Below are 115,343 nucleotides of genomic sequence, written 5' to 3'. Positions count from 1 at the left end.
ATTTGCATCAACAGGAGTGCTAGCAGTGTATGGATTATAACCTAATCTCGGTATTAAAGCAGTTGATGCATTTTGACCAGCCGTAGCTGCAGTCTGATTATTCACATATTGGTTGGTATTTCTAATTGCCTCCCAATTTAGCTGCATAAATCTATCTGACCCAACCATTTTATGTAAAGGCACTGCGTTGTCAGCAAAACCAATTGTTGAAGTAACAGAAACTTTAGGAGCACTATTAAACTTACCTCTTTTAGTCGTGATAAGAATTACTCCGTTTGCACCTCTAGAACCATATAAAGCTGTCGATGACGCATCTTTTAAAACACTCATTGATTCAATCTGATCAGAACTTATTGCATTTAAATTACCGTTGAAAGGAGCGCCATCTAAAATAATTAACGGAGATGATGACGCATTTATTGAACCTGTTCCACGAATACGTATTGTGGGACTTTCCCCAGGCATACCACCTGCAGCAATTATATTAACTCCAGAAACACTTCCTTGAAGAGCCGTCATTACGTTAGTAGCTTGTTGCTTAAGCAGCACATCACTATCAATCGTAGCAACAGAACCAACAATAGATTTAGCCGTTTGCTTTCCATAAGCTACAACCACTACCTCATCTAATGATTTAGCATTAGATTCTAAAGTAACAGTCACTCTGTTAGAAGAACCTACTGTAACTGATTTATCACCCATACCTATAAACGAAAAAACTAGCACATCTCCAGTATTAGCTTTTATAGAATATTTTCCATCAAAGTCAGTTTGCACTCCCTGTGATGTTCCTTTGATAACCACATTTACGCCAGGCAAAGGTCCAGAATTATCAGACACTACACCTGTTATAGCTCTTTCTTGCGCAGATAATAATTGAATTGTAAACACTAGTAATAGTGCATAAATCCATTTGAATTTAGATCTCATATTATATTATTTTGAATTAGTTAAAACAAACTTCTTAATTATTTCTTAAATAAAAAAATTATCCTCCACAAATTTTAACATATAGAGCTATATAAATTGTGATTTTTATGAAATAAACATAGTTTTACAACTCTACAATATAAATAATTTATGAAAAAGATTATTTTTGCATAAATAATTCAAGAATTAATGCTAAAAAACAATTACTCCAATTTATCATTAGAATCAGGAACCGATGAAGCAGGTAGAGGCTGTTTGGCGGGCCCAGTCACTGCGGCGGCTGTAATTTTAGTCGATAATTTTGAAAACAGTGTTCTGAATGATAGTAAGCAGCTTTCTGAAAAAGTTAGAGAAAAATTAAGACCAATTATAGAGGAGCAAGCTATTACTTTTTCGGTAACTCATTTAGAAGCGAATGAAATTGACGAAATAAATATTTTAAACGCTTCCATCAAGGGAATGCAGGAATGTATTCTAAAACTTAATCCTCAACCCAAATATATCATTGTAGATGGGAATAGTCCTTTTATACAGAAAAAGTGGAAAGTCAATTCTCATGGAAAAATCTTTACTTTGGAGGAAAAAGAACTTCTAACTGCAATCCCAAGTTTAAGTATTGTAAAAGGAGATTCAAAATTCATGAGTATAGCCGCTGCATCTGTTTTAGCTAAAACGTACCGAGATGAATATATGAATCGGATACATGAGGAATACCCCATGTACAATTGGAAGAAAAATAAAGGCTACCCTACTAAAGAACATCGGGAAGCCATACGAAAATATGGCGTGACTAAATACCACCGGATGAGTTTTCGATTATTGCCAGAACAGATGGTTTTGGATTTTGAGGAATAAAAATTGAATAACTAATTCAGATTAGAACAAAAAAAGAGGATACTTTGCAGTATCCTCTTTTAAATTATTCCTAATTGTATTCTAACTTTTATTCTATTTAGTATCCTTTATTTTGCACAGCATTTGCATTTGCATTAATCTCCACTAAAGGAATAGGGAAGGCATATTTATAACTTCCATAAAGAATTTGACCTTTATCATCATACGTTTGTCTTAACGCATCAACAACTGGCATATCTTTTTTAGTTCTAGCTAAATCATCAAATCTAAATCCTTCAAAAGCTAATTCTTTGCGACGTTCTTTAAGAATATCATTTCTAGTAACAACTGCGTAAGCAGCAGCCCCTCTATTAGTAGCAATAGAATTCATTGAAATCAAAACAGATGGATCAACATTGTTTAACATAAAAGAAGCTTCTGCATTTACCAATACCATTTCCTCAAAACGTATTAATGGAACATTAGATGAGTTCGATATAAACTTTCCAACATTTCTTAATTTTCCTTTTGAATCTAATGCTAACATTGCAGCACTTCCTCTTACATCAGAAGCAATAAATTGATTTTTTAAATCTTGTAAAACTGCTACATCACCATAGTTGGTCTCTGCATAGATATTATACAAACCGTCGATAGACTGGTTATCATTATCTCTAAAAGCCAATTCAAAAATAGAATTCACTGGTGTAGGTATAGTGTAAGTACTTACAAACTCATTTGTTTGAGCTATGCGAGTTCCATTTGCAGCAGCAGCATTCATTGCTTTAGCTGAAGCATCTTTAGCGATAGTCCAATCTTCAAAATACAAAGCTACTCTAGCTTTAACTGCATTTACAGCTGGTGTAGTAACTGTTTCTTTTGAACCATCTAAATCAGCATTCATTAAATCTAATGCTTGATTCAAGTCAGCATAAATAAATTCTTTCACTTCACCTACTGTATTTCTTGCTGGGCTTAAATTTGCGCTTTGAAACACTTTCACATAAGAGATCCCTTTTGCAGTCAATCCGCCTCCATCAACATTTTGTTGACCAAAAAGACGAAGTAAATCATAATGTGCAAGTGCTCTTAAAGTAAGGGCTTGTCCTTTATAGTAATTGATTTGTGCCGTTTCTGCTGCATTTGATCCTTCAATTGAAGAATTGATTACAATATTACAACTTCCAATTACTTTATAAATTTGAGTAAAAGTATCTCTTGCATAACCATCTGAATCCACCATATCCATAGAAGCTGGTGTTACAAAACGCCCTGAATTTCCATTAGAATAAGCATTGTCTGAACGTACATCACCATAAACTAATATATCACGACCGTAATAAAAAGTATTGGTCATTCTATCATAAGCTCCAGAAATTACTAAGTTCAAGTCATTAATTGATTTGATAGTTGTAATGTCTTTGTTTACGCTTAATGTTGGGTCTAAATCTTTATCGTCACATGAAATTACTGTAAAAAGTAAAGACAGTGCTATTAAGCTTTTTAATATTATTTTCATTGTTTAAAATTTAAAATTAATGGCAAATGTTACCGATTTAACTGGAGGTGTAGATAAACGTGTAAAACCATCTGCTCTTACTTCTGGATCATATTTTAATCGACTGTCTTTCACAAAAGTGAACAAATTAGTTCCTCTTACAGATAAAGTTAATCCGTCTAAACTCATTCTTTTTACTAATTCCTGATCAAAAGAATATCCTAATACTAAATCTTTTAATCTAATATAATCTCCATCATATAAGAAACGAGTTGAAGAAGAAGCTGAATTACTTCCAGTTGAAGATAGATCAATTTTTGGCACATCAGTGATGTCGCCAGGATTTTGCCATCTGTTCATTAACGTACTAACACCATTATAATAAGCTATAGGTCTTAGCCCCGTACTTTGTGTATAACTTGCCCAGTCTTCAAAAACTTTATTACCTCCTGCAAAGTAAATACTAGCATCAAAGAACACTCCTTTGTAATCTAAATGAGTACTTACTCCACCTGTATAAGTAGGCAATGATTTACCTTGGATTGCAAGTTTAGCTGAATTATAGTTGCTAGTTACTTCCCCATCAACACCATTTACATACCATTGTGGCAAACCATTATCTGGATTAACTCCTGCATATTTTCTCATATTCCAGGTTCCAACTGCCTCACCTACTTTAGTCACTTTAGTACCAGTGGTGATATTGATGTCGTTGCCAGAAGCGTCTTTAGCTAACTTTGTCACCTCATTATCATTCAAAGCAAAATTCCCTGAAACTGTCCAATTGAAGTTCGTTGATTGAATTGCAGCATAACTTAAATCTACCTCAATACCTTTATTTACAATTTCACCAACATTAGCAGCTAATGAACTGAAACCTGATGTTCTTGTTAAAGGAACATTTTGCAACAAATCAAAAGTGGTTTTATTATAAACTCCTACACTTCCTGAAAGACGGTTGTTAAAAATTCCAAAATCAACTCCCAAATCAATTGTTCTATTCTTTTCCCATTGCAAATTTAAGTTTCCATAAGTAGATGGATAAATTGTTGGGTTACCAGCATAATTGGTATCATAAGCAAGTAAAGCCTGATATTGATTTAAATCAATTTCGTTATTACCCGAAGTACCTACAGATCCTCTCACTTTTAATTCATTGAAAACAGAATTGTCCATAAAATCTTCTTTATACACATTCCATGCAGTACCTACTGACCAGAAATCTCCAAAACGCCTTGTAGGAGCAAAACGAGACGATCCTTCTTTTCTATAAGTGAAATCAACAACGTATTTCCCTTTAAAGTTGTAGTTAATAAGTGCTAAATAAGAAACATTTAACCAATCTTGGTAACTTCCATTAACACTAATATTTGAAACTACATTGTCTACATAAGTTAAGCCTCCTGATGCAATATTCTCACCATAAGCACCTAATTCATTATACGTATTCTTTTGATACTCAAACAAAGCTGTTGCATCAAAACTATGATCTTTAAACCTATAATTATAGTTAATCGAGTTTTGAGCCACTAAATTCAAGTTTCTTGATACTTGTTGACCTGAGTCACCATTAACATCTGCACCATCTCCATGAATTGGATTGTCATACTGGTGGTAAGTTGCTAGATTATAATCAATTCCTAAAACTGACTTGTATTTAAAACGATCTGATATTCTCCACTCTAATGAGTTGTTAGAAAGAATACGTGCTAAGCTATTTTCGATTAAATTGTTCTCAACTACATATAATGTATTTGGCAAACCTGTATAATCTTTAATATCTTCGATATTTAATGAACCGTCTGCATTATAAGGATTTACCCATGGATTCATGAAGTATCGTGCTAAATGAGGATTTGCAAAAAAACCACCACCCTCTAAAACTCCTGATTGTTTTGAATCAGAGAAAGAGTTGTTAGTTGAGAATTTCAAATTCTCAGTCAACTTTCTGGTCATCCCAATTTTCGCTGTCAAACGTTTAAAATCAGAACCAATAACTGTTGCATCGGTTTTATTGTAACCTAAAGACAAGTTAAAAGTTGATTTTTCATCACCTCCACTAGCAGAGATATCAAAAGTTCTTAAGACAGCATCTTTATTTTTTAAAATCTCAGCCCAATTGCCTTCTTTTCCATCCCAATATTGCATTCCAGCGAAGTTATTATCAATATCTAGACCTTCTTGTGTACCTAATAAAAACCCTTCGGCACCAGCCCTATTGAATCCTTTAGAAGCACCGTAAGTATTGTAAACAGCATCTAAGTACAGTTCTTTTCTTTGCGCTCCAGTTAAAGGAGTTTGTCCTTTTACTGCGTTATTTTGAAAACCAACAGAAGTATTGACATTAAATGCCGTTTTTCCTGATTTTCCTTTTTTAGTGGTAATGATGATTACACCATTAGAACCTCTTGCTCCATACGCTGACGTAGCCGAAGCATCTTTCAATACAGTCATACTCTCAATATCATTGCTACTAATAGATGATAATGGAGACAATGTAGAAACATTATCACTTCCTGAAAAGTTTGAATTGATTACCGGAACCCCATCAATTACATATAATGGTTGGTTACTTGCCGAAACTGAACCCACACCTCTTATACGGATATCTTGAACGGAACCTGGCGTTCCTGAAGATTGTGATATTTGCAAACCAGCAACTTTACCTTGTAACGCTTGGTCCACTGATACCACAGGAACTCCTTTTAAGCTTTCGCCTGATAATTGTTTTACACTTCCTGTAACTTCATTTTTACCTTTAGAAACGTATCCTAAGATAACCACTTCTTCTAGTACTTTTCCTTCTTCTTTCATCTTTACATTGATTGCAGAAGAAGCATTAACTGTGGCTGCAAAATCTTGCATACCTACAAATGAGAATACTAAAACATCTCCTTTTTGAGCCTTAATTGTATATTTCCCGTCAAAGTCCGTTTGCGTACTTTTACTAGTTCCTTTAACAACAATATTAACTCCTGGAATTGATCCAATAGCATCCGAAACAACACCCGTAATCGTTTGCTCTTGTGCAAAAGCAAACTGAATAGATAACGCCATTAATAGCGCATAAATCCATTTAAATTTTAACCTCATTATTTTGAAATTTTGAATTAATTAGTCTGCAAAAATCCTAATAAAAGCTTAATTTTTCCCTACGTTATTTCCCTTAAAAAAAAGTTTAACATTACGCGAAAAAAAATTGACACAAAATGTTAAAAAAAAATATTTATCTCAATTTATTGTAAGAAAAAAAGATGATAGTAGAATTTTATTTTTCGCAAAAACATAATAAACACAAGGGTTGAGAGTCATTTTGTATCTTTGGCAAACACAGTAACAGAAAAAGCCAAAAAAATAATCTAATCCCAGTTTCAACACTAATTTCGATATTTTTACCTCTTAACTAATTGACTCAAAAGCGTTTGAAACTCGTGTTCAAAACTCCTAAATAAACCCACTAGCTATTTAACTACAACTTTTAAATAAACTGTAAAACCTTTAAAAAAAAGCACAAAAAAAATAGATTAAAACAGTACAACTGCTTTAATCTATTTTGAGGTAAAATGATAATTTATTAGGTACTTAAATTGAGTTAAATACTATTAGGAACGGACAAATTCACTGTCAAAAAGTTTTGAAAAATGATTCAAAATTTTTCTTTTAATTTCTTCTTCATCTACTTTTTCAATTCCCAGTTCTACATTTAACGAAGTCACTGCTTTACCTCGAATTCCGCACGGAATAATGTTGTCAAAATAGCCCAGATCAGCATTAACATTTAAAGCAAAGCCATGCATGGTTACCCAACGTGAAGCACGGACTCCCATCGCACATATTTTTCTTGCAAAGGGTGTTCCTACCCCTAACCAAACACCTGTTTCTCCTTCACTTCGTCCACATTCTAAACCATATTCCTCTAAAGTCAGAATAATGGATTCTTCCAGAAAGCGTAAGTATTTATGAATATCAGTAAAGAAATTTTCTAAATCAAGAATGGGATATCCTACTATTTGCCCTGGTCCGTGATAAGTAATATCACCGCCGCGATTAATTTTGTAAAATGTAGCTCCCTTAGCCTCTAACTGTTTTTCTGATAAGAGAAGATTACTTAAATCGCCACTTTTACCTAGAGTATAAACATGAGGATGTTCAACAAATAGAAAATAATTAGGGGTTTCCAGGTCCAGTTCTTCTCTCCTGTTTCTTATTTTTATATCAACAATTTCTTTAAATAATTGCTCTTGGTATTCCCAAGTTTCCTTGTAGTCTTTATTTCCTAAATCTTGAAGTTGGATTATTTTGTTCATTTCTTTTTTGAGGTGCAAAGTTTTGAAGAGCAAAGGTACAAAGATTTATAATGAAGTAACAAAGCGGTATGAGTTACAACATGCTTTATTCTAAAATCACTTCGAGATTAGTACTTTTAGGATTTTGCAAAAAATCAAATATCAAAAACTGTAATTCTAAGCTTTTTTTGTCAGCACTAATTACGGCATTACTATTTGAAACTGATTTTATTTTTCGAGGAAAACGGTATTTCAATGTATAACTCTGTACCAATTTAAAATTTGCCAATTGTTTTTTATATTGTTCTATTTTCTCTTTTTCCTTCTGAAACCTATCCTCATCTGTAATATTTACTATTCTATTAAAATTATTTCCTGTTAAAGTAAATCGTATGTCGTAATAATGCTCTTCGGCAGTTAAGGCATAATTATGTTTAATATCACTTGCGTAGTTTTCTGTTTTAGAAAGATCTGCAATATCTTCAACCTTTTGGAAAGACTGTGAGATTGTGGTTCTAAACTCTTTATCATAAGCACTTTTTTTAATGTGAACTTTTACATTTTTAAAAGCATTAAACAGCTCCTGCTCTTGTGAAGTATATTTTATAAAATTGGCATTATAGTTGTCGATGTACTCTTGAAATACATACGTAGTGTCTTTAAAAACAGTTTCTTTTGAATATTCCTCTCTAGCTATTTGCATATAACTATTTTCGTTCCTATGACTGTCTAATGTAATAGTCCCACTATTATCTGCGTTTATATGCAGTGTTTCAGTAAGCTCACAACTTGTCACAATCCCCAATAAGAGCAGATAAAAAAAGTACTTCATGGAAAGCCATTTTTAAAATTAATTTAATCAAATATACTAGCTATAAAATACTTGCAACTCTACTTTAACATAATATTCTTACCAATTTTATTCACCACTATCCAACCCAAGCAACAACGTTATCTTGAAATCACTTTAACAAAACATAAAGCGGATATCCTAAAAATTTATTGTCGTAAATCGACTGTTTTTATTTCTACAATCAAACATTATATTAATCTGATAATCGAACTTTTCATTTTGCTACTTTAACACATAAAGACTATCTTTGCGCTCTTAAAATCAGAATAAAATGGCATTATCAGAACAAGAAATTATCCGTAGAGAAAAACTACAAAACTTACGCAATTTGGGTATAAACCCTTATCCAGCTAATCTTTTCCCTGTAAATCATACTTCCAAACAAATAAAGGAAAGCTTTGAAGAAGGTAAGAAGGTCATCGTAGCTGGGCGTTTGATGAGTGTTAGAGATCAAGGAAAAGCTTGTTTTGCTGAATTACAAGATAGCGAAGGACGCATCCAATTGTATGTGAATCGCGATGTATTGTGTGAAGGTGATGATAAAACATTATACAATCAAGTATTTAAAAAATTAACTGATTTAGGTGATTTTATTGGTATCGAAGGAGAGCTTTTTACTACTAAAGTGGGAGCACAATGTATTCGTGTGGATGGTTTTACATTCTTGAGCAAAACTTTACGTCCGTTGCCTTTACCAAAAGTAGATGAAGACGGAAAAGTACACGATGCCTTTAATGACGCTGAACTACGTTATAGAATGCGTTATGTAGATTTAACTGTGAATCAAAATGTAAAAGAAACGTTTATCAAGAGAACAAAAATGTTCAATGCGATGCGTAACTTTTTTAATGATAGAGGATATCTTGAGGTGGAGACTCCAGTTTTACAACCTATTCCGGGTGGTGCTGCTGCAAGACCGTTCATTACTCATCACAACTCGCTTGACATTCCGCTTTACATGCGTATTGCAAATGAATTGTATTTAAAAAGATTAATTGTTGGTGGTTTTGAAGGGGTTTATGAGTTTTCTAAGAACTTCCGTAATGAAGGAATGGATAGAACCCATAACCCAGAATTTACCGCTATGGAAATATATGTAGCTTATAAAGACTACAACTGGATGATGGAATTTGCCGAAGATCTTCTAGAGCAATGTGCCATTGCAGTTAATGGGACTAGTGAAGCTACTTTTGGAGAACACACCATCAACTTTAAAGCACCTTATGCTCGTGTTACTATGACGGATTCTATCAAACACTTTACTGGTTTTGATATTTCTGGAAAAAGTGAAGCGGAACTTTTTGACGCTGCTCGCGGAATGGGAATTGAGGTTGATGCAACGATGGGTAAAGGAAAATTAATTGATGAAATTTTTGGCGCTAAATGTGAAGGAAATTACATTCAACCTACATTCATTACAGATTACCCTAAGGAGATGTCTCCATTATGTAAATCACACCGTGACAATCCAGATTTGACGGAACGTTTTGAGTTAATGGTTTGTGGTAAAGAAGTAGCCAATGCATACTCTGAACTAAACGACCCAATTGACCAAAGAGAACGTTTTGAAGAACAATTAAAACTTGCTGCAAAAGGAGATGACGAAGCTACTGAGTTTATCGATGAAGACTTCTTGAGAGCATTAGAATATGGAATGCCACCTACCTCTGGAATGGGAATTGGAATGGACCGTTTAATTATGTTCTTGACTAATAATGCCTCTATTCAAGAAGTATTGTTGTTTCCACAAATGCGTCCAGAGAAAAAACAAATTGTTGTGGAGCTTGAAGCTGATGAAAAAACAATTGTTACTATTTTGCAAGCCAATGATAACCAAATGGAATTTGGTTTACTAAAAATAAAATCAGAATTGAGCGGTAAAAAATGGGATAAAGCCATGAAAAACCTTTCATCACTTGGAATGACCGAAGTGGTTGTTGAAGGTGATGTGAAAGCATGCCGATTGAAAGGATAAAATTATCTGATTAAATATAAAATTAAACCCGACAGTTTTTAAAACTGTCGGGTTTCTATTTTTAAACCAATTCTGGAATTAAAATCCCACTTATTTCTTCTTTATAGAAAGGTAATAAACTTACTTTATCAGGACTAATTGCAGTACTAGTAAAAAGTTTATCATAATAGTCAATTCCTTCTAATAAATTCTTTTTGAATGAATTCCATTTTTTAATTTGACCCGCACTTAGCGTTTCAGAAACAGTACTGATTTCATTTTTAAAATAATCAATATACATCTTCAGTTCTTTGACAAACATATTTGGACGATTCATAGCTGTTAATACCGTATCATTCCCATAAATATGTTGCACCATTTTAGACAAAGAAACCTCTTGATTGAAATACGCCATATTTGGCCCTGGACATATCACAACTCCTTGTGCTTGTCCTTTTATTTTCATGTCGTTTTCAAGATAAGACGCATTGGCTAAACCTACGCAGAGACAGGATTTATCGGTGATTTTATTTTTAGCATTGTCATACATTGCTGCTGTCAACGTCTCTTTATTCCCCTCTAATTCTTGCAATTTCACATCTTGGTATTTCTTAGAAGCGGTACAAATTCCTTCTGGCCCAAATTCTTTACTCAATGCCAAAAACTTTTTAGGACAAGCACTTCCAGCTTTATTCTCTTGTATTCGTTTTTGTTTTAACGCCTCATTTGTTGTTCCCCGCAAAGTGTTAAAGGGAATTCCTAAAGGAGAAATAGTACTTAAATACAAATCTTCTTCTTTGGCTTTCGCCAATAATTCGCGGGTATGTACATCTACAGAAGTCGCTTCAGGAACCAATAGAAATGGACTCCCCCAACCCACAGAGTCCACTTGGTAATGATTCAACAAAAAGTCATGTTCGTCTGCCGTTCCTACTCCACCCTGAACTGTAATTTTTAGTTCTAATGGATTTTCTGGAATGTGTTTCCCTTTTTGACCAAGTGCTTTCACCATCAATTCATGAGCCGATTGAATTAATTGCTCTTTTTTTTCTTTGAATTCTTCTAAAATAGGTCCTAGCAAATAACCCTCTGTTGCAAAAGCGTGTCCGCCACAATTCAAGCCAGATTCTACGCGATACTCTGAAACCCAAAGTCCTTTTTTAGCCAAGAAATTACCCTGAATCATTGCCGATCTAAAATCACTTACTTTTAAGATTATTTTCTTATTCAAATGATTGTTTTCATCTGGGAAAAAGACATCAAAACTTTCAAAATAGCTATATAATTTAGGGTTCATTCCTGCAGAAAGCACTACTGATGATGTTAGATTACTTTTTGTAAAACCACGCAATGAAGCATGCGCGTCATTGAACTCCGTAGGTAATTGTTCGTCTTTAATAAAATTATCCTTGTCTACCTTGGTCATGATATTCACATCTATCTCTCCTGCACTAAGATTGTTGTCAAGGTAATTCCTGATAGAGTCTTTACCTTCTTCTATCAAATTTTGCAAGCTTTGTTTAATGGTAGACTTATTAGGTAACATGGCTATATAGCTTTCTAGTGTTTGCTTGCTTTCGCTCAATTCCTTTTTGAAATTTTCAAACTTATCTTTTACAATTTTGTCTACCAAGTTCAAATAAGAAGTCACTCGTTCCGCACGGTAATCATGCATTTTTTGGGTAATTTCTTGGTAAGGAAGATTAAATTTCGAACTATAAAAAGCACTCATTTTTTCAATTAAATCATCATCAATAATCGAAATTACCGATGAAATTCCGTATTTCGCCACACGTATCGGACTATCGATGGTGTAAGCCAATCCCATAACCGGAATATGGAATGTATGTAAAGGTTTTGCTGTTTTCATGAAGCCTCTATTTTTAAATAAATAAGGCACAAATATTGCCTTTTTCAGCCACACAAAAGCTGATATTTATCATAAGACCTCTTAATCTTCAACCAAAAAAGCTTGAATTTTGAAAAGTAGTTTTCAAAATTCAAGCTTCTTACAACTCGCAATATTGAAGAACGAGTTTACCTCCTCTATAAAGTATAATTCAGATTAACACTCCAGCGGTAATTTGCTTCTATCCTTCCACTAGATAAATTTTGACTTATAGGCAACATCGCATTCATTCCTATTGAGAATTTATCTTTCCCTACTTCAAAACCAAATTTACTAAAAAGAATGTCCCCAGCAGTATCAGACACATTTTCGCCATATTGCTTATTGGTTTCATAAATCTCTCCAGCCAACCCAATTTGAGGCACTAATTGTACCTTATTCAAATCTAACAAATAGAATAATGTACTTCCATAATTAAATTGGTTTCCAAACTGGTATTTCTTGTCATTTTCTGTCTTTATCGTATAGTTTAGCATCGTATTCAATCCTAAATTTTTCTTTTTAATGACATACTCCGTTAGTAAAAGATAATCCCAACTCCCTGTTCCTAATTGAAAACTTTGATTTACGGTTCCAAGGTTATTTGCTTCGCTAAATTTTCCTGTAGGGATTTTTACGCCTCCTCCTATTTGTAAATTATGAGCAAATACTGCGCTATCTTTTTGAGTTTGATACACAGAGTAGATTGCCATAATGGTAATATCTCCCAATCCACTTATTTTTTCAGCACCAGAAGTAAGCGCACGATCATGAAAATGATACGGAATTAAAGCTGCAATTTGGATTTTATCTGTAACTGGGATTTTTGTCCAAATTTGAGTCGTATTGAAGTTCTCATCTATCCAAGGTGAGTTGGCAAAAATCCCGTCTCTACTGCTGTAACTTTGATTGAAGTAACGAATACCCACAAAATTACTGTTCAGCATCGAGCTAAACCCCATACTTCCACCACTTGCAGAACATCCGCAGGCATCACAGTCAAAATCCACTGCAGCATCGAGTTGCATTTTTTGGAATGTAAAACTAGAAATACTATCTTTTACAGTCTTAGCAGCTGTAAATTGAATAGCAAGAAAAGTGAAAAGGAAAACTATTATTGTATTTTTCATTGTATTTAATATTCTGAAAATCGTTTATCTGTTAGATATTGATAATCTGTTAGTGTTTTTAAAAAAGCAATTAATTGTACTTTTTCTATTGTCGAAAGTGCAATTCCTAACTGTCCGTTTTGTTGTAAAATAGGATCTAATGTTGCTGATGGGACAACTCCAGAACTGTAGTGATTTAGCACTGATTCCAATGTACCAAAACGGCCATCGTGCATGTAAGGAGCGGTCTTCTCTACATTGCGCAAGCTCGGTACTTTGAATTTATAGTAGTCTTGGGGCAATTCCGTTACCCTATATCGACCTACATCATTAATTAATGGATTTACGGCCAGCCCGTTGTTCCTAAAAGAATCATCAGTCATTAAATCTGTTGCATGACAGGAGGCGCACTTGTTTTCAAAAATCGTGTAACCAGCCTTTTCCTGATCGTTGAAAGTCCCTCCTGCTTCATTACGTCTATAATAATCAAATTTAGAATTTGACGAGGTCAACATTACCATAAATTGAGAGAGTGCTTTTAGCATATTCTCTATAGATACAGCACCATCATTAAAGGACGCTTTAAATAATTGTGAATAAGCTTTATCTGCTTTCATCATAGCTAGAATTGCATTCAAATCCCCATTCATCTCAATTGCACTTGTCAACGGGATAATAGGTTGTAAATCTAGATGACTCGCAGCACCATCATACATAAATACCGACTGATACCCAAGATTTTGAATTGACGGCGCATTTCTAGTTCCTAGAGCATCATTAACACCATGACTAACCGTGTGCCCGTGGTGGGTAAAGGCATCTTCTTGCAAATGACAAAATCCACAAGAAACTAATCCATCCGACGCTAAACGACCATCATAAAATAGTTTTTTTCCTAGCTCAAATCCTTTTTGTGTAGGCGGATTTAAAGCGATATTGTATTTTAAATCAGGAAAATTAGACGGTACAGAGAAATCTAAGGGTAGATTTACATAGTCATCATCCTGATGGGAACAACTAAATAAAATCGGAAGGAGTAGCCAAAGAAAATGTTTTATTTTCATGGTTTATAATTTTTAAAGAAGCACAAGAGTGTATGTTTAGCCCCGGTTGCAGCGGCATCCTTTTTTTATTTCAAAAAAAGATACAGCGAAAAACGGGACTTGATTTCTTTATACAACAACTCTTGTGCTCCAAAAATTGAAATTAATCGTTGTGAACGTGGTCTACAGAAAACATTGTTGCCACGTTTTGTGTTATAAGAGGCAAATTTGTGCCTCCCATAATGTTGGCTCCCGTACCATTAGGATTATTATCAGCAAGTTTAATCACATTTGTACTGTTCAAAATCTTGGCCAAATCAGCAATAATATGTATTTGAGGTGTAACAGCATCCCTTACAAGAGCTTTTGTCTTTAAATCAAGTGAAACAGTGGTATAATTGTAATCAGTCCCTGTTTGTCCTGTATGCAATTTAAACGGCACTGCTGTTGAAACTGCAGCCGAAGTAAAAGTCCCTTCAAAAGCTATAAACTTATAACCTGCTGACCAGCTCCACATCATTCCTGCTGCTTGAGCTTTTGCTAAAAAATCTCCCTGACCATCTGCTCCTGCACTCCATTGTTCTTTGTCTACTCCAATTCCAAAAGTAAGCTTAGTATAGTTAGCCGCAGGAATGTCCTTAAGATTCAGGATATGTGAAGCAACATCGGCTTCATTTACGATAAAATAACTATTGCTTTTGGGATAAGTAAAAGTAGATCCATCTTCTTTTGTTAACACAACATTACTAATAATGTATTTTATAGCAGTAATTTTAAGCACTTCGTTACTTGCTGTTGTATTAGCTTGAGTATCTAGAATTAGATCATCTCCTTTGAAAGAATTATCAAATTCTACAGCAAGATTTCCCGTTCCTGAAATTGTTTCTTCCTCACTAGAACATGCAATTAATGTGGTGCTCAAAGCTAAAACAGCTAAGGCTTTGTATACTAAATTTTTCATTTTTAAATGTAATTTCTTTTTGTTTAAATTTTAAAATAGGGCGTATCAGCAATACTCCTATCAGGCTTTCGCCAAAAGGAATAGTGATACTAAAAGCTTTTATTATTTAAGAAATTACAATAGGTGGGTGAAAAATAGCACAACAATCTAAATGAGAATATAGATCTGTGTAAGTAGAATTCAGTTCTGTAAGTTTTGAATAATCAGGAAATAAAAAAGCGCATGAAGCTATATCAGTAATGATAAAATCAACAAGTTGGCTCGTGTTTTGTTTTTTATCTGATGAAAGGGGCTTATCATCTTCTGAAGCTTTAGCCAGTTCTTTCATCAAATGGCATTTTCCATTACACTTCAGTTCTGGTTTAGCTTTATTAATACAAAGAACAGTGGCAATATAATCATAATTCACAGCATAGTCTATAACCGGAAAGATAGGTTTTAGAAAAAAGACTAAAAGAATTATGACTGCAATTTTTTTCACATTGCAAATATAAGGTTCCGTGCTCAAACTTATGTGACAATTATCACCTTTTACTAAACTTTTGTTAAGGATTAAACCTTTTATATGCATTACGGTCTTATCCCTATAACTTTAAAACAATTAAAATGAAAAAATTATTTATCGCTGCATTACTAGCTGTTACAATTACCGGCTTTGCACAAGAAAAAAGAAATACAAAAGGGCAAGTAGATAAAGAACCTATGGAACGCTTTACGCCTGAACAACAAAATGAATTGATGTTGAAAAAAATGACTTTGGAATTAGACTTATCCAGCAAGCAACAAGCACAAATGAAAAGTGTTATTGCTGAGAAATCTGCTCAAAGAGAAGCTATGATGAAAGCCCATAAAGAGACAAAGACAAAACCAACAAGAGATGAGCGTTTTGCTATGAAATCTAAAATGCTAGATGAGCAAATTGCTATGAAATCAAAAATGAAAAACTTGTTATCAGCAGAACAATATGCAAAATGGGAAGCAATGAAAGAGAAACATGGAAACAGAAGAGCTCATAGAATGCACAAAAAAATGGGTGACAAAATGGATCGCAAAAAAGAAATGCAGAAATAAAAAAAAACTTCCGGCGAGAGCCGGAAGTTTTTTTTAAAACTATAATGTTTTGGCTACTTTGTCAATAGCCTGAATTGTAAAATCAAGGTCCTCATAACTTAGAGCATCTGTAATAAACCAAGTTTCATAAGCAGAAGGGGCTATATAAACGCCTTCTTGCAGTAAGCCATGAAAGAATTTTTTAAAAGTTTCATTATCACCATTTCCAGCTGATTTAAAATCAACAACGGGATTAGCATCAAAATGTACAGATATCATCGACCCAATTCGGTTAATCGTAAATACAATCTTATTTGCTTTTAACACCTTATCAATACCTTCATGTAGGTAAGCGGTTTTAGCAGCTAGCCTATCAAATATTGCTGTGTCATCGTTTAAAGTTTGTAACATCGCTAATCCAGCAGCCATAGCAAGTGGATTACCTGATAGGGTTCCCGCTTGGTAAACAGGTCCTAAAGGTGCTAAATAATTCATTATTTCGTTACGAGCTGCAAAAGCTCCTACTGGCAGTCCGCCACCTATAACTTTCCCAAAACAAACGATATCAGCCTTAATATTGAATAACTCTTGTACACCACCTTTAGCGAGTCTAAATCCGGTCATAACCTCATCAAATATTAACAAAATACCGTTAGCAGTACACAATGTTCTCAAACCTTCTAAGAAGCCTTTTTGAGGAGGAATACATCCCATATTTCCCGCTACAGGTTCAATTATGATTGCCGCAATTTCATTAGCATTCGCTTCGATTAAAGTCTTTACATTTTCTAAATCATTATAAGTAGCTAGCAAAGTATCTTTAGCTGTACCTTCCGTTACGCCTGGGCTATTTGGCGAACCAAAAGTGACAGCTCCGCTTCCAGCCTGAATCAGGAAAGAATCAGAGTGGCCGTGGTAACAGCCAGCAAATTTGATGATTTTATCTCTTTTTGTAAATCCACGAGCCAATCGCACAGCACTCATGCAGGCTTCAGTACCGGAATTCACAAAGCGTATTTTATCGATATTGGGAACCATATCTACAGCCAAAGCTGCTATTTGAGTTTCCAATTCTGTAGGCATTCCAAAAGAAGTTCCTAGTTTTGCCTTTTCGATTACAGCTTCAACCACTGGCTCAAAAGCATGACCTAAAATCATTGGTCCCCAAGAGTTGATATAATCTATTAAACGGTTTCCATCCACATCATAAAGATAGGCTCCTTTAGCACGTTCTACAAAAATAGGAGTTCCTCCTACGGCTTTAAAAGCTCTTACTGGTGAATTAACACCTCCAGGAATCACTTTCTCAGCTTCAGCAAAAAGCTGACTACTTCTTTTATATAGCATTATTTATTTTTTTCTGGTAATTTAATTAAGTTTTCTAATTACAATAGATTAATTGACAATCAGTTTCTGCCCTATTGAGATGGTGTTTTCAGACAGGTTATTCTTTATTTTTAAGTCAGCAACCAGTACATTGTATTTTCTTGAAATAGAGTACAAAGTATCTCCTTTTTGCACTTGATAATACGTCTTATTAGGATCGTAAGCAATGGCTGTACTTACTACATTAATCCTTTGATTTTCAATTGGAATATATTCATTTCCTAAAACAAGAGCGTCGTATTGTCCTAAATTATAACGTTCTATATATGATATTAATTTTTCAGGGTATTTGGGATCGGTCGCATAACCCGCACGTCTTAAGCCTTTAGCCCAAGCCTGGTAATCGTCTTTGTTTAAAGTAAATAAACTTGCATATCTACTTCTACCGGTTAAAAATAAAGCATGGTCTTTAAAAGATTCTGCTGGTTCATTGTATTTTCTAAAGCATTCCTGCTTTGCATCGTCATCATGTTTGACACTATCTCCTGTCCATCCCGCATGACATTTGATACCAAAATGATTGTTAGCAGTTTGTGCTAAATCTCCTCTACCTGCACCCGATTCTAAAATACCTTGTGCTAAAATAATACTAGCTGGAATACCAAAAGCTTTCATGTTATTCATCGCGATACCTTTGTATTGCGCAATGTAATTACCGATAACGTCATTAGACACCAGCGTTCGTGAAGTAGATTCTATCACTTCATTGACTGCTTTTTTATTTTCCTTATTTTCTGATGAGTTTTCCTTTATTGCTACGGTAGCTCTTGTATTATTTTTCTTTTTAACCGTTCTAACTACAGGCTTTTTAGTAGTGGCCGTGGCTGCCTTTGTTGTTGCTATAGGAGACTTTGTTGCGTTACAACTTACTAAAGTCACTAGCGTTAAAATAAATAAGATTTTTTTAAACATGGATGTCTATTATTGGTAGTTTTTTGTTTTTCAATGTAACATTCATTCCTTGAATTCCTTGAATTCCTCCAGTATGAATCAATAATATTTTAGTATGAGCAGGAAAATAATTCTTAGCAATCATATCTATAACGCCAAAAAACATCTTTCCAGTATAAATAGGGTCTAAAGGTATTTTATTTTCTGTATAAAACTGATTTATAAACGCAATCAATTCTTGATTTACCTTTCCGTAGCCGCCAAAATGATAGCTACTCATTAATTCCCAATTGTTTTTTTTGACAAAAATACTAATTTCCTCTTTCAAAAAATCGCCTTTCAAGGCAGGAAATCCTAAAACTTTCTGATGTGGTAGTGCACTGTTGATTATACCAGAAATAGTTCCAGCTGTTCCTACAGCACAGCATACATAATCAAAAATGGCATCTTCCTGGGTTAGTATTTCCTCACATCCTTTAATTGCCAGTGCATTTGTACCTCCTTCAGGAATAAGATAAAACGATCCAAATTGCTTCTTTAAATTAGCTAAAAATGCCTCATCGTTTTTCATTCGATACTCTTCCCTCGACACAAACTCTAGCTCCATCCCACAATGTATTGCAAATTGTAAAGTAGGATTTTGATGTGTTTTATCTTTCAACTCATCTCCACGAATAATCCCTATAGTTCGGAATCCATTCTCTTTACCTGCAAAAGCGACTGCGGCAATATGATTCGAAAAGGCACCTCCAAATGTAAGCAGAGTTTTATGCTGTTCTTTTTTGGCCTGAAGTAAATTGTATTTTAACTTTCTAAATTTATTTCCGGAGACAAAAGGATGAATCAAATCTTCGCGTTTGATCGTAATCGAAATGGCGTTGGGAAATTGTATAGAAAGTGGTTGATTCAAATCAATTATTTTTCACAAAGGTAAAATTAAATATCAGAAAATGGCATTGCTAGCTTTTCATTTTAGATGCGGCTAGCTAGCTATATTAGTTTCTAATAATAATTTTTTGACCTACAGAAGCCTCCTCATTGGTATTCAGTTTTACAATGTATATACCGTCGCTTAATCCTGATGTCGAAAAGTTATATGCTGCATCTGAACCTAAGTTGTCTTTACTAAAAATTAATTTACCTACGATATCATATAAATTACAAGAAACCAATTCTTTTTGTTCTGGATTATTGATAATTAAATTCTTAGTATCATTGTTCTGATACATCACAAAATTAGTATTCACCACTTCGTTAATCCCTAATGTTGCACCTTTTTTAAATGTAATTTCAAATTGGGTATTATTTACTCCAGCTGGTAAGCTTAATTCATGAAATGCATTTTTAATATCGTGATAAGTGTCTGCCGTTTTATCATGAAGATAAATTTCTTCTGAATCTGTAAAATTAATAATTTCATTTACAGAAATTTTATAATTGGCCTGAGCTGCATTTTTAAACCCAATTGCAATGCTTTTATTGATATCAAATTGCACTGCATCAATAACATATTCCCTGTTTTGCATTACAAAATAAATATCAGCAGGAGTATTTAAACTAGTAGACAATGCATCCATTCCATGGTCAACATCATCAGTTGCATTAGCATTAAAAGCCAAAACAATTTGTCGCACTCCTTCATTATTTAGCAATGTATTAAAACGTATTTGCGGACTTGGAGTAGTATCTACAGTAGTGTAATCAAAGCCAGAGACAGAAGGAATATTTGATAAAAAACTAGAATTACTACCTGACTTGTTAGCAGCACTGTTTTTTTCAAATTCAGAAAAAGTAGCCTTTGATTCCTTAACAAAAGTTCTATAATTATTCTTCATCTGTACAGTACCATCTACCTTTCCTTTGATTAAAAAACCCTGTCCTATTGGTGAAAAACGTCTTTCATAGATTCCACCTGTCCCTGTAGACGCCCCTTGATTTCCAGCACGATCATAAGAATAGAAAGTTGCTGGTGTATAAATCCCGTTACCTGAACCACCCATAGGAGAATACGTTCCATAGCCACCACGATAATCAGCTACAAAATGCGAATTATTGGTTTTATCTTGTTCCCAGAAATAAGCAATTCCTGTTGAATTTGTAGCTTCCATCAAAAAAGCAGAAAGATCAATAGCAGAAGGATAGGGATTTCCTGTCAGCACTAATTTCTCATGTAAAACTGGAATAGAAATGGTACCGTCATTTGGCTTTCCTCTAAAATCATAACGTTGCTTACTACCGGGATTATTTTGAATTCCGTTTACGGTAGTAGTATTAACACCAGCTGTCCCCTTCATTGTAAAACCCTCACCAGCATTTATATTTTTCGAAGCACCTACAAAAACCCAGTTTGAAGCTGCAGTAGCGGGCAATTTCCAAATCCAGTAAGGAGCTATAGCTAATGGAGACGCAGTCCCATTGTAATTACTGGAAGGCAATACAGTGATGGCAGTACTTGTTGTTGTAGTGACTACATCTTGAAGCTGATTGATTCCAAAACTGGAATTCCCAGTAGTTGCTTCATTAGTTCCTACGGGCGAACACCAATAATTGTATTGAAAATTATTTACACTACCTTCTTGGTATACAGACAAACTCCCTTCGCCTTTATTTTGACTTGTGGCTGTTGTACCTTGTAGTAGCTGACCTTCGTTTCTTAAATAAAAATTACTATTGGCTCCGTTAAGTTCTAAACCATTTTTAATATACACTACTTGATTATTAACGTATACAGCACTATTATTACTAACAAACATTTGAGAATTAACCTGTGTAAAACAGAAGAAACTCGCCAAAATCATCGATAATCGGATAAGTAAATTTGTTTTCATACGCCCTTTTCATTTTAATTAATAGTTCCAATCTTCGTAGATAAATTAACCATCGCAGTAAAGAGAAAAAATAATGCTATAAGAGCAATCTTACAGTATATTTTAGTTTAACATTAATGGTGATAGAGAATAATATCTTACACAGAAATCGATAAGCAAAGCTACAATTTATAAGAATTGAAAAATGAAAAAATAACGATTAATGGCAATAAATATCGATTAAATACATCTTTTTTAAAAATAAAGAAGTTTTTTCCTACTATATTAAAAGTAGCATAGAAGCGGTTTTATTTAATTAAAAAGAGAATTCTTATAAAACAAAAGTATGATGTCCTATTTATCAGTAAAGTATTGACAGAAAAAGAAGATAAAATAGAATTAGAAGTGCATTATAAATTTAATTAGGGTAGTTTTTATAAAAGTAAAAGACACTACGTACAATGATCACTTTAAAGCTTTTTCAAATTGAGGTATTTAAAAAAGCTAAAAAAACTTCTGTGCTTCAAATAGTCCATGTACTTTTCATTAGCATAAGCCTCTCGTTCAAAACTAATATTAAGGTAAGCCAAATCAAAACTTCTGTACTGAAAATAACGCAAAGAAAACTCTACAAAGTACCATATAAAAAAGGGAATAATTAAAAGTTCTAGTTGCTGTCTAAGGTGTATTCTTTCATGATTTATTAAAACAGGATTCACCTTATCTACTTTATATTTTAAAAACACAAAAGGATAAATAGTAAATCCTTTAAACGATTTAGGTATCAAGTATTTAGCAACGATTAGAAACATACGTTAAATAATTTATTTTTAAATGATATTAAAAGGCCAATTTAAAATAAAAATTCTAAAACCATTCATATAAACATTACGTATATAACAATAAAATTTAAAACAATTAATTAAGTGAAACTATAGAAGAATTGGCAAATAAATAATTTTAAGAATTCATTACATTTGCAAATTATTTAAGTTTTAAATGAAATGAATATATATTATTATCTAATATACAGTTCTTCAATCTGTAAGAGTACACTTTAAATAAAAAAACATCTTTGACTCCTTATTTTTCCTCAGAAATTATGATAAGAAAATTACCTATCACTTTTAAAATACTTTCTCTACTAGCATTTATAATTTTCCCTCTAGTCAATTTCGCACAATCGCATACTATTCTATATGAAAACTTTGATAGTAGTAACGGTGGATGGAACTCTACTACTACTAATGGAAAGAATGGTTCTTGGATTTATAATGCTAATCCAATAGTTGGTGAGGGGAGTTACTGGAGCATTAACCCTTACAACACTTATCTAAACAATTCATATACTACACTTACTAGCCCAGTATATTCAACAGCAGGTTTTAATACCGTAACATTTTACATCGATATTCGGTATAAAACTGAGTTAAATTGGGACGGTATGAATATTGAGTATACAACTGATGCAACAGGCAATACAGGATGGACTGTTTTAGGAAGTCAAGGACAAGGAAAGAACTGGTATAATGATAATGATGTGAACGGTATAGCAGCCAACGTCCATGGATGGTCTGGACAAAATACTGAAACAAATGCTAGTCCATCAAAATTTATTGAAGCATCTATTTCATCTACCGATATTCCAGCTCTAAACAATCGAACTTCATTGCGATTTAGAGTTAATTTTGGGTCAGATGAGTCACAAGTTGACAGTGGCGTTGCAATAGACAATGTAATCATAAAAGGAGAATTTATTACTGCACCCGGAAACCCTTCTAAAGGTCCAGGCAATATAAATTCAAACCTGAAACTTTGGTTAAAAGCGGATGCTGGAACAAGCACGATCACTAACAATACTGCAGTAACGCAATGGAATGACCAAGCATTTAATAACAATGCAAATGGTTACGGATCTTTTGCTCCAAAATTTAGAAATGACGTTGCCAGAAACATTAATTTTAATCCTGTTATAGACTTTTCTAGAAGTGCAAGTAACGTTCTTAAAGGAAAAGGTGGGTATTGGTCACAAGATTATTTTATAGTTGTTAAAACTAATACTCCCGCTGATAAAACAACGACAAATTCTCAAGAATTGATTTCTGGAAGAATTGTAACTGATAATTTTGCACAAGATGGCACTGGCTTAGGTCTAGGTAGAATTTCATCTCGGTTTAATAGTGATAATCTAATCTCGCACATGATTGGTTCTTACACTCCTAACGGAACTCCTGCTACAACAGACTCTTACGGAAAATCATATTCTCCTAGCTCTGTCAGCACAACATCAAATAACGTTATGATTTTAAATGTTAAATCTAATGCAAATACAACTGAAATTTATTTGAATGGAAAGAAAATAGACAGTCATACTGCTACCAACGGAACCTCCGGTACGGGGGCTCCATTAAATTTTTCAGAGTTTAATAATTCCATTTTCCAATTAGGTGTTGGACGATTTACTTTAAACGGTTTTGTAGCAGGAGGCAGCGTTTTCAATACGTATTTAGATGGTAGAATGACAGAAGTTATAAGCTATTCTACCCCTAGAGCAAATTTAGATCAACAAAAAATACAAAGTTATCTCGCAATTAAAAATGGAGTTACATTGCATGCAAAAGCTAGCACAACCACGGATGACCTTTGTGATATAAATTATATAGATACAGCAGCTAATATCATTTGGAATTACACTAGTAACACGGGTTACAATTTCGACATTGCGGGTATTGGAAGAGATGATAACTCTGTTTTAAATCAAAAGCAATCTAAGACTGATAATAATAGTCAAGATATTACTATTGGATTAGGTGATTTATCAGATACAAACTCGAGTAATTTAAACACTTTTGACACCGACAAAAAATTTCTAATGTGGGGTAATAATCATGGCTCTCTATCAGCACAAACACCTATTACAGCTAACCTCAGTTCAGGAATTACTAGCCCGTCAGCGCTTACTACTGATGTTTCTTTTACTGCTATTGGAAGAACCTGGAAAGTAGTAGAGACAGGCGGAAACGTTCCTACAGTAAAAGTGTCTATTCCTGCAGCAATGTTAAACAACACAGTTAGTGGTCTAGGTGATTACTTAATGTTTATATCAAACAGTCCGACTTTTGATGCTTCTTCAGAGTATCGTATCATGACGGCTAATGGATCTAATTTAGAAACAACTTATGATTTTGATGGAACAAAATATATCTCATTTGGATATGCACCCGAAAAAACATTTTCCAGAGCAATAAAATTTAATGGTACTACAAACTATTTAGATGCTGGTAAAGTGTTGAATTTGAATAATGCTTTTACTATTTCTGCATGGGTAAATCGAACTTTTACAAACAAAACCATTCTTTCTAAAAGAAACAGTTCGTTTAGTGAAGGCTATGACTTAAGTATTAACAGTGCTGGAAAAGCTGAAATGAGTTGGATCGTAGGAGGCACTAAACATACCATCACTTCAAATGCGGTAATACCTGCAAATATTTGGCACCACATAGCCGTAATTTATAATGGAGCAACGGCCAAAATGTATGTTGATGGGGTTACAGTGGTCAGTAAATCGATGCCTACTGTGCCTGCCAATTCACAATCTTTCTTAATCGGAGCAGCAGATGGGGTATCAACAACTTCGTTCTTTACTGGCGCTATTGACGAAGTTAGGGTTTGGAGTGTTGCTTTAAATGATGCTCAGCTTCGCTATGTAATGAATCAAGAGATTCAGAGTAATGGCAACCTAACTAATGGAGTTATAATTCCTAACACCATTACTAAGAATGATATTAAAACAATTCCATGGGCTTACTTAAATGCCTATTATCCTATGTCAACCTATACGTATGCAAGTGCTAGAGATATTTCAAACAATAAATATTCTGCTTTACTGAAGAACATTAAAACAGTAGATCGGCAAACGGCACCTCTCCCTTATGAATCGCAGGCAAATGGCTTATGGCAAACTCCTGCAACTTGGTTAAACAATACAGTTCAAGATTTACCTAACAGTATTGCAATTGAAGACGGAACTACCCCTATAGACTGGAATATTGTTAAAACCGGACATGCGGTTACTTCACAAGGCAACAAAACTTTATTAGGATTGTTTGTAACAGCAAGTACCTTGTCTGCCACAACAATCTCTGGCCAACAAACAGAAGGAACTAAAATTGAAATTTCACACTACTTGAAATTAGATGGTAAAATTGACCTTGTGGGAAGATCACAGCTGATACAAAAAACAGGAAGTGAATTAGATCCTAGCAGTTCTGGTTCTTTAGAAAGAGACCAACAAGGGCAGACCAATAAGTACAATTATAATTACTGGAGTTCACCCGTTAGCACCATCAGTGCAACTATTAACAATGGAGGCTTTAGCTTAAGTACGGTTTTAAAAGACGGAACAAATGCGGCAGCTCCTGCAACCATTAACTGGATAGCGGGTTATGACGGTTCTCCTACAACACCGATAAGTTTAGCGCGCTACTGGATCTATAAATTTGATAATTTAGCTAATGCTTACGCCAATTGGACTCAACTTTCAGAAACAAGTATTTTAAGTGCTGGAAAAGGATTTACTTTAAAAGGCAGTGGAGCAGCAACTGCCACCCAAAACCTAACCTTTGTAGGAAAACCAAATAATGGTACCATAAGTAATGCTGTGGGAGCAAATCAATTATTACTCACTGGTAATCCATATCCATCTGCATTAGACGCAGAGCAATTTATAACTGATAATTTAAATGCCAGTCCATCAATTAACGGAACGCTGTATTTTTGGGAACATTACGATACTAACAACACGCATATTCTAAGAAGTTATCAAGGAGGCTACGCGATTCGAAATATGTCTGGTGGAACTCCTACTAGTTCAGTAGGCGTCAACTTTATTAGTGGTGCAGGAACTAGTAGTAAAAAGGCTCCCAACAGATACATTCCTGTAGGACAAGCATTCTTTGTTGTAGGAAACAATAGTAGCGGTGGAAACGTAACTTTTAACAACAGTCAAAGGGACTTTCACAAAGAAGATGAAACTGGCGTATCACAAACTACCTATAAAAATGCAAATAATACTGCAAAAAAAGACCACTGGACAGACGATAGCAATGCAGCCATTGAAAACGATGGATACCAAAGAATTTATTTAGGTTTCAATGCTTACAATGAAGAATTTCACCGACAAGTTTTACTAGCTTTCATGAACGACAAGGCCGACAGTGAAATAAATAATGGTTATGATGCTAAAAATTTTGACAACTCCCCTACTGACCTGTATTTATTAAATGGAACAACTAAACTGGCAATAGAAGGGGAAGGCTATTTTAATATAGACAAGCAATATCCACTAGGCATCAAAACAGCCTCAGATGGAAAAATAAGTATTGGAATTGATAAGCTCGAAAATTTTGATAAAAACACTAAACTGTATATTTTAGACAAAGAGACGGCAACTTATCATAATATTAAAAATGATTGGTTTGAGATTGAACTTCCTACAGGAGTATTTAATGACCGCTTTTTTCTCTGTTTTAAAAAGGAAAAAAGTAAAATGGATAAGTCGGATACTCTAGACACAGCGGAATTCAAACCTACTGAGGACAGTAATGTATTGGTGACCTTAAATAAAAATGTAACAGTTTTGTCTCCAGATAACGAAATCAAAGAAATTATGGTTTATGATTTATTAGGTCGAATGGTAGATAGCTACAAACAAATTAATGCGTCGACCTGTACATTGAATCAGTTGAGTAAAACCTCATCTCCACTGATACTAAAAATCACCTTGACTGATGCTACGGTCACAACTAAAAAAATAGTCTTCTAATTATACTAAACCACTCAATAAGAGTGGTTTTTTTTATAAAGCAATGCTAACTTCATATACAACTAGCACGGCTTTACTATTAAATTATCATCAAGCTTAAGACACAATCATTATAAAAAGCATAAATTTGTAATTAGAAATCGGCTTTTTTTAAAGTATCCTTCAATTTTTTGCATAGGTTTAAAGGATTTGCCGCTAAATTATTTAAAGACCACTAATACAATGCTTGAGTCAGAGAATCAAAATAAATTAATTGAAGGAGAAGATTTTTATTATACTCCTGAAGGCTATAAATGTTTCACTGAAAAACACCATTTAAAAAGAGGCTATTGCTGTAAAAGCGGTTGTCGTCATTGTCCTTATGGCTATGATAAAAAAACAGGGACAATGAAAAAGTAAATAATAAGCATCAACAACTAACTAGGGAAATTTGTTACTTATACAATCAACTCACTAAAAAAACATGGATATTTGCTCTCAAAAATATAGGATTACCATCTTCAAATCCTATCATCGGTCGGATATTCGTTATCCATAGTCACTTTTTTTTTAATAGAAATTGTGCCATTGTAAAATTAGAGCATTCTACTTTTATAAAGCATCACCTTTTCAACCATTAAATTGTACAATCTTTAAATTAAAAAAATGACTTTCCAAGAACAAATCCAACAAGGAATTCCAAATACTTTGCCTCAACCAAAACCGTTTGAAGCAACTATCAACCACGCACCCAAGCGAAAAGAAATACTTTCGTCAGAAGAAAAAAAATTAGCGCTTCGCAATGCACTTCGCTATTTTGATGCTAAACATCATGAGGAACTAATTCCAGAATTTAAAGCGGAACTGGAAACATACGGACGCATATATATGTACCGCTTACGTCCCGATTATGAAATGCGCGCGCGTCCTATAAATGACTATCCCGGAAAATGCGAACAGGCCAAAGCGATTATGTTAATGATTCAGAACAATCTGGATTATGCCGTAGCGCAACATCCTCATGAGTTAATTACCTATGGTGGTAATGGAGCCGTTTTTCAAAACTGGGCCCAGTACTTACTGACGATGCAGTACTTGTCTGAAATGACCGAAGACCAAACCTTGACCATGTATTCTGGACATCCTATGGGCTTATTTCCTTCTCATAAAGAAGCTCCCAGAGTAGTAGTGACTAACGGAATGGTTATACCAAATTATTCACAACCGGATGATTACGAAAAAATGAATGCCCTTGGCGTATCGCAATACGGTCAAATGACCGCTGGAAGTTATATGTACATAGGTCCGCAAGGAATTGTACATGGAACAACAATCACCGTTTTAAATGGTTTTCGAAAAATAAAAAAATCTCCTGAAGGCGGATTATTCGTAACTTCAGGATTAGGCGGAATGAGTGGTGCCCAACCCAAAGCGGGTAATATTGCGGGTTGTATCACGGTTTGCGCAGAGGTGAACCCAAAAATCACGCACATACGTCACAGTCAAGGTTGGATTAACGAAGTGATCGAAGATCTGGATCAACTGGTAAGCAGAGTCACTTTGGCGAAAGCCAATAAAGAAGTGGTCTCGATTGCCTACCTCGGGAATGTAGTAGACGTATGGGGAAAATTTGACCAAGAAAATATTCATATCGATTTAGGAAGTGATCAAACATCACTACACAATCCTTGGGCGGGTGGTTACTATCCTGTTGGTATTTCGTTTGAAGAAGCAAATACCATGATGGCTGAAAATCCAGATTTATTTAAGGAAAAAGTACAAGAAACATTACGCAAACATACCGCAGCGATCAATAAGCACACTGCCAAAGGAACTTATTTCTTTGATTACGGAAATGCTTTTTTACTAGAAGCTTCCCGAGCAGGAGCTGATATCATGGCCGAAAATAATATTGATTTTAGGTATCCGAGTTATGTGCAAGACATTATGGGGCCGATGTGTTTTGATTTTGGTTTTGGCCCTTTTAGATGGGTTTGTGCTTCTGGAAATTCAGAAGATTTACAAAAAACAGATGACATCGCTTGTGCCGTTCTGGAAGAAATGGCTACTACAGCGCCTATCGAGATACAGCAACAAATGCAGGATAATATTAAATGGATTAAAGGTGCTCAAGCAAATCAACTTGTGGTAGGTTCACAGGCCAGAATTTTATATGCTGATGCCGAAGGACGTGTTAAAATTGCCGAAGCCTTTAATCAAGCTATAGCCAAAGGCGAAATTGGAACCGTTGTTTTAGGTAGAGACCATCATGATGTTTCTGGAACCGATTCTCCTTATAGAGAAACATCAAATATTTATGATGGTTCTAGATTCACCGCTGATATGGCGATACAAAACGTGATAGGAGATAGTTTTCGTGGCGCCACTTGGGTATCTATCCACAATGGTGGTGGTGTTGGTTGGGGCGAGGTAATTAATGGTGGATTTGGTATGGTTCTTGATGGTTCTAAAGAGGCTTCAAGACGCTTAGCCTCAATGCTTTTTTGGGATGTGAACAACGGAATCTCAAGAAGAAGTTGGGCTAGAAATGAAGGAGCATTTTTTGCAATTAAAAGAGCCATGGAAAATGAGCCTTTGCTAAAAGTTACGCTGCCTAATATTGTTGCTGATGATTTATTGGATTTTTAAAAATTTGAACGTACCTTTAATAAACACATAGTAATCAAATAATTATACCATGAAAGCAATTAAACTTCTTCCCGTACTTTTCCTTTTCATCTTGGGTTCTTGTAGTTCCATAAGAGTGAATGCCGATTATGACAAAAATGTAGATTTCAGCCAGTACAAAACATATGCTTTTCATAAAAAAGGGATAGATAAGGTACAAATATCTGAATTTGATAAAAAAAGAATTCTGCACGCTATTGATAACGAACTAGGTAAAAAAGGAATGACTAAAAGTGAAAATCCTGATTTACTAATTAATATATTCACTAAAGAAAGAGAAAAGCTAGAAGTCAATCAGTTTAATGCTGGTTGGGGTTATGGATGGGGATACGGATGGAACCCATATTTATGGGGTGGCCGTAACTATGTAAGCTCATCTACCGAAGGCACTTTATACATTGACCTCATTGATGCTAAGAAAAAAGAATTGATCTGGGAAGGTGAAGGTGTAGGTTATCTTACAGAAAACCGAGACCAAAAAGAAAAACAAATCAATGAATTTGTTGCTAAAATTCTAGCGCAATTTCCGCCAAAATAACAATAGCTTAAACCGTATATTTTAGAAATAGCCTACCTTTGTGTAGGCTTTTTTATACCTAATTATGACAACAAAAACAGATATAACCACACTAGAAGATATTAAATTATTAGTAGACAGCTTTTACTCTAAAGTACAAAAGGATGATTTCATAGGTCCTATATTTAATGAAAAAATAGGCAATCGCTGGCCAGAACATTTGGAGAAAATGTATGGCTTTTGGCAAACCATTTTGCTAGAAGTCCACTCCTACTCTGGCAGCCCTTTTCCTCCGCACAAACATTTACCCGTAAACAAAGAGCACTTTGATCGCTGGATGGAAATATTTACAACAACAGTAGACTCTTTATTCATAGGTGCCATTGCTGATGAAGCGAAAATGCGCGCGAAGAATATGGCCGAAATGTTCAATTATAAAATCAACTATTTTAGAGATGCCGACCAAAAAGGAGATCTATTAAATTCAAAATAAAATGCCATGCGCAAATTCGTATTTCTTGCCCTCCTACCCCTTGCTGTTGTTTCTTGTTCTAGCCTAAAACGTACCGATACAGTTAACCCTAATCCAAAGCTGAAGTTCATCAATTCCATTGAAATTCCGTTTAATCAAGAGTTTAAAAATACTGTTGTAGGCGGACTATCCAGCATTGATTACGATCGTAAAAATGATTTGTATTATTTGATTTGTGACGATAGAGCCGTATATAATGACGCTCGCTTCTATACTGCCAAAATTCAATTAGCTACTGATACTATTCACCACATTGCTTTCAATGATGTGGTGGCTTTCAAAAATCCTGCTGGCAAAAAATACAGCAATTGGGAGACAAAACCATCCGAATCTATTGACCCAGAAGAACTGCGTTACAATCCAAAAACAAAATCAATAGTATGGAGTAGCGAAGGCGCTCGTGTGATCGCAAAGGATTTTGCGGTGATCCAAAATCCGTCATTGCAAAACGCAGCCTTACATGGCAGCTTTGTAAACGACTTTAGTTTGCCAGCCAACCTCAACATGCAAAAAGAGGAAAAGGGACCTCGCAGCAATGGTGTTCTAGAAGGAATTAGCTTTAACAGCGATTATAGTAAGCTGTACACTACTATCGAAGAACCGCTATACGAAGATAGTGAAGGAGCCACGACTACCAAAGGCGGTATGATTCGCATCTTTGAATTTGATAGTAAAACACGTAAAAACACCGCGCAATTTGGTTATTTACTAGATCCAATCGCACACGAACCCAATCCACAGACTGGTTTTGCCGTAAACGGCATCTCAACGATTCAGTATTATGATAAAAACCAACTTTTAGTGGTGGAGCGTTCGTACTCTGTGGGAAGACAAGCATGTACCATTAAGGTTTATTTATGTGATTTTACCAATGCTACTAATGCAAAAGACATTCCGTCATTGCAAAATGAGGGAGTTAAATTAGCCACTAAAAAACTCATCTTGAATATGGATGATTTAGGGATTTTTATTGATAATATCGAAGGGATTACTTTTGGACCTAAACTCTCCAATGGCAAGCAATCCCTACTTTTTGTCTCGGATAATAATTTCTCAGACAAACAGAAAACGCAGATTTTGCTTTTTGAAGTAGATTAAAAAAGTGTTTATTTATAAATATCGAAATCCGTAACAGTATAGTTGCGGATTTTTTTTTAATATTTATTCAACCGCATGGGATTTTGTTTTCCGTTAAAGATGTCAACAATTAAGATAGAATCTAGTCTACGTTCATAAATAATCTTATAAGACCAAATACTAATATGACGGAATTTTTCTTTGTTTATGATTGGATCTATTGCAAATTCAAAACGGGAATCACAAAGAGATTCTACTAAAGTAATTATCTTATTCAAAACCATTTCAGCATTTTGAGGACTATCTTCCAATATATAAAAATAGATTTTAGAAAGTGAATCTTTTGCTTCTTTAGACCACACTACAGTCATTTCTTTTTAGATAGAATAGAAGCCCGAACTTCCTCAGAAGTATAGGTTTCAGCACCATCAGCAACGGATTGACTTATTGATTCAATATGCGCTATATATTGAGACTTTGTTAAAGAATCACCATCAATAGTTTGACCAATAATAAGATCATTATTTAAAATAGCTTCTATTTTATCCAAAAGTGTTTCATCTTGAACTTCAATTAACTTTTTTATCAACTGGTTTTTATGAGCTTCAATATTCATAATTTCTTAATTTAATAAAGTAAAGATACGTAATTCAGTAAATTAATTTCTGGCCAGTAAAATAGTTTATTTTTTTTGTAGAATAATTCATAGCTAACACGTTTACTATCTATTATAAACAACACCTAATTATACATGAGATTCTTCCTTCGTCAGAATGACAAACTTCATGGACTCCCACTGGCGCTCGTTTGCAACGAGTGCCTATCTTAGTCAAAGGTACAATCGTAGCGTTTGTAATATGGATTACATAATCCATTTTTCTTGTTCGTGTGATTTTTCCGTTCTTCACAATGACTTGCTAAATCAAAATCATCTTCAAGTATAAGATATCAAATTAAACTTATACTCCCCTAGCCCCGAGTGAAATGCAAAGCTTTTTGTGAAGGCCGTTTTTTAGTTTTTCCTGTTATAGCAGAGCGACCGTAGGAAGCTCCTGCTGGAACTTTGGAAAAACAAACGGGCAAACAAAAACTTGCAATGAAAAGCGGGAAATGGCTTCTAGAATTCGTACTTTTGTAACTTAAACTACAACGTTTTCGATATGAATGCAACAATTGAAAGTAATCCGTTATTAGACCGATTACCCAAACATTTAAAGCAATTTATTAAACCTCAGGATTATAGCGATTATACGCCTATCAATCAAGCGGTATGGCGCTATGTGATGCGCAAAAACGTGGATTACCTTGCTCAAGTTGCGCATAGCTCGTACTTGGAAGGCTTGAAGAAAACTGGAATTGAGATTGACAATATCCCGAGTATGTACGGGATGAACCGCATTTTGACCGAAATAGGTTGGGCCGCTGTGGCCGTGGACGGATTTATTCCGCCTAATGCTTTTATGGAATTCCAAGCGTACAACGTTTTGGTGATTGCATCAGATATTCGTCAACTGGAACATATAGAATACACGCCTGCTCCTGATATTATTCATGAAGGCGCTGGCCATGCACCGATTATTGCAAATCCAGAGTATGCCGAATATTTACGCCGTTTTGGTGAGATAGGTTGTAAGGCGATTTCGTCTAGCAAGGATTACGAGATGTATGAGGCGATCCGACTTTTATCGATTGTGAAAGAAGCCGAAGGAACACCACAAGCTACAATTGACGCTGCCGAAAAAGCGGTGGAAGACTTGCAAAATAACATGGGCGAACTTTCAGAAATGGCACAAATACGCAACCTGCACTGGTGGACCGTGGAATATGGCTTGATAGGAACCGTTGAAAACCCTAAGATTTATGGCGCAGGATTATTGTCCTCCATTGGTGAAAGTGCCTATTGCATGACGGATCAAGTGAAGAAAATACCCTACGATATCTCAGCAGCTTACCAAAGTTTTGACATCACAAAGCTGCAACCGCAATTGTATGTCACACCAACTTTTGCTTATTTGAATTTAGTTTTAGAAGAATTTGCTAATAAAATGGCGTTACGAACAGGTGGTTTGTCTGGAATTGAGAAATTGACTAATTCTGCTGCTTTAGGAACTATTGAATTAAGTACCGGTTTACAAATTTCAGGTGTTTTTACCAATGTGATTGCACACGAAGGCAAACCTATTTATATACAAACTACTGGAAAAACGGCACTTGCTTCTCGCGAAAAAGAGTTGGTGGGTCACGGTACTTTGACACATCCTGATGGTTTTGGTAGTCCGATAGGAAAACTAGAAGGCATCAATCTTGCTATTGAAGACATGAGTCCGAAGGACTTAAATGCTTACGATATATTAGAATCTAAAACGGTAAAACTGGAATTTGAAGGCGGAATTACTGTCGAAGGTGAAATTGTAACGGGTTCTAGAAACTTACAAGGTGAGATTATCTTGATTCGTTTTAAAAACTGTACAGTGACACATGGCGGAACGGTTTTGTTCCAGCCAGAATGGGGTGTGTACGACATGGCTGTGGGTAAAAAAGTAGTTTCGGCTTTCTCTGGCCCTGCTGATGTGAATAGTTTTGACTTGATTACACATATGCCTTCGAGTACGACTATAAAAGCACAACATACTGCTGAACGTGATGACTTAGAGATTTTGTATCAAACTGTTCGAATAATACGAGAATCAAAAGATGTTTATGCGTCCTTATCCGACATTTTTGAAAATGTACAAAAGAACCATCCAAAAGACTGGTTGCTCTCGGTGGAAATTGCTGAACTTTTGAAAGATCGCAATGAGTCACAATTACTAGACAAAGTAGTGGCACATCTTGAAGCGCAAAAAATAAAGAGACCTGAAGTTGCACATTTGATTACCGGTGGTCTGGAATTGATTTTCGAAAATGCCAACGCATAAAACAAAGTAGTAATTCATAACTGGTTTTGAATGCGCTTATCACATAAAAAAACCGCAAATTCACTAAATAGCGTAGTAAATTTGCGGTTCTTTTTTATCATTAATCGAGTAGCTATAATTTAATTTGCTGCCCTAGTTCTTTATCATTTTCTATGACTTTACCTTCATACTTTAAAGTCCAGCCAAGGTTACTAGTGGTAATCAACAACTTAGACAATTCACTTATCAGGCGATTCTGAGCATTGCTCTTCAAGGTAGATTTTTCTATTTTCTTAGCTAAATTGGCTTTAACTGACTTGTTGATGGTGTTGTAATCATCACCTGTGAATGGATTCAGTTTACTTTGTTCGACATCATAGAATTTAATGTCTGGATTGATTTTTATTTCTTCTTTTGGAATAAAGACAATTGAGATTGTTTTATTAGCCTCATCAATATCGTATTTCATTTGGTGTAAGTCATAAGCAACGGTAACATCTGCATTGACAACAACCAAAGCTTTTTTATCAAAAGAAACCATTCCTAACAGGTATTTTTCCTTATTCTTATAGGTAATCACTTCAGAGAAATGCCCTTCGGTTACAATGAGCTTCCCTACATTTAAAATTTGTTGTTGTATTAAACCAGCACTATCTATAGTCGTGGCATCGTCTTCTTTCTTGAACTCACAAAACTTGAATAAAAGCAATACAGTGACTATTAAACCTAAAAATATAAAGAATCTTCTTAACATACTTAAAATTTCATGAATGAATATTGCGCGACCATTTCGCTGATTTTACTGTTCAAGTTTTGAACAAATTTTTGATGACTGACGCTGTTGGGATTAAATGGTCTGTGTTGTAGGCTCTTTTGAATGCTTGCAACCGCGTCCAGCGTGCTTAATGCCGAATCTGCAATTACAGTATCCTTAAAGCGCTCCCAAATGTAGTCTACAGCCACGGGCGTAGGATGTAACATATCACTATTGTAAAAACGATAATCCCGCAGCTCGTCCATCATAATCTCATAGCTTGGAAAATATTCTGTATTCAGTTGATAATCGACGGTACTCAGAATACTATGAATTGCCGAAATTAAATGAGACTTACTCAACTGGTTTTCGATATAACCATCTTTAATATGTCGAACAGGCGAAACGGTGAATATTACGCTCGCTGATGGATTCAATTTCTCGATTAATTTTAGTGTTCTGTCAATACTATTTTCGATAGCAGAAACAGAAAGTATTTGCTTATCAAATTGCTTTTGAGGTACTTTATGACAATTAGCAACAATTGTACTGCTTTCTATATTTTCATAAACCCAGGCTGTGCCATAAGTGATTATTATATGTGATGCATCACGCAGCTGCTGAGAGGTTGCATTGATAATCAAATTCAGTTCCTTGACTAACTCCTCTGCACTTTCATTGCTCAAAACAGAATGGGCATCATAAGAATGCCAATGATCGTTGTGAAAAAAAACATCAGCCGCGGTAAACTCTTTTTTAGAGACCGCAAAATCGATTAGCTTTTCGATTGCCAAGGGATGAAATAAAATTCCGAATGGATTACAAGAGTTTTGAAACTTAAAATACTCCAATTTTTCAGCAATATTGACTGCAAAACAAGAACCCAACGATACAATTTGTGAATTGTAACTTATTGGTTTGATACTATCAGCAATAGGTATTTGCGTTCTAAACTGCATATTGTACTGGATTATCTTTTACATATAGAAGAACTCCGTCTTTAAATAACCTGATTTTCCATTGGCAGGCATAATCGCTTCAGATACGTTTTCAATAGGATATCCCTCCTCATCGTATTTGTATGCATAAGAATAAAAATTAGCCGATGATGTACTCTGGTTATCCTGAGTTCTCACGATAGATCTTGTACTTATCATACTGTTGTTTTTTGAAACAGCGGCACCTCTATCTAGTAATTTATCATAACCCATTACGGATTGCATCGGATTTATTTTATCATCATACTCAAAAGTGTACGTATATTTTTCAATAACCCCAGCTTCTGAATTATCTAAAACGCGTTCTTCTTCTACTAAGTTACCATTTTTAAATACTAATTTGCCATGAAACTCTTTAATTTCTTTTCCATCAGCAGCTTTGGTAAACTTTTGGTATTCGACAACATGATCTGCAGCGTAAGTATATTTTATAACACTATTAGCTTCCTTAGCACTGACTAAATTGCCCTTTTGATACAAATAATCTGTTGTAATAGAAAGCTGCTTTTTATTGTCAAAAACTACCTTTTTAGTAATCAACTCATCAGTATAGCTATAGCTCGTTTTTGAATCTACTCCATCTATATTAACGATTTTATTGTCATCGTAACTGAAAGTTGAACTGCTTTTTTGCCCGTCCTCAGTTGTTTCCACAAGTCTCTTTATTAGTTTTTCACTATTTGACTTTTCTCCTGAACAAGAAACTAGCGTGAGTAAAAACAGTACAAAGAGGCTATATATATAATTGTTTTTTTTCATAGAATGTCAATCTCAATTTAATACTAAAAGGAATCTAAATTATTTTGTAATTCCTTTTCAAAACAAATCTACAAAATGAACAGGCGTGCTATTGACGCTAAAAATTTTAATCTTACTTCAAAAAATCTTTTGCTCTCTCCAAAGCCTCAGCAATCCCTTCCACTTTTTTACCACCTGCAGTTGCAAAGAAAGGCTGTCATCCTCCGCCTCCTTGGATGAATTTACCTAACTCGCGCACTACTTGTCCAGTATTTAGGTTCAAACTGGCTTAAATATTAACTAGCTATTAAAGAACTCTTTTAATAATATTATTGTTTTCTACAAACAATTCAGAAATACCTAAACATTTTATAATACTTTGAATTACATCCCAATACTTTTGAGAAAACCTATCATGACAACTATCTAATGTAGAAATTTCTTCTTGCTTTACCAAAAGAACAAATTCCTCAGAGACTGAAATTAACTCTTTTAATTCATCAAATAATTTAGAAGGCAATAAATAATTATTGGAATAAATTAAATTATCAATGTCTATTATTTTTAATTTAATATTCTGTAGCTCTTCTACTTCTTTAAAACCTTTAATAATATATAAATTTAATTGATGGAGCTCTGAATTCAACTGACCCATTATGCGAAATTGCTCCTTGTAAACAAGCTCTCTTAAAAAATTCCTTCTGTTCTTTGTTGTGTTCAAATAATTTAACAAACCTATTATAAAAGTTGATAATATACCTAAAATATAAAAGCCGTCTTTTAACTCCATAATTGTATAAATTATTAAAACCTATAATCGTTATTTATTGTATATACTCAACCGCTTTCTCCAAAGCCTCTGCAATCCCTTCCGCTTTTTTACCACCTGCAGTTGCAAAGAAAGGCTGTCCTCCTCCGCCTCCTTGGATGAATTTACCTAACTCGCGCACCACTTGTCCTGCGTTTAATCCTTTATCAGCCACTAGTTCTTTAGAGATATAACAACTCAACATGGGTTTTCCTTCTTCGGCTGTAGCCAAAACTAAAAACAGATTGGTTCCTAAAGTTCCTAATTCGTAAGCCAAATCTTTAGCACCTTCTGGATTTAAGTCTACTTGTTTTGCTAAAAACTGAATACCGTTTATTTCTTGTATTTCTTTAGCCAAGTCGCCTTTCATATTTTTAGCTTTGTCTTTTAACAAGCCTTCCAATTGTTTCTTCAATTTGGAATTTTCATCTTGTAAAGAAACAACAGCTTTCAAGGAATCTTGTGGGTTTTTTAAAGCTGACTTTATTTCGCCCAGCATACTTTCTTGAGCAGCAAAATAATTCTTTACTGCATCAGAAGTAATGGCTTCAATACGACGAATTCCAGCAGCTACAGCCCCTTCAGAAACAATCTTGAAAGACCAAATCTCAGCACTGTTTTTCACATGGATTCCGCCACATAATTCCATACTGTCTCCAAATTTAATCGCACGAACGGAATCTCCGTATTTTTCACCAAATAATGCCATCGCTCCTTCTTCTACCGCTTGCGCAAAAGGAATGTCTCTACGTTCAATTAATGGCAATTGTTCTTGGATCCTTGCGTTGACAAAATCTTCGACTTGTTTTAATTCTTCATCGGTCACTTTAGCAAAATGCGAAAAGTCAAAACGTAAATTATTTGGCGTTACTAATGATCCTTTTTGTTCTACGTGTGTTCCTAAAATCGTACGCAAAGCCAAATGCATTAAGTGCGTAGCCGAGTGATTTTTAGCAGAAGCTGCTCTTAAATCAGTATTTACCTTAGCTACAAAACTTGCGTTTACATTTTCAGGTAATTGCTTTGCTAATAATAATATCAGGTTATTTTCTTTCTTAGTATCGATAATTTGGATCGTCTCATTTGCTGAAACCAAAGTTCCTTTATCGCCTACTTGTCCTCCACCTTCTGGATAAAACGGACTGTTATCTACAACGATTTGGTATAAAACACCGTCTTTTTTAGAATCTACTTTACGAATACGTGTAATTTTTACATCAGCTGTAGTGTTGTCATAACCTACAAAAGTCTCCACATTTCCTGGAATTAAAACTGACCAGTCTTCTGTAGACACTTCAGATGCTGCACGAGAACGTGCTTTTTGCTCTTGCATGGCCGCATCAAAACCAGCTTCATCTAATGCTAAACCTCTTTCTCTTAAAATCAAAGCGGTTAAATCTTTTGGAAAACCAAAAGTATCATACAGTTCAAATGCCTTAGCTCCTGAAACTTCAGTTCCTTTTGTCTCTGCAATTACATTTTCTAATAATTGCAGTCCTTGATCCAAAGTTCTTAAGAATGAAGTTTCTTCCTCCCGAATCACATTAGTTACTAAGTTTTGTTGCGATTTGATTTCAGGGAAAAATTCACCCATTTGGTCTGCTAAAACAGCTACTAACTGGTAAATGAACGCTTCATTAGTATTTAAAAAGGTGAATCCGTAACGAATAGCACGACGTAAAATACGACGTATCACATATCCTGCTCCTGTATTAGATGGCAATTGCCCATCAGCAATAGCGAAGGCTACGGCACGCACGTGATCGACCACTACACGAATAGCAATATTGATTTTGTTTTGCTCTTCGCTTATATTTTTCACTTCGTTTGAAGTGTATTTTAATCCTGTTATTTGTTCGACCTTCTCAATAAGTGGCGTAAAAACATCGGTATCGTAATTTGATGTTACGTTTTGAATAGCCATACACAAACGCTCAAATCCCATTCCGGTATCCACGTGTTGTGCTGGTAATTTCTCTAAAGAACCATCTGCTTTACGGTTGAATTCCATAAATACGTTGTTCCAAATCTCTACTACTTGTGGATGATCTGCATTCACTAAACTTCTTCCAGTTACTGCTGCTCTTTCTTCATCCGTTCGCAAATCGATATGAATCTCAGAACACGGTCCGCATGGTCCTTGATCACCCATTTCCCAGAAATTGTCTTTTTTATTTCCTAGAATGATGCGATCTTCTGGTACAAATTGTTTCCAGATATCAAAGGCTTCTTGGTCAAAAGGCACATTTTCTGCTTCGTTTCCTTCAAATACAGAAACGTACAAACGGTCTTTGTCTAATTTTAAAACTTCGGTTAAGAATTCCCAAGCAAATGGCAATGCTTCTTTCTTGAAATAATCTCCAAAAGACCAGTTTCCTAGCATTTCAAACATCGTATGATGGTACGTATCAAAACCTACATCTTCTAGATCATTATGTTTACCTGAAACACGAAGACATTTTTGAGTATCGGCAATTCTAGTGCTTTTTGGCGTGGCGTTCCCTAGAAAATATTCTTTAAACTGTGCCATACCTGAGTTGTTGAACATCAATGTAGGATCATCTTTAAGAACTATAGGTGCAGAAGGAACTATTAAGTGCCCTTTACTTTGAAAAAAATCTAGAAATTGTTTACGTACGTCTTTTGAGTTCATTTTTTTTATTTAAATATTTAAAGATTTAAAAATTTAAAGATCATTTAGAATTGAATTTTTCAATCTTTTAATCATTCAATCTTTTAATTCCTTTTGCCCCAGATAGTAGTGTAAAGCTTCGAAATTTAGCAATCTATTTTTTCTTGCAGCTACAGAGCGACCAGCGGAAGCTCCTGTGGAGGCATTAGAAAAAAAGAGTGCTAAACGAGAACTTGTAACGAATAGCTGGAAAAGGCACATTATTTTATTTATTCCTGAAAAAAGGATGCAACAAATGAAACATTTATTAAATTTGTTCATCTAACACTTTTACAATGTGCAAAAATAGGGTATTTTAAAATATGGCGAAAGTAAAATATTATTACGATTCTGAAAATCTAGCGTATCGAAAAGTAAAGACTAAAAAGAGGTGGAAATTTGGCTTTGTAGTCCTGTTTTTAGTGGCTTCGGCGTTATTTGGATTTCTTTGTTTTATCATTTTATTGAACACGCCGTACTTTGAAACGCCAAAAGACCTGCTGCAGGCTCGAGAAATTGAAAATTTAAAGTTGAATTATGCGGTTTTAAATAAAAAAATGGATCAGGTTGACAATGTAATTGAAGCTATTGAAGATCGTGATAATAATTTATACCGTACCTATTTTAATACCGCTCCCATTCCAGAAGAGGAAAGGAAATCAGGTTTTGGTGAAGTAAATCGCTATGCTGCATTAGAAGGATATGACAACACCCAGCTGGTATTAAATACCACTAAAAGAATGGACGTACTTTCTAAAGAGCTTGCCATACAGTCTAAATCGTTAGATTACATTTTAAAATTAGCAAAAGAAAAAAACAAACTATTGGCTGCCATTCCTGCCATTCAGCCTGTCAGAAATGAAAATTTAAAACGCATGGCTTCTGGTTTTGGTTATCGAACGGATCCTTTTACTAAAGCTCGTAAGATGCATGAGGGAATGGACTTTACAGCAAATACAGGCGCTCCCATATACGCAACAGGAGATGGCGTTGTTGCCCAAGCCGACAATAAAGCCTCTGGCTTTGGAAATCACGTTGTCATTAGGCATGGTTATGGATACGAGACATTGTATGCTCATTTAAGCAAATACAACTGTCGAGCAGGACAAAGAGTCAAACGAGGTGACATCATAGGTTATGTGGGAAGTACGGGTAGATCAGAAGGACCACACTTGCATTATGAAGTACATAAGGATAAAAAGGTGGTGAATCCACTTAATTTTTATTACGGAAACATTTCGGCCGTGGAATACGTTGCGATTTCGCAGCTAGCCAACCAAGAAAATCAGTCTCTGGATTAAGGGATTATAAATCGAAGGCTTGAGATTGATTAGAGAAAAATAAAAACGGTTTGTAAATCGTACAGGAAAAAACCTGAAAGCTTTAAACCTGAAACAAAATTTAAAAATGCACATAGAACTTTCTAAAGATAAAAGGTATTACAGTATTGGCGAAATCGCTAAGGCATTTGATGTGAATGCCTCATTGATTCGTTTTTGGGACAGTGAATTTGACATTCTAAAACCAAAGAAAAACGCAAAAGGGAACAGAATGTTTACGCCAGAAGACGTTAAAAACCTGCAATTAATTTATCACTTAGTAAAGGAAAGAGGTTTTACACTAGAAGGCGCTAAAACACATTTAAAAGAAGGTCAAAAAAAGACTTTGGATAAATTTGAAATTATCCGAAAATTAGAAACAATCAGAACACAATTAACAAACATTAAAAATCAACTTTAAAATTAAACAAACATGAAAAGATTTTTGCCATGGATTATCGTAGCTATTGTAATAATAGGAATTTATAGCTGGGTTAAAGGAATTAACAATACTGCTGTAACCTTAAACCAAACTGTAGAACAGTCATGGGGAGATGTGCAAACGGCTTATCAACGTCGTAATGACCTTATAGGTAATTTAGTAAATACCGTAAAAGGTGCTGCTGACTTTGAAAAAAGTACTTTAACTGCAGTAATTGAGGCTCGTGCCAAAGCGACTCAAGTAACAGTTGACCCTGCGAACATTACACCAGAACAATTAGCTGAGTTCAACAAAGCGCAAAGTGGTGTAAGTAGTTCGTTATCACGTTTATTAGTTACTGTTGAGCAATATCCTGATTTGAAAGCCAACCAAAACTTCTTGAAATTACAAGATGAATTAGCGAGTACAGAAAATCAAATCTTAACTGCTAGAACACGTTTTAACGAGGCTGTAAAACCATATAATACGCATATCAAAACATTCCCAAATAGTATGTTTGCAGGTATGTTTGGTTTCAAAGAAAAAGCATATTTCAATGCTGTTGAAGGAGCGGATAAGCCAGTAGAAGTGAAGTTCTAAAACGACTGTTTACCGCAAATAAGTTTACAAAACAAACCCTAAGCTCACAAGTTAATACTTAGAGCTTAGGGTATAAAAATAAAAAAATGTCAAAAGTAGAAGATTTTTTAACCCCTGAAGAAGAACAAGAAATTGTAGAAGCAATTCGTGTGGCCGAAAAAAACACCTCTGGAGAAATAAGAGTACACCTCGAAAAAACGACAGATTTAGACCCTTTTGATCGCGCGCTAGAAGTTTTTAATGAACTAAAAATGGACGAGACCCAACTTAAAAATGGGGTATTAATCTATGTTGCTGTAAAGGATAAAACCTTTGTCATTTGTGGCGATCAAGGGATTAATGATATTGTTGAAAATAATTTTTGGGATAGCACTAAAGACATCATGGTCGCTCACTTTAAAAATGGTAACTTCAAACAAGGTTTGATAGATGGTATTTTAAAAGCAGGTGAAGAACTTAAGAAACATTTTCCTTGGTCCGAAGATGATACGAATGAATTATCAAACGAAATCTCAAAAGGATAATATGATTAAAACTAAATTAAATAGCTCGCTCTTTTTAAAATTACTTATTTGTTTTTTTGTTACCCAGATAGGTTTTGCGCAATATACGATACCCGAATTGCCCAAAGTACAGACTTCAGTTTATGATTATGCTAATCTACTGAGTGCTACAGAAAAAAAACAATTAGAAGATAAGTTAATTCACTATTCTGATACAACAACTACACAAATTGTAGTAATTACTATTGAAAGTTTACAAAACGAAGATGTAAGCCAACTTGCCACTAAATGGGGGCATACTTGGGGAATTGGAGGAACTGCAAAAGACGATAATGGAGTCATTATCTTAATCGCTAAGAACGAAAGGAAAATCGCAATCAACCCCGGTTATGGATTGGAAGACCGATTAACTGCTGGAATTGGTGGCGAGATTATTAGAAATATTATTACCCCTGAATTCAAAGCGGGTAGCTATTACAACGGACTAGACAAAGGTACAGATGCCCTATTTGACGTATTTAAAGGCAAATATAAAGGCGAACGTAAAAAGGCCGTACAAGATAATAAATTCCCGATTTTACCTTTTATCATAATTATTATTATCATCCTAGTTCTTATTTCAAAAAACAAAGGTGGCGGTGGTAACTCTGGTAATCGCGGTGGCCGAGGTCCAAATCTACTCGATGTTATTATTTTAAGTAGTCTAGGACGCGGTGGCGGAGGCGGTTTTGGTGGTGGTTCATCAGGAGGCGGATTTGGAGGCGGAGGCGGAGGCTTCGGTGGCGGATTTGGCGGTGGTGGATTCTCTGGAGGAGGCTCTAGCGGAGGCTGGTAAAAAAATAGACAACATAAAAAAAGCTGCTAATTGCAGCTTTTTTTATGCTTATTCATTACTACTTTTTGACTTTATAATACTAATAGCAACCGCTATAGCTACTATCTAAAGCCAACCATTTTTATTAATTATAATTTCAGTCCATGTTGGAAGTACCCTTGATGAACTAAACTAACTCTAAATTATAATAGCAAATTAATGTATCATAAATCGTCCTCTTGAAGGCTTTTCTTTGCCTGCAAATTTTTCGATTTTATAACTCAAAGAAAACATCAGGTAACGCTTTAAAACAATGTTTTCTTCATCAAGTATAGTTGTAGGGTTTATTGTTCTAGTAGCACTCTGATTTTGATTTAAAAGATCATAAACTTTAACTTTTGCTGTTATTTTTTTATCATAGAAACTATAAGCTAAACTACTATTCCATAAATAAAAATCTTTCTTGAAACCATCTGCTATATTTGAATTGTAGGTATAGCCAAAGTCATTTCCAAACACCCAATTTTTAGGCCAGTAGTTAGTGGTTTGAATGTTGAACTTATGCACAACATTTGAAGCGGAGTTCACTAAATAATTAGTGTAATTTGTTTCATTGTAGGTCAAACTATATGTTGGATTAATAGTTAACAACTCGCCATACTCATAAGTAAAGTTTACACGGGGCCCTAATTGAACAGATTTAGCATCAAAAAGGGCTCCATTAGTAATTCCTTTCATTAATGACAAATTAGTAAACATACTTACTCCAAATTTATAAGTACTACCGTCTTTCTTGATAGATTTGTTCCAGTTAGCTCCCATCCAAGAAGTATAAGTACCTGAAACATCTTCAAAACTGATTGTTCTCTTTCGATTAGCATCAAAAGTTGTCGACGATACTATTTGATTGTCATATACATTCCCTCCAAAATAAACACTGTAACCAGAACGCGTAGCATAATCATAGTTTCTATAATTAAAATAAACGTTGTGGTACTTATTAAGTCCTAAATTAGGGTTACCAACATAAGTATTCAATGGATCAGCTAAGTTATTGATAGGCAGTAACTGGCTAGCAGAAGGCAAATCAACATTATAACCATAACTTGACCATATGGATTGCGACTTGCTAATTTTAATGTTCAGTCGCGCATTAGCGTATGGAACAACGTAATTTTTAGTCAAATTAGTTTCATTTCCTAAATACAAGGCTGTATTTTCAAAATTAATTATCGATGGTCCCGCATTCAAATTAAAACTATATTTTTTCTTATCAATACCGAAACCTGCTTTAGGTGTTAAAGTCTTCGCACTAGACTGATAGAGATTGGTTAACAAATCATTACTTACAGAGTACGTACCGGTTGCTTCATTAAAGTCAAATGTCTTCCTGTCATCAGATGATTTTTTCAACTTATAATCCATCCCTATTCTTCCTTTTATTGAATCAGTCAGGGGTTCCGTATATTCAATTTCCCCTTTGTAGGTATCGACTAAATTATTATTATTTTTTTGCTGATTTCTAACATCGGCAGCTTCTCCACTTTTATAAAAGATAGTATTGGAAACTGCAGTAGCATTAGCCTGCTCATTAGAATTATCATTTTCAAAAACAAGGCTAAAAAATCGTCCTTTTTTCTTTAATTTTTTATTGAAATTAATTTCGTTGCTAAAGTTTGTTTTATCACTATCATCAAACGTATTGGATTGACTTTCATTTAATAATTGATTGGACTCGTCCTTAGATGATTCAAAAGAGTCATTGTAGTATTTTCTATTCGAAAAATTAAATTTTGGAGCTACAACTAATGTTGCTGTCGAATCAATTTTATATTCAAATGTAAAATTAATATTGTGTCCCAATCTATCTTCTTTGGTTTTAGCTGTAGATTCTGTTGTGTAATTTCCTGTAGGTAAAAAATTCAACTGCTTGCTTCTATTTAAGTTCTCTGAAGTGGCATTCGTAAAAAAATAACTACCGTTAGAGTCTAAATTCTTAATCCATTCATCGGAATAATTAACTCCAACCATATTTGACTGCGTAATTCCCTTTCCACCACCAAATCGCATGTTTCCTATTCCAAAAGATCCATCTGAACTGTAATAATAAGAAGAGTTCCTACCTCCTCCCATATTGTCAAACACCTCATCCATAGAAAATCCAGTAGAATTGATATTATTAGAAGATGCAAGAACGCTAATTTTTCTTTTATTTTTAAAGTAATTAATCAAAGCACTACTTTCATACCGCTCATCAGTACCATACCCGCCTGTAAATTTTCCAAAGAAACCTTTATTTTTATCCTCATCAATGGTTAAATTGATACTGGCATTATTTGAACTTGCTGCCTGTCCTGCTAACTCTTCCTTTTTGGTTTTGGTGTCTGATATTTGGACTTTATTGATAATATCAGAAGGCAGACTTTGTAACGCTATTTTACCATCCTTATTAAAAAAGGGTTTCCCATTTACTAAAATCTGGTTTACTTCTTTACCGTTAACGGTTATTTTACCGTCAGTATCAATTTCGACTCCAGGTAATTGCTTGAGTAAAGTTTCTACATTAGAATCGGGACGTACTTTAAAAGAAGAGGCATTAAATTCTAAGGTGTCTTTTTTAATTCTGATGGGCGGCGCTTCACTTTTTACAATAACCTCGCCTAATACATTAGCATTTTCTACTAGTTTTAAAGTCCCAAAGTCGGTATCCTCAAGTAGGTTTTTTATTTCTTTTTTAAAGGTTTGGTAGCCCATATAGGAAACCTTTAAAAAAACTGGATTAGAAATGGGTTTAGTAGACATGGTAAAATAACCATTTTTGTCAGTAATCGTATAATCAATTACTGTGGAGTCTTTCACGGAAGTCAAATACACTGTGGCCGCTTCTAGAGGCGTTTGAGTACTACCATCTATTAATTTACCCTTTAGTTTAATACTATTTTGAGCAATTGAAGAAAAACAAATAAAGAAAAGTAAGCAGTAGAGTTTTTTCATAAAAAAATTAGCTGTTATTGATGAAACAATAACAGCTAATTAAGTCATTTTCAGTGAAGGTAAATAATTTGTTATAAAAAATTTAACAAACTATTTCTCTCTAATATAAATATCGATTGGCACTCCAGAAAAGTCCCAATTATCTCTGATTTTATTTTCAAGGTAACGTTTGTAAGGTTCCTTTACATATTGTGGCATGTTAGCAAAAAACACAAACTGAGGTGTAGGTGTAGGCAATTGCATGCAATATTTAATTTTCACATATTTACCTTTAGTTGCAGGTGGCGGATAGGCTTCAATCACTTTCAGCATGTATTCATTGAATTTTGAAGTAGCAATACGTTGTTGTCTACTTTCATATACTTTAACCGTAGCTTCTAAGGCTTTTAACAAACGTTGTTTTGTTAATGCAGATACAAAAAGAATAGGCACATCAGTAAATGGCATTAATTCTTTTCTGATTTTTTCTTCGTAATCTCTGGTAGACATCGTTTCTTTTTCGACTAAATCCCATTTGTTTACTAAGATCACCACACCTTTGCGGTTTTTCTCAGCCAACCAAAAGATACTTTGATCCTGACCTTCAAATCCACGAGTGGCATCAATAATTAGAATACAAATATCAGCATGCTCAATCGCACGTACAGAACGCATTACTGAGTAAAATTCTAAATCTTCCTTTACTTTCGCTTTACGACGAATACCAGCAGTATCTACTAAGTTAAATTCAAATCCAAAACGGTCAAATTTTGTATCAATAGAATCACGAGTTGTACCCGCAATATCAGTTACTATATAACGATCTTTACCAATTAATGCATTGATAAAACTTGATTTTCCAGCATTAGGACGTCCTACAACTGCAAAACGTGGCAAATCAGAAACTTCTTCAACAACTGGTTTCTCTGGGAAAGCAGTAATTAAAGCGTCTAGTAAATCTCCAGTTCCACTACCTGAAATACTTGCAAATGTATAATACTCACCTAAACCTAGGTTGTAAAACTCCACTGCATCTTTTTCACGCATAGCATTATCCACTTTATTCACAGCAAGAAGCACTGGTTTAGTTACTTTACGCAACAATTTAGCCACAGTGTCATCCATAGGAGTGATTCCTTCTTCAACATCTACAACAAAAATGATAACATCAGCCTCATCAATTGCTAGTTCGACTTGTTTACGGATTTCTCCTTCAAAAACGTCGTCAGAACCACGTATGTATCCTCCTGTATCAATTACAGAAAACTCTTTTCCGTTCCACTCGCTTTTACCATAGTTTCTATCACGGGTAACTCCCGAAACAGAATCTACAATAGCTTCTCTTCTTTGTATCAGCCTATTGAAAAGGGTTGATTTCCCCACATTAGGTCTTCCTACTATCGCAACAATGTTATTCATAATTCTATTTTGAAATATTTTGCAAAGGTATGCTTTTTGTTTAAGCTTTTGCTTTAAAGTTTTTAGGAGCTATTTCCTGCTATTCGCTGTATTCCCATTTCATAAAACTACGGCAAAAAAGCCTTGTTTTATTGAACCGGGAGATGCCGCTACTATCAGGGCTAGGCATTTGCGATACTACAACTTCTCGCGTGCACCATACCGCGTGAAGGATAGGAGTGAAAATCCTTTTTAACTGGCTTTATTTTGGCCAGTTAAAAAGATTGTAACGTATAGCCTGATTCGCCGCGGCGAACACGCCCAAAAATTCTTATTGATTGTAACCAAAACGTTTTAGCATATTGGCATTACTTCTCCAGTTTTTATTCACTTTGACATATAATTCAATGTGAATTTGTTTTCCAAAAAACTTTTCTAAATCTTCACGAGCTTCTGTACCTACTTTTTTCAAAGCAGCCCCTTTATGACCTATGATAATTCCTTTTTGAGTTTCGCGCTCTACCATAATCAGGGAACGAATGCGGATGATTTTGTCGTCTTCAAAGAATTCTTCAGTTACGATTTCTACTGCATACGGAATTTCCTTACTATAATTCAATAAGATTTTTTCACGGATAGTCTCGTTAACGAAGAAACGCTCTGGCTTGTCCGTTAATTGATCTTTTGGATAATAAGCAGGCGATTCCGGTAAAAGCGAAATAATTCTTTGGAAAACCTCAGGAACATTAAAGTTTTTTAAAGCAGATATCGGATAAATTTCGGCATTAGGCACTTTGTCAGTCCAAAAAGCGACCTGTTGCTCTAATTGTTCTTGATTAGAATTGTCGATTTTGTTCAACAATAACAATACAGGAATTTTTGAATGAATTATTTTATTAAAGAAAGCTTCGTCTTTTAAGTCCTGCTCCCCTATCTCAACCATATATACTAAAATATCAGCATCTTCAAAAGCTGACTTTACGAAGTTCATCATAGACTCCTGCATTTCGTATGCTGGTTTGATAATTCCAGGAGTATCTGACAAGATCATTTGAAAATCTTCTCCATTAACAATTCCAAGAATTCTATGACGTGTTGTTTGTGCTTTGGATGTAATGATTGATAATCTTTCTCCAACAAAGGCATTCATTAATGTTGACTTACCAACATTAGGATTCCCTATAATATTTACAAAACCTGCTTTATGTGACATTTAATATACAATTTATTGTGCAAAGGTAGTTATATCAAGTCAATAGATAAAATAAAACATTTTTTAAAATTTATGTTGTAAAATGTAGAAATTGGTTGTATCTTTGCACCCGAAACAACGCGGGATAGAGCAGTAGGCAGCTCGTCGGGCTCATAACCCGAAGGTCACAGGTTCGAGTCCTGTTCCCGCTACTAAGTTAATTTTATTGAGATTACAACAAAGAATATGAAACAGCTCTTAGAGCTCATATCCGCCGCGGCGGACACAGGTTCGAGTCCTGTTCCCGCTACTAAGTTAATTTTATTGAGATTACAAACGCACATCGCGGGATAGAGCAGTAGGCAGCTCGTCGGGCTCATAACCCGAAGGTCACAGGTTCGAGTCCTGTTCCCGCTACTGAGAGCAACCCATCAACTTTTTGATGGGTTTTTTCTTTTCTAATACCTTTCTTACCCCCTGTAATTGTTGGAATTACAGCAAAAACTGAGTTGATTTTTTTGGTTAGATATTCTCTATTTTCTGCCCTAATGGACAAACCTTCTGGAAAGACTAATTTTTGAATCCTTATCTTGTTCTCAACATCTCCTCTACCCCAACAATCACTGATATTTTTAATCTTTTCCACTACTTTTTCTACATGAATTTTGTGGTTAGATAATTTTTTCGCGTTCATGTCAATTTGCTCTTCAATAGCCTTTAATTCAGCTTCAAATTGCAAAACATACTTATTATATTTTTCATCACCGAAATTTGGATTTTCAAAATAACGCTTATCCAAATTCTCCACTTTCGTTTCTAAATCTTTTTTCTTCGCCATCAAACTATTCGTTTCTGCCTTCGCCTCAGCATTCATGGCATCAAAGAGCTTATTCAATTGTAATTTAAATGGTTCGATAAATGAACTGCCAAGTGTATAATTTGACAATAAATTCTCAAAACTATCATTTAATCCTTCGTTTATCGACTTATTTGTAGTTGAAGCATTGAAACTAGCATTTTTACACTTTTGACATTTATAGTAATGCTTGTTTTTAATACGAACTTCATAGCTAGTCAACAAACAACCACACTCACATCTCAAAAAACCAGTCAGAGGTCGAAACTCACTAACCGTACTTTTCACGTACTCCTTAACCGCACTTCTCTTATTGCTAGAGAGCATCGCATCAACTAACCAAAAATCCTCCTGACTAACTAAACCCTCCCAATTTCCCTTAATCGGTTCGTCAATTAAAGAATTCACTAATACACCACAGTAAAATGGATTACGCCACATACTACTCAAAGCTTGCTTAGTAATTATTAAGTTCAAAGCCTCCAATTTTTGTTTGATTACAAAATCTCGCTCTCCTCTTAATTTCCATACCCAAGCTTTCTTCAAAACTTCACCTTCGTCATTGATAGTGATAGACTGCGTTTCGTTAAGCAAAGCATAGTTCGTTACTTTCTTCCCTCGCATTGTATAGCCTCTAGGAGCTTTACCAAGCCAATTACCTGCTCTTAGAAGAGCTTTCATCCCAGGAATAGTCTTCTCTAATCTATCCATGTTTTCTCGTCTTGCATCGAGAAGCTTATTGTAAATATCCAATTTACTATATTCATCATTTGTACATAGTCCAGATGACGTTTCAATCAAATGAACACCCAACTTATCAACCAATTCATGTACGATAGTAATAGCACTACCACCTGTACGTGAAAATCTACTGATGAATTTTATTGCTATTGCGAACGGCTTTTGCTTCGCTCCCTTCACCTCATCCAACAACTTCATAAACTCCTTTCTTGTAAAATCACCCGAGGCACTCTCATAAGTACCTCCAAGTATATTTTTCAAAGCATATCCATTCTTATTAGCAAATTCAACTATTTCGCTTCGTTGCTCTTCTAAACTATTATTTACCAACTGTCCTTTAGAGCTAACCCTTGTATAACCCCAAATCTCTTTTATTTCAGCTTTTTCTGTTATTTTTTCTTTCTGAAATTTTTTAAAACTCTCTATTCCCATCTTTTATACTTTTAAATTGTATCCTATTATTGCTAGTTGAAATAAACTTTCTATTATTTCTTTGGCCTCTGATTCTGATATTTCCTCAAAACCTTTAAATTTTCTTAACTCTTCAATTGTTAATCTTGTATTTTCTTCATTTAATCCATCATTGTACATTGTTAAAGCTTCTGCACTTTCTCATTTTTTTATGGCAGGAGATTTATTATTTTGGTCACAGCATACCAAACCCAATCATAAAACCATTATGATTAGAATATCATGACAAACCTAAAATTCTAATTTCTGATTGAAATAAAAACAGGAATGCCCGTAAGAACTGAAAAGTCCTTAGTTGAATGTAATATTTGATTTGCTGAAACCACTTTTTAAGTACAAAGTGGTGAATTTAATGTTATCGTCTTAACAGTAAAAAAACTGCCCTCATGCGGGTTCTGAGTAAACTGTTAAAAAGAGCTGATTTAAGAGTCAGTTTTTGGCTTTATAACAATTACTACAAATGTACGATTTTATTCCCACATATGCAAGTATTTACAATTACAAGCCTCCTATTAAGCTGATTCTAATTGCATTCTGTTGTACAGTTGGTGAACCGTTGAAGCAAGGAATTGATTACCGTATCGAGTCTTAAAGTTTAGTTCGTTGAGGTATTTAGCAATCTCCCTGTAACTCATTCCTCGTTCCTTACAACTTTGAATAACCGAATGAGCTTGTCTGTTCCTATCGTTGTTGATTGCGTTTTCTTTAATAGTGCTGAGTCCTTTGGCTCTGGCTTCATCGTTAAGGTTCTTTGGATTCCCAAGTACAGTTCCCTGTTTCTTAAGTTCCGCAAGCGCAACCTTAGTTCTGGAGCTGATAAGCTTGGCTTCCTGCTCGGCTAGTGCCGAAAAAATATGGATGGTGAAGTTATTGGCTGATGGCATATCAACCGCCAAAAACTCGATTCCCGAATCCATTAAAGAGCTCACAAAGGTCACTTGTCTTGCTAAGCGGTCTAATTTTGCTATGACCAGCACTGCGCCTTCATTTTTTGCCAGTTCAATTGCTTTATGGATTTCGACACGTTCACGCTTATTTGTGCCAGTTTCAATCTCGGTAAAACTCTTTAGGATAATCCCATCCTGTGAGGTCACAAACTTTTCAACTGAACTTTTTTGGGCAGATAATCCTAAACCCGAAACCCCCTGTTCTTTTCGGCTCACTCTGTAATATGCAATGTACTTTTTCATAGCTCAATTATTTAGGTGTAATAAATCTTAGACGACCGTTTGTGATTTATTACATGACAAATGTCCAGGTGTATTTTGGAATATCCTAGAAAAATCCTGGTTTTCCTGGGTTCACAGCTTTTTGAGTCACTTTAGCGCATAAAAAAACGAGGTGGTTAGCCTCGTTCTTTCAATTGCAATAATTTTTGAAACTCTGAAAATTCGTTGTCGGTCAAATCTTCCTTTTTAAAACTAATAGGTAATTTTAGCGGTTCGGATAGCAGAATCCGTTTTAACTGGGAAAGTTTAAGCTTAATTCTCATCGCTTGTGGTGTTCTTACTATTACTGATAAAATCCCAATCTTCTCCGTTTAGTCCTTCTTTCGACATGTAGAACAATCCTGCTTTGTATTTGTCGTAAATACTCACGTCAACTCTGTCGTGGTTAAAATATTCTTGAATATCGGTTACAATCTGCTCATGTAGCTTTTTATTTTCAATGTAAATCACAAAATGATTATGACAGCCTTTTCTGTTGGTGAAGGATTCGGTATTAAAAAACACTCGCAAACCTGTTGGATTACCGTATTTCTCAGTCAAATAATCATAAAGACCGTGCATTTGCTTAAAACAGCTGTTCCTGTTACGTTCTGCTTTATAGGCTACGGTGAAAAAGAAACTCCAGTCCATCTGCCAAAAGATATGTTGCAAACTATCTTTATCTGCCAGACAATCGATGAGATTTCGCATTGATTGGTTTTCCTGCCTTAGGATTTTGTTCTCATCGAACATTATTTCACTGTCAAAATATCTGGCGTGGTCAACTGGAAACAATCGCTTTCCATTTGGTATTTTAGTCTCTGAGAATAAGTCTTCATTTTTTTTGTAAAATCGGTAGATTGTACTTTTGCTTGATTTTGTGCTTATTATAAATTTCTTTAAATTTTCATATTTCATTTTGTTAGTTGGTTAGTATCTCGTTATTGGCAGATACAAGGACTCCATACAAGGGGGTTAGTCAAGCATCTTTACAATAAATACTATCAAACTTTGAAAAGTGTAGCTTTTTGGCACTTTTTTTTCAAAAATATTTTTTTGACTGGATAAATTACTGTTTCAAAGTGGCACACTGTTCAGTGGAATTTTAAAAATTGGTAGATTTTCCTTTACATCATCAATGGTATCGGCTGGTAATAGTACACTTTTTGTCCCACAGGCGGATAACTTGATGAACTAAATCGGGGAATTTAGTAATGAAATAGCCTATACAGGGAGGAGGTGTGGTCGTAAATCTCAATTTGCATTTTTTTTGGGTTCCCTAGTGATTACTGGATAATCTAGGTGCAGAATTTGAGTCTTTGGTACGTTTTACGTATGTATAATGACATTATAAACACCAGAAGCCACTTCGTCTATGGAATGGCTTATTCTTAATTTTGATTGCGGGCACAGATTGCAAATCTAAGCCTATCGTTCACTACTTTATTTTTGCCATTTCCGAGCTATTGGGATTGTAATGATAAGCTGTTATAAGTGACAACGAAATATAAAACTATATCACATAAGTCAACTTTTTACTATATTTACAATATGGAAAAATACTTTACAGCAATATTTGATTTAACAAAACTACCTTCTTTACTTTGCTTAGTAATAGCAATGGCAGGGACTTTTTTCTTTTACTATCCTGAATATGTAATAATCGATATTAATAAAAAATCAGACGTTTACATATATGGATATATAGCCTATTTGGTTTCTATTCCTATTGTACTTATTTCTATAGTCAAATTTGTCTTTAAAAAAATCGGGGACGAGTATAGATATTATTCTGCTAAAAAAGAGATTAGAGAAACTATTCTATCATTAAACGCCAGTGAAAAGAGAGTTTTACGTGAATTTTATATTGAACCCCAATTTAGTTTAGAAATGCCTTTTGATGATTCTACAGTTCTTGGTTTAATTGATAAGAAAATATTATACAATACGTCACCTTATGGTGGTGCTATGTTTCTTAATGGAAATCTATCAAGTTATCAAATAGGGAAATATGCACGTAAATATATTAATCCAATTGTTCATTTGGGTTGTATTCCTATGGATGCAACCGACCAAGAAAAGTATGACCTCTTACAGAACAGACCAAACTGGGGTCGGCCACTATATATAAAAAGTTAAAAAACTACCAATTAACATAATCCTAAAAGTAATCACTAACACAAACAATCCTATAAAAATCATCAATAAACTCGTTAGATTTTTCAAGATTACCCGCTACTAGAAAAGCTTCAGAGAAATCTGAAGCTTTTTTTATTTATATATACTGGAGTTGGTAGAGAACGTATTCAAAAACTAATTACAACTCAATAATACGAAGGGCTCTTATCCGCCGCGGCGGACCACTAGAAAAGCTTCAGAGAAATCTGAGGCTTTTTTTAATATTAGAATAATTCGTAAAAAGTCAGAGACTTTTATTGAATATAAAGTTTTAAGATCAAAAAAATTATACAAAAATGAGGTTTCCTTTGATGAGAATTCTACAGAGATCTTTTTAACAACATTCTCTACAGCAATAAACTTTTGTTTTCGACGCAAAAAAAGAAAAGAAGAAATAAACCAGTCATAAAACTGATTATAATCGAAATCTCTTCTATTTTTGCCAAATGTTAGAAATTCTTTATCAAGACGAATATATAATAGCAATTAATAAACCAAGTGGATTATTGGTTCATAAATCATTTTATGCGCGCGATGCAAAAGTGTATGCTATTCAAGAATTGAGAAATCAAATAGGAGGACAACATGTTTACCCCATTCACCGCTTAGACCGCAAAACATCTGGTGTCTTATTATTTGCGTTGAATAAAGAGGTTTTAAAAATCATGAATGATCGTTTCGCTAATCGTGAAGTCGAAAAAAAATATTTAGCCATTTTACGTGGTTGGTCACCCGAAGAACTAACGATTGATTATGATTTAACGAATGACGATGATATTAAACAAAATGCAGTAACTTACTTTCATTGTTTGCAAAATGCCGAAGTTGAGTTAGCGTTTAACAATCAACCAACGTCACGATATTGTCTAGTAGAAGCAGTTCCTGAAACCGGACGTATGCATCAATTGCGAAAACATTTCAAACATATTTTTCATCCCATTTTAGGCAGCCGTCCTCACGGTTGCAACAAACAAAATAAATTATGGCTGGAGAATTATGAACTAAAAGGAATGATGCTTCACGCACATCAATTAATTTTTAATCATCCAATACATAATGATCAACTAATCGTGAATGCTAAGATTAATGAAGAGTTTAGCAGAGTAGGTACTATTCTTAATCTAAATTTGAGTAAGTACAAATAGAATAATAATTTTGAAATTATTATTCTATCTTGAAATTGAAGATCCGCATGATAAAACATGCTGATAATCCTGAAAAAACCAGTAAGCTTTTTCAATATTTCCAGCTACTAAAACACTTCATAGAAAAATGAGTTTTTTTCTATTTAAGGCAATAAAAACTCAAAAACTACAGTCAATTACCCTTTGTAACTTTTATTTTTTTATTTTCTTTTTAAGCTTATTCAAAGATTTATCATTCAACAATTTCAGCTGTTCAATAGCTAAACCGGCAATTGCCAACGCTCCCTTTTTACTTAAATGAGTATCATCTGATTTTCCTTCTGGATAATAAGCAACTTCTTTTGGTTCAAAGTGCAAATGCAATGCTTTTGATTTTTCAGGGCCATATGAGGTTTCCAATAATTCAGAATAATATTCTAAATCCACAAATAGCACATCGTATTCCTGCGCGACTAAACGGGTTTCTAAAGGATATTCACCATGCGAACTAACTAGTACGCCGTTCTCGTTAAAATTTCGCCTAGCAATTGATGAAAATAAAATAGGTATTGCTCCTTTCTCCCTACTTTCCTTTACAAACTGAATTAAGTTATGACGATACGTTGTATGCGGATTGGTATATCGAGTAGAGTCGGCAATTTTTTCATCATTATGTCCAAATTGGATAAAAACATAATCTCCAGGCTGTAAAACTTTATATACTGCTTCCCATTTTTTCTCAGCAATAAAACTACGCGTGCTCCTACCGTTTACAGCTCGATTATCAATAATTATATCTGAATTAAAAAATAAAGGCAATACTTGTCCCCACCCCGTTTCAGGGTTTTCTTCTGGTTTTATTTTATCGGCCATTGTAGAATCACCAATGGTATAAATCGTTGTTTTCTGTGCAAAACAATTTAATGAAATCAACACTATAACAATAAGAATACGTTTCATAAGATTTAATTTCTTGATTAATCCCCTATTTTACAGCAGTTGGAATTGTTGCTTTATCACCAATTACAACTTCATTAAAACTTACATTTTCAGTATTAGTAAGCGTCAATCCATTTTTGGCTGATTGTATTGTTATATGGTCTAGTTTAATATTTTCTACTTTTTTATTTGGGTAGCCCTCTATAACAATTCCTGTATTAGTGGCTTCGGTAAAACTGATATTCGAAAAAGAAATATCAGAAATTTTAGAAGGAAACAATCCGCCACCTTCACCGTGATAATTGGCAGTGATATAGATACCATCTTCTACTTTTGCAAAGGCAATGTTCGAAAAATAAATATCTTTAATATAACTTCCTCTGTCTGAATTTGTTTTAATGTAAAGTCCCCTTTTTAAATAGCCGCTCGCTTTGGAATTTTCTACATATACATTTCGAACCCCAGCTGACATTTCGCTTCCTATTACCACTGCGTGCAAACCTTTGAATTCACAATTTCTAATGACAATATTTTCTGAAGGCTGGTGTGCATTGCTACGTCCTTCATTATCGCGTCCCGACTTAATTGCAATATTGTCATCTCCATTGTTAAACTTTACGTTCTCTATTAAAATATCGCTGGAATTTTCAGGGTCAATCCCGTCATTATTGTAATTGTGTGCGTTGTATTTCACCCCTCTAATAGTGATGCTTTTACTCTTAAGTAAATGAACACACCAAAAAGGAGCGTCCTCAATTTGGACATCTTCAATAAGTATATTTCTAGAATTGACAAACTGAATCAATTGTGGTCTTAGGTAATGGCCTTCGCCAAATATTCTATTCTCGACAGCTACATTATTATGATTCATATCCCGAGTCAGGAGTTGGTCTTTCTTTTCTAAGGACTTCCATTTATTCCAAGTTTCCTTGGCCTCACCATCAATAATCCCGTTTCCAGTAATAGCCACATTTTCTAAATTATTACCATAGATCATTGGACTATAATTGTATAGCATCGTTCCTTCCCAGCTCGTTAAAACGAGAGGATAATCTTTTGGATTGGATCCAAAACGGATTTTTGCTCCTGCTTCCAAATGCAAATTGACATTACTAACAAAATGAATAGGACCATTAATAGTATAAATCCCTTTTGGGACAATGATGGTACCTCCATTCCTTTTCGCGCAAGCTTTCATCGCTTTATCAAAAGCAATTTTACAATTGGTTACTGAATCTCCTTTGGCCCCATATTTAATAACGGATGTTTTGAAATTGGGAATAACTGGCAACTGAATGCGCTTAACTATTGCCTCAACCTTCTCGTGTGGAAAATTATTTGTTTGAGAAAAGCAGTGCATGGAAACTAACAAAAAAAGGACAACTCTAAACTTCATGTATTTTAGTTTTTATTTCGAAATTGATGCTGTAATAACCTTAGAGAAATAAGCTCCCATAATATTTTGAAGCGTATATTTTTTAGCTTCTGATCTTTTTAATTGATGTGACCAAGGAACTCTTTTAGTAGGTTGAAACCCTTCTCCGGAACATTTATATTCTGCATAAAAAGCCGTTCTTTCAGCTTCTGGTTTAGACCAGTTATGCCATCCTTCTGATTTGATATGTTTTCCCATTTCGCAATTTATAAAAACTGTTTTTGCATAAATACGCCAAGGTCTTCCCAGATAAACCTCATCTACACCTTCACTAGCTATGAGTTTACAATTTTTAAACACATAACCAAAAGAAGTATTTTGAGGTGTTGAAGCCGCAGTTATATAAGAGTTTTTTTTGCTATTTATAATGCAATTCTCGAACAAAACAGTGGCGTCTCCAAAAATAAAATCGGTAGTTCCTTCAATATAACAATCTTTAAAATAATTCTTAGTTCCTTCTCCAGAAGTGTAAAGCGTATCTTGATTTCCCAAAAGCGAACAATTGGTAATTACCACACGATTTGCATTTACATTTAATGCTACGGCTTGACCTACTTCACCAGAAGAATTTTGAATGGTTAAGTTTTTAGCAAAAAAATCATTCCCTTCGACTAAAACAGTATACGTATGAAAAGTACTGTTTCTACCGATATTGATTTTATTAAAATAATCATCATAAGTAATAATCGTTTTCTCACGGCTTTCTCCAATCAATGAAATTTTTGGGTTCCAAGAATGAATTTTAACCTTCTCATAATAAACCCCGTTTTTCACAAGAATGGTAATTCTGTCATCTGGAAATGCTTTTGCAGCATTTACCGCATCTTGAATTTTAGTAAAATCACCCGTACCGTCTTGAGCAACAATTATATTAAAATCGTCTTTTGGCTTTTTAGTTTCTAATTTTTCAGCCCTATTAATCCCGATGAGATTTTTTTTTTCCACCTATCGTATGCTTTCAAAACCTCTTTTGGCTCATTTGTATACCAAGCGTATCCGTTTCTACGTTCGTCACCTATTTCAGATAGTGCATATTTCTTGATACCATCTCTATCAGAGAAAAATGGCTTGTTGTCATCTAGTTCCATAAAGCGCGCCCATATAGCAGGTGCATTAGCATCTGGCACCATTTTCTTGTCAATTATTTTACCTTCTGCATTCAAGATTCGATCTTCTCGTAAGCCTGTTATTTTTACTTTTTCAAACCAAGCAACTGCGCTATTCACAGCGGTAATTACTTCTTTAGAAGGGTTTTCTAGCGACATTAACAGCAAAACTATTTTCGCAGATTCTTTTCCGCTCAATGAAGGCAGTTCATAGGCACGAGCTTTTGCTGGCAATAATGTGTTTTCATCGTGTTGCGCACACCAACTAGTTAACACTCCGTTTTGTTTGTATTGCGTTTTTATAATACAATCAATCCCCTTATTAAAAGCTATTTCAATTTTTTTAATCGTTTCATCAGAAGCCTTTATCGAAAAATAATCTGTTTTGTCTTTAATTTTTTCCAGCACATTCATGATATTGACCATCGAATCATCATTATAGGTAATATGTGTGTAATACCCTTTTTTCAATGGATAAAATTGCGGCCAACCTCCATTATCGTATTGCGCTTCTAAAATATAATCTAATCCAGCTAGAAAGGCCTTTTTATATCTTTCGTCCGGAACTTGTCTGTACATTTTTGACAAAAAAACCATTTCTTGATAGGTGGCTCCATTATCAGTAGTGATATTATGCATATCGCTTTTTAGTGCCCATAATTCCTTTTTTTCTTCAGCTGACAATTGTTTTTGCATTTGAATGTTCTTTGGCCAGCCTCCAATATTGCGTTGGTAAAGCAACACATTTTCGGCAATAGCTTTGGCTTCCGCAGAAGCAAACCATTTGCCTTCGGGCATTTCAGTAATGCTTTTCCATGATTTATCATGCACTTGAGCAAATGTATTAACTGCTAAAAAAACAAGTAGCACCGCGCTCCATTTTTGAAATTTTTTCATTTTATATTGTATTAATTAGTAACTCTAAACCAGTCTATTAAAACATTCCCTGCGTCATTTGTTACTCCATTTCGAAGTGCCAAAAAACCTATTTTTGCGCCAATCCATTTTCCTTCTCTAGCTGTAAAACTAGAACCAATGGATTTGAATTTTTCTCCGTCGTCACTATAATAAAAATCACATGTTCCGCCCGTGCTTATTTTTACCCGCAAATAAAAGCTATTACTCACTAATTTGTATTTGCCATTCTCTGTTTCTACGCCTTTTTTATCTGCATTCTTACAGACAACTTGAGATACATAGAGTGAACCATTTGATCGTTTGACTTTTAAATAACTATAATCTAAGCCCATAACCAAAAGTCCCGTTTGTTCTTCATCAAAACGAGCATTGAAAGTCATTTTGGTCGTTGCTGTAAATTCCTCTGCAGGAAATTTTTGCAATAGTAAATTACCAACATCAAATAAGTTGGATGCTTCATTTGGCATAGGTTGGCAATACATTGTATAATACCCCATAGTGGAGGGAAAACCCCAGTACACTTTTGGATTGGCATGCCACTGCCATTGCAAACCTAAGGTCGGCATATTAAATTCATCTGAATCAGCCGCGGTTACTATTGGATATGATTTTCCAACATTTGGCTTTTTATAAGCCTTAACCGGCTCCCCTATTCCATCTCCATCTTTATCAGTTCCTATAACCGGCCAATTGTTTATCCATTTTAGGGGTTGCAAATGCACAACCCGACCATAAGCGCCTTTATCTTGAAAATGAAAAAACCAATCTTCACCCGTTTGTGTTTGTACCCAAGCCCCTTGGTGCGGACCATTAATTGTCGTTTTACCTTGATCTAGTACTTTTCTTTTTTCATATGGACCATAAATATTTTTAGCTCTTAATACCGTTTGCCATCCTGTAGGCACACCTCCTGCTGGTGCAAAAACATAATAATATCCGTTACGCTTGTATAATTTAGGGCCTTCAATAGTTGATTCACCTTCGTGGCCATCAATAATAATAGCATCATCATTATTAGCTACAGTTCCCTCTGCATTCATACTACAAATCGCTAGCAGACTTTTGATACCCGCTCTACTTCCTGCGAATGCATACGCCAAATACACTTGCCCATCGTCATCCCATAAAGGTGAGGGATCAATTAACCCTTTCCCTTCTTTTACTAGTATTGGTTTTGACCAAATTCCTCTTGGATCTTTGGCTTTGACCATATAAATTCCATAATCCGGATCAGGATAGTATATATAGAATTCATTATTATGATACCGTATACAAGGCGCCCAAACTCCATTCCCATGTCCTGGTTTATCATAGACCTCAAAGGGAGGCTGCTTTTGCAGAGCATAATTAACCAATTCCCAGTTGACCATATCTTTAGAATGAAGAATTGGCAAACCTGGAATACAATTAAATGAGGAAGCAGTCATATAATAATCATCTCCAAATCGTATTACATCTGGATCAGAATAATCAGCATGTAAAATGGGGTTTTTATAGGTCCCATCTCCGTTATCAGCAACCCACGCTTTTGAAAAGCCATTATTACTATTTGTTTGAGCGGTCAGAAAGTGGCTACCCAAAAATAATAATACAATGACGTTCAAAAATCTCATGCTAGCTGTTTTAATTTATCTGTTTAATTCTAAAGCCGCTAATATAAAAGGCCCCGTAGCTTTAGGATCGTTGTCTTGTTTTCGTTCATTTACATAATATTCATAAGAGCCGTCTCTATAGGGATTTCCTCCTAGTCCAGCAACTGCGCAAGCTTGTGTGATGGTAACTTCACCATCAACATCCACTTTTATCAATTTACTGGTTAAGCCATCAAAAGCCTTATTGGCCACAGCTTTAAATTTTGAAGGTAAATACCCTTTGTTTGCCCCTTTTGCGAAAGCATAAGCAAACATAGAACTACCTGAAGCTTCCAAATAATTCCCACCAACAGAACCTTTATCAGTAACTTGATACCACAAGCCCGATTGATCTTGAAATTTAACTAAGCTCTCTGCAACAGCATTCAAATACCCAACCAATTCTTTATGCTTTGGGTGGTCCTTTGGGAAATAATCCAAAACATCTACTAAAGCCATAGCATACCAACCGATGGATCTTGACCAAAAATTGGGAGATGTGCCTGTTTGCGCATTCGCCCAAGCCATTTGTTTGCTTTCATCCCATCCGTGGTACAATAAACCTGTTTTTTTATCAGTAGCGTGCAATTGAATTAATTCAAATTGATGGGCGATATCATCTAGATTTTTTCCGTTTTCAAAAGTAGTTGTGTATTGGGCATAGAATGGTTCTCCCATATACAATCCGTCTAACCACATTTGGTTAGGATATACTTTTTTGTGCCAGAAACCACCACTGTTTGTCCTAGGTTGTTCATCTAATTGTTTTCTCAGTGTTTGCATTGCCTCTAAGTAACGAGGCTCTTTAGTTTGCTCATATAAATTGAAAAGTAAACGACCCGCAACTACCATATCAATGTTGTAATTTTGAATTTTGTAGGTTGCTATAGTCCCTTTTTCATCAATTAAAATATCTGCATAACTCTTGATATAATTGTAATAAAGAGGATTCTTTTTCTGTTTGTACAGTTCTTCAAAAGAAGTTAAAACCAGACCGTGAACATAATCCCATTTAGGCTCCTTTTGACCATCAATTTGAAAGGACTCTGGATGACGTTTCATAATAGACAACGCCATACGCTCAGACCATTTCTTTTCTTTTGAAATTGTTGAAGTAGCCTTTGTAGGTTCCTGAGAAATCATTTTACAGCTTGTAAAACTAATAGTGACAATGAATATCATTGTAGCAAAAAAGCTTTGTCTCCTAGTTTGTATCATTTTAAATATTTTTAATTTTCTATTTATCCAATGCTATCGCGCTTAGTATAAAAGCAGCCAAAGCCACTGAGCTATTATCCTTTGGCTTGCCTTTGAGGTAATATGCATTAGATCCATCTCGAAATGGAGTGCCTCCAAGCCCTACATTTGGCGATACATTAGCGATGTTTACTGTACCGTTATCATTAATTTTTATAAATTCTGTTATAAAGCTAGAAAAGGACTTTTGAGCCTGCTTCTTAAATTTTCCTGGCAAATACCCTTGGTTACTTCCTTTTGCAAAAGCATATATAATCATTGCTGATGCTGAAGATTCTTGATAATTCCCTTTTAGCAAAGGCTGATCAGTAATTTGATACCATAAACCTGTAGCTGTTTTATACTGCAATAAAGTCGCGGCCATTTCATTTAAATAACCCACTAATATTTTCTTTTTAGGATGCTTGTCTGGATAATAATCCAAAACATCTACCAATGCCATCATATACCAACCTATGCCTCTAGACCATATCGTTGGGGAAGTTCCTCTTAATGGATCTGCCCACGCAATTTGCTTGCTTTCATCCCAAGCATGAAATAATAATCCCGTTTTTTTGTCTATCATGTTCTTATGAATGATCTCAAACTGTCTAGCAACATCATTCAAAGATTCCCCATTTTCATATTCTACAGTGTACCTCGCATAAAAGGGTTCGGCCATGTACACTCCATCTAACCACATTTGATTAGGATATATTTCTTTGTGCCAAAAACCACCACTCTCTGTTCGCGGTTGCTGTACAAGTTGGCTTCGTAAATGCATCAGTGCTGTACGATACCGTTCATCATTTGTTAACTTGAACAGGTCGAATAATACTTTCGCTGGATTAATAAAATCTATATTGTATTCTTTGTCGTTATAGGTTCTTATTGTGCCTGAGCTATCGATCATTTCCTCGGCATATTCTTTAATATAATTGAAGTAAATAGTATCATTTGTCTTTTGAAATAAACGCTCGAATGACTGCAATACAAAACCTAATTTATAATCCCATTTTGGTTTATCATTTCCATCAATTTGCCATGCCTTTGGATATGATTTAAGGATGGACATAGCTATCTTCTCTGACCATTTTAGTTTTTCTGAAATTGGTAATTGTCCTACAGCTTTGTATGTACAAAACAGCAATGTTATAATGACAATTTTTAAAAAATGGCGTTTAATAGAAAGCATACTTTGCATCTAGAATTACAATTTATTTTTAGCGTTTAGCTGTTCTAATTTTGCATTTAGATAAGTAACAAACTCCTCTTGAGATTGAATTCCGCTTTTCTCTTGTTCCCAAGCTCCCAAGAAATAAAAGGAAACTTTGGACGTAGTGGGTTTGAAAATTAAAAGATGATCAAATTCTGCATCAACAAAATTTTCGATAGTATTCGTTTCATAAAAGATAGCCATTCCTAATTTATCTGGAACTAATGATTGCGTCCCGTAGGTAGCAATGTAAGCCCATTTTTTATTATGGCTTACTTTCTTAAGCAGTTCTGTGTTTTTTTGCTTTACAATTCCGGTACAAATTCCCTCAATTGCTTTTGAAGTTTGAATAGTATGTTGGGTATACCTCTGATCGGGTTTAATCGTTAATTCTGACGTAAAATTGATTTTATCTGAAGCGGTTTTCCAGCCTGTATAATCGACTTTCACAATGGATTTATCTGTCGAGTTTTTAACTGTTGCTACTGTAGCATCCACCTCATAAAAGTGCAACCTTTCTTTATTTAAATAACGATCGATCGAGCCAATCCCGATTCCTTTTCCAGCTTTTAGAATATCAGCACCCCAGTCACTCATTTCATGATAGGAGTCAAAACCGTCTTGACCTACAGTTGGCAAAACCATTTCCTCGGTTTTTTTTCCATAGATATCAATCGCATTTCTCCAGTCTAAGTAAAGACGGTATCCTACTTTATTACTCTCCCATCCTGGTCCTTCATATCGAATATCAAAAGAATGATCTGTATGTTCAGGAGCTAATTTAAGTTTTTCAACATTTTTAAATGTTCCCCCAATGTATTTACGTCCTTCCCAAGATCCACCTTCTTTAACTGAAATTTCAGCGTAGGATTTCGCGGTTTTTACATTGTATTCATGTTGCGCCTTACAGCTGGAAAGCCCCAGTAGTACTATTGCCGATAGAGAGATTATTGTTTTCATTTAATTCAAAATTATTTAAAAATTGTATTTAAAAATTGCGTCGTATAGTCGACTGTTTGATCAAACCAGGGATCAAAAAGCCAGAAAGAATGAGGCGATTTATTAATTTGTCTTAGCTCACTGTAAATTCCAAAGGCATTCAATTGCTTTATCAAATCATCTCTACCTGCATGAAAGCGCTCCATATCACTATTGATAAATAATATGGGGGGATTGTTTTTATTAACATGGTTCAGAGCTGAAGCTGCTTCCCATTGCTGCGGATTTTCACTATAATCACCATTTAACCATAAACTTGCTACTGTTCCTTCCTGAGACTGCGGATGTTTAAAAGCTAAGATGCCATCCATATCAATTACCGCCTGCACATCAGTTGTTGATTTATAGGTTTTATCTTTTTCTTCAAAAAGTGTATTCCCATTCGTAGTTCCAACTAAAGCTGCGATTTGTCCGCCTGAGGAACAGCCTAAAACAGCCACTCTAGTCGTATCTACATTAAATTTAGCCCCATTGCTTTTCACAAATTGGATGGCACTTTTTACATCATATACTGCAGCTGGGTACGTTGCTTCAGGTGACAATCGATATTCGATGGAGAAACAATTATACCCTCTTGACGCGATCTCTACTGCCATAGGTTCCATATGCGATTTATCTCCAGATTTCCAGCCTCCCCCATGAACTAGAATTACAGCTGGTTGCACTTCTTTTGACTGATAACAGTAACTATCTAACTGCAATGATCGATTCCCAATCTTTTTATAAACAATACCTTTATGTTCAACTACATTACTTTTAGTCTTCTTCTTAACGACTTGAATGAATGGATATTTCTTTATCTCTTTAGCATATGTACTAGCGACGGTATAACTAGTGTCTCTTTCCACGCCCTTTTGTGAAAACACAGGAAAACTAATTAGCGCTATTAATAGATATATCATTTTTTTCACCTCAACCCTTTTTTAAAAAAAGGGACTCAAAAGTTTTCAAGTCCCTTTTCAACCACTCAAACATTTATTATAAATTACTCATCTTAATTTCCCCAAATTCTATAAAAACAAAACCTTCGTTAATCATTAGAATAAGTGATACAGTAATGTTTTAATAAATTTCAAAATTTATATTTAATCTTTAGGATTCGCTACCAGAACTCCGTTAATGCGTGTGTTAATAAAATTAAGGTTCGAAATATTTTCAACAGAATAAGGACTATCTACCTTATCGATAACAACATCTTTTAAAGTAACATTTTCAATTGGTGATTCTTTATAACCTTTGGCCAAAACACCATACTGTCCACCATTTTTAACTTTGATATTTTCTAAAAAGATATTTCTTACTTGAGGAATAAATTTCCCTGTTTGATTACCATATACATCATAAAACATATTGATTCTTAGTACCGCTTCCTTTACTCTTCCTATTTCTAAGTTTCTAACATAAACATTTTCGACCAAACCACCTCTTCTAGAATTTGTTTTAATGCGAATGGCCCTGTCTAAATTAGGACTATCCATAATACAATTCTCTACAAAAACATTGCTCACACCTGCGGTCATTTCGCTACCAATAACTACTCCACCATGTCCATCAATCATTTTACAGTTTTGAACTATGATATTTTCACTTTGTATAGCAACACGTCTTCCATCAGCATCTTTACCCGCTTTAATAGCGATACAGTCATCTCCAGTATTGAATGTACAATTTTTTATAATGACATTTTTTGAATATTCTGGGTCACATCCATCATTATTGGGACCATGACTCTGAACTGTAACACCATCCACAATAATATTAGTAGATCTAAAAGGATGTATCACCCAAGAAGGTGCATTAACAATTTTAACTCCTTTTACAAGAACAGTTGAACATTCAAAAAATTCTATAAAATTAGGTCTGATATAAGAACCTTCACCAAATATTCTTTCTGAAACAGGAATGCCTTTTTCAGCAGATTCCACTAAACGAATTCTGTTTAAAACATCATTTTGATTATTTCTTCCTTCTACCCAGCCATAATTTTTGCTACCACTCCAGTACCACCAATTATCATTAGTCGCCTGACCGTTCAAAGTTCCCGATCCTGTAATAGCAATATTTTTTTTGTTATTAGCATAAATTAGCGGTGAATGGTTCATTAATTCGGTCCCCTCAAAAGAGGTGTTAACAAGTGGATAGTCAGTTGACTTCGTACTAAAAAGGATTTCACAACCGCTTTCTAAATGAAGGTTAACGTTATCTTCTAGATTAATAGGACCAGTGAAATATTGTCCTGAAGGAACAACTACTTTTCCTCCTCCATTTTTAGAACAAAATTCGATTGCTTTTTTGAATGCCTCCGTATTATCAAAAACACCTCCTGCTTTAGCTCCAAAATCAGCTACGTTGTAGCTTTTATTTTTAAAAACAGGCTCTTTCACTGTTTCTATAATTTGCTGCATTTTCTTCCATGGATCTATTTCTACCGTACTGTTTTGCTTAACCCCACATGAAAAAAGCAACAATGAACTTACGAATGAAACAGCTACAAATTTCCCTAATTTTTTCATTGATATAATTTTAAGACGCAATTTAAATTTTATTTAATCAGAAATACAATGGTTCGTACACACCCACTTTACAATCACTTAACCACCATCAAGACAAAACTTTCAAATTAATGCAATCGATTACACAAACTTAAATATATTTATCTAAATAAACAAAGAAAAGCCACAAAAAAAGGAATTACCGCATTCAAAATTTTAATTATATTTCTTAGTATTCAAAAGCCCCTAAATCTGGTGCACTTCCTTTGAAAGCTAGACCTACATCAACCCCTTTATCAATCATTTTACTATCGGCATTAAGATAAAAGAAATTAATATCAGGTAAACTTCCGTCTGCTTTTCGTGCAGCTAATAACTGTTGGAAATCTAAACTTTTAAAATCAGCCGCAGTAACTACGAGTCCGTTTTGCCAACTATTATTAGTAACATCAAGCAGAGTAGCATTTGTACTTCCAAAGCTTCCTAGTACATTACTGTTTATAATTATAAGCTGTGCCAAAGGATTAGTATTGCTAAAAGAATAATTTACGCCATTAGAATAGGCAGAACAATTATAAATCGTAACTACACCCCGATTACTATTGTGATCAAAGCCGTCAGCTACATTACCCACAGCAACACAATTTGTATAGGTCGCATTGTGTTTAAGAAGTTTATCATCACTTCCCCCTGTTTTGAAACCATTACCATCACCGGCACCTTTTACACCCGTTTTCAAATAGCCATTTTTAACTGCCCAGCAATTTTGATACGTAGTTGTTATATTATCTGTACCTCTCAAATAACCATCCCAGCCATCATCTAGATTTTGCCATGCTCTACAGCCTACAAATTTATTGCCAGTACCTGCATTTAATTTACAAGCAAATCCATCCGCATTTTCTAAAGCAGCATCCGCATTAAAATAAGAATCACAATTTAATATCGTATTATTGGACGCGCCATTATCTATTTGGAGTCCAGTATCTTTACATTCTGAGAAAGTGCAGAATTCGATAACATTGTTATTTCCTTTAATTTGCAGTCCATTATCCCCTGCTTTGTAAATGTCAATTCCTTTTATGTACCAATAATTAGCAGAAAGAACAATTCCCTGATTTGATCCATTTTCAGCCATAGCAGAGAAATCCAGTATAGGTCTACTTGAGTTTGTTAATCCTATTAAACTTATTTTGTTATTGGCAGTACCTGAAACACTTAATACAATTTTACTACTCATGGTATACGTCCCGCCATTCAGAGCAATTGTCTCTCCTGCTTTAACTTTGGCCAAAGCCACTAAAAGCTCAGCCGAGTTAGAAACGGTATAGTCAAAAGTTTGACCATTACTAAAGCTAGAAATTGTAATCTCTTTTGTAGCAGTAACGGTGTTTTTATCAGCAGCTGTTGCAGTAATTATGATTTTACCGTTTTTCTTAGCAGTAAGTAATCCTGAAGAAGAAATTTCAGCAATAGTTGTATCGGAGGATTTCCACGATACCGTTTTATTTGTAGCATTAGATGGCAAAGTTTCAGCCGTAATTTGACCCGTATTTCCCGTTGTAATATTAGAACCAGACAGTGTGATTGTTTTTACATAAACCACTGTATCGACTGCAGCCTCTTCTTTCGAACAAGAAAAAAGACTTAACATGAGCAACATATATAATATCTTCACCTTTGACCTTTTTAATAATTTTTCTTTGAATCAAATTAAAAATCTAACTTTAAAAACAAGTTAAACTAAATTAAAAGCATACTAGCAGAAAAGAAAGGCTCGTTTGTAAACGAGCCTCTGTACTTTTATTTTATTACCTCCACTGTGGATCACCAATTTTATTATCGATTAGCGTTTGATTTGAAATTTTAAATTTACCGGCAGCTGCATTTTCAAATCCTGGGTTTACTGTAGTAAAGCTTGTAGAATTATCAAACTTAGTATTCGTTGTATGAAGACCCGTAGCATTGAAATAATTATTTTTTACAAAACTTGGATCTGAAGTAGTCGTTTGATTTGAATAAATCGCCACTGTTTCAGCAAATAAAGAGTTACGAACAGTTAATGTATTTGCATTGAAACGAACGTATAGAAATCTTTTCCCTGATGTATTAGAAACCTTGTAGAAGGTTGAACTGTCAACCAATATCTTAGTCGTTAATCCAGTTCCACTTAAAGTACCCGCATCAATTCTAAAAAAATCACGATCAGGTGCACAGTTATTAAACGTACTATTTTTTAAAGTAACCTCAGCTACAAATGTTTTTCTGAAATCAATGAAGTCTCCTCCATTGGTTAGAATATTTGTAACAACAGTGTTCTCAACAGTAACGGCATTCACTTTTGCAGCAGCAACATCACTACCTATAAATGATTTATCAAAATCATGAATATCACATCCACTAATAATCAATGACCCATAGCTGGTCGCATCTGTAAATCTTACTACATCAGTTAATGTTTTACCTCCGTCTAAATTTAAATCTATTAAACTCACATCAGTCGCACCGGTTGCGATTGAAAAATTAACTTTTAAAAGTGGTTTGTTATAGCTTTTTAAACCTCTAATAGTTATAGACTTATCCAAAGTTATCGACCCAGTTTGTGACGTAAAATCACCTGACTCTAATACTAAAACATCTCCAGCTTTTGCACCAGCAATTTTTTGAAATAAATCATCTGTTGTTTTTACTAATATACCGGTACCGATATCTATACCAGTTTCAAATGATGAAAAACCTCTCTTTTTGGTATTATTATATAATATGGCACTGTATTTTGTCTCCGATGTTAAACTAGTAACAGTTGCAATTCCAGCTGCTTTTTCTTGCGCAGTAATTACATGAGTAATATTACCTGGCGTAAGTACAATTTTAGTTACACTACTATTTGGCGCCCATCTGAATGTTGCTTGCTTAGCCTGAACATCCCCATCTATAGTTGCTAATAACAACTGTTCAGATAATGTTGTAGCGGTTACCACTGACCATTTTGAATCTTCAAGTCCTACTGAACTGATTGCCTTTACTCTAATGGAATATATGGTTTCTCCTTCTAATGCCACTTGTATTGGCAATTCTGTTGCTGCCACTTGTAGCGTTTTAAAAATAGTTTTGAATTCGGGATCATCAGCACTGAATTCAACAGTATAATGATCTACATTATCCCTTGTTGTCCAATTCAGTTCTACCGTTGTTTGATTTCTAACTTTTGCCGTAAGACCTATTGGAGAAAATACTCTATTTACATCTAATACGTCTAACAAATCTTCACTGTAGCCAGTACAACTAGAGACTAAAACTGTCAAAAGTAAAGTGGCTAATAATCCTTTTATTATAAATATTTTTTTCATAATCACAATTGATTTAATTATTTAAATTATTAATAGCCGTAGTCGTTAACTAGTTTACCATTACTACCGTCGATAAAAACTTGCCATATTGGCCAGAACTGCTTATTATCAGGATTTACAGAACTTCTGTATAGAGAATTTACTTTAGTATCTTCTAGTTTAGTCCATGCGAATGCAGAATACTCAACACCTGGATTAACATTTTCACCACGATTTAACCCATAAATTTCAAGGGACACATTATCAGGTTTAGTTTTGTAATACAATGTAGAGGGTACCTGAGCATATTCTCCAGTACGGTTTTTCAAGTTTTGCATTTTTGCTTTTGCTTCATCTAGTTTAGATTTAAGCAAATTCCAACGAATAAGTGCTTGTTTACGTTCCATTTCACCAGTGAACTCAAATTTATGCTCTAAAACAATTGCTTTAAACATGGCATCTTTTGTAGCCAAATTAGCTACATAAGCCTCTACTTGTTGTGCTTGCGCAGCAGCTGGGAAAGCTCTTTTACGAATTTCTTTCAAATAAGGAGCAGCAGCAGCAGGCCCTTCTAACTCATTTGCAGCTTCGGCGGCAATTAAAACAACTTCGGCATAACGCATGTATAGTTTATTGATTCCATCATCATTAGTTGAGGTTACAAAACGATTCATCCATTCATAACGGTATTTTCCAAAATACCACGTGTCTAATGCTCCCAACTCTTGTTTTGCTATACCATTAACTGGAGTACCGAATTTATAAGGTACACAGGTTACATCTCTACGAGTATCCATTTCATTATAATCATAAAATACGTTTGGAAGAGGTCCTGCTACTCCACCACGCTTGTTACCGTTAGCGTGAAACTGATCACTACTTGTATGGTAAACCGCAAATGTAAAAAGCATACGTCCACGTCCATCAGCAAAAGGAAGTTCCCATAATGATTCACCACCAGCGCTTATGTTTTCTTGATTGTATTTTCTCCATAATGTTTCAAATGAAGATTCTAAATGAGCTGTACCACTATTCATAATAGAACGCGACTCATCTAAAGCCAATTTGTACATTTTTGCAACAGAAAGGTCAGCATCAGTACTTCTTCTAATGCCATCAGGGTATTGTTGAAAACCTGATGCTACCATTGCTAAGCGAGCTCTTAAACCCTTCACAAAAGCTTTATTGATACGTTCTACACTGGTAGTATTAGCTGTTTCATTTGGCCATGGCACTAATGTTGCAGCTTCTCCTAAATCTTGAATTAACTGCTTGTAGATTTCGTCACGACTCGATTTTGGCAAATACAAAGATTCTGAATTAATAGGTTCAAAACGAGCAGGAACGTCTCCCCACGTTTTCATAAGATCCGCATAATAGATCGCACGCAATGTTAATGCTTCCCCTAATAAATGTCCTAATTCAGTCCCTGGTTCTGGGTTTCCAAATTTACGTAAACCTCTGATACAGATATTAGCACGTTCTATTCCAGAATACATCATTGCCCAAGCATTGTTAGTCGTATTCATTTGTGAATTATTCGCTTTCGCATCGTAGGTACACAAATCTGATTTATCATCTACAGTTTCAGAAGTATTATACCATTCTGTATCAGTATTGAAACCGTAAAAAGGTAGAAAACGACCTCTATAAGAATTAGTTTCTGCGAAAGGTATTTTGATTCCATCTACTGCTCCTTTTGCCAAACCTGCTGTTGAAAAAATAACAGATTCATCTAAGGTTGATTTTGCCGGCGCCTCTAAGAAGTCCCCTTCTATATCTTGACAAGAAGTGAAAAGCCCCGCTATAATTATTACTGTAATTATTATTTTATGTTTCATCTGTGAATAATTATTAAATTAAAAATTAAGGTTTAAACCAAAAACCACTTGACGGCTCCTTGGAAATGGTGAATAATCAACTCCAGGAGTTAAAGGAGTATTTCTTCTTGTAGAAACTTCAGGATCTAAACCAGAGTAGTTTGTTAGAATAAATACATTATTTGCTGTAGCATAAAATCTAAATTTAGAAATACCTAGTTTAGAGATCAAAGATTCTGGCAATGTATATCCTAAAGTAAGAGAGTTTAATCTTAAAAAGGAACCATCCTCAACTGCCCAATCACTAAAAACAAAATTCTTCATATAGGGTGACCACATAGTTGTATTTGCATTGAGTGCTGTTAATTCAGTAGGATCAGTAACTAAGTCCCCTGCAGCATTAATATTTGTCCATCTATTGCCATCTGCCATTTCTGAACTTAAATTTCTATATTGTCCATTTGTATTGGAAGTTGTAAATTCAATTTTATTGGCATTATAAACATCATTCCCAACACTCCAGTTGAAGGCTGCCGAAAGATCAAATCCATACGCATTTCCATTGATTACAAAACCTCCAGTATGTTTAGGATTAGCGTTACCAATTATAGATAAATCACTAGCGTCAACTACTCCATCTCCATTAACATCTTTTAATTTCATTGAACCTGGTCTAAGTGTACCAATAATATTAGAGCTATTTGCAACGTCAGTTTTTAGTGTGTATTTACCTGCTGCATAATCAAAGTCTGACACTTCATAACGGCCATCGCTTTTATATCCATACATTAATCCTATCGGTTGACCAACATTTACAACATAATCATTACCGATCGCTGATGAAGCCCAGTTTGTATTTTGTCCAAAATCCTCTAAAAGTCCTAATGAATTAATACGGTTTTTATTAAAGCCAATATTGAATGAAAAATTCAAACCATAATCTGCCTTATCTAAAGCTACCAAATTTAAAGATGCCTCTACACCCGTATTTTGTGTTTCTCCCATATTTCTATATTGAGAATCGTAACCTGTACCTGGCACAGGGAAACGTACTAATAAATCTTTTGTAACATTTTTATACATTTCAACTGAACCACTAACACGTCCTTTGAATAATTCGTAGTCAAGACCCACGTTTTGAGTTACCGTAGTTTCCCATTTTAAATCAGGATTAGCCAAAGTTTTTGATGCTGACCAATAATTAGTGACACCATTTATCCATGCAGAATTTGAAGATTGGAAACTTTGAATTGTTTGTCCTGTAGGAATATTGTTGTTACCTGCCTCACCATAACTTAATCTTACTTTAAGTGCATTTAACCAAGATACTTCTTTTAGAAAATCTTCTTCTGATAATTTCCAAGCGACAGCTGCTGCAGGGAAATAGCCCCAACGGTTTCCTCCTAAAAATTTACTTGATCCATCGGCACGATAGGTTGCGGTAAATAAGTAACGATTTTTGATATCATAATTCACACGTCCAAAAAAGGATAGCAATTTATCATCTGGACTGTAATTATTATCTACAGCCTGTGGAGTCCCTTGTGAACTAAGATTTCGAGCGTCATCAAAGTCAAAGAATTTTGGAAAGCCATGAATTGTACTTTCGATCTCATTTGATTTGTATTTAATCATTTCCTGACCTACTAACACTTTTAAACTATGATTATCTCCTAACAGGTTTTTGAAATCATAATTCAACGTATTGGCATTCCTAAAACGCAAATTGTCACGATTACTTATAATAATTGCCGGATTACCTTGATTTTCAGCTGCAGGAATATTGCTTACATAATAGGTAGAACGTCCATAAAATCGATAATCTTTGTAATTATAGTTGTCTAAACCTACGTCTGACTTTAATTTTAGATTTTTTAAAATTTCCCAAGAAAAACTACCTAATAAATTATAGTTTTTTCTAGTTTGTAGACGGTCGTTATCTGCCACAGAAACAAAAGGATTAACCAGATAACTAGATAAAGCCTCATCTGTATTGTCAGTTGTTAAACCAGGAAGAGGAATAGGTGAATATCCTACACTATGCCTTAGACGAGCATCAGCAGATGATACTTCATTTTGCTCATTAGTCCCTCCACCATTAATTTCAGTATCAGAATAACGCATCGTGAAAGATAAATCGATTTTGTCACTTGCCTTATTTTTCAAACTAAAAGAAAGGTTATTTCTAGCAAACTCTGAACCAACCATAATGGCTTTTTCATCATAATGTGCATAATTAAAATTATAACTTAATTTGTCCGAACCACCACGAATTCCTAAATCGCGACTTCTTGCTTCACCTAAACGACCATAAATTTGTTTTTGCCAATTATTCCCTTTCATACCGGCATATTGATCATAATCTTGCCATTTACCAAAGTATTTTTCATAAGAACTAACCTCATTTTTTAGTAGCGCATATTCATACTGCCATTTTACAAAATCATCTGGTTGTAAAACATCAATTGTATTGGCTATTTTTCTGAAGCCGAAGTAAGAGTTAAAACTTACCGTCATTTTTCCATCTTTACCCGTTTTTGTAGTTACGATGATAACTCCATTTGCACCACGAGAACCGTATATGGCTGTCGAAGAGGCATCTTTCAATACCGTAATATTTGCTATATCAGAAGGAGAAATATCACTCATACTGTTTACCGGAAAACCATCAACTATAATTAAGGGAGAACTATCTTGTGTTAAAGACCCTCCTCCACGAATTCTAATTTTTATCTCTGAATCAGGAGAACCCTCGGATGAGGTTACCTGAACCCCAGCCAAACGTCCTGTTAAAGCTTCTGCGACACTAGCTATAGATAACTTTTTCAAATCGTCACCTGCAATAGACACAACAGAACCTGTTAAATCAGCCTTACGAGATGTGCCATAACCAATTACAACTACTTCGTTAAGTTTAGAGTTTTCATCTTTTAATACTACATTTAAGGATTTACTTTGCCCTACAGTCTTAGAAAACGTCTCATATCCTAGGTATGAAAAAACTAAAACACTATTTGGACCAGAAACTCTAATAGAAAATTTTCCATCAAAATCTGTAACACCTCCATTTTTAGTTCCCTTCTCAATAATATTTACCCCAGGAATTGGCATATTTGTAGCGTCTTTTACTATACCGCCAATAGTTATCCCATTTTGAGCACTCATTTTATTTCCCGTAAGCATGCTAAGCAAGAGAAAAATAACAAAGCAACAATTTGAGCCTTTTTTTGATAAATGTTTAATAATCATACTTCAAAATTTAATTGGTTAGTTTTTTGGTTAATTTTTTGTGAGGTCCCCTATTCCTTCCTCTCTTATAATAAATTCTTAATTTAAACTTGTCTATATTATACATTGGTAGCCTGCAGCTGGTGGGCAAATTAAATAACTGCATACTATCTTGAAATCGGTTTTTATATTAATACAAAAATCTTATTAAGTAAAGCGAGTTAGATTTATCAAAATTTCATTTTTCGAAATCGATATAGATAATTTCGCTTGTGCTACCTTATAACAACACTCTCTCCTTTAATCAAAATCTCGAATCTACTAGATAAATTAAGAATTCACAATACAAGTATTCTATTCAAAATAGTTTTTCGTTAAACTCTTAAAATGAAAAAACGTATACTATATAATTTTATCTACTTTTTCTATCCGAGAACAACAAATGTAATCGATTGCACAAACGTATATATTTTTTTTTAATTAAACAAAAAAAAAGGGTTAAAAATTCATATAGCATATAAATAAACAGATAAATTTAAATTATATTTATATTTTACCTATTTTTAGCTAAGAATCATAGAAGGTGAGTTAACAAATTTGAAGAAATTCATAGAGATAGAGCCATTATAGAGCTGATTTCCATAAATGCATGTTAACTGTGGACAAAACTGTAATTAAAGGTTGCTATGAACAGATAGAAATGATTAAAAACAACCATTCTATTGCCCTTTTTGTAAAAAATTGTAATCGATAACACTTAGTAGTGATAATGAAAAAAAAATATTATTTTTACCGGATTAGAAAAAGACTATGAGTAACAAAACAACTATTTATGACATTGCCAAAGAGCTTAATATTACAGCTGCTACGGTTTCCAGAGCTCTAAATAATAATCCAAAAATAAGTACTGCAACTCGAGAATTAGTGCTAGCAACGGCAGCCAAAATGAATTATAAGCAGAACAAATTAGCGTTAGCACTGAAGAGTGGAAAAAGCAATAATGTTGGCGTCATAGTTCCAAGAATAAACACCAACTTTTTTGCATCTGTAATTAGAGGAATCGAGGAAGAGTTACAACCTCAAGGATATCAGGTTATCATTTGTCAGAGTCATGAAGATGAAGAGAGACAAATTGAAAATATCAACACGCTATTGAATGCTCAGGTTGATGGTATTCTAATGTCGATTTCCAATGTATCTGAGAAAAACAGCCCTTTTATAGATCGTATTGTACAAAAAAATGTGCCTTTGATTTTCTTTGACAGAAAGAAGAAAATGGAAGGGGTAAGCTCCGTAACGATTAATGACTTTAAAGGTGCATACTTAGCCACGCAACACTTAATAGAACAAGGAAACAAGCAAATTGCTTTCTTATCAGGAGATCGTTCATTAGAAATCTATGAGGATCGCTACAATGGATACAAGCAAGCCTTGCTAGACAATGGAATTGACATAAATGAAGATTATATCCTAAACATACGAAGTAATGTCGTGGAAGGTAGGGACGCAGTAGAGAAACTATTACAATTGTCTAATCCTCCTACTGCAATTTTTTCTACGAGTGACTTTGCTGCTTTAGGCGCGATTCAGAAATTAAAGGAACATGGTATTAAAATCCCTAATGATTTTGGGGTATTTGGTTTTGGTAACGAACCTTTTACAAAATTTATGGAATTATCAATCTCCACAGTAGATCAGTCTCCGCAAGAAATGGGCAAAATGGCTGCCAAAGTGTTTTTAGAACAAATAAGCAACACTGAAAATTTAAAAATTGAAAAGAAAGTGGTCTTAATGCCTGAATTGCATATTAGAAAATCATCATTAAAAAAGGTAGAATAAAAAAAGAGGAAACTATCAATAGATAATTTCCTCTTTCAAACAAAACCAATATTATTACTTTACAATTATAATGAAACCCCTCTCTTCCAAGGAATAAAATCATTCTGATTTAAAATCGCGGCTTTCGTTTTTATGGTACCACTTGCTACGTTTATAATAAATTCCAGCATTTCATCTGCCATTTCATCTATTGATTTTTCACCAGTAATAATTCCTCCTGTATCAATATCAATAATATCTGACATTTTTCTTGCCAACTCAGAGTTAGAAGAAACCTTTACAACTGGCGCAATTGGATTTCCAGTTGGCGTTCCTAAGCCCGTCGTAAACAACACCATATTGGCTCCAGAACCTACCATCGCAGTGGTACATTCTACATCATTCCCAGGAGTACAAAGCAAGTTTAAACCTGGTTTTGAAATGTATTCTCCGTAGTCTGAAACACCTACAATTGGAGAAGTTCCTCCTTTTTTAGCAGCACCAGCAGATTTCATTGCATCTGTAATCAAACCATCTTTTATGTTACCAGGAGAAGGATTCATATCAAATCCTGAACCTGCATCTACAACTGTTTTTTCGTACCACTTCATTAATTCTAAGAATCGTTTTCCATCTTCATCTTCATTACAACGATTCACTAATTCTTGCTCTACACCGCATAATTCAGGAAACTCTGAAAGTATGGTAGTTCCTCCTAATGCTGTCAGCATATCAGAAGTTACACCTAATGTTGGATTAGCTGAAATTCCAGAGAATCCATCCGATCCACCACATTCCAAACCAATCGTTAATTTCGACAATGGTGCTGGAGCTCGCTCTAATGCATTTGCTTTTTTGATTGCCTCAAAAGTATCTTTAACCACACTACTCAACATCGCCTCAATAGTTCCTATTTGTTGTTGATCATAGATCAATACGGGCTTAGTACTATTTGGATTAATTTCATTTAGTGCATCCTTGAATATCTGAATCTGTAAATTCTGACAACCTAAACTCAACACCGTTGCACCTGCCACATTTGGATTGTTTACATATCCAGCCAATAATTTAGCCAAACTGTGTGAATCCTGGCGAATACCCCCACAACCACCTTGATGCGTGATGAACTTTACTTCAATATTTTTGAAAAGATCGGCTTCATTAGAACCTCCGCTATTCCCTTCTACTCCCGTTTCAGAATTTACTAGTGAACGCAATAACAATTGGTAATCGTTTTCTTTTGGCTTCATTAATTCCTTTTCGAAAATATCTTTTAAGATTTCGATATTTCTGTTTTCGCAAAAAACCAATGGAAAAAACAACCAAACATTTTCAGTTCCTACTTGTCCATCTTCTCTGTGATATCCAAGAAAAGTTCTGTTTTTCCATTTATCTACGTTAGGAACAGTCCAACCGATTGTTTCGGTTTTACCAGTTACTTTATCACTTTCATGTTTTACATTTAAAGTAGATAGCAAACCGCCTTTTTCAATGCGTTCACTTGCTTTCCCTACTAATACTCCATACATAATTATACGATCTCCTATTTCTAAAGGAGTCATCGCAATTTTATGCTTCATTTTTACATCAGAAAGGACTGTTATCAATTCTCCTTCAAATTGTATCTCTTCTCCTTGAGTAAGATTTACTAAAGCCACTGCGACATTGTCTGATGGATTTACTTTTATTAATTTTTTTTGCATGATTATAAATACTATAATTCGTGACTACTACTAAACTTGTTTCTTGAAATTCACAAAACCTTGCTCAATTCCATTTGCCTCAATCTCATTCAATGCCAATACTAAAGCTTCTGATAGTCCTTTGATGTTTGTTAAATCTTCTCCCCAAAATTCTGTATTTGACAATGTTTGAGCAACTACTTTTACTGCATCATTTGAAGCCCAAATTGACTGAAATGCAGTTGTAATTTCCTTGCTATCATCTACTGGCAAAGTTCCTTCATTCCAAGTTCCTTTGTAAAAACGAATCAAACAGGCAAATGCAAAAGTCAAGTTCGTTGGTACTTTGTCAAATTTTGTAATGTACCCTAAAACACTTGGCAGTACTCTTACCTTGAATTTCGAAATAGAATTCAAAGCAATACTAGAAAGATTGTGTTTGATAAATGGGTTTCTAAAACGATCTAAAACATCCTCAGCAAAAAGATCTAATTCTGCCTTATCCATTTCAATAGTTTCATTAATTTCGTCAAAAATAGCTTGATTAATAAATTTCCCTGTAAAAGGATTATCCACTGTTTGTTTTACGGTTTCGTTTCCAAACATCAATGAAAATGGAACCATAGCAGTGTGCGCACCATTTAAGATTCTTACTTTTCTAGTTCTATACGGTTGCATATCCGCAACAATTTTCACATCTAGCTTTGTTTTATGAAACGGTAATTTGGCTTTCAAATCATCTCCACCCTCAATAACCCAAAGAAAAAATGTTTCAGCCGTAACAATTAAATTATCTGAATAATCTAACTCCTTATTATAAGCATCGATTTCCGCTCTAGGATATCCCGGTACAATTCTATCAACCAATGTGTTATGAAAAGAATTATTATTTTGAATCCAATTTTTAAAATCAGTTCCCAAATTCCAATCATCACTGTATTTTAATATAATTTCTTTAAGCGTATCGGCATTGTTATTAATTAATTCACAAGGAATAATCGCCAAGCCTTTTGCTGCATCTCCGTTAAAATGCTTGAATCTTTCATGTAAAAGAACAGTTAACTTAGCTGGATACGAACTTGGTGGTTGCATCGACGGAGTATCTGTACTTACATATGCAATACCTGACTCTGTTGTATTCGAAATTATAAAAGCCAATTCTTCTTCTTTGGCTAAAGCCAAATAATCATTAAAATTAGCATACGGATTGATTCCAGAAACCAAGTTAGAAATTAGTGTTTTCTCTTGAATTTCTTTCCCTTTTGTCAACCCTTTCATAAACAAAGTATACAAGCCATCCTGATCGTTTAGCATATTTACCATTCCGTTTTCAATAGGCTGTACAACTGCAATCCCAGCATTAAAATCTACCTTTTCATTCAGTTCTTGAAAAGCATAATCTATAAATGCTCTTAAGAAATTGCCTTCTCCGAATTGCACTACTTTAATAGGCTGCAATTTTTCTAAACCTGTATTTATTCTATTTAATTTTTTCATTATATATATTGATATAAAGTGTACTTTTTTATTTGATGCTTACTGGAAGTTTAAACTCCGCTATAAACTGAAAAACCTCCGTCAACAGTGATTTTTGATCCAGTAACAAACTTAGAATCATCACTTAGCAACCATACAAGTGCTCCTTCGAGTTCTTGCGCCGTTCCAAATCGATTAAAAGGAGTTTTATTGATTATTAAATTCCCTCTTTCGGTCAAACTACCGTCTTCGTTTGTTAAGAGTGTTTTATTCTGTTCTGTTAAAACAAATCCTAGAACGATAGAATTCATTCGAATTTTATCTCCAAAACGTTTTGCTAATTCTACTGCAAACCATTGGGTATAACAATCAATTGCTGCTTTCCCTAAACTGTATCCTAAAACTTTGGTAACAGCTAGATGTGCCGTAACCGAAGAACTATTTACAATACTACCCGAACCATTATTTTTTATTGCTTCTCCAAAAACTTGAGTTGGCAAGATTGACCCAAATAAATTAAGATTCATAGCATCTTGAATCGCGGACATATTGAGCTTAAAAATATCTTGATCGGGTTGAATTACCGCTTCTGGAATATTTCCTCCTGCAGCATTTACTAGTCCGTCAATTTTTCCATATGCCTGTAGCATTTTAACTCTTGCAGCTACTAACTGTTCTTCATTAGTTACATCTGCAATCAGCGGAATTGCCTTTCCTCCTTGTTTTATAATTTCATTAGCCCTTTCGGTGGCAACTTGCTCATTTCGTCCTAAAATTCCAACAGCAGCTCCCGCATTACAGACACTTTTTATAAAAGAAGCGCCTATAACCCCAGTACCTCCGGTAATTACTATTGACTTTCCCGCTAGTGATAAATTGCTTCCCAAAATCGTATCTAATTTTATTTAATCAATTGTATTGTTGTAAATCAATTCAATAAACTACCCTCTTAGTTCTTTAATCGTTTCCAACGTTTCTTTTACTTTTAAACGCAGACCTTCGAAGTCTTTATTTGCCAATATTTCAGTTGAAATCAATTGTGATCCTATACCAACACAGGTTACCCCCGCATCAAACCAGCTTTTCAAATTTTCTTTGCTCGTTGATACACCTCCTGTTGGCATTATGCTTGTCCAAGGACATGGTCCTTTAATTCCTTTGATAAATTGTGGCCCATAGATATCACCTGGGAATAATTTTACAATTTCACATCCCAATTCTTCTGCTCGAGCAATTTCAGTTAAGGTCCCGCAACCAGGCGACCATAATACTTTTCGACGATTACAAACCAAGGCGATGTCTTCTCTCAAAACGGGAGTGACAATAAAATTAGCGCCTAATTGCATGTAAAGTGAAGCGGCAGCAGCATCGGTAACTGAACCTACTCCCAAAATCATCCCTGGTAATTCGGCCAAAGCATATTTGTTTAACGCTCCAAAAACTTCAAAAGCAAAATCTCCTCTACTGGTAAATTCCATTAAGCGAGATCCTCCATCATAGCAGGCTTTTAATACTTTCTTACTTAATTCAATATCCGAATGAAAAAATAAAGGAACCATCCCGTTCTCCTTCATTACAGTTGCTACTTCAATTCTTGAATACTTTGCCATAATTTTTTATCTTGATACTAGTCCGGTAACATTTCCGTCTAACATATTTTCAACTTCTTTTAAGGTAACTAGATTATAATCTCCAGCGATTGTGTGTTTTAAACAACAAGCAGCTACTGCAAAATCTAATGCTTTTTGTGTGTTATTAGCATATTCTAACAATCCATAAATCAATCCTCCCATAAAAGCATCGCCACTTCCTACTCGATCTACAACTGGAGTCACTTCTTGAATTGCTGCATTATATATCGCATTACCATCAAATAAAACACCTCCAATTCTTTGGTGCGAAGCACTTACAGAATAACGCAATGTGGTCGCGACAGTTTTTAAATTGGGGCATAAATCAAATAGCTTACTGTACAACATAGGAAGCGATTTTAAATCCTGATAATTTGGATCTACTTTGGCTTGACCTAACATAAAATAAGCGGTGTCTAAATCTCCTAAAATAACATTCGTGTATTGTAGTAATTCTGGCATAACCTCGCTTGGAGTTTTGCCATATTGCCATAATTTTGATCGGTAATTCAAATCACATGAAATGGTTAAACCTAATTGATGCGCCACTTTAACAGCTTCCAAACAAGCTTCGGCAGCACTCTCAGAGATTGCAGTTGTAATTCCGCTCCAATGAAACCAAGTAGCTCCTTCTAATACTTTTTCCCAGTCAATCATCCCTTTTTGAATGGTAGCCATTGCACTGTGAGCACGATCATATACTACATTACTTGCTCGAGTTCCTGCACCAGTTTCTAAATAATAAGTACCTAAACGTTCTCCTCCAAAAATTACATTTTTGGACTCTACATTCATTTTTCGCATTTCTTTCAAAGCGCAAGCACCAATTTCATTTTCAGGTAACCGAGTTACAAATTCAGCGTTAACGCCATAATTTGCCAAAGAAACACCTACATTAAACTCACCACCTCCATAAGAAGCAGTAAATGTTTTAGCTTGCGCAAAACGCAAATGCCTTTCTGTAGAAAGACGCAACATGATTTCGCCAAAAGCAACAACTTTATTCATTGTGTTTAAATTAAATAGAGGTCTTCATTAAAATTTAAAATATTCTTTGGCATTGTTATAACTAATATCAGACACCATTTTACCAATCCATTCCATATCATTTGGCAACTCCCCTCTTTGAATTTCATCTCCTAAAAGATTACAAAGAATTCGTCTAAAATATTCGTGTCTTGGAAAAGACAAAAAACTTCTTGAGTCTGTCAACATTCCTATAAAACAACTAATCAATCCCATGTTTGAAAGGGCATTTAATTGTTTTGTCATTCCGTCTTTTTGGTCTAAAAACCACCATCCTGAACCAAACTGTACTTTTCCTTTAACGCTTCCGTCATTAAAATTTCCAATCATAGTTGCCATCACCTCGTTATCAGCAGGGTTTAGGTTATAAATTATAGTTTTTGTCAATTTATCTTTACTATCTAATGCATTTAAAAACCCCGACAATTTTTGAGCTTGCGGATAATCTCCTATTGAATCCCAACCAGTATCTGGCCCAAGAATTCGATGCATACGAGCATTATTATTTCTTAATGCTCCCAAATGAAATTGTTGTACCCATCCGAATTCATGGTAGGTCTCGCATAAAAACAATAAAATAGCGCTTTGGAATTTCAAAGCTTCTTCATTACTCAAAACTCCGTTCTCTCTTTTCTTTTTGAAGATGCCGTTTACTTCGCTTTCAGTAAAGTTTTCGAAGTAAATTTGGTCTAAACCATGATCGCAAAGTTTACAACCGTTTTTATCAAAATAGTCAATTCTATTTCTTAGTGCTGTACACAAATCAGCATATGTATTTATAGATACACCAGCCACTTGACCAAGTGTATCAATGTAATCATTGTATCCATCAACTGAAATCAAGATTGCCTTATCTGGCCTAAAAGCAGTACTTACTTTTGTTTTAAAATCGCTTTTAGCTAATTGTTGGTGGTATTCTAAAGTATCAATTGGATCCTCAGTAGTACAAACAAATTCGGCATTTACTTTGGTAAGCAAATTTTGAGTGCTATATGCAGAAGAATTTATTTTTGCCGAAGCTTGTTCATAAATTCCCTCTGCTGATTTTTCATTTAATAAATCATGAATATCAAAATAACGAGCCAGTTCAAGATGAGTCCAATGGTACAACGGATTACGAATCGTATATGGAACTGTTTTTGCCCAATTCATAAACTTATCTTTATCTGAACCATTTCCTGTGACAAATTGCTCATTTATTCCAAGGGTACGCATCGCACGCCATTTGTAATGATCGCCATTTATCCACACTTGGGTAATATTGTCAAAAATGGTATTCTCGGCAATATACTTTGGAGACAAATGATTGTGATAATCAATAATAGGCTGATTTTTAGAGTAATTATGATATAGCTCTTCAGCGTATTTATTTTCTAATAAAAAATTATCGTTTATAAATTTTGTGCTCATTATAGATTTCTTAAAAATTAATTCTCATTTGAAGGTTTCCCAATAGTGGCTAAAATCCCTCCGTCAACATAAACAATTTGTCCATTGACAAAATCACTTGCTTTTGAAGCAAGAAACACTGCTGTTCCTGCTAAATCTTCTGGATCTCCCCATCGAGCAGCTGGTGTTCTATTGATAATAAACTCATTAAAAGGATGCCCATCCACACGAATAGGTTCTGTTTGAGTAGTTGCAAAATATCCAGGACCTATTCCGTTTACTTGAATATTGTATTTTGCCCATTCCGTTGCTAGATTGCGTGTTAACATCTTCAATCCTCCTTTTGCCGCAGCATAAGCCGAAACACTATTTCGCCCCAATTCACTCATCATAGAACAGATATTGATAATCTTCCCTTCATTGCGGGCAATCATCTGCTTTGCAACTAATTGTGACATAATAAATGGTCCAACCAAATCCACATCAATTACTTGTCTAAAGTCAGCAATAGGCATTGTTATTGCCAATTCTCTTTTTATTATTCCTGCGTTATTAACTAATATGTGAATATCTCCTAATTCTTTACCAATTAGTTCTATATTTTTTGCGGCAGCATTTTCGTCTGTTACATCAAATAAATAACCAGAAACAGTATATCCTTTGCTTTTATAATACGTAAGCGCTTCCTCCATTTTTGAAGGAGTTGTCCCTGTAATTACCAGTTCGGCTCCCGCCATGGCCAGTCCCTCAGCCATTGCCATTCCCAAGCCGTGAGTTCCTCCTGTTATAAGCGCTCTTTTACCTTTTAAATTAAATAAAGTCATAATTGTTTTATCTTAATTCATTGATTTTACAAACATCCATATCACCATAATCTAAATTTTCACCAGCCATTCCCCAAATAAAAGTATAATTGCTAGTTCCAGAACCAGAATGTATTGACCATGGTGGAGAAATTACCGCTTGGTGGTTGTTCATCCAAATATGTCTCGTTTCCTGTGGTTGTCCCATAAAGTGACACACCGCTTGATTTTCTGGAATATCTAAATAAAAATAAACTTCCATTCTACGATCGTGAACATGTGCTGGCATAGTATTCCAAACGCTACCAGGTCTTAATTCTGTCATACCCATTTGCAATTGACAAGTAGTCACTACACCACCAATAATCATTTGGTTCACTGTACGGTGATTCGCTGTTTCCATTGAACCCAGTTCTAATTTATTGGCTTCTGCCAAACTCACTTTTTTCGTAGGATAAGTGGTGTGAGCTGGAGCGGAATTGATATAGTATTTTGCCGGTTTTTTCGGATCAGTACTTTTGAAAATAACTTCTTTATTCTCACTTCCAATATACAGCGCATCTTTGAAATTCAATTCATAAGTTTTTCCTTCAACAACAATAGAACCGCTTCCACCAACATTGATAATTCCCATTTCTCTTCTTTCTAAGAAATAAGAAGCTTTTAGAGGATCAATAGTTTCTAATGTTAAATCATGCACAGGAACTGCTGAACCCGCTATATAACGATCATAATGAGAATAAGTAAAAGTAATCTCATTATCCTTCATTAAATCATCAATTAAAAATTCGTTTCTTAATTGCTGTGTATCGTAATTTTTAACTGCTTCTGGACTAGAAGCGTATCTTGAACTATATTTTGTCATAACTTTAATTTTAATGCAATCGATTACAAAGATATTGAATATTTTATTAAACTAATATATTTATTCATTAGTGAATTAATTTCTATATCTAAAAATTGATATTTTATTTATTAATTAGTAAAAAGGGCTCTGAGCACCATTTCTTGAATAATACTACTTTTGTGAAATATTACATATCCGTAATTGGCGTGTATTTTGGGACTAAAGTCTTCATAACTGACCAACCAATTAGGTAACACACAGCGCATATGGAGAATATAATAAAGTATCCCGATTCAATTCCTTTAAATCCCATGAAAGCCATATCCGTCTCTTTACTAAAATCAAATAACATTCCTGATCCTTTATTAATAAAAGTCGAACCAATACCTCCCGCTAGTCCACCAATACCTGTTATTGTCGCAATAGCTTTTTTAGGAAACATATCTCCAACCGTGGTAAAAATATTAGCAGACCAAGCTTGATGAGCCGCCCCAGCAATACCAATAATTATTACAGGCAGCCAATACGAAATATGTCCTAAAGGTTGTGCAACTAATGCAAGTAATGGAAAGAATGCAAAAATCAACATGGCTTTCATTCGACCATCATAAGGATTCATTCCTTTTTTTTCAACAAAGTAAGTTGGCAACCAACCTCCAATAATTGAAAGTAACGTAATCATATATAAAACAAAAAGTGGCAAAGCAGCTTCTGTAGAATCCATTCCGTAAACCGAGCTTAAGTACGCAGGAGTCCAGAACAAGAAAAACCACCAAACGCCATCAGTCATAAACTTACCAAAAGCAAATGCCCACGTCTGCTTGTATTTAAAACATTGCATTAAAGTAACCTTTGTAGCTGTTTCTGGAACATATCCTTCTAATTTACTATCAGCCAATGCATCTTGCTGTATATATTCCAATTCACTAGCTGAGACTTTGGAGTGCTTTTCAGGTTTTTCATACATGAAAACCCAAAATCCCATCCATACAAAGCCCAATGCTCCAATAATTATAAAAGACATTTCCCAGCCGTATGCTTTAGCAATAAACGGAATTGATATGGGCGCAGCCAATGCACCCACAGTAGCTCCAGCATTGAATATACTGGTAGAAAAGGCACGATCTTTTTTAGGAAAATACTCAGCCGTTGTTTTAATAGCTGCAGGAAAATTTCCAGCTTCACCTAAAGCCAGGATAAAACGAGCAAAAATAAATAAGGTAACACTAACAGTAATTACCATCCCTGTATCATTAACTGTTTTCAAAGCTTCTTTTGCTCCTTCAAATCCCACAAACCAATCGCCTGTTAATATACCTGCAGTTGCAATTCCGCAAAAAGCGTGTAAACATGCCCCTATCGACCATACCCCGATTGCCCAAAGAAAACCTTTTTTAGTATCCAGAACATCAACCAGCCTTCCAGCAAACAATAGAGATACCGCATAAAAAATTGAAAATAATGCAGTAATATTACCATAGTCATTATTGGTCCAATGAAATTCAGGTGCAATAAAATCCTTCCATGTTAATGAAAGCACCTGTCTGTCTAAATAGTTTATAGTTGTAGCAAAGAACAGTAAGCTGCAAATACTCCAACGATAATTTCCAATAGTTTTAATTTTTTGGTTCATAGTATTGTTTAATATAGATAGTTAAATATGTCAGTACAAATTAATATTCCTCAAAACTAAGTATATTGCGTTTTCATAAAATAGAAGTCTTAATTAATTTTAAGCTGAAAAATATAAATTTGCAATAAAAATGTAATCGATTGCACAAATATAACTTATATTAATTATAATGCAAATTATTTCAATAAATATTTAAATTAGCCAATTAAATAAACACATCACATAAAAAAAACATAAAAAGCCTACCAATACAGCAAAACGATAGATAGAAAGAATGTTTTGGATATTATAAACAGACTTATAAATTTTCGCTGCCAAAATCAGTTCACTTTTAGCCATTAAATAAAAACTTAGATATAATGAAAATTTTAAAAAACATATACATTGCAATAATACTGACTTGCCTATCATTTACGAGTATGAATGCTCAAATACACATTTTACCTATTTGGGAAAAAAATATTCCGGGTGAGATTATAGAGAACGACTATCAAGAGAAACAGATTTATAGTGAAAACACTTTAAAACAAGTAAGCCAAGTAGTAACACCCACGTTAACGATGTACAAGCCGGATATAATAAACACAAACAATACTACTGTTGTAATGGTAATTCCTGGTGGTGGTTATTCCCATTTAGCGATAGATAAAGAAGGGACTAAAATAGCAGAGTGGTTGAATTCACTAGGCATTACAGCTATGGTTTTAAAATATAGATTACCCAGTGATGTAATAATGAAGGATAAGTCTGTAGGTCCATTGCAGGATGCTCAAGAAGCAATGAGAATTATAAGAAGAAATGCTGAGAGATGGAAAATCAATCCGCAGCAGATTGGTGTCATTGGATTTTCGGCAGGAGGTCATTTGGCTTCAAGCCTAGCCACACACTATAATGAAAAAATTTATAACCAAACGGATACAATAAGTGCTCGCCCTAATTTTGAAATGCTAATTTATCCCGTAATTTCGATGCAGAATGACATAACCCATAATGGCTCCAAAAATAACCTTTTAGGAGCATTACCTTCTTCAACTACAGTAACTCATTTTTCAAATGAAACCTGGGTTACAACGAGCACTCCACCCACTTTTTTAAGCCACGCTACAGATGATAAAGCAGTACCGTGCGAGAACAGTCTTCGCTATTATTTAGCACTAAAAAAACATCAGGTAGCAGCAGAATTACATTTATATCAAAGTGGAGGTCATGGCTTCGGACTTAGCCCCAAAGAAACTCATATTAATTGGACTAAGGAGGCCGAGAACTGGCTATTGAACAATCACTTCATGCAGTAAATTTTCTATACTCTGCTTATGACTATAACAAAACCAGGTCTCGCCTACTGCTATTAACAGCAAGAAACGATCTCATTCAGCATTTAAAAAGAAGCATAAAAAAACCCGTGAAGCTCAGGCTACACAGGTTTAAAAAAAACTAACTAAACTTATTCAAAACAATATATATATTTTATAATATAAATTTAAAAATATTAATCTTCAGATACTAAAGGTCTTTCAATTTCCATAGCCACATCTAACAAAACAGCTACTCCTTTATCATTAACCATTGTCATGTTTAAGGTGTCAAGCACGGCTAATCTTCTTGATATTAAACCACTAAATTGGTTGTAAGAAATATTCATTTCTTTTAATTTATTTAATTTTTCTAAATCAAAAGGAACTTGACCTTCCATTGCATTTTCGAACAAACTTAAATTTTCCAAATTTGTCAAATTAGCAATTTCAGAACTTAATTTACCACTAAGCTTATTACTATTTAACAATAAGGTTTTCAATGTTTCAACCTCGTATAAAGAACTAGGTATTTCACCTTCAATCTCATTATTAAAAAGAACTAAACTTTCTAAGTGTTTTAATTTTCCAATTTCAGTTGGCAATTCACCTGAAAGTTGATTCATATATAACTCTAAATTTTTTAAATTCGTTAATTCACAAATCGCTGCAGGTATTGTTCCTGTTAATTGGTTAAATGAAAGATCCAATACAGTTAGCTCTTTTAAATTTTCTAAAGAGGTAGGTATAGTACCTGAAATCGCATTTTTATGAAAATTCAATTCTTTTAAATTAACTAACTGGCTAATTTCAGTAGGGATTTGACCTACTAAATTGTTATCTGATAAATTAATAGCAACTACTTTGTCTCCCTCTAGTTTTACACCGTACCAAGAAGCAATTGGTGCAGTTAAATCCCATTTAGTTTTCCAATTATTACCGTTAGTGGCCTTATGAAGATTTAGCAATACCGCTTTGTCAGAAATAGAAACATCTGCTAACATTGTAAATGAAGCTAAGACTGTTAATGCAAGGGTAAATATATTTTTCATAATAACTGATTTATCGTTTAGACAGAATAAAAGTACACTCAAAACAGCTTATCAGCAAATAAAATCGATGAACTACATATATAAGTATTATTTACATCTAAAATTCCTACAAAAAAAATTAAAATTACTATGAAATAAATATTTATATTTGGACACTAATCAAACAGTAAACTTATGGAAATTAACTTTTTAGCACTTTTTGTAGCAGCACTTTCAACACTTGTAGTAGGCTTTATCTGGTATAATCCTAAAGTATTTGGAACCATCTGGATGAAAGAAGCAGGAATGACCGAAGAGAAAATGAAAGGTGCTAACATGATCATGATTTTTTCAATGGCTGTATTTTATGCCTTTTTAATGGCTTTAATACTGCAAATGTTGACCATACATCAATATGGGGCTTTGGGGATGGTAGGTGGTGACCCGTCATTAGCAAAACCTTCCTATACTGCCTTTATGTTAGATTACGGTACGGCATTCAGAACTTTTAAACATGGTATGCTGCATGGCTTTATGACAGGTTTATTTTTAGCATTACCTATCGTAGGAACTAACGCTCTATTTGAGAGAAGAAGTTGGAAATATACATTAATTTCTGGCGGATTTTGGATTGTGTGTTTTACGATAATGGGCGGCATTATTTGTGCTTGGGTTTAATTAAAATCAATAACTTAGAGACTCCTCAATGATTAACTAAATCTATGAGGAGCTTTACTCTTATAATAATTCTTCAATAGTTTTTGCTAACTTAAAGTCTCTATCAGTAAGCCCATTAGCATCGTGTGTGGACAATCGAATGTTTACTTTATTATAAACATTGAAAAGTTCAGGATGGTGATTTTGTTTTTCGGCAGCGACCCCAACTTGCACTATAAAACCTAAGGCTTCACTAAAACTTTTAAAAACAAATTTCTTTTCTATCCCATTATCATTAAAATGCCAATCATCTAAATTTAGTAGAAAAGCTTGTGCGGTATTTTCGTTATATATGTTCATAGTTATGCTTTTTTAATAAAATTAGTTAAATATTATTTATTAGTCTGTCTTTTTCACTTTATATAGTATTTTAGACAAAAAAACACCAACTCTTGATTGCTAATTTTTCTTTCAAAATTTATACTTCCACAGATGATCTTCCCTTAGAGTGGGATTCACTGGCTGCGAACAATATTTTTTTATCCTATGACTATTTGAAAGTGTTAGAGGATTCAGCCCCAGACAACATGATTTGTCATTTTGTAGGTCTGTTTAAAGAAGAAAACTTAGTAGGAATTGCTCTTTCACAATTTATTGATTTAAGCAATATCAGTTCTTTTGGAGAAAGAGATCATTGTATTAGAAAAAAAGTACGAACTTTTGTCTTTAAAAATCTGAGTTCAAAAGTATTAGTATTGGGTAATAATATGTTAACGGGCCAAAACGGCTATTATTTTAGTAAAAACATACCCACATCAGATGGTTTAATTCAATTGAATCAAGCTGCTGAAGCACTTAGACATCTTTTTGCTAAAAAGGGATTAAAAACACATCTTACTATTTTTAAAGATTTTTTAGCAACCGATATACAGTATTTTAATATTCCTGAATTTAATTCGTATTTTAAATTTTCTACTCAACCAAATATGCTTTTCTTAATTAGAGAATCTTGGAAAACATTTGATGATTATATTGATAGCAAAAGCAAGAAATACAGAGACCAATTTAAAAGAGCGCGAAAAAAATCAGTTGGAATTACGAAAAGAAAATTAAAAATTGAAGAAATAAGAAGCTACCGTTCTCGCATATATGAATTGTATATGAATGTTGCTAAGAACGCTCCATTTAACACTTTTTATCTTCCTGAAAACCATTTTGAATCCTTCAAAGAATCTTTAAAAGACAATTTCCTATTCTACGGTTATTTTATCGAAGAAGAATTAATTGGCTTTAATACTTTAATTAAAAATAGATCAGATATTGATACTTATTTTTTAGGGTATGATGAAAAATACCAAAGAGAAAAAATGCTGTATTTAAACATGTTATACGACATGATTGGGTATTCAATAAACAAGCAATACAAGCGAATAATTTTTGCTCGCACAGCATTAGAAATAAAAAGTTCAGTGGGTGCTAAACCCATTGATATGTTTGGTTTAATGAAACACAGCAATTTTTTTATTAATTTATTTGTGTCCAAAACATTTCGATTCTGTGAACCAAAAATGGTATGGCAAGAGAGAAATCCATTTAAAGAAGAACCTGCACCTAAGCAATAGCCACTTTAATTTTTGATGGAGCAATTGCAATGTTAAGTTCTGTTTTTTGTCCTAAATATTCTCCGTCAATCTGAAAACTTACAGGATTATTTGTTGTAATGATGGCTTCATCTGTAGATATAATTTCTACATCTTCTGGTTCAATAGGCATATTTCCCGTAATAATTTTACCAAAAACGACTAAATCTAAATTCTTTAAAACAATCAATTCAAATTTACCATCATTCATTACACCATGAGGATTTATCACTATTCCTGTTCCATATTTTTGCGAATTAGCAATTACGATCATACGCGCTTCGCATTCTAATGTCTTACCATTTGCCATAATTGTTGCTACAAAGGGATCTTCCCTATCCATTAATGTGTTAAATGCTTGTAATGCATAGCCCCATTTCCCGTGTACAGCACTATTTTCATAGTTCTTTATCAACTCGGCATTCAAACCTAAATCACTTAAGTGTAAACTTTTTACACCGTTAATAACCACCACATCAATTTCCATAAAGTTATCTTGAAAAGCAACAACCAAACTTTCTTCTATTGTTTTAGGTAAACCTAAATCTGTTGCTAGGCCGTTAGCTGATCCAGCTGGAAGAATACCGAAGATAATATCCTCGCCTTCTAAAGCTTCAGCCACTAGTTTGATTGTCCCATCTCCTCCGGCAATAATAATGCGCTCAGGCTGAAACCGCTGATAAAACTCTTTGATTTTTGAAATATCATCTTCTCCAGAAGTCTCAAAAAGGATAAAGTATTTGTTCTTATTTGCTGTAAAAAGCGCCACAGTCTCTATTAGCTCCGACTTATCTATTCCTCCAGAAACAGGATTGACAATCAATATGACATTCTTTTTCAAAATTTACTTCTTTAATTGATATTTAATAATTAATTTTCATCACTCTTCAAAAGTATTAAATAAAATGAAACCTATTCTAAAATTATATCGAGGGTACGCAAATGATCAGGAATTAATTGTGATGGGACATGTTTTTAAACCTACTAATAGAAAAGACTATGATTTTCTTTCTACTAATTTTAAAAATGCAAGTTCAGTAATTAGTATGTTCCGAATCAAAACAGAGTCAAATGCTGATGTTTATTTATCCTATAACAATATTAAAATTCATACCAGAACCTTATCTGATGGTTACTTCAAGTTTTGCATTCCTATAGAAGCTACCGCAGAATATGGCTGGATTGATTATGAAGTAAGTATTGTTTATAAAGAACAACCTATCGTTAGTAAAGAAAGCTACGTAAAGCCATTTAAAGGCGATTTAGGGATCATATCTGATATAGATGACACTTTCTTAGTCTCTTATACAATCAACCCCTTTAAGAAGTTATACAATCTGTTATTTAAAAATGTTAATTCAAGAAAAGTATTTGAAGATGTGGCCACACACTATCAAGCTTTAAGCAAGGCAGGAAGAGATAATAATGGCGAAGAAAATGCTTTTTTTTATGTATCTAGCAGTGAATGGAATTTATACCGTTTTCTTGTAAAATTTACTGAAATACATAATTTACCAAAAGCCGTTTTATTGCTTAAGGATATTAAAACGAGCTTAACTAATTTTATATGGACGGGAAGAGGAGGACACAATCATAAATTTGATAAAATCAAGCATATATTAGAATTTTATCCCAACTTAAAATATGTATTAATAGGAGATGACTCACAGCACGATCCCTATTTGTATGAAGCGATCAGTAAAATATTCCCGTTAACGGTCAAAGCGATTTACATTAGACAAACAGGAAATCATAAAAAAGACAAAGTAAAGAAAGCGTTGAAAAACTTAGAATCGTTAAACGTATCGGTATGCTATTTTAAAACTAGCGCAAAAGCTATTGCACATTCAAAAAAAATAGGATTAATTTCATAATATCTAAATGTTTTTTTTCTAGCCCAGATAGAAATGAAAATCCTTTACATAAGAAAAATCCTTTTTTGTCACTAGGGTAGAGCGACCAAAGGAAGCTCCTACGATAGGGAAACAAAAAAGGATTTTGAATGTAAAGATTGTAATGTATAGCTGGAATAGCTACATATTATCTATTTCTTCTTGAACAACTTCCCAGTCTAATAGAAATTTGTCCAAGTCTTCTTTTTTCTTATTATATGCTTTAAAAAAAGCTGCATCTTCAATATGTTTATCGTAATTAGAAGTTAGCATTTTGTCATCATTCTGAATTTCTTTCTCTAATTGTTTTATTTGGCTTTCAATTTTACTCAGACGGTTTTGTAATGACTTCCCTTTTTTCTGATCTTCATAAGATGCTTTGTTACTTTCTTTAGGAGCAGCCGCTTTTTGAGCATCTTTTTTCTCCACCTCGCGCATATTTTCTAGATTGCGCTGTTCTAAGAAATAATTAATATCCCCTAAATACTCTTTTATTTTTTGGTCCTTAAACTCGTAGACTAAATTAGACATGCCTTGTAAAAAGTCCCTGTCGTGAGACACCAATAATAGCGTTCCACCAAATTTTTGCAACGCAGCTTTTAATACGTTCTTAGATTTTATGTCTAAGTGATTGGTAGGCTCATCCATTAATAATACATTGATAGGCTGTAATAATAATTTACATAAAGCCAAACGATTGCGTTCTCCTCCTGAAAGTACTTTTACTTTTTTCTCAACATCATCCCCGCGAAATAAGAACGAACCTAACATATCGCGAACTTTCATTCGGTTTGTATCCGCAGCTGCATCTTCCATCGTTTGTAACAAGGTGATTTCACCATCAAGATATTCTGCCTGATTTTGTGCAAAGTATCCTAATTGCACATTGTGTCCCAATTTAATCGATCCTTGGTATTCAAATTCATCTACAATCGCTTTAATGAAAGTAGATTTTCCCTGACCATTTTGACCCACGAAAGCAATTTTACTGCCGCGCTCCACTAATAAATTGATATCCTTAAGAATCGTTTTGTCTCCGTAACTTTTAGTCACGTGCTCTGCTTCTATAACTACTTTTCCGGGTTCCTTAGAAACAGGAAACGAAATATTCATTACCGAGTTATCGTCTTCATCTACTTCAATACGCTCAACCTTATCTAATTTTTTGATTAAAGACTGCGCCATTGATGCTTTTGAAGCCTTAGCACGGAATTTTTCAATCAACTTTTCTGTTTCCTCAATCTTCTTCGCTTGATTTTTTTGTGTAGCCAATTGCTTTTCACGAATTTCGTGACGCAACTCTAAGTATTGTGAATACGGCTTATTAAAATCATAAGCTTTCCCTAATGAAATTTCGATTGTTCTATTGGTTACATTATCTAAGAACATTTTATCGTGGGAAACGATAACAACAACTCCAGGATAATTGCGTAAAAAACTCTCTAACCAAATGATACTTTCAATATCCAAGTGATTTGTAGGCTCATCTAAAAGCAACACGTCATTAGCCTGTAATAATAATTTGGCTAGCTCGATACGCATTCTCCATCCTCCAGAAAATGTTTCTGTTTGATTATTAAAAACCTCTCTTTTAAAACCTAGACCTAATAAAATTTTCTCAGTATCGCCTACATAGTTATAACCTCCTAATAAATCAAATCTATGGGTATAATCAGATAAATCTTCAATAATTTTAGAATACTCTTCACTTTCATAATCAGTTCTAGTTACTAATTGATGATTAATTTCTTCTAATTTCTTTTCTACAATCTTTATATCTACAAAGGCTTCATAAGCTTCTTCAAGTACCGTTCTTCCTTGTTCAAAATCGATATCTTGACGTAAAAAACCCATGCGAACATCTTTCTCTTGAGAGATAACTCCCGAATCTGGCTTAAAGTCACCTGCAAGCATTTTCAACATTGTTGATTTTCCTGCACCATTCTTTCCAACCAGACCAACTCGATCTCCTGCACCCAATCTAAAAGTAACTTCTTCAAATAAATATGTACCCCCAAATGAAACCGATAAATTATGTATATTAAGCATGTAATGTTATTTTATTCCCTTTTGAATGTGTAAATTTGTAACAGCTAATCAGGAAAAATTAAATTTTTTGCAAATGTTAAAAAAAGGATCCAAACTATATAGTATTTTAACAGGAACTTGTCCTAAATGTCAGAATGAGAGTATGTATTTGGACAAAAACCCTTTGCATTTAGCAAATGTTTTAAAAATGCATGAACATTGTAGTCATTGTGGTTTAAAATACCAAATCGAACCTTCTTTCTTTTATGGAGCGATGTATGTTAGTTATGGATTAAATGTTGCCGTAGGAATTGCTGCTTTTATTATATCCTTTTTATTTTTTAACAGCTCCCTCAAAACAGCATTTATTGTTATAATTATTGCTCTTTTAGTTACATTTCCATTTGTCCTAAGATTATCTAGAAACATTTACATCAACATGTTTGTTTCTTACAATCCCAACTTCAAAGCCTAAGTTAGTTTTTTCCCTAACTTAGTCCAATATCTTTTAACGTCTATTTCTTTTGGAAGCGCTGCACCGTTTTCTATGGAATCAAACAAAGCTTTTGCCATTGCAGGACCAAGCATAACTCCACGTGTGCCCAAACCGTTTAATATATGAATATTTTTATTTTCAAAATGGCTTCCTACCAAAGGCCTTCTATCTTTGACGGTAGGTCGTACACCTGCAAAATGAGAAATAACTTCAAAATCGCAGTCAATAATTTCTTTTATTCTATCAATCAATTCTAACCGACCTTCTTCTGTTGGTAAATCAGTCTTATCTTTCCAATTGTAAGTAGCTCCAACTTTGAATAAACCTTCTCCTAATGGCAATATAAACACACTTGTATTGACGATCACATCTAAATCCAATCCTGGCGCCTTAATGATAAAAAGTTCGCCTTTTGTACCATCTAGCGGTAATTCACGAAAATATGGATTGGCATGTAAGCCAAATCCTTCAGCAAAAATAATATGTCGCGCCACTATATCTTTATACTGAACATTTTCAGTTGACACTTTTAGCAAATTATAATCAAAGGTTTCATTTCCAAATAAACCCATCTTCATTAGGTAAATTCTATACTGTTTTAATAAGGAGGCAGTATCTACGTATCCCGTTTGTAGAACCTCTCCATAATTATATGGCGAGTGTATTCCTGCATATTTTTTTTTAATTAAATCAAGGGATAAAAAGGGTGACAATGCATCTTTGTCAGAAGCAGCAAACCAATTGTTTTGCTCTTCTATTGAAAAGAATTTTCTTAAAATAGGTTTTTCAAAATCAACTGGATAGGCTAATTTTGACTCTAATTTTCTGTAAAATTCCTTCATTAAAAGCAATTGCGTTTCTGCTTGCCATACTTCACTAAACCTTTTTAAAATAACGGGATTGTACAAACCTCCAGCAATTTTAGAAGATTGTTGAGAATCATTGTCTAGAATTACAACAGTCTTACCACTATTCAATGCTTCCTCTGAAAATGAAATTCCAGCAATCCCTGAGCCAACTATAATATAATCTACCATAAGTTAATCAATTTGCTGAGCTGCACAATTTAAGAAATCGCCAGACAGCATATATATAAAACAAAAAACTCTTATCATTTACGATAAGAGTTTTTATACTTTTTGATGAGAATTAATAATTCCACATATCTGATTCAAAATCACGAATCTTTTCTTTCACTCTTTCAGATTCTAACAATTGATTTTGTGAATTGTCTTTCATATAATCTGCAATAGATCGGTCACCATACACATTTTCCTCTTTGTAGATAACGCTGTTAAAACGCCTCGAATTTAAAATCTGATCAAATGATATTGGCATAGCCGAATTAGAGTTATTAAATGCTTTTGCCTCATGTAAAACATCTCTTGCTGATGGGAAGAAAATCCAAAATAATTCGATATAATCTTTCTCATCACTGTTCATAGAATAAACATCAGGTGTTACAGGACAAATACCTAGCAAACGATATTTCAATTCACTTTGACGTTTATCAAAATACCAGTATCCTTTTATTTTGTATTGTGTTACATCTTGCGCAGTCAAATCTGACCTTAAAATATATTCAGGTGAAACACTCATTCCCGCATTCACTTGCTCTCTACCTGCATCAGTAGTATCAATACGACTCAACGAAGATTGAATGTCTCTATAAGATTTTTTAGTATTAAAATAACTATCAGTATACACCTCAGTTATCGCACCGCTTTTCACCGCTTTTGTAAGCACATCATACAATGAACGTCTATCCGAACCGATATTTGCGGTATCAATAGGGAAATATAAAGCGAAGTTAATTCTTTCACTAAGGTCAATAATCTCCCAAGTGGTTTTACCCATCAAGATATCTCTATCATGAACATAACCATAAGCCAATGGCTTATCATTATCCGAAATAAGTTGTGCAGCAGTTTTAAGTCCTATTTGATCAGGTGTTTTTGCATTCAACAAATTAGATTGTGCAAAAGAGGCAAAACTTCCTGCAACAGAAAAAATAACTATTAAAAAATTTCTCACATTCATCATGGTTTCATTATAAGATATTGAAGAAGTCTATTGACAACTTACTTATTATTGTATTTCAAAAATTACTGGAGCAGTTCTAGGCAATAAATAACTACCCGCGCCCACTAATTTAGTTTTAATTTCAGAAATAGTTACTTGATCTCCTCTTCCTGCTTTAGAAAGAACAGCTTTACATTGTGCATTTAATCTATCACCTTGAACAACTACTGTAGGTTGTCCTGATATTTTTAAATTAAATCCTACAACATTCAAGCCTACTTCAAAATCAAAGTCTTCTAATTTAGCCCCAATAGTTGCAATTTCTAAATTAGATTTAGGACCTTTAACGATTCCTGTTTCTCCTCTAATTGTACCTGTTGGACCAGGAATTCCTTTGATTCTATATACTCTTTTATCAGTAGCTACTTTTCCGTCAGACATTTTACCTGAAACATTAATCACTACTTCATTTCCGCCACCTGGACTCATACTGTATTTTCCATTTCCTAACTTAGTTAATCCAGGAGCAGATGCAGTAACATCGCTATCAGAAATACCAGCGAATGAAATAGACATTGGGTTTACAACTCCTCTGTATACTACATTCATTTTATCAGCAGAAATAGTAGCTGAATTAGGTCTTGGAACCACCACATATTTTCCTTGGAATTTCAATGGAATTGTTTTCCCATCTTCAATGAACGTAAATTGCCCACTAATATTTTGTTCTCCTACACCACCAGCTGTTAAACCAATAACCGCTTGTCCTGTTGCAGGGTCCAATTTCGCACCTGTAACACTGGTTGGTTTAGTATTTTCATCGTAACGTCCTAAAACGACTTTACCTGTAACTTTTTCTCCTTGAAAGTAAGCGTTTTTGTCTAAAACTACAATTGCCTGATAGTTACTGTAAGAGGCAGCTGCTACAGCGGCTTTCCCTAAAGCAGAACCGTACACATCAGACTCCGTTTTTTCAATATCACTTTGCCAAGTTGACAATTTAGCCACTGATGCTACAGCAGGAAAGCCTTTAAAATGATAGGATAAATACTTATCAGATAAACCTTCTTTATTTTTAACATCTGATACGTCAAACTTTTTTTCAACTTCTGCTAAAATAGAAGCATACTTTTTATCATCTCCAAGAGCAGCTTTCATATCTGCCTTGTATTTGTTAATCTTAGCGATGATTTCGTTACCTTTAGGAGAATAACCCTCTCCAGTAAACCATGTATCTAAATTATCACCCTTATCCATTTCTTCATAAGGAAGTTTTCCTGTCTCTTCATCAACTTCATAACCTTTTATAGCCTCAGCCTTCAAAGAAGAGATGTAGTCATAAAATTCTTTTGTAGTTGCTTTAACCTTATGAGCGGTAACAGCTGCTAGGGCAAATTCACCTTTTGCTTCTGCTGCCTTTGTATCTAAAGCCATTAACAATTGCTCGTTAGTTGCTTGAGAAGAGGTATTAGAACTTTCAAATTTTTCATTCATTAGACCAAAAGCCGATAAAACTTCTTTTGACATATTCATTGCCAACATAGCGATAAAAACCAAGTACATTAGGTTAATCATCTTCTGTCTAGGGGTTAGTTTTCCTCCTGCCATATTTTCTACAAATTAGTTTATTATTATTAAATATAGTTTAAAACTAATTATCCTTTAGTGTTCATTGCAGAAAGCATTCCTCCATAAACATTGTTCAATGATGACAAGTTATAAGTTAGAGACTGCATTTGGTCTTTTAATTTAAGGTTGTTCTCAGCAACTTCTTCATTAATCTGTGCATTTCTAGAAGCGCTTTGCAATTGTACTTTATACAAACTGTTCAAAGATTCCATTTGTGCCGCAGCTAATGTTAACTCTTCACTGTATTTTTTTGTAGAAGCGATTGAATCTACTGTAGGTGCAATTCCTTTTGCAGCAGCTTCAAAATTCTTAATACTATTTCCTAAGCTTGACATTAATTCACCATCAATTTTAGCATCTTTCAACATCATATCTAATTTCTGAGACAATAAACCTTGTGCTTCAGCAGGAGCTGCCTCTACTTTAACGGTTTTAGTCTTAGCTTGTCCATTAGCCAATTCAGGGTACACCAATGTCCAATCTAAATCAGTATCAACTGGCTCAAAAGCTGACAAAGCAAATATTAATGCTTCTGTTAGTAGTCCAATCGAAAGCATTACTGTACCTGTCAAAGGCCCAAGTTCAAAATGCGTAATTTTGAATAAAGCACCAACGATTACAACTGCAGCACCCATTCCGTATGCGAAATTCATTGCTTTTTTACTTAATATTGCCATAACTTTTAATTTTTAGATTTTAGGTTTGTTTTTAGTAGGTTTTTTTTATTTATTATCTTTTTCTACCGGTAGATGTACCAGTTGTTTGTAATCCCATGTAATCTTGTACCGTTCTAAATCCGATGAAACTTCTTGCAGAATCAGCGTATTCAAAATCTCTAGTACTCACTTGTAAGAAGTAAGCAACATCTTTCCAAGATCCACCACGAACTACTTTACGCTTATTTGAAGCATCTAAAACATTGGGGTTCATTGTAGATACATATTCGTAAGCATTAGGGTCGTATGAAGAGTCTGTCCATTCAGAAACATTCCCCGCCATATTGTATAAGTTGTAACCGTTTGGCTCGTATGATTTGGCTTCAACTGTATAAAGTGCATCATCAGCAGCATAATCTCCCCTGTTTGGTTTGAAATTTGCTAAGAAACAACCTCTATCATTTTTAGTATAAGGTCCTCCCCATGGGTAAGTTGCTGATTCTAGACCACCTCTTGCAGAATATTCCCATTCAGCCTCAGTAGGTAATCTGAATGAGTTAATTAATTCACGACCTTTCTTTTTTGACTTTATATATGAGTTTTTATTTAATGTTCTCCAAGCACAAAAAGCTTTGGCTTGTGTCCACTTCACTCCTACTACAGGATATTCACCATATGCTTTATGCCAGAAATAATCATTGTGCATTGGCTCATTGTATGAATAAGCAAAATCCTTAATCCAAACTGTCGTATCAGGATACACCTTTACTTCTTCTGTTTTAATAAAATCTTTTCTTTTCCCCACCTTCGCTTTTGCTGCAGCTTGAATATCCATCCAAGAATAACGAAATTTCAATTTATCAACATCAATCGTACGTAATCCATTGTAAGATGCCTCTATAGGCAAATACATAGAGTCCATAACCTCAACGTAATATTCGTCTGGATATAATTTAGTATCTGTTATTAACTTAACTTTTCTGTTTAACTTTCTATGAGCATATTCATCATCATCAGTACCAATGCTGTAATAATTGTCATACATATACTTATCGTATGCAGTCATTTTTTCTGGATCAGCATCGTTAAAAGCAAAGTCTCCTATGCTTCCTCCTTTTTTTCCTTTTCCATCACCTGGTTTAATACCACTCATATCAGCAAGAATCGCTAGTCTAACTCGCATTGTAGAATCTTTTACCCATTCCACAAATTGACGGTACTCACTATTGGTAATTTCTGTTTCATCCATATAGAATGACCTCACAGTTACCGTTTTAGTAGGTGCGTCTTGAATGTTAGCAACATCATCATCTGATTTACCCATAATGAATGCACCTCCAGGAACTAATGTCATTCCGTAAGGCTTTTCAGGATGCCATTTCCCGCCATCAACACCGACTAATTCGCCTTTGTCCCCTGACTTACCACAGCTAATCAATAATGCTAAAATTGCCATAAATGCAACGAGCTTCTTCATATAAAATTAAGTTATGTATTCATTATTTTTTAAGTGTGTAAACCTATTTATTATTTTTTTAAAAAACAATTTTTTTACACTAAACAACATTTTTTTTTAAATTATAAAATAGCTAAGGGCAAAAACAAATTATATGATATTTTTTCGCTGTGCTTTCCACCATCTTTCAGGTAATTCTTGATTACACGCCCCAAGGTATTCATCATAAGAACAAGGTAATAACGTATTTCTCTTCAATTTATTATTCCCATTAGATACAAATGGAATTTCAATCCACCAACGATCTGTTTTGTCACTCTTATAAAAAACTAAAACCTCCTCTTCAATAGGTACAATATACTTAATATAATTCTCTCTACTCCCAAATGGATACTCATTAGAACGGTAATGAAACCCTTCAATAAAATACCAGATTATCTGAGCAATCAGCACCGATTCTTGAACGGTATTATTATGATTAAAAATTCCAAACATAGAAACCTTATCACTGATACCAGCGTATCGCGATAGAGAACATATTTCTTTTCCGTTAAATCCATTAGGGCTAAAGGATACAAAATTTCCAGAATCAGATGACTTTACTGAAGTCAAATCGAGACTCACAATATCAGCATCTCTAAATACAGGTTCTGCTAATGCAATATTGTTTGAAATCTCTCCTAATCGGTAACCATCAAAAAATAATTTTTCGACTAAGTCAATCTCTTCCTGTGAATTATAGTAGGTTTGATACCCAATATTACAATAATTAAACAAATTATTAGGCTCATCTATAATAATTTTTGTCAAGTAAGACGTAGATAAAACTCCGCCATCTTCTTTTCCAAAATCAAATTTACTGTCTATTGACACTAGATTCACCATTTGTTCTAGCTCATCATATGCTCTATATAACGCATATGTTAAATCTTGTGAACCACCTATAACAATAGGAATAATCCTATTCTTGATAAGATGAGCTGCTACTTTTCTCAGCGCAAAGTACGTATCGTTAGTAGAATTACCTGCTAGAATATCTCCTAAGTCAGCAATTGAAGCATCCCAGTTACCTGGATACATACTGTATAATTCTTTACGGATAGCTGATAAATCTACTACAGTCGTAGGATTCTCAGCACCTCTATTTTCAACAACACCAATAATGGCTATGGAAATTTTATTTAGATCTGGAAATTGTTCTTTAGTATGAAAAACGACTTTACTCCCTAACTGTTGAGAAGTAAATCCTTTTACCATTTCAAAAATCTCATTATCTATTGGCCTTAGAAAATCAAATTCCATTCTATTTCTTTTTTACTGTAGTTTTCTTAGCAGCGGGCTTTTTAGCGGCTGTTTTCTTTGCAGGAGCTTTCTTAGCAGCTACTTTTTTAGCAGGGGTTTTCTTAGCAATCATTTCTTGAACTTCTTCTAAAGTCAATTTTGTTGCGTCTACCTCTTTACCTAACTCAATTTTTATTTTACCTTTAGTAATGACTGAACGTCCCCATCTCGCTTTTTCAACTAAGATTCCTTCGTCTTCCCAGTTATGCAATACTTTGTCGATATTTTTTTGCACTTTATCTTCAATCAAAGTTTCTATATCTTGCTGTGATAAATTATCAAAATTGTACTTTTTATTTACATTGATAAACAGACCATTCCACTTAATAAAAGGACCAAAACGACCAACACCTTTTTGAACACCTTCGCCTTTGTACACCGCTATTGGTGCGTCAGCAATGGCTTTCTCATCAATTAGCTCTTTGGCTCTATCAAAATCAACATCCAAAGGATTTTCTCCTTTGGGTAAAGAAACGAATGCCGCACCATGACGGATGTAAGGACCATAACGACCATTACTCACCTCTACTTCTTCACCTTGATATTCCCCTAAGTTCTTAGGAAGTAAAAATAAATTTAATGCTTCCTCTAAAGTGATGTTTCCAATATTTTGCTCCGTTAATAAACTAGCAAATTTCTTATCCTCATCATCCGCCTCACCAATTTGAGCCATCGGACCAAACTTACCTAAACGAACAGATACCTGCTTACCCGTTTTTGGATCTTTCCCTAAAATTCGTTCCCCGCTTTCTCTTTCCGCATTAGCCTCAACATCTTTTACAATAGGATGGAATTTATCATAAAACTCTTTCATCATTATTGCCCAGTCCACATTTCCTTCGGCAATTTCGTCAAAATCCTGCTCGACTTTTGCAGTAAAATTATAGTCTAATATGTTTCCAAAATTCTTTACCAAGAAATCAGTAACAATAGTACCAATATCAGTGGGAACTAATTTTCCTTTATCAGACCCTGTATTTTCTTTCAATAACTTCTCCCCTACTTTATTAGATTGTAAAGTAAGCTGCGTATAATTACGTTCTGAACCATCAAGATTCCCTTTCTCTACATAATTTCTATTAATGATTGTAGAAATTGTAGGAGCATAAGTAGAGGGACGACCTATACCTAGTTCTTCCAATTTCTTAACCAAAGAAGCCTCAGTATATCTAGCAGGCGGCCTAGAATATCGCTCTGTTGCGGTAATATAATTATTGTCTAATTTCTCATTAACTTTCATTGCAGGCAACATTCCTTCTTGCTCCTCTTCGTCATCATCATGACCTTCAAGATACACTTTAAGGAATCCTTCAAAAAGCAATACTTCACCTGAAGCTGTAAACAACTCTTTATGATTGCTTGCTTCAATTTTTACATTTGTTCTTTCTAACTGAGCATCACTCATTTGCGAAGCCAATGTTCTTTTCCAAATAAGATCATACAATCTTGCTTGGTCTCTATCAATATTTACAGTATGGCGTGACATGTCCGTAGGACGAATGGCCTCGTGCGCTTCTTGCGCCCCTTTACTTTTATTGGTAAACGTTCTGGGTTTTGAAAATTCTTTACCATATGATTTAATAATTTCAGCCTGAGCAGCATCCATTGCATCTTTAGACAAGTTTACACTATCTGTTCTCATATAAGTAATTAATCCCGCCTCGTACAGTCGCTGAGCTAATTGCATGGTAATTCCTACTGGTAAATACAGTTTTCGTGCTGCCTCCTGTTGCAAGGTAGAGGTTGTAAACGGACCTGTAGGTGATTTTTTCGTAGGTTTAGTTTCTAAATCCGAAACCTTATAAGTAGAGTTAATATTTTTATTTAAAAAATCTTCAGCTTCTTTTTTAGTGCTAAAATTTTTAGGGAGTTTGGCTTTAAACGTTTTTCCGGCTTCATTAGTGAATTCTGCTACAACAGAATAGCTTGCCACTGCATTGAAATTTTGAATTTCGCGTTCTCTTTCTACAATTAAACGTACAGATACAGATTGCACACGACCAGCAGAAAGACCTCCTTTTATTTTTCTCCAAAGTACTGGTGACAACTCATATCCAACAAGTCTATCCAAAACTCTTCTTGCTTGCTGTGCATTAACTAAGTTATAATCTATTTCACGAGGATTGTCAATTGCCTTAAGAATAGCTGATTTAGTGATCTCATGAAAAACTATTCTTTTAGTTTTCTTTTTATCCAATTTAAGTTCTTCTGCTAGATGCCATGAAATAGCCTCACCCTCTCGGTCCTCATCACTTGCTAACCAAACCATTTCAGCTTTTTTAGCTAAACCTTTTAATTTAGTTACTAATGCTTTTTTATCAGATGAAACTTCATATTTAGGTTTGAAATCATTTTCTACATCTACTCCTATTTCTTTTGAAGGCAAGTCGGCAATATGCCCATAACTTGACTCTACTTGATAATCACTTCCTAGAAATTTCTCGATTGTTTTTGCCTTTGCAGGGGACTCAACTATAACTAAATTCTTTGCCATTGCTCTATTTTTCTAGGACAAAAGTATCTATTTTTTTTAAATATCGTGCTTTCCACACTAATTTTGAATGATTTCGTTGTGAACGGATACCAACTTATACTACGGTTTATTTTTTTATAGCCCTGATTGTAGCGAAAAGCCCAGAGCATAAAAAGCCCAGTTTCTTGTTTTAAAAATGCGACCAGCGGAAGCACTTTTTAAAACTTTAGAAACCTCCTTTTTTATGTGAGGACTTGAAGCAGAAAGCAGGAAATGCTCCTGAACTCTAATAACCAACGATTAACTAAAAACAATGTTAATTCTTCATCTGACATCTTGTCATATTGAATCAAATTCCCGTATCTTTGCGCTTTGCAAAATATATAATGGAAAAGATCATTGAAGAAAGCAAACAAGGCGAAAGTCTTGTTTTAGAAAATAAGCCCGGGAATACAAAAAAACTCTTTATAGAAAGTTATGGTTGTGCGATGAATTTTTCGGACAGTGAGATTGTAGCTTCTATTTTATCAGGGAATGGGTATAATACAACACAAGTTTTAGAAGAGGCTGATCTAGTTTTAGTCAATACTTGTTCTATTCGTGATAAAGCCGAACAAACGGTTCGTAAACGTTTAGAGAAATACAACGCGGTAAAACGCATTAATCCTAAAATGAAAGTGGGCGTCCTAGGTTGCATGGCCGAAAGACTAAAAAGCCAGTTTCTTGAAGAAGAAAAAATCGTTGATTTAGTTGTAGGCCCAGATGCCTACAAAGACTTGCCTAATTTATTAAGTGAAGTAGAAGAAGGCCGTGATGCAATCAATGTTATTTTATCTAAAGACGAAACCTATGGGGATATATCGCCTGTACGTTTAATGAGTAATGGAATCACAGCTCTAGTATCAATAACCCGTGGTTGTGATAACATGTGCACATTTTGTGTGGTCCCTTTTACTCGAGGTCGTGAACGTAGTCGCGAACCTCAAAGTATCATGAAAGAAATTCAGGATTTATGGGATAAAGGTTTTAAAGAAATTACTCTTTTAGGCCAAAACGTAGATAGTTATTTATGGTACGGTGGTGGTTTGAAAAAAGATTTCACAAACGCTTCCGAAATGCAAAAAGCTACTGCTGTAGATTTTGACCAATTATTAGAAATGGTAGCCGTAGGTTTTCCAAAAATGAGAATTCGTTTTTCAACCTCAAATCCTCAGGACATGCACGAGAGCGTTTTGCACGTAATTGCTAAACATGCAAATATTTGTAAACACATCCACTTACCTGTGCAATCAGGAAGCAATAGAATATTGAAAGAAATGAATCGTTTACACAGTCGCGAAGAGTACATGACGTTGATCGATAAGATTAGAACTATCATACCTAACAGTTCAATTTCTCAAGATATGATTGCAGGTTTCCCCACAGAAACAGAGCAAGACCATCAGGATACTTTGAGTCTAATGGAGTATGTAAAATATAATTTTGGTTACATGTATTCTTATTCTGAACGCCCTGGAACATTGGCAGGAAGAAAAATGGAAGACGATGTCACAGAAGAAACCAAAGCAAGAAGACTACAAGAAATAGTAGACCTTCAACAAAAACACGCATGGCTTCGCTCAGAAGAATTCATAGGTCAAACCGTTGAAGTATTAGTGGAGAAAGTCTCTAAGAAGTCTACCGAAGAATTTTCTGGAAGAAACTCGCAAAGCATCACTGTTGTTTTTCCAAAAGAAAATTATAAAATAGGAGATTTTGTAAACGTAAAAATCACAAGTTGCACTAGCGGAACTTTAAAAGGTGAAGCTATAGGGTATTCTAGTATGAACTAAAAATGTTTAAAGTTTAAGCTTTAAAGTGACTAAGAGAACTTTAAACCTTAAACAAGTATTACTTTAAACTATAAGACAATGGAATCAGTTCAAAATATAAAACAACGATTTGAGATTATTGGGAATGACCCAAAGCTTAATCGTGCGATTGAAAAAGCCATTCAAGTTGCTCCTACTGATATTTCAGTATTAGTAGTGGGAGAAAGTGGTGTAGGTAAAGAAAGCATCCCTAAAATAATTCACTCACTGTCCCATAGAAAACATGGCAAATACATCGCGGTAAACTGTGGTGCCATACCTGAAGGAACTATTGATAGTGAACTTTTTGGACATGAAAAAGGGGCTTTTACAGGTGCTACAAGTACACGAGAAGGGTATTTTGAAGTGGCTGACGGAGGAACTATATTTTTGGACGAAGTAGGGGAATTGCCTTTAACGACTCAAGTACGATTGCTTCGTGTGTTAGAAAACGGAGAATTTATAAAAGTAGGTTCTTCTCAAGTACAAAAAACAGATGTAAGGATTGTAGCAGCAACTAACGTTAATCTATTTGATGCAATCGAAAAAGGAAAGTTTAGAGAAGATTTGTATTACCGTTTAAGCACAGTAGATATTCTTCTTCCTCCTTTAAGAGATCGAAAGGATGACATTCATTTATTGTTTCGAAAATTTGCCGCTGACTTTGCACACAAATACAAAATGCCTCCTTTAAAACTAGATGACAATGCAGTGCAAGTTTTACAAAAATTTAGATGGAGTGGGAACATCCGTCAATTAAGAAACGTTGCCGAACAACTTTCAGTTTTAGAAACCAATAGAGAAATTTCGGCTGCTACTCTGCAATCTTATTTACCATCTGAAGGGAGTAATTTACCCTCAGTAATAAAAAACAAAAAAGAAGAGAGCGATTTTAGCACAGAAAGAGATATTTTATACAAAGTGCTTTTTGATATGAAAAGTGATTTGAATGATTTGAAAAAATTAACTTTAGAATTAATGAAAAGTGGGACAAGTAAAGCACAAGACATCAATCCTAATTTAATTCAAAAAATTTACGGTTCAAAAGAAAGTGATAGTGAAATAGATTTTGAAGAAGAACCTAGAACGGCGCTAATCTCTTCTCCTAATAAGGAAGAAATTTATCAAGAAAATGATGACAGCTATCTTTTTGCAGAAACCATCGAGGAAGAAGAAGTGTTGCGTTTAGAACAAAAAGAGATTGAAATGATTAAAAAATCATTAGAGAAAAATAAAGGCAAGCGTAAAGCAGCTGCTGATGAATTAGGTATTTCAGAGCGAACATTATATCGAAAGATAAAGCAATTTGACCTCTAGAAAACCCAAAAAATATTTGTCAATTTATTTTGAATATCTTTGAACCAACCCTTTAAGAATTGATCAATCAATTTTAAACTTACAATGAAGAAAATACATTTACTTATTACTGCCGTATTACTTATCAGCTTAAGCAGTTGTTCCGTATATAATTTTACTGGAACAGGTAAAATTGACGCAGACACTTTCCAGGTTAACTTTTTTCAAAACAATGCCGAATTGATTGAGCCTGGTATTGATAGAACATTCACATTGGCACTCCAAGACCTTATTCAAAACCAAACCAATTTGAACTTGGTTAAAACTGGTGGAGATTTAACTTATGAAGGTGAAATAGTAGATTACAGGATAAGTCCAATGACTGCGACAGCAGATCAACAAGCATCACAAAACCGTTTGAAAATAAGAATTAATGTTCGTTTCATCAATAAAAAGAAAGAGACAGACGATTTTGAAAAAGCATTTGAGTTTTATTACGATTATCCTGCTCAACAACAACTTTCTGGCGCTACATTAAACGCAGCATTAAAAGAAATTTTTGATCGTATCACACAGGATATCTTTAATGAGTCCCTCGCTAAATGGTAATGGATGGCATTTTAAAAATCTAATGCTCTTTATAAGAGGTCAGCAGATTGATGAATATCTAATAAATGAATAACTTTTATGAATGTAACCGATTATACTTTTTTGATTAATAAATCAAACACTATTTCTGAAAGTCAAACCCTTGAATTAGAAAAAGTTTTAGATGAATTCCCTTATTTTCAAAGTGCAAGAGCTTTGCGATTAAAAGGGCTTTATAATCAAAATAGTTTTAAGTATAATTTTGCTTTGAAAGTTACAGCAGCGCATACCACTGATAGAGCTGTCTTATTTGATTTCATTACTTCAGAAAATTTTGTTTCCATTCAAAAAGGACTTTTCGAAAAACAAGCATTAGAACTCCTTGACATAGATGTGGTGGATAGTCTAGTTATTACTACAGAAAAAAAATCAGAACCAAAAAAACTAAGTATTGAGCAGTCGATACTATCTTCGATAAAAGAAGCATCAGCAACAGTAGTAAATGACCATTCAAAAGAAGTAGAAGAAAAATTGCATCTTGGTGAACCACTAGATTTCACACCTAATGAAAAACACTCTTTTCAAGAGTGGTTGCAGCTTTCCAGAGTACAACCTATTAATAGGAACGAAGAGAAAAACGATACTAATATTCCAGAAGAAGACGAGGATAAAAAGAAAAAAGCACTACTTATTGACCAGTTTATACAAGCCAGCCCTAAAATATCGCCTGTCAAGCATGGTGTACCTACAACGGTGCAAATAGACATTAATAAAGAGGACAACTCTTACTTAATGACCGAAACTTTAGCCAAAGTCTACTTAGAGCAAAAAAAATATCAAAAAGCGATTCAAGCATATGAAATATTAATTTTGAAATATCCAGAAAAAAGTAGTTTCTTTGCAGACCGTATAGCGGATATCAAGATTTTACAACAAAACAATAATAATTAAACAATGAGCACATTTTCAATTTTTTTAGTTTTAATCACAATAGTTTGTTTTCTATTGGTAGTAGTAATAATGGTTCAAAACCCTAAGGGTGGTGGTCTTTCTTCAACATTAGGAGGTTCAACTCAAATGGGAGGTGTTCAAAAAACAACTGACTTTTTAGATAAAAGTACTTGGACACTAGCTACTATATTGATCGCATTAATTTTACTATCTAGTCTAAGTTTCTCTGGTAACTTAAGTGATAACGATTCTAAAATAATTGAAAACACAGAAACAACTACTGCTCCTGTTGCTCCTGTACAAAATACACCTGCTGCAACAAACCCAGCAAACTAAAATACCAACACTTATTCTTAATGCCAGCTTGTCAAGCTGGCATTTTTTTTAAGAAAATATGTCAGTTATCAGAGCATGGCACAATTTCTGAATCCGTATAAACATCATTATAGTAAAATAATAAAAAACATATAACTATGGCTTTAAACATCAAACCACTTTCAGACAGGGTTCTTATTGAACCAGTTGCTGTTGAGACTAAAACTGCTTCAGGAATTTTTATTCCAGACACTGCTAAAGAAAAACCACAAAAAGGAACTGTAGTTGCTGTAGGTAATGGCACTAAAGATCACAACATGACCGTGAAAATTGGAGATACCGTACTTTACGGAAAATATGCTGGTACTGAATTGAAATTAGAAGGTACTGATTATTTGATTATGCGTGAAGACGATATTCTTGCAATTATCTAAAAAAACAAGTTCAAAAATTAAATATTAAGACTAAAGATTTGTAGTTCATCAGAACAATTTAAAACTTTTTAAACCTTAAACAATTTAAACAAAAAAATAAAATGGCAAAAGATATAAAATTTGATATTGAAGCTCGCGACGGACTAAAACGCGGAGTTGATGCATTAGCAAACGCAGTAAAAGTAACATTAGGACCAAAAGGACGTAACGTAATCATTGGAAAATCATTTGGTGGACCAAACGTTACTAAAGATGGTGTTACTGTTGCTAAAGAAATTGAATTAAAAGACCCATTAGAAAATATGGGAGCACAAATGGTTAAAGAAGTAGCTTCAAAAACTAATGATTTAGCTGGTGATGGAACTACAACTGCAACCGTTTTAGCACAAGCAATTGTGAAAGAAGGTTTAAAGAACGTAGCTGCAGGTGCAAACCCAATGGATTTAAAACGTGGAATTGACAAGGCTGTTGAAGCAATTGTAGCTGACTTAGCTAAACAATCAAAAGTGGTTGGTTCTGATTCTGATAAAATCAAACAAATCGCATCTATTTCTGCTAATAATGATGAAGTTATTGGTGAATTAATCGCTACAGCTTTTGCCAAAGTAGGAAAAGAAGGAGTAATTACTGTTGAAGAAGCTAAAGGTACAGATACTTATGTTGATGTAGTAGAAGGTATGCAATTTGACAGAGGATATCTTTCTCCATATTTTGTTACTAATTCAGAAAAAATGGAAGTGGAACTTGAAAATCCATACATCCTTTTATATGACAAAAAAGTATCATCTTTAAAAGAATTATTACCCGTTCTTGAGCCAGTGGCACAATCAGGAAAACCATTGTTAATCATTGCTGAAGATGTTGATGGGGAAGCTTTATCTACATTAGTAGTAAACAAACTTCGTGGAGCTTTAAAAATCGCTGCTGTAAAAGCGCCTGGTTTTGGAGACAGAAGAAAAGCGATGCTAGAAGATATCGCTATCTTAACTGGAGGAACTGTAATTTCAGAAGAAAGAGGATACACACTTGAGAACACTACATTAGAGATGTTAGGTACTGCTAAAAAAGTAACTATCGACAAAGACAACTCAACAATTGTAAGTGGCGCAGGTGAAGCTGATATGATCAAAAATCGTGTCAACCAAATCAAAGGTCAAATGGAAGCTACAACTTCTGATTACGACAAAGAAAAATTACAAGAGCGTTTAGCTAAATTAGCTGGTGGTGTTGCTGTACTTTATGTAGGAGCTGCATCTGAAGTAGAAATGAAAGAGAAAAAAGACCGTGTTGACGATGCATTACATGCAACTCGTGCTGCAGTTGAAGAAGGAATTGTTGCAGGTGGTGGTGTTGCTTTGCTAAGAGCTAAAGAAGTTTTAAGCACGATCAATGCTGATAATGCTGATGAAGCAACAGGAATTCAAATTGTATCTAGAGCAGTAGAAGCACCTTTAAGAACTATTGTTGAAAATGCAGGTCTTGAAGGATCAGTTGTAGTAGCAAAAGTGGCTGAAGGAACAGGTGATTTTGGTTACAATGCTAAAACGGATGAATATGTAGACATGCTAACAGCAGGTATTATCGATCCTAAAAAAGTAACACGTGTAGCATTAGAAAATGCAGCATCAGTTGCTGGGATGATTTTAACTACTGAATGTGCTCTAATTGACATTAAAGAAGAAGGTCCAGCTGGCGGTATGCCAATGGGTGGCGGTATGCCAGGAATGATGTAATATCTTCCTCTTACTGTATAAAAAAATCCGTTCATCAAAAATGAACGGATTTTTTATTTTTAAATATAGCCAATTAACAACATGAGCTAATATTAATTAGATTGCTGTTAGTTGCTTTAAATCAGCGATGGTTGCTAT

At 34.4% G+C, this 115,343-nt stretch carries 93 protein-coding genes and 2 tRNA genes (1 of these 95 running past the window's edge); 32 read left to right on the top strand and 63 right to left on the bottom strand.

The features are described from left to right. On the bottom strand, nucleotides 1–930 hold the start of the coding sequence (locus tag ACEN2K_RS08440; protein WP_441758895.1) for a SusC/RagA family TonB-linked outer membrane protein. 2,205 nt of this gene lie to the left of the window's left edge; the window shows 930 of its 3,135 coding nt (coding positions 1–930); it begins with the start codon at nucleotides 928–930; the stop codon falls past the left edge of the window. A 189-nt stretch (nucleotides 931–1,119) separates the two neighbouring features. Here ACEN2K_RS08440 and ACEN2K_RS08435 point away from each other — a divergent pair, with 189 nt between their 5' ends. Next, nucleotides 1,120–1,785 carry a ribonuclease HII gene (locus ACEN2K_RS08435; RefSeq protein ID WP_441758894.1) on the top strand — a complete coding sequence of 222 codons (666 nt, stop codon included), beginning with the start codon at nucleotides 1,120–1,122 and terminating at the stop codon, nucleotides 1,783–1,785. A 97-nt stretch (nucleotides 1,786–1,882) separates the two neighbouring features. Here ACEN2K_RS08435 and ACEN2K_RS08430 read toward each other — a convergent pair whose 3' ends face one another. The 4 genes from ACEN2K_RS08430 to ACEN2K_RS08415 all read right to left on the bottom strand — a co-directional run bounded on the left by ACEN2K_RS08430 (nucleotide 1,883) and on the right by ACEN2K_RS08415 (nucleotide 8,380). After that, nucleotides 1,883–3,283, bottom strand: coding sequence for a RagB/SusD family nutrient uptake outer membrane protein (locus ACEN2K_RS08430; RefSeq protein ID WP_441758893.1), 1,401 nt, complete (start codon nucleotides 3,281–3,283; stop codon nucleotides 1,883–1,885). A 3-nt stretch (nucleotides 3,284–3,286) separates the two neighbouring features. Next, entirely contained in the window at nucleotides 3,287–6,355 is a 3,069-nt protein-coding gene (locus ACEN2K_RS08425) for a SusC/RagA family TonB-linked outer membrane protein (RefSeq protein WP_441758892.1), read from the bottom strand. A gap of 509 nt (nucleotides 6,356–6,864) precedes the next feature. Then, nucleotides 6,865–7,569: a lipoyl(octanoyl) transferase LipB gene (lipB, locus tag ACEN2K_RS08420; RefSeq protein WP_441758891.1), complete on the bottom strand. Its 705-nt coding sequence runs from the start codon at nucleotides 7,567–7,569 to the stop codon at nucleotides 6,865–6,867. An 85-nt stretch (nucleotides 7,570–7,654) separates the two neighbouring features. Beyond that, nucleotides 7,655–8,380, bottom strand: coding sequence for a hypothetical protein (locus tag ACEN2K_RS08415; protein ID WP_441758890.1), 726 nt, complete (start codon nucleotides 8,378–8,380; stop codon nucleotides 7,655–7,657). A gap of 292 nt (nucleotides 8,381–8,672) precedes the next feature. On the opposite strand from ACEN2K_RS08415, the gene lysS reads away from it, so the two are divergent. Beyond that, nucleotides 8,673–10,376: a lysine--tRNA ligase gene (gene lysS, locus ACEN2K_RS08410; protein WP_441758889.1), complete on the top strand. Its 1,704-nt coding sequence runs from the start codon at nucleotides 8,673–8,675 to the stop codon at nucleotides 10,374–10,376. A 61-nt stretch (nucleotides 10,377–10,437) separates the two neighbouring features. Here the strand turns inward: lysS and ACEN2K_RS08405 are convergent, their stop codons facing one another. From ACEN2K_RS08405 to ACEN2K_RS08385, 5 genes are all read right to left on the bottom strand, one after another. Then, nucleotides 10,438–12,225, bottom strand: a complete 1,788-nt coding sequence (locus ACEN2K_RS08405) for a hypothetical protein (RefSeq protein WP_441758888.1) — start codon at nucleotides 12,223–12,225, stop codon at nucleotides 10,438–10,440. A 176-nt stretch (nucleotides 12,226–12,401) separates the two neighbouring features. Beyond that, nucleotides 12,402–13,373 (bottom strand): transporter, encoded by a 972-nt coding sequence (locus tag ACEN2K_RS08400; protein WP_441758887.1) that lies wholly within the window; start codon nucleotides 13,371–13,373, stop codon nucleotides 12,402–12,404. A gap of 5 nt (nucleotides 13,374–13,378) precedes the next feature. Then, complete coding sequence (locus ACEN2K_RS08395) at nucleotides 13,379–14,416, bottom strand: cytochrome-c peroxidase (RefSeq protein WP_441758886.1); 1,038 nt, start codon at nucleotides 14,414–14,416, stop codon at nucleotides 13,379–13,381. A gap of 142 nt (nucleotides 14,417–14,558) precedes the next feature. Beyond that, nucleotides 14,559–15,356, bottom strand: a complete 798-nt coding sequence (locus ACEN2K_RS08390; protein ID WP_441758885.1) for an MbnP family protein — start codon at nucleotides 15,354–15,356, stop codon at nucleotides 14,559–14,561. 106 nt (nucleotides 15,357–15,462) lie between these two features. Next, nucleotides 15,463–15,837 carry a hypothetical protein gene (locus tag ACEN2K_RS08385; protein WP_441758884.1) on the bottom strand — a complete coding sequence of 125 codons (375 nt, stop codon included), beginning with the start codon at nucleotides 15,835–15,837 and terminating at the stop codon, nucleotides 15,463–15,465. A 125-nt stretch (nucleotides 15,838–15,962) separates the two neighbouring features. On the opposite strand from ACEN2K_RS08385, the gene ACEN2K_RS08380 reads away from it, so the two are divergent. Further along, a complete protein-coding gene (locus tag ACEN2K_RS08380) occupies nucleotides 15,963–16,427 on the top strand; it encodes a hypothetical protein (protein WP_441758883.1) in 465 nt (154 codons plus the stop codon). A gap of 39 nt (nucleotides 16,428–16,466) precedes the next feature. On the opposite strand, the gene hemL is transcribed toward ACEN2K_RS08380, so the two are convergent. From hemL to ACEN2K_RS08355, 5 genes are all read right to left on the bottom strand, one after another. Then, entirely contained in the window at nucleotides 16,467–17,753 is a 1,287-nt protein-coding gene (gene hemL / locus ACEN2K_RS08375) for a glutamate-1-semialdehyde 2,1-aminomutase (RefSeq protein WP_441758882.1), read from the bottom strand. A 48-nt stretch (nucleotides 17,754–17,801) separates the two neighbouring features. Then, nucleotides 17,802–18,704 carry a glucosaminidase domain-containing protein gene (locus tag ACEN2K_RS08370; RefSeq protein ID WP_441758881.1) on the bottom strand — a complete coding sequence of 301 codons (903 nt, stop codon included), beginning with the start codon at nucleotides 18,702–18,704 and terminating at the stop codon, nucleotides 17,802–17,804. Next, nucleotides 18,697–19,593: a 1-aminocyclopropane-1-carboxylate deaminase/D-cysteine desulfhydrase gene (locus ACEN2K_RS08365; protein WP_441758880.1), complete on the bottom strand. Its 897-nt coding sequence runs from the start codon at nucleotides 19,591–19,593 to the stop codon at nucleotides 18,697–18,699. The genes ACEN2K_RS08370 and ACEN2K_RS08365 overlap by 8 nt, the downstream gene beginning before the upstream one ends. A gap of 85 nt (nucleotides 19,594–19,678) precedes the next feature. Then, complete coding sequence (locus ACEN2K_RS08360; RefSeq protein ID WP_441758879.1) at nucleotides 19,679–21,511, bottom strand: T9SS type A sorting domain-containing protein; 1,833 nt, start codon at nucleotides 21,509–21,511, stop codon at nucleotides 19,679–19,681. Between the two features lie 449 nt (nucleotides 21,512–21,960). Continuing rightward, nucleotides 21,961–22,302, bottom strand: coding sequence for a hypothetical protein (locus ACEN2K_RS08355; protein WP_441758878.1), 342 nt, complete (start codon nucleotides 22,300–22,302; stop codon nucleotides 21,961–21,963). A gap of 290 nt (nucleotides 22,303–22,592) precedes the next feature. On the opposite strand from ACEN2K_RS08355, the gene ACEN2K_RS08350 reads away from it, so the two are divergent. From ACEN2K_RS08350 to ACEN2K_RS08325, 6 genes are all read left to right on the top strand, one after another. After that, complete coding sequence (locus tag ACEN2K_RS08350) at nucleotides 22,593–27,314, top strand: LamG-like jellyroll fold domain-containing protein (protein WP_441758877.1); 4,722 nt, start codon at nucleotides 22,593–22,595, stop codon at nucleotides 27,312–27,314. A 222-nt stretch (nucleotides 27,315–27,536) separates the two neighbouring features. Beyond that, nucleotides 27,537–27,713, top strand: a complete 177-nt coding sequence (locus ACEN2K_RS08345) for a DUF5522 domain-containing protein (RefSeq protein WP_441758876.1) — start codon at nucleotides 27,537–27,539, stop codon at nucleotides 27,711–27,713. Between the two features lie 246 nt (nucleotides 27,714–27,959). After that, nucleotides 27,960–29,942 carry a urocanate hydratase gene (locus ACEN2K_RS08340; protein ID WP_441758875.1) on the top strand — a complete coding sequence of 661 codons (1,983 nt, stop codon included), beginning with the start codon at nucleotides 27,960–27,962 and terminating at the stop codon, nucleotides 29,940–29,942. Nucleotides 29,943–29,991: 49 nt separating this feature from the next. Next, complete coding sequence (locus tag ACEN2K_RS08335) at nucleotides 29,992–30,519, top strand: DUF4136 domain-containing protein (protein WP_441758874.1); 528 nt, start codon at nucleotides 29,992–29,994, stop codon at nucleotides 30,517–30,519. A 64-nt stretch (nucleotides 30,520–30,583) separates the two neighbouring features. Then, nucleotides 30,584–30,991 (top strand): group III truncated hemoglobin, encoded by a 408-nt coding sequence (locus tag ACEN2K_RS08330; RefSeq protein ID WP_441758873.1) that lies wholly within the window; start codon nucleotides 30,584–30,586, stop codon nucleotides 30,989–30,991. Nucleotides 30,992–30,997: 6 nt separating this feature from the next. Further along, nucleotides 30,998–32,128, top strand: a complete 1,131-nt coding sequence (locus ACEN2K_RS08325; protein ID WP_441758872.1) for an esterase-like activity of phytase family protein — start codon at nucleotides 30,998–31,000, stop codon at nucleotides 32,126–32,128. A gap of 56 nt (nucleotides 32,129–32,184) precedes the next feature. Here ACEN2K_RS08325 and ACEN2K_RS08320 read toward each other — a convergent pair whose 3' ends face one another. Together ACEN2K_RS08320 and ACEN2K_RS08315 are read right to left on the bottom strand one after the other, a co-directional pair. Then, nucleotides 32,185–32,478: a type II toxin-antitoxin system RelE/ParE family toxin gene (locus ACEN2K_RS08320; protein WP_441758871.1), complete on the bottom strand. Its 294-nt coding sequence runs from the start codon at nucleotides 32,476–32,478 to the stop codon at nucleotides 32,185–32,187. Beyond that, nucleotides 32,475–32,723 carry a hypothetical protein gene (locus ACEN2K_RS08315; RefSeq protein WP_441758870.1) on the bottom strand — a complete coding sequence of 83 codons (249 nt, stop codon included), beginning with the start codon at nucleotides 32,721–32,723 and terminating at the stop codon, nucleotides 32,475–32,477. The genes ACEN2K_RS08320 and ACEN2K_RS08315 overlap by 4 nt, the downstream gene beginning before the upstream one ends. Before the next feature lie 544 nt (nucleotides 32,724–33,267). Between ACEN2K_RS08315 and ACEN2K_RS08310 the strand changes: the two genes are divergently transcribed. Continuing rightward, nucleotides 33,268–35,025, top strand: coding sequence for an aromatic amino acid hydroxylase (locus ACEN2K_RS08310; protein WP_441758869.1), 1,758 nt, complete (start codon nucleotides 33,268–33,270; stop codon nucleotides 35,023–35,025). Nucleotides 35,026–35,137: 112 nt separating this feature from the next. Here the strand turns inward: ACEN2K_RS08310 and ACEN2K_RS08305 are convergent, their stop codons facing one another. The 5 genes from ACEN2K_RS08305 to alaS form a co-directional block, all read right to left on the bottom strand. After that, nucleotides 35,138–35,758, bottom strand: coding sequence for a DUF4230 domain-containing protein (locus ACEN2K_RS08305; protein ID WP_441758868.1), 621 nt, complete (start codon nucleotides 35,756–35,758; stop codon nucleotides 35,138–35,140). A gap of 2 nt (nucleotides 35,759–35,760) precedes the next feature. Next, nucleotides 35,761–36,717 (bottom strand): GSCFA domain-containing protein, encoded by a 957-nt coding sequence (locus ACEN2K_RS08300; protein ID WP_441758867.1) that lies wholly within the window; start codon nucleotides 36,715–36,717, stop codon nucleotides 35,761–35,763. Between the two features lie 18 nt (nucleotides 36,718–36,735). Beyond that, entirely contained in the window at nucleotides 36,736–37,515 is a 780-nt protein-coding gene (locus ACEN2K_RS08295; protein ID WP_441758866.1) for a hypothetical protein, read from the bottom strand. A gap of 286 nt (nucleotides 37,516–37,801) precedes the next feature. Continuing rightward, nucleotides 37,802–38,284, bottom strand: a complete 483-nt coding sequence (locus ACEN2K_RS08290; protein WP_441758865.1) for a hypothetical protein — start codon at nucleotides 38,282–38,284, stop codon at nucleotides 37,802–37,804. A gap of 34 nt (nucleotides 38,285–38,318) precedes the next feature. Further along, nucleotides 38,319–40,955: an alanine--tRNA ligase gene (alaS, locus tag ACEN2K_RS08285; protein WP_441758864.1), complete on the bottom strand. Its 2,637-nt coding sequence runs from the start codon at nucleotides 40,953–40,955 to the stop codon at nucleotides 38,319–38,321. Nucleotides 40,956–41,296: 341 nt separating this feature from the next. Here alaS and ACEN2K_RS08280 point away from each other — a divergent pair, with 341 nt between their 5' ends. The 5 genes from ACEN2K_RS08280 to ACEN2K_RS08260 all read left to right on the top strand — a co-directional run bounded on the left by ACEN2K_RS08280 (nucleotide 41,297) and on the right by ACEN2K_RS08260 (nucleotide 44,651). Further along, nucleotides 41,297–42,274, top strand: a complete 978-nt coding sequence (locus tag ACEN2K_RS08280; RefSeq protein WP_441758863.1) for a M23 family metallopeptidase — start codon at nucleotides 41,297–41,299, stop codon at nucleotides 42,272–42,274. 106 nt (nucleotides 42,275–42,380) lie between these two features. After that, nucleotides 42,381–42,713: a MerR family transcriptional regulator gene (locus tag ACEN2K_RS08275; protein WP_441758862.1), complete on the top strand. Its 333-nt coding sequence runs from the start codon at nucleotides 42,381–42,383 to the stop codon at nucleotides 42,711–42,713. Between the two features lie 12 nt (nucleotides 42,714–42,725). After that, a complete protein-coding gene (locus ACEN2K_RS08270; RefSeq protein ID WP_441758861.1) occupies nucleotides 42,726–43,313 on the top strand; it encodes a LemA family protein in 588 nt (195 codons plus the stop codon). An 86-nt stretch (nucleotides 43,314–43,399) separates the two neighbouring features. Continuing rightward, on the top strand, nucleotides 43,400–43,837 hold the full coding sequence (locus tag ACEN2K_RS08265; protein ID WP_441758860.1) for a TPM domain-containing protein: 438 nt from the start codon (nucleotides 43,400–43,402) through the stop codon (nucleotides 43,835–43,837). Between the two features lies 1 nt (nucleotide 43,838). Further along, a complete protein-coding gene (locus ACEN2K_RS08260; RefSeq protein ID WP_441758859.1) occupies nucleotides 43,839–44,651 on the top strand; it encodes a TPM domain-containing protein in 813 nt (270 codons plus the stop codon). A 195-nt stretch (nucleotides 44,652–44,846) separates the two neighbouring features. Here the strand turns inward: ACEN2K_RS08260 and ACEN2K_RS08255 are convergent, their stop codons facing one another. The 3 genes from ACEN2K_RS08255 to era form a co-directional block, all read right to left on the bottom strand. Beyond that, nucleotides 44,847–47,624, bottom strand: a complete 2,778-nt coding sequence (locus tag ACEN2K_RS08255; protein ID WP_441758858.1) for an outer membrane beta-barrel protein — start codon at nucleotides 47,622–47,624, stop codon at nucleotides 44,847–44,849. A 90-nt stretch (nucleotides 47,625–47,714) separates the two neighbouring features. Then, nucleotides 47,715–49,022 (bottom strand): ribosome biogenesis GTPase Der, encoded by a 1,308-nt coding sequence (der, locus tag ACEN2K_RS08250; protein WP_441758857.1) that lies wholly within the window; start codon nucleotides 49,020–49,022, stop codon nucleotides 47,715–47,717. Nucleotides 49,023–49,332: 310 nt separating this feature from the next. Continuing rightward, a complete protein-coding gene (era, locus tag ACEN2K_RS08245; RefSeq protein ID WP_441758856.1) occupies nucleotides 49,333–50,214 on the bottom strand; it encodes a GTPase Era in 882 nt (293 codons plus the stop codon). Nucleotides 50,215–50,332: 118 nt separating this feature from the next. On the opposite strand from era, the gene ACEN2K_RS08240 reads away from it, so the two are divergent. Together ACEN2K_RS08240 and ACEN2K_RS08235 are read left to right on the top strand one after the other, a co-directional pair. Beyond that, a tRNA-Met gene (locus ACEN2K_RS08240) sits at nucleotides 50,333–50,405 on the top strand. A 132-nt stretch (nucleotides 50,406–50,537) separates the two neighbouring features. After that, nucleotides 50,538–50,610, top strand: a tRNA-Met gene (locus ACEN2K_RS08235). Here the strand turns inward: ACEN2K_RS08235 and ACEN2K_RS08230 are convergent. From ACEN2K_RS08230 to ACEN2K_RS08215, 4 genes are all read right to left on the bottom strand, one after another. Continuing rightward, nucleotides 50,570–52,222, bottom strand: a complete 1,653-nt coding sequence (locus tag ACEN2K_RS08230) for a recombinase family protein (RefSeq protein WP_441759014.1) — start codon at nucleotides 52,220–52,222, stop codon at nucleotides 50,570–50,572. The genes ACEN2K_RS08235 and ACEN2K_RS08230 overlap by 41 nt on opposite strands. A 3-nt stretch (nucleotides 52,223–52,225) precedes the next feature. Continuing rightward, the gene (locus ACEN2K_RS08225) at nucleotides 52,226–52,381 is read right to left on the bottom strand and encodes a hypothetical protein (RefSeq protein ID WP_441758855.1); all 156 of its coding nucleotides are present in this window, start codon (nucleotides 52,379–52,381) and stop codon (nucleotides 52,226–52,228) included. A 392-nt stretch (nucleotides 52,382–52,773) separates the two neighbouring features. Next, nucleotides 52,774–53,451: a recombinase family protein gene (locus ACEN2K_RS08220; protein ID WP_441758854.1), complete on the bottom strand. Its 678-nt coding sequence runs from the start codon at nucleotides 53,449–53,451 to the stop codon at nucleotides 52,774–52,776. 291 nt (nucleotides 53,452–53,742) lie between these two features. Continuing rightward, nucleotides 53,743–54,387: a hypothetical protein gene (locus tag ACEN2K_RS08215; RefSeq protein ID WP_441758853.1), complete on the bottom strand. Its 645-nt coding sequence runs from the start codon at nucleotides 54,385–54,387 to the stop codon at nucleotides 53,743–53,745. Nucleotides 54,388–54,963: 576 nt separating this feature from the next. Here ACEN2K_RS08215 and ACEN2K_RS08210 point away from each other — a divergent pair. Then, entirely contained in the window at nucleotides 54,964–55,608 is a 645-nt protein-coding gene (locus ACEN2K_RS08210) for a super-infection exclusion protein B (RefSeq protein ID WP_441758852.1), read from the top strand. A 485-nt stretch (nucleotides 55,609–56,093) separates the two neighbouring features. Next, on the top strand, nucleotides 56,094–56,792 hold the full coding sequence (locus ACEN2K_RS08205; protein WP_441758851.1) for a pseudouridine synthase: 699 nt from the start codon (nucleotides 56,094–56,096) through the stop codon (nucleotides 56,790–56,792). Nucleotides 56,793–56,984: 192 nt separating this feature from the next. Here ACEN2K_RS08205 and ACEN2K_RS08200 read toward each other — a convergent pair whose 3' ends face one another. From ACEN2K_RS08200 to ACEN2K_RS08135, 14 genes are all read right to left on the bottom strand, one after another. Continuing rightward, nucleotides 56,985–57,731 (bottom strand): rhamnogalacturonan acetylesterase, encoded by a 747-nt coding sequence (locus ACEN2K_RS08200; RefSeq protein WP_441758850.1) that lies wholly within the window; start codon nucleotides 57,729–57,731, stop codon nucleotides 56,985–56,987. 25 nt (nucleotides 57,732–57,756) lie between these two features. Continuing rightward, entirely contained in the window at nucleotides 57,757–59,106 is a 1,350-nt protein-coding gene (locus tag ACEN2K_RS08195; RefSeq protein WP_441758849.1) for a glycoside hydrolase family 28 protein, read from the bottom strand. A 12-nt stretch (nucleotides 59,107–59,118) separates the two neighbouring features. After that, entirely contained in the window at nucleotides 59,119–60,090 is a 972-nt protein-coding gene (locus tag ACEN2K_RS08190) for a pectinesterase family protein (RefSeq protein ID WP_441758848.1), read from the bottom strand. Beyond that, nucleotides 60,045–61,148, bottom strand: a complete 1,104-nt coding sequence (pelA, locus tag ACEN2K_RS08185; protein WP_441758847.1) for a pectate lyase — start codon at nucleotides 61,146–61,148, stop codon at nucleotides 60,045–60,047. The genes ACEN2K_RS08190 and pelA overlap by 46 nt, the downstream gene beginning before the upstream one ends. Before the next feature lie 11 nt (nucleotides 61,149–61,159). Then, nucleotides 61,160–62,782 carry a glycoside hydrolase family 43 protein gene (locus tag ACEN2K_RS08180; RefSeq protein WP_441758846.1) on the bottom strand — a complete coding sequence of 541 codons (1,623 nt, stop codon included), beginning with the start codon at nucleotides 62,780–62,782 and terminating at the stop codon, nucleotides 61,160–61,162. Between the two features lie 15 nt (nucleotides 62,783–62,797). Further along, nucleotides 62,798–64,018 (bottom strand): glycoside hydrolase family 88/105 protein, encoded by a 1,221-nt coding sequence (locus ACEN2K_RS08175; protein WP_441758845.1) that lies wholly within the window; start codon nucleotides 64,016–64,018, stop codon nucleotides 62,798–62,800. A gap of 19 nt (nucleotides 64,019–64,037) precedes the next feature. Continuing rightward, nucleotides 64,038–65,240: a glycoside hydrolase family 88/105 protein gene (locus tag ACEN2K_RS08170; protein WP_441758844.1), complete on the bottom strand. Its 1,203-nt coding sequence runs from the start codon at nucleotides 65,238–65,240 to the stop codon at nucleotides 64,038–64,040. Between the two features lie 6 nt (nucleotides 65,241–65,246). After that, on the bottom strand, nucleotides 65,247–66,212 hold the full coding sequence (locus ACEN2K_RS08165) for a DUF4861 family protein (protein WP_441758843.1): 966 nt from the start codon (nucleotides 66,210–66,212) through the stop codon (nucleotides 65,247–65,249). 11 nt (nucleotides 66,213–66,223) lie between these two features. Continuing rightward, on the bottom strand, nucleotides 66,224–67,153 hold the full coding sequence (locus tag ACEN2K_RS08160) for an alpha/beta hydrolase fold domain-containing protein (RefSeq protein ID WP_441759013.1): 930 nt from the start codon (nucleotides 67,151–67,153) through the stop codon (nucleotides 66,224–66,226). A 183-nt stretch (nucleotides 67,154–67,336) separates the two neighbouring features. Continuing rightward, on the bottom strand, nucleotides 67,337–68,764 hold the full coding sequence (locus tag ACEN2K_RS08155; protein ID WP_441758842.1) for a glycoside hydrolase family 28 protein: 1,428 nt from the start codon (nucleotides 68,762–68,764) through the stop codon (nucleotides 67,337–67,339). 208 nt (nucleotides 68,765–68,972) lie between these two features. After that, on the bottom strand, nucleotides 68,973–70,421 hold the full coding sequence (locus tag ACEN2K_RS08150; protein ID WP_441758841.1) for a right-handed parallel beta-helix repeat-containing protein: 1,449 nt from the start codon (nucleotides 70,419–70,421) through the stop codon (nucleotides 68,973–68,975). A gap of 133 nt (nucleotides 70,422–70,554) precedes the next feature. Beyond that, nucleotides 70,555–72,093, bottom strand: a complete 1,539-nt coding sequence (locus ACEN2K_RS08145; RefSeq protein WP_441758840.1) for a DUF4957 domain-containing protein — start codon at nucleotides 72,091–72,093, stop codon at nucleotides 70,555–70,557. Nucleotides 72,094–72,122: 29 nt separating this feature from the next. After that, the gene (locus ACEN2K_RS08140; protein ID WP_441758839.1) at nucleotides 72,123–73,913 is read right to left on the bottom strand and encodes a RagB/SusD family nutrient uptake outer membrane protein; all 1,791 of its coding nucleotides are present in this window, start codon (nucleotides 73,911–73,913) and stop codon (nucleotides 72,123–72,125) included. 18 nt (nucleotides 73,914–73,931) lie between these two features. After that, a complete protein-coding gene (locus ACEN2K_RS08135) occupies nucleotides 73,932–77,075 on the bottom strand; it encodes a SusC/RagA family TonB-linked outer membrane protein (RefSeq protein ID WP_441758838.1) in 3,144 nt (1,047 codons plus the stop codon). An 855-nt stretch (nucleotides 77,076–77,930) separates the two neighbouring features. Here ACEN2K_RS08135 and ACEN2K_RS08130 point away from each other — a divergent pair. Further along, on the top strand, nucleotides 77,931–78,959 hold the full coding sequence (locus ACEN2K_RS08130) for a LacI family DNA-binding transcriptional regulator (RefSeq protein ID WP_441758837.1): 1,029 nt from the start codon (nucleotides 77,931–77,933) through the stop codon (nucleotides 78,957–78,959). A gap of 65 nt (nucleotides 78,960–79,024) precedes the next feature. On the opposite strand, the gene ACEN2K_RS08125 is transcribed toward ACEN2K_RS08130, so the two are convergent. From ACEN2K_RS08125 to ACEN2K_RS08085, 9 genes are all read right to left on the bottom strand, one after another. Then, nucleotides 79,025–80,641 (bottom strand): UxaA family hydrolase, encoded by a 1,617-nt coding sequence (locus tag ACEN2K_RS08125; RefSeq protein WP_441758836.1) that lies wholly within the window; start codon nucleotides 80,639–80,641, stop codon nucleotides 79,025–79,027. Nucleotides 80,642–80,671: 30 nt separating this feature from the next. Next, nucleotides 80,672–82,117: a tagaturonate reductase gene (locus ACEN2K_RS08120; RefSeq protein ID WP_441758835.1), complete on the bottom strand. Its 1,446-nt coding sequence runs from the start codon at nucleotides 82,115–82,117 to the stop codon at nucleotides 80,672–80,674. A 50-nt stretch (nucleotides 82,118–82,167) separates the two neighbouring features. Beyond that, on the bottom strand, nucleotides 82,168–82,983 hold the full coding sequence (locus tag ACEN2K_RS08115) for an SDR family oxidoreductase (RefSeq protein ID WP_441758834.1): 816 nt from the start codon (nucleotides 82,981–82,983) through the stop codon (nucleotides 82,168–82,170). A gap of 54 nt (nucleotides 82,984–83,037) precedes the next feature. Further along, a complete protein-coding gene (locus ACEN2K_RS08110; protein ID WP_441758833.1) occupies nucleotides 83,038–83,706 on the bottom strand; it encodes a bifunctional 4-hydroxy-2-oxoglutarate aldolase/2-dehydro-3-deoxy-phosphogluconate aldolase in 669 nt (222 codons plus the stop codon). A 6-nt stretch (nucleotides 83,707–83,712) separates the two neighbouring features. Next, the gene (locus tag ACEN2K_RS08105; protein WP_441758832.1) at nucleotides 83,713–84,735 is read right to left on the bottom strand and encodes a PfkB family carbohydrate kinase; all 1,023 of its coding nucleotides are present in this window, start codon (nucleotides 84,733–84,735) and stop codon (nucleotides 83,713–83,715) included. 27 nt (nucleotides 84,736–84,762) lie between these two features. Further along, nucleotides 84,763–86,163, bottom strand: a complete 1,401-nt coding sequence (gene uxaC / locus ACEN2K_RS08100; protein WP_441758831.1) for a glucuronate isomerase — start codon at nucleotides 86,161–86,163, stop codon at nucleotides 84,763–84,765. Nucleotides 86,164–86,180: 17 nt separating this feature from the next. Next, a complete protein-coding gene (locus ACEN2K_RS08095) occupies nucleotides 86,181–86,966 on the bottom strand; it encodes a gluconate 5-dehydrogenase (RefSeq protein WP_339920514.1) in 786 nt (261 codons plus the stop codon). Between the two features lie 7 nt (nucleotides 86,967–86,973). Then, on the bottom strand, nucleotides 86,974–87,810 hold the full coding sequence (gene kduI / locus ACEN2K_RS08090) for a 5-dehydro-4-deoxy-D-glucuronate isomerase (protein ID WP_441758830.1): 837 nt from the start codon (nucleotides 87,808–87,810) through the stop codon (nucleotides 86,974–86,976). Between the two features lie 169 nt (nucleotides 87,811–87,979). Next, nucleotides 87,980–89,425, bottom strand: coding sequence for an MFS transporter (locus ACEN2K_RS08085; RefSeq protein WP_441758829.1), 1,446 nt, complete (start codon nucleotides 89,423–89,425; stop codon nucleotides 87,980–87,982). A gap of 359 nt (nucleotides 89,426–89,784) precedes the next feature. Between ACEN2K_RS08085 and ACEN2K_RS08080 the strand changes: the two genes are divergently transcribed. After that, nucleotides 89,785–90,720, top strand: a complete 936-nt coding sequence (locus ACEN2K_RS08080; RefSeq protein ID WP_441758828.1) for an alpha/beta hydrolase — start codon at nucleotides 89,785–89,787, stop codon at nucleotides 90,718–90,720. Nucleotides 90,721–90,914: 194 nt separating this feature from the next. Here the strand turns inward: ACEN2K_RS08080 and ACEN2K_RS08075 are convergent, their stop codons facing one another. Beyond that, nucleotides 90,915–91,769: a leucine-rich repeat domain-containing protein gene (locus ACEN2K_RS08075; protein WP_441758827.1), complete on the bottom strand. Its 855-nt coding sequence runs from the start codon at nucleotides 91,767–91,769 to the stop codon at nucleotides 90,915–90,917. Between the two features lie 174 nt (nucleotides 91,770–91,943). On the opposite strand from ACEN2K_RS08075, the gene ACEN2K_RS08070 reads away from it, so the two are divergent. Then, nucleotides 91,944–92,426 carry a DUF1761 domain-containing protein gene (locus ACEN2K_RS08070; RefSeq protein WP_441758826.1) on the top strand — a complete coding sequence of 161 codons (483 nt, stop codon included), beginning with the start codon at nucleotides 91,944–91,946 and terminating at the stop codon, nucleotides 92,424–92,426. A 60-nt stretch (nucleotides 92,427–92,486) separates the two neighbouring features. Here the strand turns inward: ACEN2K_RS08070 and ACEN2K_RS08065 are convergent, their stop codons facing one another. After that, entirely contained in the window at nucleotides 92,487–92,765 is a 279-nt protein-coding gene (locus ACEN2K_RS08065; RefSeq protein ID WP_441758825.1) for a 4a-hydroxytetrahydrobiopterin dehydratase, read from the bottom strand. Between the two features lie 92 nt (nucleotides 92,766–92,857). Here ACEN2K_RS08065 and ACEN2K_RS08060 point away from each other — a divergent pair, with 92 nt between their 5' ends. Further along, on the top strand, nucleotides 92,858–94,027 hold the full coding sequence (locus tag ACEN2K_RS08060; protein ID WP_441758824.1) for an 8-amino-7-oxononanoate synthase: 1,170 nt from the start codon (nucleotides 92,858–92,860) through the stop codon (nucleotides 94,025–94,027). Here the strand turns inward: ACEN2K_RS08060 and ACEN2K_RS08055 are convergent. Then, the gene (locus tag ACEN2K_RS08055; RefSeq protein ID WP_441758823.1) at nucleotides 94,017–94,886 is read right to left on the bottom strand and encodes a diacylglycerol/lipid kinase family protein; all 870 of its coding nucleotides are present in this window, start codon (nucleotides 94,884–94,886) and stop codon (nucleotides 94,017–94,019) included. The genes ACEN2K_RS08060 and ACEN2K_RS08055 overlap by 11 nt on opposite strands. A gap of 64 nt (nucleotides 94,887–94,950) precedes the next feature. Here ACEN2K_RS08055 and ACEN2K_RS08050 point away from each other — a divergent pair, with 64 nt between their 5' ends. Continuing rightward, nucleotides 94,951–95,919 (top strand): App1 family protein, encoded by a 969-nt coding sequence (locus ACEN2K_RS08050; RefSeq protein WP_441758822.1) that lies wholly within the window; start codon nucleotides 94,951–94,953, stop codon nucleotides 95,917–95,919. 159 nt (nucleotides 95,920–96,078) lie between these two features. On the opposite strand, the gene ACEN2K_RS08045 is transcribed toward ACEN2K_RS08050, so the two are convergent. After that, on the bottom strand, nucleotides 96,079–97,986 hold the full coding sequence (locus ACEN2K_RS08045) for an ABC-F family ATP-binding cassette domain-containing protein (RefSeq protein ID WP_441758821.1): 1,908 nt from the start codon (nucleotides 97,984–97,986) through the stop codon (nucleotides 96,079–96,081). A gap of 73 nt (nucleotides 97,987–98,059) precedes the next feature. On the opposite strand from ACEN2K_RS08045, the gene ACEN2K_RS08040 reads away from it, so the two are divergent. Next, a complete protein-coding gene (locus tag ACEN2K_RS08040; protein WP_441758820.1) occupies nucleotides 98,060–98,440 on the top strand; it encodes a DUF983 domain-containing protein in 381 nt (126 codons plus the stop codon). On the opposite strand, the gene ACEN2K_RS08035 is transcribed toward ACEN2K_RS08040, so the two are convergent. The 7 genes from ACEN2K_RS08035 to topA form a co-directional block, all read right to left on the bottom strand. Next, nucleotides 98,437–99,498, bottom strand: a complete 1,062-nt coding sequence (locus ACEN2K_RS08035; RefSeq protein WP_441758819.1) for an NAD(P)/FAD-dependent oxidoreductase — start codon at nucleotides 99,496–99,498, stop codon at nucleotides 98,437–98,439. The two genes, ACEN2K_RS08040 and ACEN2K_RS08035, sit on opposite strands and share 4 nt — an antisense overlap. A gap of 112 nt (nucleotides 99,499–99,610) precedes the next feature. Beyond that, nucleotides 99,611–100,501: a gliding motility protein GldN gene (gldN, locus tag ACEN2K_RS08030; RefSeq protein WP_441758818.1), complete on the bottom strand. Its 891-nt coding sequence runs from the start codon at nucleotides 100,499–100,501 to the stop codon at nucleotides 99,611–99,613. Nucleotides 100,502–100,549: 48 nt separating this feature from the next. Then, complete coding sequence (gene gldM / locus ACEN2K_RS08025) at nucleotides 100,550–102,091, bottom strand: gliding motility protein GldM (protein ID WP_441758817.1); 1,542 nt, start codon at nucleotides 102,089–102,091, stop codon at nucleotides 100,550–100,552. A 47-nt stretch (nucleotides 102,092–102,138) separates the two neighbouring features. Further along, a complete protein-coding gene (gldL, locus tag ACEN2K_RS08020) occupies nucleotides 102,139–102,789 on the bottom strand; it encodes a gliding motility protein GldL (RefSeq protein WP_441758816.1) in 651 nt (216 codons plus the stop codon). 52 nt (nucleotides 102,790–102,841) lie between these two features. Beyond that, nucleotides 102,842–104,245 (bottom strand): gliding motility lipoprotein GldK, encoded by a 1,404-nt coding sequence (gene gldK, locus ACEN2K_RS08015; RefSeq protein ID WP_441758815.1) that lies wholly within the window; start codon nucleotides 104,243–104,245, stop codon nucleotides 102,842–102,844. A 129-nt stretch (nucleotides 104,246–104,374) separates the two neighbouring features. Next, nucleotides 104,375–105,526 carry a formimidoylglutamase gene (locus ACEN2K_RS08010; protein ID WP_441758814.1) on the bottom strand — a complete coding sequence of 384 codons (1,152 nt, stop codon included), beginning with the start codon at nucleotides 105,524–105,526 and terminating at the stop codon, nucleotides 104,375–104,377. Between the two features lies 1 nt (nucleotide 105,527). Continuing rightward, the gene (topA, locus tag ACEN2K_RS08005) at nucleotides 105,528–108,059 is read right to left on the bottom strand and encodes a type I DNA topoisomerase (RefSeq protein ID WP_441758813.1); all 2,532 of its coding nucleotides are present in this window, start codon (nucleotides 108,057–108,059) and stop codon (nucleotides 105,528–105,530) included. Between the two features lie 365 nt (nucleotides 108,060–108,424). On the opposite strand from topA, the gene miaB reads away from it, so the two are divergent. From miaB to groL, 7 genes are all read left to right on the top strand, one after another. After that, nucleotides 108,425–109,870 (top strand): tRNA (N6-isopentenyl adenosine(37)-C2)-methylthiotransferase MiaB, encoded by a 1,446-nt coding sequence (miaB, locus tag ACEN2K_RS08000; RefSeq protein ID WP_441758812.1) that lies wholly within the window; start codon nucleotides 108,425–108,427, stop codon nucleotides 109,868–109,870. A gap of 78 nt (nucleotides 109,871–109,948) precedes the next feature. Further along, entirely contained in the window at nucleotides 109,949–111,205 is a 1,257-nt protein-coding gene (locus tag ACEN2K_RS07995) for a sigma-54 interaction domain-containing protein (RefSeq protein WP_441758811.1), read from the top strand. An 84-nt stretch (nucleotides 111,206–111,289) separates the two neighbouring features. Continuing rightward, nucleotides 111,290–111,793 (top strand): LptE family protein, encoded by a 504-nt coding sequence (locus tag ACEN2K_RS07990; protein WP_441758810.1) that lies wholly within the window; start codon nucleotides 111,290–111,292, stop codon nucleotides 111,791–111,793. Between the two features lie 78 nt (nucleotides 111,794–111,871). Then, complete coding sequence (locus ACEN2K_RS07985) at nucleotides 111,872–112,723, top strand: tetratricopeptide repeat protein (RefSeq protein ID WP_441758809.1); 852 nt, start codon at nucleotides 111,872–111,874, stop codon at nucleotides 112,721–112,723. Between the two features lie 3 nt (nucleotides 112,724–112,726). Further along, the gene (gene secG, locus ACEN2K_RS07980; protein WP_441758808.1) at nucleotides 112,727–113,059 is read left to right on the top strand and encodes a preprotein translocase subunit SecG; all 333 of its coding nucleotides are present in this window, start codon (nucleotides 112,727–112,729) and stop codon (nucleotides 113,057–113,059) included. A gap of 137 nt (nucleotides 113,060–113,196) precedes the next feature. Further along, nucleotides 113,197–113,472 (top strand): co-chaperone GroES, encoded by a 276-nt coding sequence (locus ACEN2K_RS07975; protein WP_441758807.1) that lies wholly within the window; start codon nucleotides 113,197–113,199, stop codon nucleotides 113,470–113,472. Between the two features lie 101 nt (nucleotides 113,473–113,573). Further along, entirely contained in the window at nucleotides 113,574–115,205 is a 1,632-nt protein-coding gene (gene groL / locus ACEN2K_RS07970) for a chaperonin GroEL (protein WP_441758806.1), read from the top strand. Nucleotides 115,206–115,343: the final 138 nt, after the last annotated feature.

This window comes from Flavobacterium sp. W21_SRS_FM3 (assembly GCF_052113625.1).
Lineage (GTDB): Bacteria > Bacteroidota > Bacteroidia > Flavobacteriales > Flavobacteriaceae > Flavobacterium.
This window is presented reverse-complemented; position numbering and strand designations above follow the sequence as displayed.

Bases quoted from the DNA above. Each gene is read 5' to 3' on its own strand.
- ACEN2K_RS08215 (WP_441758853.1), bottom strand. From the start codon at position 54,387: ATGAAATATGAAAATTTAAAGAAATTTATAATAAGCACAAAATCAAGC.
- ACEN2K_RS08125 (WP_441758836.1), bottom strand. From the start codon at position 80,641: ATGCAAAAAAAATTAATAAAAGTAAATCCATCAGACAATGTCGCAGTG.
- gldK (WP_441758815.1), bottom strand. From the start codon at position 104,245: ATGAAGAAGCTCGTTGCATTTATGGCAATTTTAGCATTATTGATTAGC.
- ACEN2K_RS08270 (WP_441758861.1), top strand. From the start codon at position 42,726: ATGAAAAGATTTTTGCCATGGATTATCGTAGCTATTGTAATAATAGGA.
- ACEN2K_RS08145 (WP_441758840.1), bottom strand. From the start codon at position 72,093: ATGAAAAAAATATTTATAATAAAAGGATTATTAGCCACTTTACTTTTG.
- ACEN2K_RS08160 (WP_441759013.1), bottom strand. From the start codon at position 67,153: ATGATATATCTATTAATAGCGCTAATTAGTTTTCCTGTGTTTTCACAA.
- ACEN2K_RS08200 (WP_441758850.1), bottom strand. From the start codon at position 57,731: ATGAAACGTATTCTTATTGTTATAGTGTTGATTTCATTAAATTGTTTT.
- ACEN2K_RS08320 (WP_441758871.1), bottom strand. From the start codon at position 32,478: ATGACTGTAGTGTGGTCTAAAGAAGCAAAAGATTCACTTTCTAAAATC.
- ACEN2K_RS08170 (WP_441758844.1), bottom strand. From the start codon at position 65,240: ATGCAAAGTATGCTTTCTATTAAACGCCATTTTTTAAAAATTGTCATT.
- ACEN2K_RS08435 (WP_441758894.1), top strand. From the start codon at position 1,120: ATGCTAAAAAACAATTACTCCAATTTATCATTAGAATCAGGAACCGAT.
- ACEN2K_RS08400 (WP_441758887.1), bottom strand. From the start codon at position 13,373: ATGAAAAATACAATAATAGTTTTCCTTTTCACTTTTCTTGCTATTCAA.
- ACEN2K_RS08380 (WP_441758883.1), top strand. From the start codon at position 15,963: ATGAAAAAATTATTTATCGCTGCATTACTAGCTGTTACAATTACCGGC.
- ACEN2K_RS08295 (WP_441758866.1), bottom strand. From the start codon at position 37,515: ATGAAAAAAAACAATTATATATATAGCCTCTTTGTACTGTTTTTACTC.
- ACEN2K_RS08105 (WP_441758832.1), bottom strand. From the start codon at position 84,735: ATGAATAAAGTTGTTGCTTTTGGCGAAATCATGTTGCGTCTTTCTACA.
- ACEN2K_RS08195 (WP_441758849.1), bottom strand. From the start codon at position 59,106: ATGAAGTTTAGAGTTGTCCTTTTTTTGTTAGTTTCCATGCACTGCTTT.
- ACEN2K_RS08405 (WP_441758888.1), bottom strand. From the start codon at position 12,225: ATGAAAACAGCAAAACCTTTACATACATTCCATATTCCGGTTATGGGA.
- ACEN2K_RS08050 (WP_441758822.1), top strand. From the start codon at position 94,951: ATGAAACCTATTCTAAAATTATATCGAGGGTACGCAAATGATCAGGAA.
- ACEN2K_RS08315 (WP_441758870.1), bottom strand. From the start codon at position 32,723: ATGAATATTGAAGCTCATAAAAACCAGTTGATAAAAAAGTTAATTGAA.
- lipB (WP_441758891.1), bottom strand. From the start codon at position 7,569: ATGAACAAAATAATCCAACTTCAAGATTTAGGAAATAAAGACTACAAG.
- ACEN2K_RS08045 (WP_441758821.1), bottom strand. From the start codon at position 97,986: ATGCTTAATATACATAATTTATCGGTTTCATTTGGGGGTACATATTTA.
- ACEN2K_RS08275 (WP_441758862.1), top strand. From the start codon at position 42,381: ATGCACATAGAACTTTCTAAAGATAAAAGGTATTACAGTATTGGCGAA.
- pelA (WP_441758847.1), bottom strand. From the start codon at position 61,148: ATGAAAAAATTTCAAAAATGGAGCGCGGTGCTACTTGTTTTTTTAGCA.
- ACEN2K_RS08165 (WP_441758843.1), bottom strand. From the start codon at position 66,212: ATGAAAACAATAATCTCTCTATCGGCAATAGTACTACTGGGGCTTTCC.
- ACEN2K_RS08310 (WP_441758869.1), top strand. From the start codon at position 33,268: ATGAATGCAACAATTGAAAGTAATCCGTTATTAGACCGATTACCCAAA.
- ACEN2K_RS08010 (WP_441758814.1), bottom strand. From the start codon at position 105,526: ATGGAATTTGATTTTCTAAGGCCAATAGATAATGAGATTTTTGAAATG.
- hemL (WP_441758882.1), bottom strand. From the start codon at position 17,753: ATGCTATATAAAAGAAGTAGTCAGCTTTTTGCTGAAGCTGAGAAAGTG.
- ACEN2K_RS08300 (WP_441758867.1), bottom strand. From the start codon at position 36,717: ATGCAGTTTAGAACGCAAATACCTATTGCTGATAGTATCAAACCAATA.
- ACEN2K_RS08205 (WP_441758851.1), top strand. From the start codon at position 56,094: ATGTTAGAAATTCTTTATCAAGACGAATATATAATAGCAATTAATAAA.
- ACEN2K_RS08305 (WP_441758868.1), bottom strand. From the start codon at position 35,758: ATGTTAAGAAGATTCTTTATATTTTTAGGTTTAATAGTCACTGTATTG.
- ACEN2K_RS08340 (WP_441758875.1), top strand. From the start codon at position 27,960: ATGACTTTCCAAGAACAAATCCAACAAGGAATTCCAAATACTTTGCCT.
- gldN (WP_441758818.1), bottom strand. From the start codon at position 100,501: ATGAATGTGAGAAATTTTTTAATAGTTATTTTTTCTGTTGCAGGAAGT.
- ACEN2K_RS08085 (WP_441758829.1), bottom strand. From the start codon at position 89,425: ATGAACCAAAAAATTAAAACTATTGGAAATTATCGTTGGAGTATTTGC.
- ACEN2K_RS08325 (WP_441758872.1), top strand. From the start codon at position 30,998: ATGCGCAAATTCGTATTTCTTGCCCTCCTACCCCTTGCTGTTGTTTCT.
- ACEN2K_RS08035 (WP_441758819.1), bottom strand. From the start codon at position 99,498: ATGGTAGATTATATTATAGTTGGCTCAGGGATTGCTGGAATTTCATTT.
- ACEN2K_RS08120 (WP_441758835.1), bottom strand. From the start codon at position 82,117: ATGAAAAAATTAAATAGAATAAATACAGGTTTAGAAAAATTGCAGCCT.
- ACEN2K_RS08140 (WP_441758839.1), bottom strand. From the start codon at position 73,913: ATGAAACATAAAATAATAATTACAGTAATAATTATAGCGGGGCTTTTC.
- ACEN2K_RS08260 (WP_441758859.1), top strand. From the start codon at position 43,839: ATGATTAAAACTAAATTAAATAGCTCGCTCTTTTTAAAATTACTTATT.
- ACEN2K_RS08075 (WP_441758827.1), bottom strand. From the start codon at position 91,769: ATGAAAAATATATTTACCCTTGCATTAACAGTCTTAGCTTCATTTACA.
- ACEN2K_RS08350 (WP_441758877.1), top strand. From the start codon at position 22,593: ATGATAAGAAAATTACCTATCACTTTTAAAATACTTTCTCTACTAGCA.
- ACEN2K_RS07975 (WP_441758807.1), top strand. From the start codon at position 113,197: ATGGCTTTAAACATCAAACCACTTTCAGACAGGGTTCTTATTGAACCA.
- der (WP_441758857.1), bottom strand. From the start codon at position 49,022: ATGAATAACATTGTTGCGATAGTAGGAAGACCTAATGTGGGGAAATCA.
- miaB (WP_441758812.1), top strand. From the start codon at position 108,425: ATGGAAAAGATCATTGAAGAAAGCAAACAAGGCGAAAGTCTTGTTTTA.
- gldM (WP_441758817.1), bottom strand. From the start codon at position 102,091: ATGGCAGGAGGAAAACTAACCCCTAGACAGAAGATGATTAACCTAATG.
- ACEN2K_RS08430 (WP_441758893.1), bottom strand. From the start codon at position 3,283: ATGAAAATAATATTAAAAAGCTTAATAGCACTGTCTTTACTTTTTACA.
- ACEN2K_RS08080 (WP_441758828.1), top strand. From the start codon at position 89,785: ATGAAAATTTTAAAAAACATATACATTGCAATAATACTGACTTGCCTA.
- ACEN2K_RS08180 (WP_441758846.1), bottom strand. From the start codon at position 62,782: ATGAGATTTTTGAACGTCATTGTATTATTATTTTTGGGTAGCCACTTT.
- ACEN2K_RS08415 (WP_441758890.1), bottom strand. From the start codon at position 8,380: ATGAAGTACTTTTTTTATCTGCTCTTATTGGGGATTGTGACAAGTTGT.
- ACEN2K_RS08395 (WP_441758886.1), bottom strand. From the start codon at position 14,416: ATGAAAATAAAACATTTTCTTTGGCTACTCCTTCCGATTTTATTTAGT.
- ACEN2K_RS08280 (WP_441758863.1), top strand. From the start codon at position 41,297: ATGGCGAAAGTAAAATATTATTACGATTCTGAAAATCTAGCGTATCGA.
- ACEN2K_RS08220 (WP_441758854.1), bottom strand. From the start codon at position 53,451: ATGAAAAAGTACATTGCATATTACAGAGTGAGCCGAAAAGAACAGGGG.
- kduI (WP_441758830.1), bottom strand. From the start codon at position 87,810: ATGACAAAATATAGTTCAAGATACGCTTCTAGTCCAGAAGCAGTTAAA.
- secG (WP_441758808.1), top strand. From the start codon at position 112,727: ATGAGCACATTTTCAATTTTTTTAGTTTTAATCACAATAGTTTGTTTT.
- ACEN2K_RS08130 (WP_441758837.1), top strand. From the start codon at position 77,931: ATGAGTAACAAAACAACTATTTATGACATTGCCAAAGAGCTTAATATT.
- ACEN2K_RS08225 (WP_441758855.1), bottom strand. From the start codon at position 52,381: ATGTACAATGATGGATTAAATGAAGAAAATACAAGATTAACAATTGAA.
- ACEN2K_RS07990 (WP_441758810.1), top strand. From the start codon at position 111,290: ATGAAGAAAATACATTTACTTATTACTGCCGTATTACTTATCAGCTTA.
- ACEN2K_RS08330 (WP_441758873.1), top strand. From the start codon at position 30,584: ATGACAACAAAAACAGATATAACCACACTAGAAGATATTAAATTATTA.
- ACEN2K_RS08425 (WP_441758892.1), bottom strand. From the start codon at position 6,355: ATGAGGTTAAAATTTAAATGGATTTATGCGCTATTAATGGCGTTATCT.
- alaS (WP_441758864.1), bottom strand. From the start codon at position 40,955: ATGAACTCAAAAGACGTACGTAAACAATTTCTAGATTTTTTTCAAAGT.
- ACEN2K_RS08360 (WP_441758879.1), bottom strand. From the start codon at position 21,511: ATGAAAACAAATTTACTTATCCGATTATCGATGATTTTGGCGAGTTTC.
- ACEN2K_RS08230 (WP_441759014.1), bottom strand. From the start codon at position 52,222: ATGGGAATAGAGAGTTTTAAAAAATTTCAGAAAGAAAAAATAACAGAA.
- ACEN2K_RS08290 (WP_441758865.1), bottom strand. From the start codon at position 38,284: ATGGAGTTAAAAGACGGCTTTTATATTTTAGGTATATTATCAACTTTT.
- ACEN2K_RS07995 (WP_441758811.1), top strand. From the start codon at position 109,949: ATGGAATCAGTTCAAAATATAAAACAACGATTTGAGATTATTGGGAAT.
- ACEN2K_RS08370 (WP_441758881.1), bottom strand. From the start codon at position 18,704: ATGTTTAAAAAAATCTTATTTATTTTAACGCTAGTGACTTTAGTAAGT.
- topA (WP_441758813.1), bottom strand. From the start codon at position 108,059: ATGGCAAAGAATTTAGTTATAGTTGAGTCCCCTGCAAAGGCAAAAACA.
- gldL (WP_441758816.1), bottom strand. From the start codon at position 102,789: ATGGCAATATTAAGTAAAAAAGCAATGAATTTCGCATACGGAATGGGT.
- uxaC (WP_441758831.1), bottom strand. From the start codon at position 86,163: ATGAGCACAAAATTTATAAACGATAATTTTTTATTAGAAAATAAATAC.
- ACEN2K_RS08155 (WP_441758842.1), bottom strand. From the start codon at position 68,764: ATGAAAAAATTAGGGAAATTTGTAGCTGTTTCATTCGTAAGTTCATTG.
- ACEN2K_RS07985 (WP_441758809.1), top strand. From the start codon at position 111,872: ATGAATGTAACCGATTATACTTTTTTGATTAATAAATCAAACACTATT.
- era (WP_441758856.1), bottom strand. From the start codon at position 50,214: ATGTCACATAAAGCAGGTTTTGTAAATATTATAGGGAATCCTAATGTT.
- ACEN2K_RS08355 (WP_441758878.1), bottom strand. From the start codon at position 22,302: ATGTTTCTAATCGTTGCTAAATACTTGATACCTAAATCGTTTAAAGGA.
- ACEN2K_RS08095 (WP_339920514.1), bottom strand. From the start codon at position 86,966: ATGACTTTATTTAATTTAAAAGGTAAAAGAGCGCTTATAACAGGAGGA.
- ACEN2K_RS08265 (WP_441758860.1), top strand. From the start codon at position 43,400: ATGTCAAAAGTAGAAGATTTTTTAACCCCTGAAGAAGAACAAGAAATT.
- ACEN2K_RS08065 (WP_441758825.1), bottom strand. From the start codon at position 92,765: ATGAACATATATAACGAAAATACCGCACAAGCTTTTCTACTAAATTTA.
- ACEN2K_RS08390 (WP_441758885.1), bottom strand. From the start codon at position 15,356: ATGAAAAATTTAGTATACAAAGCCTTAGCTGTTTTAGCTTTGAGCACC.
- ACEN2K_RS08255 (WP_441758858.1), bottom strand. From the start codon at position 47,624: ATGAAAAAACTCTACTGCTTACTTTTCTTTATTTGTTTTTCTTCAATT.
- ACEN2K_RS08175 (WP_441758845.1), bottom strand. From the start codon at position 64,018: ATGATACAAACTAGGAGACAAAGCTTTTTTGCTACAATGATATTCATT.
- ACEN2K_RS08110 (WP_441758833.1), bottom strand. From the start codon at position 83,706: ATGGCAAAGTATTCAAGAATTGAAGTAGCAACTGTAATGAAGGAGAAC.
- ACEN2K_RS08335 (WP_441758874.1), top strand. From the start codon at position 29,992: ATGAAAGCAATTAAACTTCTTCCCGTACTTTTCCTTTTCATCTTGGGT.
- ACEN2K_RS08040 (WP_441758820.1), top strand. From the start codon at position 98,060: ATGTTAAAAAAAGGATCCAAACTATATAGTATTTTAACAGGAACTTGT.
- groL (WP_441758806.1), top strand. From the start codon at position 113,574: ATGGCAAAAGATATAAAATTTGATATTGAAGCTCGCGACGGACTAAAA.
- ACEN2K_RS08345 (WP_441758876.1), top strand. From the start codon at position 27,537: ATGCTTGAGTCAGAGAATCAAAATAAATTAATTGAAGGAGAAGATTTT.
- lysS (WP_441758889.1), top strand. From the start codon at position 8,673: ATGGCATTATCAGAACAAGAAATTATCCGTAGAGAAAAACTACAAAAC.
- ACEN2K_RS08070 (WP_441758826.1), top strand. From the start codon at position 91,944: ATGGAAATTAACTTTTTAGCACTTTTTGTAGCAGCACTTTCAACACTT.
- ACEN2K_RS08135 (WP_441758838.1), bottom strand. From the start codon at position 77,075: ATGCTTACGGGAAATAAAATGAGTGCTCAAAATGGGATAACTATTGGC.